This is a genomic window from Pedobacter sp. R-06 (genome assembly GCF_049913135.1).
GTDB lineage: Bacteria > Bacteroidota > Bacteroidia > Sphingobacteriales > Sphingobacteriaceae > Pedobacter.
This window is the reverse complement of sequence record NZ_CP183977.1, coordinates 1,730,139-1,845,481: the sequence shown is the minus strand read 5'-3', so window position 1 is coordinate 1,845,481 and position 115,343 is coordinate 1,730,139. Positions and strand designations below refer to the sequence as shown.

67 protein-coding genes (2 of these 67 cut by a window edge) are annotated in these 115,343 nt (G+C 39.3%); 21 read left to right on the top strand and 46 right to left on the bottom strand.

What is annotated here, in order from left to right:
- Positions 1 to 24,725: the 5' portion of a Calx-beta domain-containing protein gene (locus ACN9MR_RS07450; RefSeq protein ID WP_426328982.1), read on the bottom strand. It extends 877 nt beyond the left edge of the window; only the first 24,725 of its 25,602 coding nucleotides appear in the window; it begins with the start codon at positions 24,723 to 24,725; its stop codon lies off the left edge, out of view.
- A gap of 509 nt (positions 24,726 to 25,234) precedes the next feature.
- Between ACN9MR_RS07450 and ACN9MR_RS07445 the strand changes: the two genes are divergently transcribed.
- Positions 25,235 to 25,429, top strand: coding sequence for a hypothetical protein (locus ACN9MR_RS07445; RefSeq protein WP_426328981.1), 195 nt, complete (start codon positions 25,235 to 25,237; stop codon positions 25,427 to 25,429).
- 19 nt (positions 25,430 to 25,448) lie between these two features.
- On the opposite strand, the gene ACN9MR_RS07440 is transcribed toward ACN9MR_RS07445, so the two are convergent.
- From ACN9MR_RS07440 to proS, 7 genes are all read right to left on the bottom strand, one after another.
- Positions 25,449 to 26,096, bottom strand: a complete 648-nt coding sequence (locus ACN9MR_RS07440; RefSeq protein WP_057934807.1) for a response regulator — start codon at positions 26,094 to 26,096, stop codon at positions 25,449 to 25,451.
- Between the two features lie 111 nt (positions 26,097 to 26,207).
- A complete protein-coding gene (locus tag ACN9MR_RS07435; protein ID WP_426328980.1) occupies positions 26,208 to 27,179 on the bottom strand; it encodes a PorP/SprF family type IX secretion system membrane protein in 972 nt (323 codons plus the stop codon).
- Positions 27,180 to 27,193: 14 nt separating this feature from the next.
- Positions 27,194 to 42,952: a DUF7507 domain-containing protein gene (locus ACN9MR_RS07430; RefSeq protein ID WP_426328979.1), complete on the bottom strand. Its 15,759-nt coding sequence runs from the start codon at positions 42,950 to 42,952 to the stop codon at positions 27,194 to 27,196.
- A 523-nt stretch (positions 42,953 to 43,475) separates the two neighbouring features.
- Positions 43,476 to 44,090, bottom strand: coding sequence for a Crp/Fnr family transcriptional regulator (locus ACN9MR_RS07425; protein WP_057935324.1), 615 nt, complete (start codon positions 44,088 to 44,090; stop codon positions 43,476 to 43,478).
- A gap of 116 nt (positions 44,091 to 44,206) precedes the next feature.
- A complete protein-coding gene (locus ACN9MR_RS07420) occupies positions 44,207 to 45,058 on the bottom strand; it encodes a TIGR02757 family protein (protein WP_426328978.1) in 852 nt (283 codons plus the stop codon).
- 200 nt (positions 45,059 to 45,258) lie between these two features.
- Positions 45,259 to 46,398, bottom strand: coding sequence for a cystathionine gamma-synthase (locus tag ACN9MR_RS07415; RefSeq protein WP_426328977.1), 1,140 nt, complete (start codon positions 46,396 to 46,398; stop codon positions 45,259 to 45,261).
- A 104-nt stretch (positions 46,399 to 46,502) separates the two neighbouring features.
- Positions 46,503 to 47,975 carry a proline--tRNA ligase gene (gene proS, locus ACN9MR_RS07410; RefSeq protein ID WP_426328976.1) on the bottom strand — a complete coding sequence of 491 codons (1,473 nt, stop codon included), beginning with the start codon at positions 47,973 to 47,975 and terminating at the stop codon, positions 46,503 to 46,505.
- Between the two features lie 198 nt (positions 47,976 to 48,173).
- On the opposite strand from proS, the gene ACN9MR_RS07405 reads away from it, so the two are divergent.
- Both ACN9MR_RS07405 and ACN9MR_RS07400 read left to right on the top strand, forming a co-directional pair.
- Positions 48,174 to 49,184, top strand: a complete 1,011-nt coding sequence (locus ACN9MR_RS07405; RefSeq protein ID WP_426328975.1) for a hypothetical protein — start codon at positions 48,174 to 48,176, stop codon at positions 49,182 to 49,184.
- Between the two features lie 20 nt (positions 49,185 to 49,204).
- Positions 49,205 to 50,734, top strand: a complete 1,530-nt coding sequence (locus ACN9MR_RS07400; protein WP_426328974.1) for an OmpP1/FadL family transporter — start codon at positions 49,205 to 49,207, stop codon at positions 50,732 to 50,734.
- Between the two features lie 120 nt (positions 50,735 to 50,854).
- Here the strand turns inward: ACN9MR_RS07400 and ACN9MR_RS07395 are convergent, their stop codons facing one another.
- The 4 genes from ACN9MR_RS07395 to ACN9MR_RS07380 form a co-directional block, all read right to left on the bottom strand.
- On the bottom strand, positions 50,855 to 52,252 hold the full coding sequence (locus tag ACN9MR_RS07395; RefSeq protein WP_426328973.1) for a SusD/RagB family nutrient-binding outer membrane lipoprotein: 1,398 nt from the start codon (positions 52,250 to 52,252) through the stop codon (positions 50,855 to 50,857).
- Between the two features lie 25 nt (positions 52,253 to 52,277).
- Positions 52,278 to 55,286, bottom strand: a complete 3,009-nt coding sequence (locus ACN9MR_RS07390) for a SusC/RagA family TonB-linked outer membrane protein (protein ID WP_426328972.1) — start codon at positions 55,284 to 55,286, stop codon at positions 52,278 to 52,280.
- A 374-nt stretch (positions 55,287 to 55,660) separates the two neighbouring features.
- Positions 55,661 to 57,499, bottom strand: coding sequence for a UbiD family decarboxylase (locus ACN9MR_RS07385; RefSeq protein WP_426328971.1), 1,839 nt, complete (start codon positions 57,497 to 57,499; stop codon positions 55,661 to 55,663).
- A 105-nt stretch (positions 57,500 to 57,604) separates the two neighbouring features.
- On the bottom strand, positions 57,605 to 58,084 hold the full coding sequence (locus ACN9MR_RS07380; RefSeq protein WP_057934298.1) for a Dps family protein: 480 nt from the start codon (positions 58,082 to 58,084) through the stop codon (positions 57,605 to 57,607).
- A gap of 283 nt (positions 58,085 to 58,367) precedes the next feature.
- Between ACN9MR_RS07380 and ACN9MR_RS07375 the strand changes: the two genes are divergently transcribed.
- Together ACN9MR_RS07375 and ACN9MR_RS07370 are read left to right on the top strand one after the other, a co-directional pair.
- On the top strand, positions 58,368 to 59,903 hold the full coding sequence (locus tag ACN9MR_RS07375; RefSeq protein ID WP_426328970.1) for a LysM peptidoglycan-binding domain-containing protein: 1,536 nt from the start codon (positions 58,368 to 58,370) through the stop codon (positions 59,901 to 59,903).
- A 2-nt stretch (positions 59,904 to 59,905) separates the two neighbouring features.
- Positions 59,906 to 60,550, top strand: a complete 645-nt coding sequence (locus tag ACN9MR_RS07370; protein WP_426330218.1) for a uridine kinase family protein — start codon at positions 59,906 to 59,908, stop codon at positions 60,548 to 60,550.
- 121 nt (positions 60,551 to 60,671) lie between these two features.
- Here ACN9MR_RS07370 and ACN9MR_RS07365 read toward each other — a convergent pair whose 3' ends face one another.
- The 6 genes from ACN9MR_RS07365 to ACN9MR_RS07340 form a co-directional block, all read right to left on the bottom strand.
- Positions 60,672 to 61,334: a CoA transferase subunit B gene (locus ACN9MR_RS07365; protein ID WP_426328969.1), complete on the bottom strand. Its 663-nt coding sequence runs from the start codon at positions 61,332 to 61,334 to the stop codon at positions 60,672 to 60,674.
- On the bottom strand, positions 61,335 to 61,691 hold the full coding sequence (locus ACN9MR_RS07360; protein ID WP_426328968.1) for a DUF4260 domain-containing protein: 357 nt from the start codon (positions 61,689 to 61,691) through the stop codon (positions 61,335 to 61,337).
- The gene (locus ACN9MR_RS07355; RefSeq protein ID WP_426328966.1) at positions 61,691 to 62,392 is read right to left on the bottom strand and encodes a CoA transferase subunit A; all 702 of its coding nucleotides are present in this window, start codon (positions 62,390 to 62,392) and stop codon (positions 61,691 to 61,693) included. Before ACN9MR_RS07355 ends, ACN9MR_RS07360 begins: the two co-directional genes overlap by 1 nt.
- A 297-nt stretch (positions 62,393 to 62,689) precedes the next feature.
- The gene (locus tag ACN9MR_RS07350; RefSeq protein WP_426328965.1) at positions 62,690 to 63,778 is read right to left on the bottom strand and encodes a PQQ-dependent sugar dehydrogenase; all 1,089 of its coding nucleotides are present in this window, start codon (positions 63,776 to 63,778) and stop codon (positions 62,690 to 62,692) included.
- Between the two features lie 356 nt (positions 63,779 to 64,134).
- Complete coding sequence (locus ACN9MR_RS07345) at positions 64,135 to 66,513, bottom strand: endonuclease MutS2 (RefSeq protein WP_426328964.1); 2,379 nt, start codon at positions 66,511 to 66,513, stop codon at positions 64,135 to 64,137.
- Position 66,514: 1 nt separating this feature from the next.
- A complete protein-coding gene (locus ACN9MR_RS07340) occupies positions 66,515 to 67,072 on the bottom strand; it encodes a DUF4296 domain-containing protein (protein WP_426328963.1) in 558 nt (185 codons plus the stop codon).
- Positions 67,073 to 67,141: 69 nt separating this feature from the next.
- Between ACN9MR_RS07340 and ACN9MR_RS07335 the strand changes: the two genes are divergently transcribed.
- The 4 genes from ACN9MR_RS07335 (at position 67,142) to ACN9MR_RS07320 (ending at position 70,914) form a co-directional block, all read left to right on the top strand.
- On the top strand, positions 67,142 to 67,843 hold the full coding sequence (locus tag ACN9MR_RS07335; protein WP_426328962.1) for a YggS family pyridoxal phosphate-dependent enzyme: 702 nt from the start codon (positions 67,142 to 67,144) through the stop codon (positions 67,841 to 67,843).
- Between the two features lies 1 nt (position 67,844).
- Positions 67,845 to 68,312 (top strand): GNAT family N-acetyltransferase, encoded by a 468-nt coding sequence (locus ACN9MR_RS07330; RefSeq protein ID WP_426328961.1) that lies wholly within the window; start codon positions 67,845 to 67,847, stop codon positions 68,310 to 68,312.
- 1 nt (position 68,313) lies between these two features.
- A complete protein-coding gene (locus tag ACN9MR_RS07325) occupies positions 68,314 to 69,579 on the top strand; it encodes an aspartate kinase (RefSeq protein ID WP_426328960.1) in 1,266 nt (421 codons plus the stop codon).
- A gap of 147 nt (positions 69,580 to 69,726) precedes the next feature.
- A complete protein-coding gene (locus ACN9MR_RS07320; protein ID WP_426328959.1) occupies positions 69,727 to 70,914 on the top strand; it encodes a class I SAM-dependent methyltransferase in 1,188 nt (395 codons plus the stop codon).
- A 280-nt stretch (positions 70,915 to 71,194) separates the two neighbouring features.
- Here ACN9MR_RS07320 and ACN9MR_RS07315 read toward each other — a convergent pair whose 3' ends face one another.
- The 4 genes from ACN9MR_RS07315 to ACN9MR_RS07300 form a co-directional block, all read right to left on the bottom strand.
- The gene (locus tag ACN9MR_RS07315) at positions 71,195 to 71,392 is read right to left on the bottom strand and encodes a cold-shock protein (RefSeq protein WP_029276380.1); all 198 of its coding nucleotides are present in this window, start codon (positions 71,390 to 71,392) and stop codon (positions 71,195 to 71,197) included.
- A gap of 208 nt (positions 71,393 to 71,600) precedes the next feature.
- Positions 71,601 to 72,236 (bottom strand): peroxiredoxin, encoded by a 636-nt coding sequence (locus tag ACN9MR_RS07310; protein WP_426328957.1) that lies wholly within the window; start codon positions 72,234 to 72,236, stop codon positions 71,601 to 71,603.
- Positions 72,237 to 72,400: 164 nt separating this feature from the next.
- Complete coding sequence (locus ACN9MR_RS07305) at positions 72,401 to 73,498, bottom strand: trypsin-like peptidase domain-containing protein (protein ID WP_426328956.1); 1,098 nt, start codon at positions 73,496 to 73,498, stop codon at positions 72,401 to 72,403.
- 6 nt (positions 73,499 to 73,504) lie between these two features.
- The gene (locus ACN9MR_RS07300) at positions 73,505 to 74,071 is read right to left on the bottom strand and encodes an RNA polymerase sigma factor (RefSeq protein WP_426328955.1); all 567 of its coding nucleotides are present in this window, start codon (positions 74,069 to 74,071) and stop codon (positions 73,505 to 73,507) included.
- A gap of 202 nt (positions 74,072 to 74,273) precedes the next feature.
- Between ACN9MR_RS07300 and ACN9MR_RS07295 the strand changes: the two genes are divergently transcribed.
- From ACN9MR_RS07295 to ACN9MR_RS07270, 6 genes are all read left to right on the top strand, one after another.
- Positions 74,274 to 74,492 carry a hypothetical protein gene (locus ACN9MR_RS07295; RefSeq protein ID WP_057934272.1) on the top strand — a complete coding sequence of 73 codons (219 nt, stop codon included), beginning with the start codon at positions 74,274 to 74,276 and terminating at the stop codon, positions 74,490 to 74,492.
- Positions 74,493 to 74,628: 136 nt separating this feature from the next.
- Positions 74,629 to 74,847, top strand: a complete 219-nt coding sequence (locus tag ACN9MR_RS07290; RefSeq protein ID WP_116251789.1) for a hypothetical protein — start codon at positions 74,629 to 74,631, stop codon at positions 74,845 to 74,847.
- A gap of 131 nt (positions 74,848 to 74,978) precedes the next feature.
- The gene (locus ACN9MR_RS07285) at positions 74,979 to 75,200 is read left to right on the top strand and encodes a hypothetical protein (RefSeq protein ID WP_426328954.1); all 222 of its coding nucleotides are present in this window, start codon (positions 74,979 to 74,981) and stop codon (positions 75,198 to 75,200) included.
- Positions 75,201 to 75,348: 148 nt separating this feature from the next.
- Positions 75,349 to 75,546 carry a hypothetical protein gene (locus tag ACN9MR_RS07280; RefSeq protein ID WP_116251791.1) on the top strand — a complete coding sequence of 66 codons (198 nt, stop codon included), beginning with the start codon at positions 75,349 to 75,351 and terminating at the stop codon, positions 75,544 to 75,546.
- A gap of 128 nt (positions 75,547 to 75,674) precedes the next feature.
- Complete coding sequence (purB, locus tag ACN9MR_RS07275) at positions 75,675 to 77,021, top strand: adenylosuccinate lyase (protein ID WP_426328953.1); 1,347 nt, start codon at positions 75,675 to 75,677, stop codon at positions 77,019 to 77,021.
- Between the two features lie 87 nt (positions 77,022 to 77,108).
- Positions 77,109 to 77,660: a NifU family protein gene (locus tag ACN9MR_RS07270; protein ID WP_426328952.1), complete on the top strand. Its 552-nt coding sequence runs from the start codon at positions 77,109 to 77,111 to the stop codon at positions 77,658 to 77,660.
- 260 nt (positions 77,661 to 77,920) lie between these two features.
- Here ACN9MR_RS07270 and ACN9MR_RS07265 read toward each other — a convergent pair whose 3' ends face one another.
- From ACN9MR_RS07265 to ACN9MR_RS07245, 5 genes are all read right to left on the bottom strand, one after another.
- A complete protein-coding gene (locus ACN9MR_RS07265) occupies positions 77,921 to 78,709 on the bottom strand; it encodes an inositol monophosphatase family protein (RefSeq protein WP_426328951.1) in 789 nt (262 codons plus the stop codon).
- Between the two features lie 55 nt (positions 78,710 to 78,764).
- Positions 78,765 to 79,913 carry a prolipoprotein diacylglyceryl transferase gene (locus tag ACN9MR_RS07260; protein ID WP_426328950.1) on the bottom strand — a complete coding sequence of 383 codons (1,149 nt, stop codon included), beginning with the start codon at positions 79,911 to 79,913 and terminating at the stop codon, positions 78,765 to 78,767.
- 398 nt (positions 79,914 to 80,311) lie between these two features.
- A complete protein-coding gene (gene mtaB, locus ACN9MR_RS07255) occupies positions 80,312 to 81,634 on the bottom strand; it encodes a tRNA (N(6)-L-threonylcarbamoyladenosine(37)-C(2))-methylthiotransferase MtaB (protein ID WP_426328949.1) in 1,323 nt (440 codons plus the stop codon).
- A gap of 227 nt (positions 81,635 to 81,861) precedes the next feature.
- On the bottom strand, positions 81,862 to 82,407 hold the full coding sequence (locus tag ACN9MR_RS07250; protein ID WP_426328947.1) for a hypothetical protein: 546 nt from the start codon (positions 82,405 to 82,407) through the stop codon (positions 81,862 to 81,864).
- A 50-nt stretch (positions 82,408 to 82,457) separates the two neighbouring features.
- A complete protein-coding gene (locus tag ACN9MR_RS07245) occupies positions 82,458 to 83,027 on the bottom strand; it encodes a UbiX family flavin prenyltransferase (RefSeq protein ID WP_426328946.1) in 570 nt (189 codons plus the stop codon).
- A 682-nt stretch (positions 83,028 to 83,709) separates the two neighbouring features.
- On the opposite strand from ACN9MR_RS07245, the gene ACN9MR_RS07240 reads away from it, so the two are divergent.
- A complete protein-coding gene (locus ACN9MR_RS07240) occupies positions 83,710 to 85,572 on the top strand; it encodes an ATP-binding protein (protein WP_426328945.1) in 1,863 nt (620 codons plus the stop codon).
- Between the two features lie 25 nt (positions 85,573 to 85,597).
- Here ACN9MR_RS07240 and ACN9MR_RS07235 read toward each other — a convergent pair whose 3' ends face one another.
- A complete protein-coding gene (locus tag ACN9MR_RS07235) occupies positions 85,598 to 85,846 on the bottom strand; it encodes a hypothetical protein (protein ID WP_426328944.1) in 249 nt (82 codons plus the stop codon).
- A gap of 260 nt (positions 85,847 to 86,106) precedes the next feature.
- On the opposite strand from ACN9MR_RS07235, the gene ACN9MR_RS07230 reads away from it, so the two are divergent.
- The gene (locus tag ACN9MR_RS07230) at positions 86,107 to 86,307 is read left to right on the top strand and encodes a DUF3606 domain-containing protein (protein WP_426328943.1); all 201 of its coding nucleotides are present in this window, start codon (positions 86,107 to 86,109) and stop codon (positions 86,305 to 86,307) included.
- Positions 86,308 to 86,692: 385 nt separating this feature from the next.
- Here the strand turns inward: ACN9MR_RS07230 and ACN9MR_RS07225 are convergent, their stop codons facing one another.
- From ACN9MR_RS07225 to ACN9MR_RS07195, 7 genes are all read right to left on the bottom strand, one after another.
- Positions 86,693 to 87,013, bottom strand: a complete 321-nt coding sequence (locus ACN9MR_RS07225; RefSeq protein WP_426328942.1) for a hypothetical protein — start codon at positions 87,011 to 87,013, stop codon at positions 86,693 to 86,695.
- A complete protein-coding gene (locus ACN9MR_RS07220; protein WP_262711735.1) occupies positions 87,003 to 87,134 on the bottom strand; it encodes a hypothetical protein in 132 nt (43 codons plus the stop codon). Before ACN9MR_RS07220 ends, ACN9MR_RS07225 begins: the two co-directional genes overlap by 11 nt.
- Before the next feature lie 221 nt (positions 87,135 to 87,355).
- Positions 87,356 to 87,937: an HPP family protein gene (locus tag ACN9MR_RS07215; RefSeq protein ID WP_426328941.1), complete on the bottom strand. Its 582-nt coding sequence runs from the start codon at positions 87,935 to 87,937 to the stop codon at positions 87,356 to 87,358.
- Positions 87,938 to 88,056: 119 nt separating this feature from the next.
- Positions 88,057 to 88,920, bottom strand: a complete 864-nt coding sequence (locus ACN9MR_RS07210) for an OmpA family protein (protein ID WP_426328940.1) — start codon at positions 88,918 to 88,920, stop codon at positions 88,057 to 88,059.
- Between the two features lie 74 nt (positions 88,921 to 88,994).
- Positions 88,995 to 91,505: a beta-L-arabinofuranosidase domain-containing protein gene (locus tag ACN9MR_RS07205; protein WP_426328939.1), complete on the bottom strand. Its 2,511-nt coding sequence runs from the start codon at positions 91,503 to 91,505 to the stop codon at positions 88,995 to 88,997.
- Between the two features lie 361 nt (positions 91,506 to 91,866).
- A complete protein-coding gene (locus ACN9MR_RS07200; RefSeq protein WP_426328938.1) occupies positions 91,867 to 92,259 on the bottom strand; it encodes a nuclear transport factor 2 family protein in 393 nt (130 codons plus the stop codon).
- A 112-nt stretch (positions 92,260 to 92,371) separates the two neighbouring features.
- Entirely contained in the window at positions 92,372 to 94,357 is a 1,986-nt protein-coding gene (locus tag ACN9MR_RS07195; protein WP_426328937.1) for a sialate O-acetylesterase, read from the bottom strand.
- Positions 94,358 to 94,576: 219 nt separating this feature from the next.
- On the opposite strand from ACN9MR_RS07195, the gene ACN9MR_RS07190 reads away from it, so the two are divergent.
- Both ACN9MR_RS07190 and ACN9MR_RS07185 read left to right on the top strand, forming a co-directional pair.
- Entirely contained in the window at positions 94,577 to 94,891 is a 315-nt protein-coding gene (locus ACN9MR_RS07190) for an RNA recognition motif domain-containing protein (protein ID WP_426328936.1), read from the top strand.
- Between the two features lie 289 nt (positions 94,892 to 95,180).
- Complete coding sequence (locus ACN9MR_RS07185; RefSeq protein ID WP_426328935.1) at positions 95,181 to 96,464, top strand: Na+/H+ antiporter; 1,284 nt, start codon at positions 95,181 to 95,183, stop codon at positions 96,462 to 96,464.
- A 230-nt stretch (positions 96,465 to 96,694) separates the two neighbouring features.
- On the opposite strand, the gene ACN9MR_RS07180 is transcribed toward ACN9MR_RS07185, so the two are convergent.
- Genes ACN9MR_RS07180 through ACN9MR_RS07170 form a run of 3 tightly spaced genes read right to left on the bottom strand, consistent with a single transcriptional unit; the run spans position 96,695 to position 100,635 of the window.
- On the bottom strand, positions 96,695 to 98,371 hold the full coding sequence (locus ACN9MR_RS07180) for a sodium/sugar symporter (RefSeq protein WP_426328934.1): 1,677 nt from the start codon (positions 98,369 to 98,371) through the stop codon (positions 96,695 to 96,697).
- Positions 98,372 to 98,410: 39 nt separating this feature from the next.
- Entirely contained in the window at positions 98,411 to 99,562 is a 1,152-nt protein-coding gene (locus tag ACN9MR_RS07175; protein WP_426328933.1) for a galactokinase, read from the bottom strand.
- A gap of 11 nt (positions 99,563 to 99,573) precedes the next feature.
- The gene (locus tag ACN9MR_RS07170) at positions 99,574 to 100,635 is read right to left on the bottom strand and encodes a UDP-glucose--hexose-1-phosphate uridylyltransferase (protein ID WP_426328932.1); all 1,062 of its coding nucleotides are present in this window, start codon (positions 100,633 to 100,635) and stop codon (positions 99,574 to 99,576) included.
- Between the two features lie 160 nt (positions 100,636 to 100,795).
- Here ACN9MR_RS07170 and ACN9MR_RS07165 point away from each other — a divergent pair, with 160 nt between their 5' ends.
- A complete protein-coding gene (locus ACN9MR_RS07165; RefSeq protein ID WP_108196800.1) occupies positions 100,796 to 101,494 on the top strand; it encodes an NUDIX hydrolase in 699 nt (232 codons plus the stop codon).
- A 23-nt stretch (positions 101,495 to 101,517) separates the two neighbouring features.
- Here ACN9MR_RS07165 and ACN9MR_RS07160 read toward each other — a convergent pair whose 3' ends face one another.
- Entirely contained in the window at positions 101,518 to 102,288 is a 771-nt protein-coding gene (locus ACN9MR_RS07160) for an SDR family NAD(P)-dependent oxidoreductase (RefSeq protein WP_426328930.1), read from the bottom strand.
- Positions 102,289 to 102,468: 180 nt separating this feature from the next.
- Between ACN9MR_RS07160 and ACN9MR_RS07155 the strand changes: the two genes are divergently transcribed.
- Positions 102,469 to 102,999 carry an OmpA family protein gene (locus ACN9MR_RS07155; RefSeq protein ID WP_426328929.1) on the top strand — a complete coding sequence of 177 codons (531 nt, stop codon included), beginning with the start codon at positions 102,469 to 102,471 and terminating at the stop codon, positions 102,997 to 102,999.
- A 158-nt stretch (positions 103,000 to 103,157) separates the two neighbouring features.
- On the opposite strand, the gene ACN9MR_RS07150 is transcribed toward ACN9MR_RS07155, so the two are convergent.
- The 7 genes from ACN9MR_RS07150 to ACN9MR_RS07120 form a co-directional block, all read right to left on the bottom strand.
- Complete coding sequence (locus tag ACN9MR_RS07150) at positions 103,158 to 104,015, bottom strand: glycoside hydrolase family 16 protein (protein ID WP_426328928.1); 858 nt, start codon at positions 104,013 to 104,015, stop codon at positions 103,158 to 103,160.
- A 124-nt stretch (positions 104,016 to 104,139) separates the two neighbouring features.
- Positions 104,140 to 105,372: a DUF4998 domain-containing protein gene (locus ACN9MR_RS07145; RefSeq protein ID WP_426328927.1), complete on the bottom strand. Its 1,233-nt coding sequence runs from the start codon at positions 105,370 to 105,372 to the stop codon at positions 104,140 to 104,142.
- 25 nt (positions 105,373 to 105,397) lie between these two features.
- A complete protein-coding gene (locus ACN9MR_RS07140; protein WP_426328926.1) occupies positions 105,398 to 106,585 on the bottom strand; it encodes a DUF5000 domain-containing lipoprotein in 1,188 nt (395 codons plus the stop codon).
- Between the two features lie 36 nt (positions 106,586 to 106,621).
- Positions 106,622 to 108,586 carry a RagB/SusD family nutrient uptake outer membrane protein gene (locus tag ACN9MR_RS07135; RefSeq protein ID WP_426328925.1) on the bottom strand — a complete coding sequence of 655 codons (1,965 nt, stop codon included), beginning with the start codon at positions 108,584 to 108,586 and terminating at the stop codon, positions 106,622 to 106,624.
- Between the two features lie 31 nt (positions 108,587 to 108,617).
- Entirely contained in the window at positions 108,618 to 111,872 is a 3,255-nt protein-coding gene (locus tag ACN9MR_RS07130; RefSeq protein WP_426328924.1) for a SusC/RagA family TonB-linked outer membrane protein, read from the bottom strand.
- A 921-nt stretch (positions 111,873 to 112,793) separates the two neighbouring features.
- Positions 112,794 to 114,419 carry a RagB/SusD family nutrient uptake outer membrane protein gene (locus ACN9MR_RS07125; protein WP_426328923.1) on the bottom strand — a complete coding sequence of 542 codons (1,626 nt, stop codon included), beginning with the start codon at positions 114,417 to 114,419 and terminating at the stop codon, positions 112,794 to 112,796.
- Between the two features lie 11 nt (positions 114,420 to 114,430).
- Positions 114,431 to 115,343, bottom strand: partial view of a SusC/RagA family TonB-linked outer membrane protein gene (locus ACN9MR_RS07120; protein ID WP_426328922.1) — the end only. It continues 2,084 nt past the right edge of the window; only the last 913 of its 2,997 coding nucleotides appear in the window; its start codon lies off the right edge, out of view; the stop codon is at positions 114,431 to 114,433.

Genomic DNA, 115,343 nt, shown 5'->3' with positions numbered 1-115,343 from the left:
TTAATCAAAGTTATAGCGCCCATAACCGGAATCTGTGTTACGGTTGGCGTATTATTGTTTTCGGCTGTACCAGAGATATCGCTAACGGAAACATTTGCCGGTGTTTGACCCGTAATAGTTGCACTATTGGTTACGCTTGCGGCATCTTTATCGGCTTGTGTTAACTGGTAAACATAGCTGTCGGTTACGGTAGCACCCGGGGCAAGTATACCAGGAATTACCCTGTTCAATCCAAGTTTAGCATCCACCAATGTAATGATGTGCAAGGTTACATTTCCAGTATTTTTAATACTAAAATTATACGTAATGCTATTTCCGTCAGCACTTAGCGTACCTGTTTTAACCAGGGTAATGGTAGAAGCCGGAGCAATTACTGTTACCGTTGCATCACCAACAGCAGGCGTATTCGGATCATCGGATTGCTTACTTATGGCACCACCGTTTGGTGTTTGCGCCGTTGCAGTTGCCTGGTTGGTAAACGAACCATTATTTACTTCTGTTAAGGTAATGGTGTGTTTAGCAGTCACGGTTACACTTATACCTGGTAATAAACTTGCAATGCTAACCGGAATGATCGATCCTGCATCGGCACCAACATCGGTTACGGCAACATTTGTTAGGGTTACGTTGCCCGTATTGGTTACCACAATGTTGTAATTAATTACATCGCCAACTTTGCTCACCGTATTGGTGGCTACTTTGGTTAAACTCATCGCTGGTGCTGCCACCAAGGTTACCGTTACCGGAACAGTTACGGTAGTAGTACCACCTTTGCCATCACTTATGGTTACGGTAAAAGCATCGTTACCTACATAACCCGAAGTTGGTGTATAAGTATAAGTACCATCCGTATTTACCACTACTGTACCATGTGCCGGAGGCGTGCTAACCGTAAAGGTAAGTGCATCGCCATCTACATCACTTGCGGTTATTGTTCCGTTGGTTGCTGTATTTTGAGGTATAGTAATGACTGGTGCAGTTGCAACAGGTGCATCATTAACCGGGTTTACGGTTACAGACACCGTTACTGTAGTAGTACCACCTTTGCCATCGCTAACGGTTACGGTGTAAGTATCAGTACCGTTATAGTTTGCTGCAGGCGTATAAGTGTAAGTACCATCAGCATTTACAACTACTGTTCCATGTGCAGGAGGCGTGCTTACCGTAAAGGTAAGTGGATCACCATCTGCATCGGTAGCGGTAATCGTTCCGTTAACCGAGGAATCTTCAGGAGTCGTGATGACTGGTGCAGTAACAACCGGTGCAACATTAGTTGGGTTAACCGTTACGTTGATCGTTACCGTGGTTGTTCCACCTTTACCATCGCTTATCGTTACGGCAAATACATCGGTACCACTGTAATTATTGGCCGGTGTATAAGTATACGTTCCATCTGGATTTACCACGACAGTACCGTGTGCAGGTAGCGTAGTGACCGTGAAGGTTAACAGATCGCCATCTACATCACTTGCTGTAATGCTTCCGTTAACCGGGATGTTCTTATTGGTAATGATGGCCGGCGCAGTTGCAACAGGTGCATCATTAACCGGACTTACGGTTACAGAAACCGTTACTGTAGTGGTACCACCTTTGCCATCGCTAACGGTTACGGTGAAAGTATCAGGACCGTTATAGTTTGCTGCAGGCGTATAAGTGTAAGTACCATCAGCATTTAACACTACCATTCCGTGTGTTGGTGGAGTACTTACCGTAAAGGTAAGCGGATCACCATCTGCATCGGTTGCCGTAATGTTTCCATTCACCGCATTATCCTCATTTGTGGTAATCGCAGCTGCAGTAACAACCGGTGCAACATTAGTTGGGTTAACCGTTACGTTGATCGTTACCGTGGTTGTTCCACCTTTACCATCGCTTATCGTTACGGTAAATACATCGGTACCACTGTAATTATTGGCCGGTGTATAAGTATACGTTCCATCTGGATTTACCACGACAGTACCGTGTGCAGGTAGCGTAGTGACCGTGAAGGTTAACAGATCTCCATCTACATCACTTGCTGTAATGCTTCCGTTAACCGGGATGTTCTTATTGGTAATGATGGCCGGCGCAGTTGCAACAGGTGCATCATTAACCGGACTTACGGTTACCGATACCGTTACTGTAGTAGTACCACCTTTGCCATCGCTAACGGTTACGGTGAAAGTATCAGTACCATTATAGTTTGTTGCAGGCGTATAAGTGTATGTACCATCAGCATTTACAACTACTGTTCCATGTGCAGGAGGCGTGCTTACCGTGAAAGTAAGCGGATCACCATCTGCATCGGTAGCGGTAATCGTTCCGTTAACCGAGGAATCTTCGTTGGTGATAACCGCTGGTGCAGTTGCAACTGGTGCAACATTAGTTGGGTTAATGGTGACGTTGATCGTTACCGTGGTTGTTCCACCTTTGCCATCGCTTATCGTTACGGTAAATACATCGGTACCACTGTAATTATTGGCCGGTGTATAAGTATATGTTCCATCTGGATTTACCACGACAGTACCGTGTGCAGGTAGCATAGTGACCGTGAAGGTTAATGGATCACCATCTACATCACTAACCGTAATGGTACCGTTAAATGGAGTATTTTTATTGGTGATGATGGCAGGTGCAGTTGCAACAGGTGCATCATTAACTGGGTTTACGGTTACAGACACCGTTACTGTAGTAGTACCACCTTTGCCATCGCTAACGGTTACGGTGAAAGTATCAGGACCATTATAGTTTGCTGCAGGCGTATAAGTGTAAGTACCATCAGCATTTACAACTACTGTTCCATGTGCCGGAGGCGTGCTTACCGTGAAAGTAAGTGGATCACCATCTGCATCTGTAGCGGTAATCGTTCCGTTAACCGAGGAATCTTCAGGAGTCGTGATGACTGGTGCGGTTGCAACAGGTGCACGGTTATCTCTAATGTTAACAGTAGCAGGTATGGTACTTGCAGTGATTAATGCATTATTGGTTATTGCATTCATCGTTAAGATGACCGTTTCGTTTCCTTCGTTAAGATTATCATCAAGAACCGGAACAGCAACTGTTACTGTTTTTTGTCCGGCAGGTATAGTTACTGTTGTACCAATTGAAGTATAATCTGCACCACTTGTTGCTGTACCTGCCACGGTATAAGTAATCTGGGTATCGGTTGTTGATGCATTACTTAAAGTAAAGATAAACTGACCAGGTGTTGAAGGTTCTGCACCATCGGCTGTCGCGCTTACTGTAACTGTTGTATTTGATCCATCGAGAATATTAATTGTTGCAGGAACATTGTTTACCTTTACCGCCGGATTACCTGAAACGGTTAGGGTAGCGATTACGATTTCTGTTCCTTCTACAACCGCATCACCTAATACCGGAATGGTAATGGTTGCAGTCGTTTGACCAGCAGGAATCGTAACTGTTTTAGTTACAACCGGACTGTAGTCACTACCTTCTGTTGCTGTACCACCTAATGTATAAGTAAGCTGTGTATCCGTAGCAGATGCTTTGCTTAGCGTTATGGTAAAGGTTCCGTTTACAGGGCCAGTTTCGTTACCGTTTATTCCGGCCGTAATTGTCGCGACAGAAGCATCATTATCAATAATGGTTGTGCTTGCCGTATTTGTCGAAATAGTTACCAATCCACCAGTTATATTACTAATGCTTGCGCTAAATGTTTCGTTCGTTTCAACAATATCATCATCGTTAACCGAAACAGTAAACGTTAAGGTAGTACCCGCCGCAGCACCTGCAGGGAAGGTTAATGTTCCAGTAGCGGTGGTGTAGTCTAATCCAGCTATTGCCGTTCCGTTGCTTGTTGCATAATCAACTGTAAATGCATTTTGAACAGCTGCATTTAAGGTTACGGTAAAGGTAGCTGTACCTGCTGCTTCGTTAACTGTCGGGCTTGTAGAAATACTTAGCGTTGCATTATTGTTATCTGCAATGTTAATGGTTGCCGCAACGTTGCTAACGGTTACCTGTGGGTTTCCTGAAGCCGTTAAAGTAGCGATAACGTTTTCAGTACCTTCTACAACTGCATCGGTTAATACCGGAATACTAATGGTTCCGGTGGTTTGACCAGCTGGAATGATAATCGTCCTGGTAATCGCAGTATAATCACTACCCTCGGTTGCTGTACCACCTAAAGTGTAAGTAAGCTGAGTATCGGTAGCCGATGGTTTGCTCAAGGTTACCATGAACGTTCCATTTGCAGGGCCGTTTTCGTTACCGTCAATACCTGCCGTAATGGTAGCCACTGCGGTATCGTTATCGATAATGGTAGCCGTTGCTGTACCTGTACCAATGGTTACCAATCCACCTGATACATTATCAATTGTACCACTAAACGTTTCATTCAGTTCAACAATATTGTCGTCGTTAACTGGAACGGTAAATGTCAGGCTTGTACCTGCCGCTGCGCCTGCAGGGAAAGTTAACGTTCCGCTGGTCGTCGTATAATCAAATCCTGCAGTTGCATTTCCATCACTTGTGGTGTAACCTACAGTAAACGTATTTTGAACAGCAGCATTTAGTGTTACTATAAATGTGGCTGTACCTGCTGATTCATTGATGGATGGATCAGTTGAGATACTCACTGTTGCAGTATTGTTATCGATAATATTAACACTTGCAGGAACATTACTAATGGTAATTAAAGTATTGCTAGAAGTTATTAACGTAGCAATAACGTTTTCAGCACCTTCTGCAAATGCATCGCTTAATACCGGAATGGTAATCGTTCCGCTAGTTTGACCTGCAGGAATGGTAATGGTTTTGGTTACAATTGCAGCATAATCACTGCCTTCGGTAGCCGTTCCTGTTAAGGCATAGGTAATTTGGCTATCGGTAGCTGAAGGATTATTCAAGGTAACCGTAAATGTTCCATTGACCGGGCCGTTTTCGTTACCATTTGTACCAGCTGTTATCGAAGCAATTGAAGAACCACTATCGGTAATATTCACAGTTGCAGGTGTTGTACTTGCAATGATCGAACTGTTATTGGTGGCGGCATTCATGGTTAATACAACCGTTTCGGTTCCTTCAACGATATTATCATTTAATACTGGCACAGATACCGTTGCTGTCGTTTGTCCTGCAGGAATGGTTACCGTATTACCAATAGTTGTATAATCGGTTCCGCTGATTGCTGTTCCACTTAGTGCATAGGTAATTTTTGTATCCGTTGCCGATATACGGTTTAACGTAAAGGTAAACTGACCTGGGATAGCCGGCTCAGCACCATCTGCTGTTGCAGAAACGGTTACTATAGCATCTGTATTATCTAAGATGTTAATCGTTGCTGGTGTGCTGCTTACGGTTACCAATGGATTTCCAGAGGTTGTTAGTGTTGCTATAACCGTTTCAGTTCCTTCAACAATTGCATCGGCCGATACCGGAATGATAATCGTTCCAGTAGTTTGACCAGAAGGAATGGTGATGGTTTTGGTTACCGTAGCGTAATCACTTCCTTCTGTTGCCGTTCCACTTAAAGTATAGGTAATCTGCGTATCAGTAGATGCCGGTTTACTTAAGGTAACCGTAAATGTTCCGTTTAGTGGTCCGTTCTCATCTCCTGCAGTACCTGGCGTAATGCTTGCTACTGACGAATCATTATCGGTAATGGTTACTGTAGCCGAACCGTCTGCAATAGTAACCAATCCGCCCGTTACGTTACTGATTATTCCATTGAAAGTTTCACTTGGTTCTACCAGATTATCGTCAATAACCGGTACGGTAAAGGTTAAGCTCGAACCTGCCGCCGAACCTGCAGGGAACGTTAATGTTCCGCTACTTGCTACATAATCTAAACCAGCGATTGCCGTTCCGTTTGAAGTATTATAATCAACACTAAATGCATTCTGTACTGCCCCGCTTAAGGTTACCGTAAAGGTTGCAGTGCCCGAAGCTTCATCTACATTACTTTGGAACAGCGATATACTGGCCGCTACCGAATTGTTATCCAGAACATTAATGGTTGCAGGCGTATTGCTTACGCTTACCAAAGGATTATTGGTACTTGTTAAGGTAATGACCACGGTTTCATTTCCTTCTACAACTAAATCAGTTACCACAGGAACCGTTATTGTTCCTACAGTTTGACCTGCAGGTATGGTAATGGTTCTCGTAATCGCAGTATAATCGTTGCCTTCTGTAGCGGTTCCGCCAACAGTGAAAGTAATCTGGGTATCGGTAGATGATGGATTACTTAAGGTTACGGTATATGATCCGTTTACAGGTCCGTTTTCGTTTCCGTTTGTACCTGCACTGATGCTTGCGACTGACCTATCATTATCCGTAATGGTTACAGTTGCAGATGATGTACCAAGGGTAACTACGCCGCCTGTAACATTGCTTAGTGTGGCACTTAAGTTTTCTGATGGTTCAACCAGATTATCATCATTAACCGGAACCGTAAAGGTTAAGGTTGCACCCGCTAGTGAGTTTGCAGGGAAAGTTAAAGTTCCGCTGGTAGACGTATAATCGGCACCTGATATTGCTGTACCATTGGCTGTAGCATAATTTACGCTGAAGCTATTCTGCACGGCAGTGCTTAAAGTTACGGTAAAGATTGCCGTACCTGCATTTTCGTTAATTACTGGTGTAGCAGATATGCTTACTTTGGCTACATCTTCATCAATGATATTTATTGTTGCAGGCGTGTTATTCACCGTAATTACCGGATTGCTCGAAGCTGTTAAAGTCGCAATTACGGTTTCAGTACCTTCAGCCAATACATCTTTCATCACCGGAATAGAGATGCTTCCGGTGGTTTCACCCGCAGGGATGATAATTGTTTTGGTAATGGCTCCATAATCGGCGCTTTCTGTTGCTGATCCGGTTAAAGCGAAAGTTAAGGTTGTTGGTGTAGCTGACGGATTGCTTAGCGTAACGTTAAACAGCCCGTTTACCAAACCATTTTCATTGGCATTGGTACCAGCAGTGATGGTAGCTACAGCACTATCATTATCAGCAATATTTACTGTCGCCGGACTTGCGCCGATGGCAACGTCTGCGCCTACCACATTGCTTAATCCAACAGTAAACGCTTCTGAGTTTTCGATCAGGTGATCATCAATTATCGGAATAACGACATCGAATACTGTACCTGCCGGCGAATTTGGCGGGAAGGTTATGGTTCCACTGGTTGCAGTATAATCTAATCCCGATAAGGCTGTGCCATTCGCCGTTTTATAATCAACAGTAAAACTATTTTGAACCGCAATATTTAAGGTAACCGATAAAGTTACCGTACCAACTGCTTCGCCAATGCTGGCCGCGTTGATCGAGATACTTACATTGGCTGTATTGGCATCGAGAATATTGATACTCGAAGGCACAGTATTTACCGAAATGGCAGGGTTATTCGATGTACCCAAAGTCGCAATAACCGTTTCGGTGCTTTCTGCCACGGCATCAACAATTACAGGAATACTGATTGTTCCGGTAGTTTGACCAGCGGGGATCGTAATCGTTTTGGTCACTATGGTCGTGTAATCGATGCCCTCTGTTGCAGATCCGCCCAAAGTATAGGTAATCTGTGTATCGGTAGCCGATGGATTACTTAAGGTTACGACAAATGTTCCGCTAACCGGACCAGTTTCACTTCCGTTAGTACCTGGAGCAATGCTGGCCACAGCGGTATCGTTATCGGTAATGTTAACCGATGCTGTTGATGTTCCGATGGTTACCAATCCACCTTGAATATTGCTTAGTACAGCGCTCAAAGTTTCTGATGGCTCAACCAGATTATCATCATTAACCGGAACGGTGAACGTTAATGTTGCACCTGCCGGCGAATTTGCAGGGAACATCAATGTACCTGTTGTTGCGGTATAATCTAAACCAGCTGTAGCAGTTCCATCTACCGTTTTATAATCAACACTGAATGAGTTTTGTACTGCTGTACTTAAAGTAACCGTAAAGGTAGCCGTTCCAGCTGCTTCATTTATTATTGGTGTGGCAGAAATGCTTACAGTAGCCGTATTGTTATCCAGAACATTAATAGTGGCAGGGTTATTATTTACACTAACCAATGGGTTGTTTGAAGTACCCAAAGTTACAACAACCGTTTCTGCACCTTCTACTATCGCATCTGTCAATACCGGAATAGTAATGGTTCCTGTAGTTTGACCAGCAGAAATGGTGATGGTTTTCACAATTGGGGTATAATCACCACCTTCTGTTGCGGTTCCTCCTACGGTATAGCTAAGCTGTGTATCAGTTGCCGATGGATGACTTAAGGTTACCGTAAATGTTCCGCTTACCGGGCCGCTCTCGTTACCATTTGTTCCTGCGGTAATGGTGGCAATTGCGGTATCGTTATCTGTAATGTTAACCGTTGCTGGTGTGGTACTTGCTGTAATAGCACTATTACTCGTCGTAGCAGACATGGTTAATAGCACAGTTTCGGTTCCTTCTACCAGGTCGTCGTTCAATACCGGTACACTCACCATAGCAATGGTTTGTCCGGCCGGAATAGTTACCGTTGTTCCGATAGCAGTATAATCGCTTCCACTTGTAGCGGTTCCACCTACCGAATAGGTAATCTGCGTATCCGTTGTAGAAATATTGCTTAAATTAAAAGTAAACTGACCTGCAGTAGCTGGCTCTGCCCCATTTGCAGTAGCGGTTACTGTTACGGTAGCGGTAGTTTGATCAGCAATATTGATGCTAGCAGGTGTATTGCTTACCGTCACCAATGGATTATCCGAATTGGTTAAGGTAACCACCACGGTTTCTGTTCCTTCTACAATATTATCGCTTAATACCGGAATGGTAATGGCACCAGTAGTTTGTCCGGCAGGAATGGTGATGGTCTGTGTTACAATCGGACTGTAATCGCTACCCTCTGTTGCTGTTCCTCCAATGGTATAGGTAATGGTAGTCGGCTGCGATGAAGGATTGCTTAAGGTAACTACAAATGTTCCATTTACAGGCCCATTTTCAGCACCATCTGCTCCTGCAGCAATGCTGGCTACAGCCGTATCATTATCCGTAATATTAACAGTAGCCGGTGTTGTACTTGCTGTAACCGAAGCATTATTGGTTGCAGCGATCATGGTTAAAATAACGGTTTCTGTACCCTCTGCAATATTATCATCCAATACCGGTACGCTTACCGTTGCAGTGGTTTGTCCGGCAGGGATGGTTACCGTTGTTCCGATAGCGGTATAATCGCCAGCGCTTGTAGCTGTTCCGGTTACTGTATAGCTAATCTGTGTATCAGTGGTGGCTACATTGCTTAGGGTAAAGGTAAACAAACCTGGTGTTGCAGGTTCTGCCCCATTCGTTGTCGCAGCTACGGTTACGGTAGCTGTGGTATTATCGGTAATGTTAATGGTTGCAGGCGTATTGCCTATGGTTACCAGCGGATTGCCCGAGTTGGTTAAAGTTGCCGTTACGGTTTCTGTATCCTCGACAATATTATCGCTTAATACCGGAATGGTAATGGTACCTGTAGTTTGTCCGGCCGGAATGGTAATGGTTTTCGTTACAACGGTACTGTAATCGCTGCCTTCAGTAGCTGTTCCACCTAAAGTGTAAGTTAAAGTAGTTGGCTGAGCAGATGGATTACTTAGTGTAACCGTAAATGTACCATTTGAAGTTCCATTTTCATTACCTGGTGTACCTGCAGTAATGGTGGCTACTGAAGTATCGTTATCCGTAATATTAACTGTTGCAGGAGCCGTGCTGGCCGTAACTGAAGCGTTGCTGGTGGCAGGTACCATGGTCAAAATAACGGTTTCCGTACCTTCTGCAATGTTATCGTTCAATACCGGTACATTTACCGTTGCCGTTGTTTGTCCGGCAGGGATAGTGACTGTAGATCCTATTGCGGTATAATCTACTCCGTTTATTGCGCTTCCACCCACACTATAGGTAATCTGTGTATCTGTTGTTGATACATTACTTAAGGTAAATGTAAATAAACCTGGTGTAGTTGGCTCTGCCCCATCATTGGTTGCCGATACCGTTACTGTGGCTGTAGTGTTGTCAGCTATATTTATAGTTGCAGGGCTATTGTTTATCGTTACCAATGGATTTCCAGAGGTCGTTAACGTAGCTGTTACAGTTTCTGTTCCTTCTACTATGGCATCGTTTAATGCCGGAATAGTAATGGTTCCTGTGGTTTCTCCCGCCGGGATAAAAATGGTTTTGCTTATTGTAGTGTAATCGCTTCCTTCAGTTGCAGTTCCAGCCAAAGTATAGGTAAGCTGTGTATCTGCCGATGATGGATTGCTTAAGGTTACCGTAAAGGTTCCGTTAACAGGTCCATTCTCATCGCCTGGTATTCCCGCAGTAATCGTTGCTTCTGAAACATCATTATCAACAATAGTTGCTGTTGCTGTGGCATTGCTGATTAACACCACACCACCTGTAATATTGCTTAATGTTGCACTAAAGATTTCCGCTGACTCGGCAATATTATCATTATTGATCGGAACGGTAAAAGTTAACTTATCTCCAGCCGCAGCATTTGCCGGGAAGCTTAAAGTTCCGGTCTGAGTGGTATAATCTGCCCCTGCAATTGCAGTCCCGTCAGCTGTTGTATAATCTACAGTAAATGCATTTTGAACCGCATTGTTTAAGGTCACGGTAAAGGTTACTGTCCCATCGGCTTCATTAACCGTAGGCATAGTTGAAATACTTACACTTGCGGTATTGGCATCGAGGATATTGATTGATGCAGCTGTTGCACTGATACTTACAGATGGATTGCCAGAGCTGAACAAAGTTGCAATAACCGTTTCAATGTTTTCGCTAACAGCATCCACTAGTACCGGAATGGTAATGGTTCCCGAAATCTGACCTGCAGGAATAGTAATGGTTTTGGTTACAATAGTCGTGTAATCACTTCCTTCGGTTGCTGTTCCACCTAAATTATAGGTAAGCTGTGTATCAGTTGAAGATGGATTACTTAAGGTTACGATGAATGTTCCGTTTACCGGACCGGTTTCATCGCCGTTTAAACCTGCGGTAATGGTCGCTATCGAAGTATCATTATCGGTAATGGTTACCGCAGTGGTACTGGTTGCAATGGTTACCAAACCACCTGTTACATTACTTATTGTCGCGTTGAACGTTTCATTTGATTCAAGAAGGTTATCGTTATTAATCGGAACGCTAAAGGTTAAAGTTGCCCCCGCAGGAGATCCGGCAAGGAAAGTTAATGTTCCGCTTGTGGTAGTATAATCTAAGCCTACTCCGGCTATTGCAGTGCCATTGGTGGTTGCATAATCAACTGTAAATGCGTTCTGAACAGCCGCACTTAAAGTGACCGTGAATGTTGCTGTTCCATCGGCTTCGCTTATACTGCCTGGTGTGGCAGAAATACTTACTGTAGCGGCATTATTGTCGTTAATATTAATGCTTGCAGCTGTATTATTTACGGTTACCAACAGATTTCCTGATGTAGCTAATGTCGCAATCACGGTTTCTGTTCCTTCCACTATCACATCGCTTAACACCGGAATGGTAATCGTTCCGGTAGTTGAACCCGCAGGGATGGTAATGGTTTTGGTTACGATTGCAGTATAATCACTGCCTTCGGTTGCTGTTCCGTTTAAAGTATAGGTTAGCTGTGTATCGGTTGAAGATGGATTGCTTAAGGTTACCGTAAAGGTACCGTTCACTGGTCCGTTTTCATTTCCTGCGATGCCTGCTGTAATGGTTGCAACTGAACTATCATTATCGCTAATGTTTACAGTTGCAGGTGTTGTACTTGCTGTAATAGCAGCATTACTTGTGGCAGCCGCCATGGTTAAGATTACCGTTTCGCTACCTTCTGCAATATTATCATCCAATACCAGAACCGATACGGTTGCCGTGGTTTGTCCGGCCGGAATGGTTACCATAGTACCAATCGAAGTATAATCGGCCCCGCTACCAGTTGTTCCACTCACCGAATAGGTAATCTGCGTATCGGTTGCAGATACATTACTCAAGGTAAAGGTGAACTGACCAGGTGTGCCTGGCTCGGCACCATCAGCACTCGCCGCAACGGTTACTGTAGCCGTTGTGTTATCGGCAATATTAATACTTGCGGGGATATTGCTTACTGTAACAGCGGTATTATTACTTGCAGTTAATGTAGCCACAACGGTTTCAGTACCTTCTACCAGTGCATCGGTTAATACCGGAATAGTGATGGTTCCAGTGGTTTGACCTGCTGGGATAGTGATTGTTTTGTTTACAATGTTTGAATAATCACTTCCTTCGGTTGCTGTTCCACTTAAAGTATAGGTAAACTGTGTATCGGTTGCCGATGGACTACTTAAGGTTACGGTATAGGTTCCGTTTACTGGTCCGTTTTCGTTTCCTGATGTTCCTGCTGTAATGGTGGCTATCGACGTATCGTTATCGGTAATGGTAACTGTAGCTGTACTGTTGGCAATGGTTACCAAACCACCTGTTACATTACTGATAGTGGCGTTAATGATTTCGTTTGGTTCAACAATATTATCGTTCGTAATCGGAATGGTAAAGGTTAAAGTTGCACCTGCCAACGATCCCGCAGGGAAGTTTAATGTTCCGGTTGCAGCGGTATAATCGCTACCCGAAATAGCCGTACCGTTCGAGGTGGCATAATCGACGCTAAAACCTGACTGAACTGCATTGCTTAAGGTTAAGGTATAGGTTGCTGTTCCTGCTGCTTCATCGATACTGGTTGGCGTAGCAGAGATACTCACTGTAGCCACATCATTATCATTAATGGTTCCAATTCCTTCGGCCTGCGTAATGCTAAACGGAGCAGTAGCACCACTTAAGGTTACTTTGAAGGTTTCGGTACTTTCAGTGATGTTATCGTTTGTTACCGGAATAAGAATTGTTTGGGTTGCACCTGAAACAGAACCCGCAGGGAAAGTAACTACACCTGTTTGAGCGGTATAATCAGACCCTGCAATTGCTGAATTGTCAGCAGTTGTATAATTAACTGAAAGCGCATCCTGTATATTTCCGGTCAATGTTACCGTGAAGGCCATGTTGCCAACGTTTTCTAAAGCAGAAACACTGTTAATGGCTACACTTGCTGCATCATCGTCAGTAATACTGGCTGTTCCTGTTGCTCCTGCCCCAGGAATCGTTACTGTCGATCCGGCACTGATGCTGTTTAAGGTTACCGTAAAGCTTTCAGCAATTTCGGTAATGGCATCATTAATCACCGGAATATTGAAAGTTTGCGTAGCTCCATTAACAGAACCCGCAGGAAAAGTTACACTACCTGTTGTTGCCGTATAATCGGAACCAGCAACTGCCGTTCCGTTGGCAGTTGAATAATTTACGGTAAATGCATCCTGAACGTTACCAGTTAAGGTTACCGTAAATGAGGCATTACCTGCATTTTCCACTAACGATATGTTATTGATTGCTACCGTTGCCTGATCATTATCCGCAATATTTACAGTTGCAGGAATGGTACTTGTTGTAATGGCCGGATTGCTTGTTGCGGCCGTCATGGTTAAAATAACAGTTTCTGTTGGCTCCACAAAAGTATCATCCTGCACCAATACCTGTACGGTTTTACTGGTTTGTCCAGCCGGGATTGTTACCGTTGTACCAAGCGAAGTATAATCTGTTCCGCTGCCTGCTGTTCCACTTACCGTAAAAGTAACCTGTGTATTGGTTGTGGCAGCATTACTTAGGGTGAAGGTAAATAAACCTGGCGTACCTGGTTCTGCACCATCATTGGTTGCGGCTACGGTTATTATTGCGGTTGTATTATTGGTAATATTAATCGTTGCCGTTTTATCAGCAGGAATTGATGAAACGTTTACCAATGCACTGGTTGTAGACACCAGGGTTGCCACAACTGTTTCTGTTCCTTCAACCAATAAATCGGTTTGAACAGGAATTGTGATCGTTCCGGTAGTTTGCCCTGCCGGGATAATAATGGTTTTGGCTATTGTTGAGTAATCAGTTCCCTCTGTTGCAGTACCACCTAAAGTATAGGTAATTTCTGTATCTGTTGAAGATGGGTTACTTAAGCTTACCGTAAAGGTTCCGTTGACAGGTCCGTTTTCGTTTCCTGATGTTCCTGCAGTGATGGATACCGTTGCCGCATCGTTATCTACAATGGTTGCTGTAGCAGTGGCATTACTGATAATAACTCCCCCCCCTGTAATTCCACTTAAGGTAGCAGTAAAGGTTTCGGATGCTTCAGCAATAACATCGTTGTTTATCGGAACGGTAAAAGTTAATGTACTTCCTGCAGCAGCATTTGCCGGGAAGGTTAAGGTTCCGGTAGTGGTGGTATAATCTAAACCTGCTAATGCAGTACCATCAGCTGTGCTGTAATTTACACTAAACGGGTTTTGAACTGCATTGTTCAGGGTAACTGTAAAAGTTGCCGTTCCCGCAGTTTCATTGATGGTAGGTGTAGTAGAAATACTGATACTCGCCGTATTGGCATCAATAATATTGATATTTGCCGGCGTCGTATTTACAGTTACCGCATTGTTCGAGGTGGCTAAAGTGGCCGTTATCGTTTCTGTACTTTCAGTAACAGCATCAGGCTGAACATCGAGGGTAATGGTTCCTGTAGTTTGACCAGCAGGAATGGTAATGGTTTTGGTGACCACCGTTGAGTAGTCGCTTCCTTCGGTTGCTGTTCCACCTAAAGTATAGGTTAATTGTGTATCGGTTGATGCCGGATTGCTTAAAGTTACCACAAAGGTTCCTTTTATTGGTCCGGTTTCGTTACCGTTTACACCTGCTGCAATAGTCGCAATGGAAGTATCGTTATCCGTAATGGTTACCGGAGCAATTGCAGTGCCGATGGTTACCAGTCCACCAGTTACACCTGTTAAGGTTCCATTGAAGGTTTCGCTTGGTTCAACCAGATTATCGTTATTTATTGGAACGGTAAATGTTAAGGTAGCGCCCGCAGCAGAATTTGCCGGGAAGTTTAAAGTTCCGCTGGTGGCGGTATAATCAAGTCCGGCAACTGCTGTTCCATTTGTAGTGGCATAGGTGACATCAAATGCACCCTGAACAGCACTGTTAAGCGTTACCGTAAATGTGGCCATTCCGGCAGCCTCATCTATACTGGTTGGGCTGGTCGAAATGTTAACCGCAGCCGTGTTGTTATCCAGAATATTAATGCTTGCCGTTTTATTAGCTGGCGCTGTGGTAATGCTTACTAAGGCACTGTTTGAAGCCAGAAGATTGGCAATAACTGTTTCTGTTCCTTCTGCTGCCAAATCTGTTTTAACAGGTATGGTAATCGTTCCGCTGGTCTGGCCTGCAGGAATAATAATTTTTTTGGTTACAATGTTATCATAATCAGCACCTTCTGTTGCTGTTCCACCCAAAGTATAGGTAATCTCCGTATCTGTAGAGGATGGATTACTTAAGGTTACCGTAAAGGTTCCGTTTACCGGGCCATTTTCATTCCCAGTAGTTCCGGCAGCAATGCTTGCAACCGAACTATCATTATCAGTAATGGTTGCATTAGCTGTTCCGGTAGCAATAGTGACCAAACCGCCTGTTACATTGCTTAATGTTACAGCGAAAGTTTCACTTAGCTCGACCAGATTATCGTTCGTAATGGCAACAGTAAAGGTTTGAGTTGCGCCTGCAGCTGATCCGGCTGCAAAAGTAATGGTTCCGTTTTTAGCCGTATAATCTGTCTCTGCAGTGGCTGTACCATCTACAGTAGCATAATCGACCGTAAATGCATTTTGAATGCCATTGTTTAGGGTTACCGTAAATGTAGCTGTTCCGGCACCTTCGTCATAACTAGCTGGTGTTGCCGAAATACTTACCGTAGCGGCATCGTTATCTGTAATGGTAACTGTTCCGGTTGCGGTAGTAATAGTAGCCGGCCCGGTTATTCCAGAAAGTGTAGCTGTAAAGGCTTCACTGGTTTCGGTAATATTATCGTTGATTACCGGAACGGTAAAAGTTTGCGTAGCGCCATTTACCGACCCCGCCGGGAAGGTAACGGTTCCGGTAGTTGCGGTATAATCGCCCGGTTGAACGGCGGTACCATCGGCAGTAGAAAAATTAACGGTGAAACTGTTTTGTACGGCTCCTGTTAAGGTTACCGTGAAGGTAGCTAAACCACCCGCTATATCTTCTGCAACAGAAATATTGTTTATGGCTACAGAAGCATTATCGTTATCCACAATTGAGGTGCTTACACTAGCATTGCCTAAAGATGCCGGACCAGTAAGCGATCCGATAGAAACGCTGTAATCTTCTGTATTTTCCAGTATATTATCATCAATTATCGTAACAGGGAAAGTGATGGTACCACTTGCTGTGCCAACAACCGATCCCGCAGGGAAAGTAATGGTCGAACTGCTAAAGTTATAATCAGCAGCATTTGTGGTATTCGGCGTGATTCCGGTTTGCACCGTTACCGGCGATGCAAGGATTGTTCCTGCTGTTCCGGTTAGGGTAACGGTATAATTAACAGCACCAGCATTTTCGTTAACTGATACAGGTCCTGATAATACAACAGTTGGATAGATGCTCACATTCACCGTAACCGGATCGCTCACTACTCCATCGGCTGTTGTTAGGGTATAAGTATAACTATCTGTTCCGGTGTAACCTGCATTTGGTGTATAAGTAATTTTTCCGGTTGCATCTACAGTTGTTGTACCATGCACACCATTCCCTGCTGATACAGTTGTATTGTTAGCTGTTGCACCGTCATTGGCTTTAACATCAGTAGTAACCGGTATGTTTATCTGAGTATTTGCATTATCGGTTAGCCCTACAGGTTTAATCGAAATGATAAAAGTTTGTGCTGCACTTTGGTCTACACCACCATTTGCAGTGCCTCCATTATCATTTAACACCACAGTTACAGTAACCTTGCCCGCAAAGTTCCCTGAAGGTGTGTAAGTTAAGTTTCCTGAAGCATCTATAGCAGGTTGTACCGTAAACGAAGTGTTGCTGTTATTGCTGACTACAAAGTTTACCGTTTGGCTTGCAACCTCATCGGCCGGACCAGCCACAACAGCTGTAGCCCAATTGTTTACCGTTTGTGCACCTGCATTCGCATTGATCAGCTGATCTGCACCTTTAGTAAATGAAGGCGCATCGTTTATTGGATTTATGGTTATGTTAACATTTTTAGCTACATCGGCATAAGCTGTTCCATCAGATCCGTTCCAGCTAAAGCTTGTTAAGCCATTAAAATTGGCATTAGGTACGAACGTTATTTTATCTAAGTCAACATTATTAATTTCCTGCCTTGCAGTAATATTTACGCCATTTAATTTAAGTGCACCATTGGCTGGAAGACTTACAATCTGAATTTTGCTTAAAGCACTATTCTCCACATCGGTAAAACGGGTGGTAAAATCGGTTATTGCAAAAGGAATAATGGTATCCTCATCTCCTGATTTACCAAAATCATCAACAACCGGTGCATCATTTACTGGTGTAACCAATATATTAACTGTAGCAATTGCGGAGTATGATGTGCCATCGTTTCCGGCCCAGTTAAAGCTAATATTTCCATTAAAGTTTAAACCTGGAACAAACACTAAATTTGGAATTTCAGAAGCCAGTATCTCCTGGCCTGCCGATACTGCCGAGCCATTGAGCAATATGGCACCTTGTGCAATTGGAGGAAGGTTTGACAACTGAATTTTTGATAAGGCATCACCTTCTACATCATTAAAATTGCTGGTAAAATTCCCCAAGGTAAATGGCAGGTTAACATCTTCTGCGGTAGTTAAGTTAATATTGCCTATGGTTGGCAAATCGTTAACTGGTGCAATGATAATGTTTACGTCATTTTGTACAGTTGCATATGCTGTGCCATCGCTACCGTTCCATTTAAAGGTAACTGCTCCATTAAAGTTTGGCGCAGGAACAAATGTTATGTTGGCCAAATCTGTCGCCGCTATTTCTTGTCCGGCAACAATATTAGTTCCGTTCAGTTTTAATACCCCCTGGCTGGCTGGAGGTAAGGTTACCACCTGAATTTTATTTAGCGCATCTCCATCTGCATCAGTGAAGTTGCCTGTAAAATCGCTTGCTGTAAAGTTTAGTGTTACATCTTCCGCACCTGCTTTGGATACAGCAGCGATTACCGGATTATCATTAACCGCAGCAATAGTAATATTCACATTTGCCGGCGCATTTGCATAAGCAAGTCCATCGCTACCATTATAACTGAACGATACATTACCATTAAAGTTAGGTGCAGGCACGAAAACAAGATTAGCTAAATTTGCTGTTGTAATTTCTTGTCCGATTGTTACATCAACACCATTTAATTTAAGGATTCCCTGTGCTGCTGGAGGTAAACTCAATACCTGTATTTTAGCCAATGTACCATCTACATCGGTAAACTGATTAGTAAAATCAGCACCAGTAAAAACCACATTGGTATCTTCTGTTCCATTTTTAGCCACATTGGCTACTGAAGGAATATCGTTAACCGGCTGAATACTTAATGTTACCGTTTTGGTATCGGTTAAAGCCGGCCCTCCTGTATTGCCCTGATCGTTAATATTTACAGTTAGGATAACATTGCCATTTGCGTTTGCTGAAGGTGCATAGGTTACTTTATTGGCTGCAATAAAAGTATTGATAGCGCCGATGCTTCCTGTAATCGTGATTGCATTAGTGCCTGTTCCGGCAATGGCTATACCCGCCTCGCTGGTTGCGCTTATCGTACCTTGGCCAGATGGAACGCTTAATGTAACGACAACGTTCAGGTTGCCTGCATCGGCATCTGCAAAGCTGATTCCGCTTAATGCATTTGGTGTATCCTCAACAACCGAAATTGAAGTTGGAACTGTTGCAATTGGCGCAATATTATAATCTTCTCTCCAATCCCGTTCGGCAGTTGCCGGTGTATCTAAATTAGGGAATGAATTAGGGTTCTGGCCATTTGTTGGATTATAGGCAGCATCATTATTATCAAAAGCATCATCCAGGCCATCTTTATCTGCATCAGTACCCAATGCCACTACATTAGCAATACCATTATTATCGGTATCATATGCTTCAATGGTATCGCTATCTCCATCATTATCCGAATCTAAGTCGAGGTAATCTGCCTGATCTGCACCATCTGTATTTACGGGTACAATACCCGCTCCATAAGCATCATCTAAGCCATCATTATTAGCATCAACACCAGAAGGCGGAAGATAACCAGCAGTACTTTGTGCTTCGATATTATCCGGAATACCGTCTCCATCAGAATCAAGGTCTAAGAAATTCGGAATGCCATCGCCATCCGTATCGGTTACGCCTTCTACCGAATCTTTAATACCATCACCATCCGAGTCAAGATCGAGGTAATTTGGAATACCGTCTCCATCATTATCTTTAACTGTTACTGGAGTACCTGAAGGATCGCCAGTTAAAGTACCCGTAATGTTATTGTAGTCATCTGCAATATCAACAATTCCATCATTATCAAAATCGTTGGTTAAACCTGTACCCACTTTTCCATCGCCATCTACATCTGGTCCGCCATTTTCTATTACATCGTTAATACCGTCATTGTCCGAATCAAGATCAAGGAAATTAGGCACACCATCACCATCTTTATCTGGCGGCGTATAACCTCCGTTAGCGGCTAATGGAACACCATTGGCATCTACATTAGCAGGGCCGATTAAACCGATTCCTGGTAAACCATTGTTATCAGGATCAGAACCACCCGCTTCTATTACATCCGGCACACCGTCACCATCAGAATCCAGGTCATGGTAATTTGGTAAACCATCCCTTCCTCCAGTGTCTGTCATGCCATCTACCGTATCTAAAATACCATCATTATCGTCATCCAGATCAATTCCATCCGGCACGCCATCTTTATCATAATCTGATGAGCTTCTCCAATCTCTTTCTCCTCCGGGCACCTGAACATCTGGCATTGAAAGCGGCGTTTGCCCTCCGTTGGTTGCATAGCCTATCGGACTGGTATTGCCATTATCGTTATCATAAATGTCAGCTAATCCATCACCATCAGCATCAGGCAGCAAATCCATAATTCCATCCGGAGTGGATGCGCCTGTCTGATTATTTTTAACGTCGACTTCTAATGGACTGGTTACTGCATTTTCAAGCCAGTCTCTAAATCCATCGTTTTCAGCATCCGTATCTACATAATCCGGCGCACTACCCCCATCGGCATTAGAATAACCAGAAATAGCTCCGCCATTATTTACATCATAGGCATCATCTATTCCATCGCCATCCGTATCCAGACCTTTAGGGGCTACATATAAAGTGGTTGGTAAACCTTCAACAATATCAATAATGCCATCATTGTCGGCATCGATATCCAGGTAATTCGAAAGGCCATCAAAATCCCTGTCCTGGTTAAACAATGTACTAATCGTTACAAAATCCGGGTCGTTCAAATCTGAAAGACCATCTTTATCGGCATCAACGATTGGTCCCGTGCCAATAATACCATCGTTTTCGCTATCTATAATATAAAAAGCCGCTTCATAAGTATCTGGTATTCCATCCCCGTCGGAATCGAGATCCAGGTAGTTTGGCTTGCCATCTTTGTCTTTATCCTGAATAACCAAAGGTGTTCCCCCGTTATTGGGATCAACGGCATTGGCTAATCCATCACCATCCGTATCCACGAAAGCACCAATACCAAAGCGTCCATCATTATCCGGATCATTATTTGGATTTCCGTTCGATTCAATTGCATCTACAATACCATCGTTATCCGAATCTACATCCAGGTAATTAGGAATTCCATCGTTATCAAAATCGCTGATTCCCTCAACAGTATCCGGAATGCCATCATTATCATCATCCTGATCAATGCTATCCGGTACACCATCGCGATCTGAATCTATTGTAAGATTAACTACGTTAGAAATGACACTCGCACAAGCATTATCAGTTTGCGTAACCAGCACCCGGTATTTGTAACCTTCCATGGTACTGTTAACCCCGGTAATGGTGAGGGTATTGGTGGTTGCTCCACTGTATAGACCACCATTGCTAATATTGGTAAAACTAGTTCCATTGTTGGTACTAAGCTGCCATTGATATTGGCTGGTACCACTGCCACCAGTTGTGGCTACATTTAAAGTAACATTAGATAAAGCCCTAACATTTTGGTTAACTGGCTGTGTGGTAATTGTACTTGCCGTACCTACGGTAATTACAACCGGACTTGTGGTTGCCGATTGGCATACCGTTCCGTTTAGGGTAGATACTGTTATTCTCCGGTATTGGGTAGTTTGGGTTAAAGCTCCCGGCGCATACGTAGCCGATGTTGCGCCTGCAATTACATTCCAGGTAGTGCCATTGGTAGAATTTTCCCAGGTGTAAGTTATGGTGCCTGCTCCTGTACCGTTAGCTGTAGAGCTGATGGGTACTGGTGTGGTATTGGCACATATGGTTTGGTTCGCGGCAATAGTGCCAGGCGTAACCGCACTCTGTACAGTAACATCAAATGTAAAAGTGTTGCCGCTGCAGTTGTCTAAAACCGGAGTTACCGTATATCTTACAGTTGCACTGGCAGCTGAGTTATTAACCAAAGTTTGGCTAATTGGCGCGCTAACAGCTGTAGTCACATTGCTAAATCCGGTAACGTTGCTACCGCTGATTAAACTGGCTGTCCAGGTATATTTTACATTTACGTTGCTTGATGTTGGACTAACAGAGAATGTTCCGTTGCTACAAAGCGTTGCCGGGTTACCAGCTGATGCTGAAATATTCGGTCCAATTACTGTGGTAATGGTAAATGTACTACCACTACAACCCGCATTAGTTGGTGTAACCGTATAAACAACGTTAGCTGTGGTTGTGCCGGTATTGGTTAAGGTTTGTGCAACCGAGGAAGCATTTGTTCCGGTAGTTGCACCTGTTACCGTGCCACCGCTAATAACAGGAGCAGACCAGGTATAAGTTGTACCTGCTGGTGCTTCAACTGGTGCAAAATTGAAAGAACCCGATACACACAGGTTATAATTTTGATTTGAAATGCTGGGCCTTGTGGTTACACTTATGGTTACTGGTGTTGACGGTGCATTAGTACAACCTCCTCCACTTACTATGGCCCTAAAAGATGTGGTTACATTAAGGTTGGTATAGTTTAAAGTTGTAGAAGTTGTATTAGGCAGATAAGTACTCCAGGTGGTACCATTATCAGTAGAAAACTCCCATCTAACCGGTGTAGCAGTTGTATTAGCCAAGGTTAAAGTGCCGTTGCTGCCACTACAAACGGGCGATGCACCCGTGATTGTTCCTGTAGAGGTAACGGTAATGGTATGGGTAGCCGTTTTAGGTGTACACCCTGCTGCCGAAGCGGTAACAATTGCAGTTCCATTAAATAGCGGTGAAAAAGTAACCTCGCCGGTAGTAGCATTAATAACAGCCTCTGAACCGGTAGTGTTGATGCTGTAGGTTATTCCGGTGGTGTTCGCAGCCGTGGCCGTATAGGTTTGCGTACCCGCTCCCTGGCACCTGGTAGATGTGCTTCCGGCAGCAAATACCGGAGTACCCACTATACCATTTACCTGTATAGTTCCCGAAGCCGATACATTCGGGCTTCCTCCCGTTGTGGTTACCGTATAACTTTGAGGCCCGCTTGTGGCCGTAGTTGGTGTGCCGGATATGGTCAGTATTTTTGTAGCCGGATTATAATTCTGATTAATACCCGCTGGCAAACCTGTAACATTGGCTCCCGTTGCTGTCCCCCCTATTGAATAGGTAATATTAGTAATAGCGGTACCAATACATACTGTTTGCGCATCTGATGGAGGCGATGATGGTGAAGTTAATGATATTGCCGTAATGGGTGTCGTACTTATCGTAACTGCATCATTGGCTGTATTTGGGTCTGATTGAGTACCTGTAATGGTTGCCGAGTTGCTATAATCGCCAGAAGCATTTACTTTGGCTGTAATAACCAGCGTAGCCGATGCATTTGGCCCCAGCGAACCGATGTTCCAAACACCTGTAGTATTTACATAGGATGTTCCGGTAGATGCCGTATGGCTTACGTAGGTATAACCAGATTTTAAGAGATCGGTAACCGAAACACCCAAAGCAGTACCTACACCAATATTACTTGCTGTTAATGTGAATTTTACGGATCCATTTACAGCAGGGGTAGCATTATCTACCGTTTTGGTAATCGACCGGTCTACATTACATAAGGCTACAGTAATAGGTAATGATTGCGCACTGATACCACAATCTAATTTAGAAGTAATGGTATAAGTTCCGGATTCAGTTGGCGCATAGGTCATACCAGTTGCTCCTGGTATAGCCACACCATTAAAATACCATTGAAAAGGGGCAACGCCAGTTGGATCTGCACTTAAGGTAGCACTGCTGCAGGCGGTTTGCGACAATATAGGTTTTAAGGCCTGTTCCGGTAATGGCGTAATAAAATTAGACATGGAATAACCACCACCATTTTGTACCATCGCAATATTCATCCGCGTGCCGCTGGTAAAGGTTAATGTAGCGGGCGAACTAATATTTACATTCGTAAAATCGATAATATAGTTTCCTGTACTTCCCAATTGCCTTCTTACGCCCACCCCCGCAATAGATTCCAAATCGATAGCAGTATAATTGTTAGTACTGCTTCCGGTAGTAGTTAAAAAGATTTTATCAGTAGCACTTTTAGTGGTGATATAACTAAAATAAGGTAAATCAGTATTGTTACTTCGCCTAAATTTATAGGTTTTGGCAATTAAACTGCCTCCGCAGGTAGCTACTGGTGCCAGTGTTAGCATATCTACCTCACAGCCATCTGCTGTACCTGAATAGGCTACAACATTTTTTGTCGATAATACCCTTGATGAGCTATATTGACTGCTCCCTACACCATTTGGTATGGTTACAAAACTACCTGCAGCTACTAAAGTGTAAGAATTGGTTGAAGCCAGTGAACCATTGGCATTGTAATTGGTGACCGTAAGTGTTGTATTAGCTTGTGTAGCCACAATGGTGGTTTGTTCCGCAGTGGAATTACCAGCACTTCTGACAATGAGATATTCGCTGCCTAGAGAAGTAACAGGAGGAACAGGATTAAACACCCCATCGCCACAACCTGCAGGAGAATCTAAATTAGAACCCGAATTCATTACTACTGGTGCCGAACTTTCGACCAAACCGCCAATTGCGGTTTGAAAAATGTAACTTTGTCCCGTATTTAAAGTCGTTATGGCCGTTCCATTTAACTTAATGGTCGTATTATTTTCGAGCGCCATTACACTATATACTACATTGCTCAACCCAGTTCTATAATAACCGACCCTAAAAGAAGTTCCTATTGCAGCATCGCCAAAACTGAATAATGCAGAATTTCCTTTAATATTAGCATCTGTATAAGCATCAGAAGCTATATTCCGGATGTTAACTGTAATTGGATTATTGCCCTCTACAATAATTCCACGATCGTTAAGTATCGTATTTATCACATTGGCGGCAACAGTATTCGGATCACCCACAAAACGATAAACTGCTGGTGCTGCTGGTGTTGGTGTAAGCGTGGTAACCAATGTTCCATCACTTTTTTTTACGTTAACCGTAGTTCCAGCTGTATTGGTGGTAACAACTAACTCGTTTGCCTGGCTCCAATATTGCCAGGGCGCTGGTGCAATGTAATGGGTTTTATAAGTCTGCCCAAATGCCGTCCCGAAATTGAAAACAATAATAGCGAATACAAAAAACACCCAGCGGCTAAAGCAGCTAAATTGTTTTGTTAAATTAATTTCCTTACCAAAAAATATATGCGAATAACTGGATAGAGAGTGTAAATTTTTATTCATACGCTGGGATGATATGTACTTGTATCATTAGAAATGATACCGTTTCTATAAAGCTGTTTTTATTTCAAGAAGTATATATACGTAGTCTTAAAACTTGCGGTTTTAAAGATTGAAAAATTTATAATCAATTAATTAAACAGCTCATTCTGTTCATTGATGTATACAAAGATATATTATTAAGTAGTAGTATTTTTACAAAAAACACAAAATACGTACAATTAATTATACACACAAATATCAATTAGATATTTGTTTTAAAAAAGAGCTGCTTAAAGTATAAATTTGCATGTTTTACAAACATCTATCAGCACAGATATATTGATCCAGATCAACTAAATAAACACAACTTTTAGCTATATCAACTTAATACTGTTACCAGAGTAACTCTCGCATTAGTTATTCATTTTCAAAATCCAAATCATTTTAACACAGAATTTCAGCGCTAGCAAAAGAATTAAATAAAACTTTGCCTGTTTTAAAATGTTGAAATAGTAAACAACATTTATCTTATGAAAACTAAAGACAATAAAAACACAACCGAAAAAGGGAATAAAAGTAAAGGAAGCTCAAAGGGAAAGGCCTCCTTCGATCAAAACGGAAAGGGTTCTTCAGATAAATTCGGTCAGGCTGGCTCCACACCTAACGAGTCAGGAGCGAGTGGGCTTGGTACTGTAGATAAACAAAAAGACTTAGAAAAAAGATAAAAAGAGTAAAATACTCTTTTTATCTTTCATAGATACTCATCTTTTCAGCGAGTTCTATAATGCTTTTTATTTTCAGCTTTTGAAAAAGTCTCAACTTATAAGTACTTACTGTACCCATTTGAAGATTTAGCTGATTAGAAATCTCTAATACCCCAATCCCCTTTGTTAGTAATTCTGCAACTTCTAATTCTCTACCAGAAAGTTTGGTAAAAGGATTATCGGCATCATTACCTAATATACTGTTGAACATGTTTTCCTTAACATTTCTGCTCGAATAGCGACTGCCTGCTAAAATCGTAGTAATTGCGGTTACAATTTCTGATTCTTCGGCATTTTTGGTTAAGTAACCTGATGCACCCGATTTTAAATATGGAACAGCATAGATATTCTCATTCAAAGATGAAAATACCAAGATTTTTGCATTAGGCTGAACCAATTTAATCTGATCGATTACCTTAAGGTTATTACCTCCTGGCAAGTTCACATCAATAATGATTAAACTTGGCGATTTTTCTGTTTCAACAAGCGCCTGCTCCAGGGTAGATGCATGAATGATTTCAACACCAGGCCAAAAGTCTGATATTAAACCTTTTAATCCACGGCGGATGATCTCATGATCATCAGCGATGAGCACAGTAAAAGTACTTACGGCATTTTTTGTTTTCATTATTTTAAGAATATTGTGCAAGTTAATAAAAAGTTATTTTTTTGTACGCAATTGTAGTTAATTTTTCGTTTAAATGTGTAAATATTATAATACACATGTTTACAGTTTTGTTTAAAACACCCTTGGGGTTGCTAATCTGATGTTTGGTTTAATGAACGAATAGGACAAGGAAATCTCATGTGTACCGCCGCTATAACCCTGTAGCGGACCGATTGAAAAATCGTAACCATAGCCGATCCTGAGTTTCTCGGATGGAAAAATCTGTATCGCTGCTACGGCAGAGTTCCTGGGGGTAAGATCACGCTGCAAATAGCTTTTATCATACAGCTTTACACCTGTACGGTACGAACCGCCAACCCAGATAAAATCTTTGATCATCAAAAACGCATTCAAATCCAAACTCGTGGGACCTCCACGGTCGTCTTTTAAAAGAAAAGAAGGTTTAACCTGAAAATCTTCTGAAAGCGGAAACAAGGCACCAGCGGTAAGATAGTAATGCGGTTTGGGCTGTGGGATAAAGGCATAACGGTCGATATCGATGTAAGTGGCAATCAGGTTATCGGCCGAGAAACCTGCATAAAACTTATCGTTGGAAAAATAAACCCCTGCCCTTGCATCGGGCACAATGGTACTCTGCATACCAACTGGCTGGTTAGGCTCAGGGTTGTTCGGGTTGAGCAGCGAACCATCTATACCCAACTGCACCATTCCAAGGCCAAGGCCAAGTGCCAATCTCGAACTGCCATCATCGTTCATCCTGATGCGGTAAGCATAGTTACCGTAAATACTCAGGTTGGTCTGTGCACCAAGTTTATCGCTCGCCACCTGAAGGGCCAAACCTACGTTGCCGCTGTTTGCAATGGCATCTACCGCCAGCGACATGCTTCTTGGTGCCCCGGTAATACCCGTCCACTGGCTCCGGTAAAAGCTATGTACATTCAGTACCTCTTTATAGCCGGCGTAAGCGGGATTGATGTAGATTCCGTTGAACATGTACTGGCTATACTGGGCATCCTGCTGTGCAGACACCTGCTGCGAAAGCAACAAAAACGAACCTGCAATTAATATTATTAGTTTCTTCATTACCTTCCTCCCTATTAGTTTTTAAATGCCCTAATCAGGGTGATATAACCTTTAAATACTTTCCATTCATTATTTCCACCTTTTCTGGCGCGTAGCAGATAGTAATAAGTTCCCTCATTCAAACCTTCTCCCGTCCAGTTATTCTGGTAGCCTTTAGCTCGGAATACCTCATTGCCCCAACGGTTAACAATGGTGATTTCATTTTCTGCAAATTCGGCCAGGCCATTAATTTCAAACGTATCATTTATACCATCGCCATTAGGTGTAAATAGGTTCGGAATCAATAAATCATCACCTGTTATAATTGCGGCATCTGCCATTACCATGTTATTATTTAATATTGGATCTGGCTGATCTGCTTTTACCATAGCTGAATTATTTAATACACCTGCCGCTAAGGTTCTTGTTTTAAAGGTTAATGTTGCGCTCTGGTTTAAATCTAAACTTCCAACCAACCACACTAAATCTCTGCTGATGGTAGTATAAGTTGTTGTACCAATCGTAACCGTTATTTCTTTAGGCGCATCGATAATGGTCGAAAGCTTATCCGTAACGGTAACGCCAGTTGCCCTGTTCGATCCTTTATTGGTTACTGTAATTTTATAGGTAACATCAGAACCGGTTTTGATATCGCCTTTGGTTAGCAATTCTTTTGTCACCATTAAATCAGCTGATTTATCTACAGCCATAAGCGCTTCTGGCTTAATACTTGTTCCTGTTGGACTCGTCATTACGACCACATTTTTGATCGTATTGTAACTATTTACATCTGGCGCAACTTTCGCATCAAAAGTTAATACCGTGCTCGAATTGGCCTGCATATTAATCGTCCATTTCAAGGTATTACCCATAACGGTACCATATCCAGAAACAGAATTCGGAACATAGGTTAATCCAGCAGGAAGTTCATCGGTTATCGTTACTCCATTTAGTGCAGAGCCCCCTGTATTTTTAACCTGAAGCGAATAAGTCAAAATCTCGTTAGCCTGTGCTTTGCCATCTTTATTACCCTTGTTATCGGCGACCGATTTGCTGCCTTCCAACATCCCCTCAGTTGGAATTGCCACTGCTGGGCTCAATGGCGTTAAGGTATTGCCAGGATCAGTCACCGTAGCAGTGTTATTCACACTTAATACTCCCGAAGGAATAACCGCGTTAACAGTTACTTTAAAGCTCACCTGTACCTGCCCGTTAGCAGGAATGGTTAAATTGTTCCAGTTTAATACGTTACCGATTAGCGATCCGCCATTATCCGCGCTAGCACTTAGGTAAGTAGTATTAGCTGGAATTGCATCTGCAATCTTCACACCTGTTCTGGCCGTATTTCCATTATTTTTAACAATAATATTATAGGTTAAAACCTCATTTGCTTCGGCCTTTCCATTGTTGTTGGCATCGGCAACAGTTTTTGAACTCACAATTTTTGTCAATTCTAAAATAGTTGGGTAATCATTGTCTTCCTCAGTTCCCGAAACATCAGAAACTGGAGTTCCAGCTGGCGTGGTGGCCGTAAGTGTAGCCGTATTTCTTACCGAACTTGCATTTTTCTCTGCCTGTGTAATGGCATAAACTGCCGTGGCCACTGCCGTTTGATCGGGCGCAATACTTGCAGGTGTAAAAGTAATTGTTGATGAAATTTTTGGATCAAGCAAACTAAAATTGCTTAAAGTAACATTCCCGGTATTTTTTGCAGTAAAAGTATAAGTAACCGAATTTCCATCGGCACTTAAAACGCCTGTTTTAACCAAAGTAAGGCCCGGTGTTTCTTTAATTGGGAATACCGTAGGATCATCAGGCGCCAAAGTTCTTGGATCGTCTGACAGCTTACTCAATTTATTTGCACCCGAATATTTGGCAACCAAACCAGCCTGGTTCACAAATTTGCCGTTATCAATTTCTGGTTGCGTTAAGGTATGTCTGGCTAAAATCAAAGCGGTTTCGGCAGGTTCTAATTTACTGATCGTGGCGGGTGTAATGCTACCCGGATCTGCTCCCTCATCGGTTACCACAATATCGGTAAGCGTAACATTACCCGTATTGGTAACCTGAATGCTGTACTCAATTACTTTAACCACACCTGCGCTATTAGCAAATACCTTGGTAAACCTAAGCGATGGATTGGCCACAATTGGGCTAAAAGTTGCATCATCTACTGCAGGGGTTGATGGATCGTCAGATACTTTCGTGATCGTATTTCCTTTTGGATCCTTTACATTTGCACTTACCTGATTACTGAAACCACCAGCATTTACATCACTTTGTTTTACCGTATGCTTAGCGGTAATGTTCACAGTAGCACCTGGCAATACCGAAGTTATATTCGATGGCGTTAAACTACCGGCATCTGCATTTGCATCAACTAATGCAATATCACTTAAGGTTACATTCCCAGTATTTTTGAATATAATGCTGTAATTGATCACATCGCCAGCCTTAGTTGCACTATTTGTAACAGACTTGGTTATGGTGAAACCTGGTGATGGTGTTAATTTGGTTACCGTAGCATCATTAGGCGTTGGTGTAGCCGGATCATCAGACAATTGATTAATTACATTGCCTTTATTATCAGTTAATTTTATCGATGCCTGGTTGGTAAACGATCCCAGGTTGATATCGTTTTGCGTTAAAGTGTGTTTTGCCGTAACATTAACACTTGCACCCGGTGCCAAAGTTGAAATACTTGCCGGTTTGATCGAGCCAGCATCAACCGCGGCATCACTCACTATCAAATTACTTAACGTAACACTTCCTGTATTGGTAATGGTGAAGGTATAATCTATCGATTCGCCAATTTTCGTCCCTATAGCACTGGCAACTTTTGTAAAAGTAAGTGAAGAAGTATTTAGAATCGGGGTTTCTGTAGGATTATCATTTCCACTTCCTGTTCCTGAAATATCACTAACGGTATTTCCGGCAGGTGTTTTGGCAATTACTGAAGCGGTATTACTTACTGATCCGGCATCTTTATCACCTTGTGAAAGTGTATAAACCTGATCGAAGGTAAAGCTTGCTCCTACTGCCAATGCTGTAGAGAATGTTTTATTCATGGCCAATTTCTGATCAATCAGCACTACATTATTTAAGGCTACATCGCCAATATTGGTAATATTAAAAGTGTAAGTAATGCTATTGCGATCGGGACTTAAAGCACCTGTCTTAACCAATGCTATTTTACCTTTCAATATTTTTGTGGTAACCGTTGATTGGTTGTTGGTACTCTCAGGATCTGTTGATTTAGCGGTTGGAGTTAATGATACACTATTTACTAAATTTACTCCCGCAAACGCTGCTGCAACATGGCCATTAACTGTTAAACTTACCTGTTGACCAATCAATAAATCAGTTGTAAGGGTAAAGGTTTTTCCTGTTGAGCTATAGTTTCCACCAATTGCATTATAGCTTATATTTTCCAATCCTGCCGGAAGATTTTCTATCAGTCCGATGGATTCGCCGCTTAATACCGTAGCAGGTCCGTTGTTTTTAATGGTGATGGTATAGCTGATATCACCGCTTGTTTCAACGCCAGTTACATTGGCTGTTTTGCTTATCTGAAGATCGGTTATCCAGTTCGGGATACTTACCGTTACTACCGCTGTTGAAGTTTTTGCCGCATCCAATTTATCGGTAATCTGATAAGTCAACGTATAAACTCCTGGAAGCGTTTCTGCCGCAACATTTACCTTTCCAGTTGCTGCATCGATGTTAATTTTTGGATTTGAAGTCGAAATCTGATTGATTGCAACGGTAGTTATCGTCGCAGGTGAAATATCATTATACTTATCGTTAATCAGGATATTTTCAACAGCTATGCCACCTGTAAAACCATTTACTGTTCCAGAATCGTCTTTGGCCAAAATTGTACTTGTACCAACTGCAATAGTTACCGTAGCTGTTTTTGTCTGACCTGGGTTCAGTTTATCTTCGATCTGGTAAACCAAGGTATAGGTTCCTGACGGGGTGTTCGGTGCAACATTAACTTTCCCAGTCGTTACATCTAAGGTAACATTTGGATTGCTGGTTGAAACCTGGCTTAATTTTACGTCATTTAATGTTGCCGGACTACCGTTGTAGGCATCGTTAGCCAGTACATTTTCAACTGCTGTTCCGCCTGTATGACCGTTTGCATTTCCTGAATCGTTTGTGGCAGCCAATGCAGGCGCACCAACCATAATGGTTACTGTAGCCGTTTTCGTCTGACCTGGGTTCAGCTTATCCTCGATCTGGTAAACCAAGGTATAGGTTCCTGCAGAAGTATTCGGTGCAACGTTAACTTTTCCGGTCGTTACATCCAAGGTAACATTTGGATTACTGGTTGAAACCTGGCTTAGTTTTACGTCATTTAATGTTGCCGGATTACCGTTGTAGGTATCGTTAGCCAGTACATTTTCAACTGCTGTTCCGCCTGTATGACCGTTTGTATTTCCTGAATCGTTTGTGGCAGCCAATGCAGGCGCACCAACCATAATGGTTACTGTAGCCGTTTTCGTCTGACCTGGGTTCAGCTTATCCTCGATCTGGTAAACCAAGGTATAGGTTCCTGCAGGAGTGTTCGGTGCAACGTTAACTTTTCCGGTCGTTACATCTAAGGTAACATTTGGATTACTGGTTGAAACCTGGCTTAATTTTACGTCATTTAATGTTGCCGGACTGCCGTTGTAGGTATCGTTAGCCAGTACATTTTCAACTGCTGTTCCGCCTGTATGACCGTTTGCATTTCCTGAATCGTTTGTGGCAGCCAATGCAGGCGCACCAACCATAATGGTTACTGTAGCCGTTTTCGTCTGACCTGGGTTCAGCTTATCCTCGATCTGGTAAACCAAGGTATAGGTTCCTGCAGAAGTATTCGGTGCAACGTTAACTTTTCCGGTCGTTACATCCAAGGTAACATTTGGATTACTGGTTGAAACCTGGCTTAATTTTACGTCATTTAATGTTGCCGGACTGCCGTTGTAGGTATCGTTAGCCAGTACATTTTCAACTGCTGTTCCGCCTGTATGACCGTTTGCATTTCCTGAATCGTTTGTGGCAGCCAATGCTGGCGCAGCAACCGTAATGGTTACCGTAGCCTGTTTGATTTGATTTGCATCTAATTTATCTACAATTTCATAAACTAAAGTGTAAACGCCTGCTGGTGTATTTGGTTTTACATCTACCTGTCCGGTTGCAACGTTAAGCGTTACATTAGGATTTGTTGTCGAAATTTGTGATAGGCTTACATCACTTAACGTAGGAGCTGTTGAAGTTCCATTGTAACCATCATTAGAAAGGACGTTATTTACAGCTAGCCCACCTACTAAACCATTTGCACTTCCCGCATCATCTTTAGCCAATAAAGAGCCGGAAGAAACCGTAACCTTAACTGTAGCGGTCGAAGTTTTTGAAGCATCCAGTTTATCAGTGATCGTATAAGTTAAAGTGTAAACGCCAGCAGGGGTATTCGCTGCAACACTTACTGCTCCCGTTGCTGGATCAAGTATTACCTTGCCATTGCTGTCGTTCGTACCATTAGTGATGGTCACATCAGCCAAAGTTGGAGCTGTTGTCGTGCCATTGTAAGCATCGTTCGAAAGTACGTTTGCTACCGCAGTTCCGCCTGTTACCGCGTTAGCTGTTCCCGCATCATCCTTAGCCAATAAAGCTCCGGAAGCTACAGTTACTTTTACTGTCGCAGTAGAAGTTTTCGAAACATCCAGTTTATCAGTAATCGTATAAGTTAAACTGTAAACGCCAGCTGGTGTATTCGCTGCAACAATTACTGCTCCCGTTGCTGGATCAAGTATTACCTTGCCATTGCTGTCGTTCGTACCGTTCGTAATGGTTACATCATTTAAAGTCGGTGCTGTTGTTGTTCCGTTGTAAGTATCGTTCGAAAGTACGTTTGCTACCGCAGTTCCACCTGTTACCGAGTTTGAGGTACCTGCATCATCTTTAGCCAATAAAGCACCAGAAGAAACTGTAACCTTAACTGTAGCGGTCGATGTTTTAGAAGCATCCAGTTTATCAGTGATGGTATAAGTTAAAGTGTAAACGCCAGCAGGGGTATTCGCTGCAACACTTACTGCTCCCGTTGAAGGATCAAGTGTTATCTTACCATTGCTATCATTTGTACCGTTGGTAATCGTTACATCGTTTAATGTTGGAGCTACTGTTGTTCCGTTGTGGGCATCATTTGCCAAAACATTCGCAACTGCTGTTCCGCCTGTTACCGAGTTTGAAGTACCCGCATCATCCTTAGCCAATAAAGCTCCGGAAGCTACAGTTACTTTTACCGTTGCAGTAGAAGTTTTCGAAGCATCAAGTTTATCAGTGATCGTATAAGTTAAAGTATAAATACCAGCAGGTGTGTTGGCTGCAACACTTACTGCTCCCGTTGCTGGATCAAGCGTTACCTTGCCATTGCTGTCGTTTATACCATTAGTGATGGTCACATCAGCCAAAGTTGGAGCAGCTGTTGTTCCATTGTAAGTATCATTTTCCAATACATTCGCAACCGCTGTTCCGCCTATTACCGAGTTAGCTGTTCCTGCATCATCTTTAGCCAATAAAGCTCCAGAAGAAACCGTAACCTTAACTGTAGCGGTCGATGTTTTTGAGGCATCCAGTTTATCAGTGATGGTATAAGTTAAAGTGTAAATGCCAGCAGGTGTGTTAGCTGCAACACTTACAGCTCCCGTTGTTGGATCAAGCGTTACCTTACCATTGCTATCATTTGTACCGTTGGTGATTATGACATCGTTTAATGTCGGAGCAGCACTAGTTCCGTTATAAGTATCATTTTCCAATACATTCGCAACCGCTGTTCCGCCTATTACCGAGTTAGCTGTTCCTGCATCATCTTTAGCCAATAAAGCTCCAGAAGAAACCGTAACCTTAACTGTAGCGGTTGAAGTTTTCGAAACATCCAGTTTATCAGTAATCGTATAAGTTAAACTGTAAACGCCAGCTGGTGTATTCGCTGCAACAATTACTGCTCCCGTTGCTGGATCAAGTATTACCTTGCCATTGCTGTCGTTCGTACCGTTCGTAATGGTTACATCATTTAAAGTCGGTGCTGTTGTTGTTCCGTTGTAAGTATCGTTCGAAAGTACGTTTGCTACCGCAGTTCCACCTGTTACCGAGTTTGAGGTACCTGCATCATCTTTAGCCAATAAAGCACCAGAAGAAACCGTAACCTTAACTGTAGCGGTCGATGTTTTAGAAGCATCCAGTTTATCAGTGATGGTATAAGTTAAAGTGTAAACGCCAGCAGGGGTATTCGCTGCAACACTTACTACTCCCGTTGAAGGATCAAGTGTTATCTTACCATTGCTATCATTTGTACCGTTGGTAATCGTTACATCGTTTAATGTCGGAGCAGCTGTTGTTCCATTGTAAGTATCATTTTCCAATACATTCGCAACCGCTGTTCCGCCTATTACCGAGTTTGAAGTACCCGCATCATCCTTAGCCAATAAAGCTCCGGAAGCTACAGTTACTTTTACCGTTGCAGTAGAAGTTTTCGGAGCATCCAGTTTATCAGTGATGGTATAAGTTAAAGTGTAAATGCCAGCAGGTGTGTTAGCTGCAACACTTACAGCTCCCGTTGTTGGATCAAGCGTTACCTTACCATTGCTATCATTTGTACCGTTGGTGATTATGACATCGTTTAATGTCGGAGCAGCACTAGTTCCGTTATAAGTATCATTTTCCAATACATTCGCAACCGCTGTTCCGCCTATTACCGAGTTAGCTGTTCCTGCATCATCTTTAGCCAATAAAGCACCAGAAGAAACTGTAACCTTAACTGTAGCGGTCGATGTTTTAGAAGCATCCAGTTTATCAGTGATGGTATAAGTTAAAGTGTAAACGCCAGCAGGGGTATTCGCTGCAACACTTACTGCTCCCGTTGAAGGATCAAGTGTTATCTTACCATTGCTATCATTTGTACCGTTGGTAATCGTTACATCGTTTAATGTTGGAGCTACTGTTGTTCCGTTGTGGGCATCATTTGCCAAAACATTCGCAACTGCTGTTCCGCCTGTTACCGAGTTTGAAGTACCCGCATCATCCTTAGCCAATAAAGCTCCGGAAGCTACAGTTACTTTTACCGTTGCAGTAGAAGTTTTCGAAGCATCAAGTTTATCAGTGATCGTATAAGTTAAAGTATAAATACCAGCAGGTGTGTTGGCTGCAACACTTACTGCTCCCGTTGCTGGATCAAGCGTTACCTTGCCATTGCTGTCGTTTGTACCATTAGTGATGGTCACATCAGCCAAAGTTGGAGCAGTTGTTGTTCCATTGTAAGTATTATTTTCCAATACATTCGCAACCGCTGTTCCGCCTGTTACCGAGTTAGCTGTTCCTGCATCATCTTTAGCCAATAAAGCACCGGAAGAAACCGTAACCTTAACTGTAGCAGTCGATGTTTTTGAGGCATCAAGTTTGTCGGTGATCGTATAGGTTAAAGTGTAAACGCCGGCAGGTGTGTTAGCTGCAACACTTACTGCTCCCGTTGTTGGGTCAAGTGTTACCTTGCCATTGCTATCATTTATACCGTTCGTGATGGTCACATCAGCCAAAGTTGGAGCGGTTGAAGTACCATTGTAAGTATCGTTTGATAAAACATTAGCCAATGCCGTTCCACCTGTTACCGAGTTAGCTGTTCCTGCATCATCTTTTGCCAGTAATGCACCTGATGCTACCGTAACCTTAACTGTAGCGGTCGATGTTTTTGAGGCATCCAGTTTGTCAGTGATCGTATAGGTTAAAGTGTAAATGCCAGCAGGTGTGTTGACTGCAACACTTACAGCTCCCGTCGTTGGGTCAAGTGTTACCTTGCCATTGCTATCATTCGTACCATTCGTGATGGTTACATCATTTAAAGTCGGTGCTGTTGTTGTTCCGTTGTAAGTATCATTCGAAAGTACGTTTGCTATCGCAGTTCCACCTGTTACCGAGTTTGAGGTACCTGCATCATCTTTAGCCAATAAAGCACCGGAAGCTACAGTTACTTTTACAGTCGCAGTAGAAGTTTTCGAAGCATCCAGTTTATCAGTGATGGTATAAGTTAAAGTGTAAATACCTGCTGGGGTATTTGCTGCAACATTCACTGCACCCGTTGCTGGATCAAGTGTTATCTTGCCATTGCTATCATTTGTACCATTAGTGATGGTCACATCAGCCAAAGTTGGAGCTGTTGTCGTGCCATTATAAGCATCGTTCGAAAGTACGTTTGCTACCGCAGTTCCGCCTGTTACCGCGTTAGCTGTTCCCGCATCATCCTTAGCCAATAAAGCTCCGGAAGCTACAGTTACTTTTACCGTTGCTGTAGAGGTTTTAGAAACATCCAGTTTATCAGTGATGGTATAAGTTAAAGTGTAAACACCAGCAGGGGTATTTGCTGCAACAATCACCGCTCCCGTTATTGGATCAAGTGTTACTTTGCCATTGCTGTCGTTTGTTCCATTAGTAATGGTAACATTAGATAAGTTTGCTTGTGCACCACCATTGTAGGTATCGTTGCCCAGAACATCCGCAACTGCCGTTCCACCTGTTACCGAGTTTGAGGCACCTGCATCGTCCTTAGCCAATAAAGCACCAGAAGAAACTGTAACCTTAACTGTAGCGGTCGATGTTTTTGAGGCATCCAGTTTATCAGTGATGGTATAAGTTAAAGTGTAAATACCTGCTGGGGTATTTGCTGCAACACTTACTGCTCCCGTTGTTGGGTCAAGCGTTACCTTGCCATTGCTGTCGTTCGTACCGTTCGTAATGGTGACATCGGCCAAGGTTGGAGCTGTTGTCGTGCCATTGTAAGTATCGTTTGAAAGTACGTTTGCTACTGCAGTTCCACCTGTTACCGAGTTGGCAGTTCCTGCATCGTCTTTAGCCAATAAAGAGTCGGAAGAAACCGTAACCTTAACTGTAGCGGTCGAAGTTTTTGAAGCATCCAGTTTATCAGTGATCGTATAAGTTAAAGTATAAATACCAGCAGGTGTGTTGGCTGCAACACTTACTGCTCCCGTTGCTGGATCGAGCGTTACCTTACCATTGCTGTCGTTTGTACCATTAGTGATGGTCACATCAGCCAAAGTTGGAGCAGCTGTTGTTCCATTGTAAATATCATTTGCCAATACATTCACAACTGCAGTTCCACCTGTTACCGAGTTTGAGGTACCTGCATCGTCTTTAGCCAATAAAGAGTCGGAAGAAACCGTAACCTTAACTGTAGCGGTCGAAGTTTTCAAAGCATCCAGTTTATCAGTGATCGTATAAGTTAAAGTATAAATACCAGCAGGTGTGTTGGCTGCAACACTTACTGCTCCCGTTGCTGGATCGAGCGTTACCTTACCATTGCTGTCGTTTGTACCGTTGGTGATGGTCACATCAGCCAAAGTTGGAGCAGCTGTTGTTCCATTGTAAATATCATTTGCCAATACATTCACAACTGCAGTTCCACCTGTTACCGAGTTTGAGGTACCTGCATCATCTTTCGCTATTAATGCACCTGAAGCTATTGTTACTTTTACCGTTGCTGTAGAGGTTTTAGAAACATCCAGTTTATCAGTGATGGTATAAGTTAAAGTGTAAACACCAGCAGGGGTATTTGCTGCAACAATCACCGCTCCCGTTATTGGATCAAGTGTTACTTTGCCATTGCTGTCGTTTGTTCCATTAGTAATGGTAACATTAGATAAGTTTGCTTGTGCACCACCATTGTAGGTATCGTTGCCCAGAACATCCGCAACTGCCGTTCCACCTGTTACCGAGTTTGAAGTACCCGCATCATCCTTAGCCAATAAAGCTCCGGAAGCCACCGTTACTTTTACCGTTGCAGTAGAAGTTTTCGAAACATCCAGTTTATCAGTGATCGTATAGGTTAAAGTGTAAATACCCGCAGGTGTATTTGCTGCAACATTTACTGATCCCATTGTTGGATCAAGTGTTACCTTGCCATTGCTATCGTTTGTACCGTTGGCAATAATCACATCAGCCAAAGTTGGAGCAGCTGTTGTTCCATTGTAAATATCATTTGCCAATACATTCACAACTGCAGTCCCACCTGTTACCGAGTTGGCAGTACCTGCATCATCTTTCGCTAATAATGCACCAGAAGAAACCGTAACCTTAACTGTAGCGGTCGATGTTTTTGAGGCATCCAGTTTATCAGTGATGGTATAAGTTAAAGTGTAAATACCTGCTGGGGTATTTGCTGCAACATTCACTGCACCCGTTGCTGGATCAAGCGTTACCTTGCCATTGCTGTCGTTTGCACCATTCGTAATGGTTACATCATTTAAAGTCGGTGCTGTTGTTGTTCCGTTGTAAGTATCGTTCGAAAGTACGTTTGTTACTGCTGTTCCACCTGTTACCGAGTTTGAAGTACCCGCATCATCCTTAGCCAATAAAGAGCCGGATGAAACCGTAACCTTAACTGTAGCGGTCGAAGTTTTCAAAGCATCCAGTTTATCAGTGATCGTATAAGTTAAAGTATAAATACCAGCAGGTGTGTTGGCTGCAACACTTACTACTCCCGTTGCTGGATCAAGCGTTACCTTGCCATTGCTATCGTTCGAGCCATTGGTGATCGCTACATCGTTTAATGTTGGAGCTACTGTTGTTCCATTGTAAGTATCATTTGCCAATACATTCACAACTGCAGTTCCACCTGTTACCGAGTTTGAAGTACCCGCATCATCCTTAGCCAATAAAGCTCCGGAAGCTACAGTTACTTTTACAGTCGCAGTAGAAGTTTTCGAAGCATCAAGTTTATCAGTGATCGTATAGGTTAAAGTGTAAATACCCGCAGGTGTATTTGCTGCAACATTTACTGATCCCATTGTTGGATCAAGTGTTATCTTACCATTGCTATCATTTGTTCCATTAGTAATGGCGACATTAGATAAGTTTGCTTGTGCACCACCATTGTAGGTATCGTTGACCAGAACATTCGTTACTGCCATTCCGCCAGTAACACTATTCGCACTTCCATTATCATCAACAGCTAAGATCACTCCTGTAGCCAAATGGATCGTAACAGTCGCTTCTTTTATATTTCCAGGATTTGCTTTATCTTCAATCTGATAAACCAATGTATAAGTTCCAACAGGCGTACCCGGAAGAACATTCACTTTTCCCGTAGCAGGATCAATAGATATGTTAGGATTTGAACTCGAAATCTGACTGATGGTTACATTAGCTAAAGTAGCCTGGTTACCATTCACCTTGTCGTTAATCAAAACATTGTTTACTGCAATACCACCTGTTACGGCATTTACAGTTCCTTCATCATCAACAGCATAAACCCCAGTATTGGTTACCGTTGGCGTATCGTTATTCTCAGTCGTTCCCGAAATATCAGAAACATTGCCATTTAACGGATCTTTACCATTAACTGTAGCCGTATTGCTAACTGACCCACTAACCTTCTCCGCAGCAGAAATTGTATATGAAGCTGTAGCAGTTGTACTTGCGCCTGGTGTCAATGTACTAGTCGCTAATGTAATTGGCCCTATAACTTTACTATCGGTTACAACTAAATTATTCAAAGTAACGTTACCGGTGTTTTTAACAGTAAATAAGTAACTGATCGAGTTACCATTAATGTTTAATATTCCTGTTTTCACCAAATTAACCGCCGGACTTAAAGCAATATTAACATCAGCTTTTGCTGTCTTTGCTGTCGGCAGTTCGGTAGTATTAACACTCGCCGTATTGGTAATCTTTCCAGCGTTATTGATTGGATTACCATTATTATTTAAATCTGATTGAAGTACAGTATAAGATCCATTGTAAGTCCAGGTTTCGCCTTTTTCTAGAATATTATCTGTATTTCCAGTTTTCGTAGGATTGCTTAGATTACCACCAAGCAAGGGATCGCTAACAATTACGTTATTTTGATTTGCATTCCCAGTATTGGATACAGTAATGGTGTAATTGATAATATTTCCAGCTTTATTAGTTGACAAAACATCTGCCAACTTTGTAATCGATATTGATGAGCATACGGGAACAGAAACCGTTACCGTAAATGTATTGCCAACACAACCACCTGTTACAGTCGCTTTTGGTGTTACGGTATACACAATTGTTTGGATACTGTTACTCGTATTGGTTAAAGTTTGAGTGATTGTATTACCCGATCCATTCGCCGCACCTATTATATTAGCATTTGAATTTACTGTCCAAGTGAATGACGCAGGAACCGAATTTCCTCCATTAACCGTATTATTGATGTTTGATGTTTGAATATTATAACTAAAGCTTCCTGCACAGTCTAGAGTTTTAGCATCATTAAATCCTTTTGGTGTTGGGTAAATCGTTACTGTGATCGAAGTACGGGTTGCACTCTCGCAGTTATTTAAAGTCTGACTCGCATAATAAGTTCCGTTGGTTAAAGCAGCAGTCGGAGCCAAAGCGGTTCCACCGGTTGCCTGGGTATACCATTTAACAGAAGTTCCCGTTGCTGCTAAATTGGCAACAGTAGCATTTGAGATTTCGCAGAAAGTCTGGTTGCTCGCAGTTGGCGCTGGTGTTGCGGTAATCGTAACAGTACCACTTAATGAAGCAGCTATACATGGAGTTACTTGCCCTACTGTACTTACGCTAAATGTGCCACTAGAAGTTGGCGTTCCACTAATTGTGAGCGTTTTACCTGCTTTTGAAGTTATCAATCCTGTAGGCAGGTTGTCCACTGCCACATCTGTAGCAGAACCAGACCAAGTATAAATTATCGGAGTAATCGCACTACCGGTACAAACAGCTTGACTGCTAGCCCCTCCACCTGCTGTTAAACCAGCAGAAGGATTAACCGTTATAGTACTTGTAGCGGTGATGGCTACACATGGACTGAGCTGACCAATAGTGCTTACAGAATATGTACCTCCTGAAGTAGGTACTCCGCTTATGGTTAAAACTTTTGTAGTCGAGTTTTTGCTGGCGATTAATCCTGCCGGCAAAGCAGTATAACTTACATCCGTGGCAGCACCACCCCAGCTAAATGTAATCGGCGTAATTGCACCACCGGTACAGGTAGCCTGATCAATACTGCCACCCACAGCTAACGTTGCAATTGGGTTGATGCTAATTGTTCCTGAAACGCTGGCAGCGCCACAAGGAGAAGATTGTCCAGTGGTGGTAACGGTATAAGATCCCCCAGCAGTTGGTGTTCCACTTATGGTTAAAATTTTTCCACTTTTAGAGGTAGATAATCCGGCCGGAAGATTAGTAACAGTTACATCTGTAGCACTCCCCCCCCACGTAAAAGTGGTTGATGCGATTGGCGATCCGGCACAAACAGTTTGCGTGGCATTGCCGCCTGCAACTAAGGTTGGGGCTTGATTTACGGTAATATTATAGGGAGTTGATTTTGGCCCATTTGAACCGTAAGCTATTGCCGTTATAGTTGCGGCACCATAATAATCAGCTGCCCACGTAACTGTTGCTGTTGCCGTACCAACATTGGCATTGTTTGCCATTGCAGAAGTAGATACCGTACCTGCATTATTAGGACTGATGGCAAAAGCCATGGAAGTTGCAAAAGCAGAACTCGCAGTATAAGTTGTATTTCCTGTACCCTGACACCTCAGATTCACTCCTGAACTAAATACAGGCTCAACAACATTAGGAGAAATATTGATGGTAACAATAGCATCATCACAAGTAATTGTTCCGTTTATATTAGTACAAATAGTGTAAGTAAAAGAGTCTTGCCCGTAGTAACCTGCATTTGGCGTATAGGTTATCGTTCCATTCGCCTGTTTAACTATTGTCCCATGTGCCGAAGCGGTTGGTACCGTATAAGAAGAAAGGGCGGCCTGATTGTTTGGCTGATCATTAGCCAGTATACTGAAATTGATCGGCGTATTCAATGTAGTACCCGCTTGGTCATCATTTGCCGTTACCAAGCTAATAAACTTGGTATTAAAGGCAATAAAAGCCGGATCACTACTACCACCCAGTTTATATCTTAAAACAAGCGGTTGCAAGTAATTACCTGAATTTATCCCGAAAGCACTGGCATCAGCAGCCCAAATTCGAATTGGCCTTTCTGTTTTTATAAAACCAGGTTGAATTATCCCTGTATTAGGATCATAAAAATCTGGCAACCATGTACCGATTGATTGAATTGCAGATTGGTCTATGCTAATTTTATTACCGACTAAATTTCCATTTCCATCTTCAAAATATACCTGATCCAATGCCCCAGTTGCTTGTGCAACCTGCGTAATTAAAATATCCGGTACCCCATCTCCAATTTGAGAATCATCAGTAATTGCGCCAAAATTAAAACTCAAAGGAGCAGCCGTAGCCGGAATATTAGTAATACAAGATCCCATATCCAATCCCCTTATACCTCTTGTAAGAATCTGAGCTACTGTTACCGGTACCGAATATGGATAAACTCCTCCATTATCCACCCCATCTTCCAACTGTCCAAGACCTATAAAATTTGAAGCAGTACCAGGGAGAGGAATATTCTTAACTGGGAAGGCCTGATAAGACCCTGGTGTAAATGTTACAAGTTTCGAGGTAAGTAATGCATCATTTACACCTGTTGAATAATTTATGTTGTTAAAAGTGAAACCCAGCAAATTATTTTTATTGTCTGGCCAAATTGGATTTATTGAACCTTGTTTTGATGACCAATAACCTTTGTAATCAGTAAATAGACCAGTAACATTAAATTGAGCTGAAACACGACTAATTCCTAATACAAGAAGGAATAAAGCAAGAAAAAACATCTTAATAACAGACGTGTTTTTAAAGAGAAAGCGTTTTATAATTTTATTCATTTTCCATTTGAAAATAATAGGGTAATCACTGCATATAAAGAGCCTCATCCGATGAGCACAAAATCTTCCTAAAAGGTTATTTTTCAATAAAAAACTCTCTTTATGGAATGCAGCAAAAACAGCGGTTATACGCTGATTATAAAACACTTTTGAAGAGGTAGAGACTATTTTAAAATGCCTTTTTTAAGGGCCGCAAAAGTATGTTATTTTTCACACTACTGCAAACACCAAAAAACCACAATATTGCCAATTATTTTTTCACTTAATAAGCTAAAAACTGTATTATCAATACTACAAAGCACACAAAAAAGGAAATTAACTTTTACTATGCCGGCATACAACAACCGATCAACGAAATGTTTTTTTGATATTAATCAACAACAATATTATAACATGCAGTATTTATACTACAGATTAAAACAAAAAATGTTGTTTTTAAAGGTAAACAAAAACGGGTTTAAGACCTGTTAAATCCTAAACCCGTTACCTTAAAAAAACAAGAAAATAAATCGAATTAAAAGAATTAAATTTTAGCCCTGATCCTACTCAATGTTTCGAGCCTGATGGCTAAAAAAGAAGCAATGTGTTTTAAAGAAACCCGGTTAATCAAATCAGGAAATGAAAGCAAAAACCGTTTGTATCTTTTTTCGGCTGACGAAATCCGGCACAGGTAAGCACGTTCCTCTGCCGAACGGTAATATAACTCCATCATCTTTCTGCCTACTATATTCGCTTCAGGAAAATTTTCGTAAAGGTATTCCGATAACACATGTGGGATAGCAACTAAGTCTACATCTTCTAATGCCTGTAAATACTCATCCGAATCGCCATCTATCCACAAATTACGTATGGTACCTACAACTTCATTCTCTTTGGCAATCCATGTGGTAATCTCGTTATCCCCATCCTTAATAAAACCCCTAACTACACCTTTAACAATTAAAAAAAGGAACTTGTTACGGTCTACAGGTGAAACAAGGTATTTATTTTTTTTGTAGCTGATCGGAAAGGTATGCTGGTTAATCCGCTTTTCTATTTCATCATTAAGCGGGTGGAATTTCTTAAAAATTGAGACTAGAGGAGAAAAATTATTATATTTTTTCCACCTATCTTCATCAGATAAATTAACTGCAATCATAGCGAAACATTGGATAGACACAATCCTGCTAAAACCGAAGCAGGATCACTACGTAAGTATAGGAAGATTGAATTGAAAAAAGAACTTTTTTTTGATTTTTCTCAATTTCTCAAACTTTAAAGCAGTTTTTCTACCCCTAATCCAAATAATGCAAAATCATACTTCACCGGATCTGAGGGATCGAACTGCTTCAGATTGTCGGTTAATTCAATTGCAGTTAACCAATCAGTCTGCTTTCTATTAATCAGCCCAAGCAACCGTCCTACCCGATCAACATGTACATCGCAAGGACAGATTAGATCTTTTGGCTGAAGGGTATTCCAGACGCCAAAATCAACACCTTTTTGATCTACCCTAACCATCCACCGCAAAAACATATTTAAACGTTTACAGGTAGATTTTTGCTTTGGCGAGGAGATATGTTTCTTCGTGCGGTGGGGAAAATCTTCTAAGGAGAAAAAATACCGCCTGAAATGATTCAATGCCTGCTCTATCGAGAAGTTAAGCCCAGCAGCATAACACACTTCCGAGGCATATGTTATCTCCGGTTTTACAGCTGAAACTTCTAAATAATCAGCCCGAAAAACATCTTGCCTTGGCACAAATGCCTGCTCTAAACTATCAAATTTTTGATAATGCTGCTTAAAAAACGAAATAAAATAAAGTAAGTCAGTATCGTTAAATGTTCGGTGTTTAAAGTTCAGCAAGCGTTTTAAGTCGTTTTCGTTATGATTAACAACAAAATCATAAGGCGCATTATCCATACGCCCCAACAGTTCCTTACATTTATTAATAATTGTTTTCCGCTGGCCCCAGGCTAAAACCGCTGCAAAAAAGCCGGCAATTTCTATATCCTGTTTTTTTTTGAAAAGATGCGGAATACAAACTGGGTCGTTTGCTATAAAATTTGGCTGATTGTATTGTTCAACCTTACTGTCCAGAAAATTCTTTAACTCAAGAAATTGCATCGTTAGCTTTTTTTAGACGTAAATAGCAGCACAATCGTTGCCATTTAAACCGGATTGAAACGGCATCCTTTTTTGTTTGTACTAATTTAATGAAGCAGATAACTAAAAAAGATTTAGTGTAAAGCCGGACTACCATTAATTTTAGAATAGGACTTGCTTTACAAAAAAACGGGCAAAATATTATCTGCCCGCTCGAAATATTATGCTAATGCACTTGCTAAATCCTCTAAAAGATCGTCGATATCCTCTACCCCAACGCTTAAACGGAGCAAGTTATCGGTAACACCTACTTTCTCTCTTTCTTCTTTCGGAATAGAACCATGCGTCATCGTTGCCGGATGGTTAATTAATGATTCTACCCCGCCTAATGATTCAGCTAATGTGAATACTTTAAAATTAGAAGAGATTCTAAAAGTTTCTTCCAGATCAGCACCTTTTAAGGTAATCGAAATCATGCCGCCAAATCCACGCATCTGTTTTTTAGCAACATCATGATTAGGGTGATCTTCAAAACCCGGCCAATAAATTTTATCAACTTTTGGATGTGTTTTTAAATAATGTGCAATACGTGCTCCATTTTCGCAATGTGCTTTCATCCGAAGGTGGAGCGTTTTTATACCCCTCAACACTAAAAAAGCATCTTGCGGACCAGGTGTTGCGCCACAGGCATTGTAAATAAACCAAAGGTCTTTATACAATTGCTCATCATTTGTTACCAAAGCTCCCATTACCACATCAGAGTGGCCACCAATGTATTTGGTTACCGAGTGCATCACAATATCAGCCCCCAGATCGATCGGGTTTTGTAAGTAAGGAGATGCAAATGTATTATCAACCGTAAGGATTAATTTTTTCTCCTTCGTAATTTTTGCTACACCTTCAATATCGATAATCTGCATGGTAGGATTAGTAGGTGTTTCTATCCAAACCAATTTGGTTTTATCATTGATGTAAGGCAATATATTCTCTGGCTTAGAAAGATCCAGAAAATGAAACTTGATTCCGTATTTAGTGAATATTTTGGTAAAGATCCGGTATGAACCGCCATACAGGTCATTTCCGGTAATCACTTCATCGCCAGGCTGCAATAATTTCAATACGGCATCTGTTGCCCCCATTCCGCTCGAAAAAGCCAGGCCATATTTGGCATTTTCTAAAGCAGCTAAACAATCTTCCAAAGCTTTACGCGTTGGGTTTGTCCCCCTCGAATACTCGTAGCCTTTATTGTCTCCAGGAGATTTCTGCCAATAGGTAGAGGTTTGATATATCGGTGTCATTACAGCACCGGTTGTTGGATCAGGCTCTTGACCTGCATGTATAGCTTTAGTTGCGAATTTCATTTTTTTTTAGTTTTGAGATACTAGACATGAGATTTGAGACACTAGATTTGAGATTTGCATTTCCGCTCAGATCTCATGTCTCAAATCTTATATCTCACATCTAATTAATACGCTCTTGCAAACAGTACCCTTTGGATAGATGGTTTTCCTGAATAAATACAAAGGCCATCTTCTAATTTATTATCTAAAGGAATACAACGAATGGTTGCTTTTGTTTCTTCTTTTATCTTTTGCTCTGTTTCTGGTGTTCCATCCCAATGTGCCGAAATAAAACCAGCTTTGGTATCTAACAATTCCTTAAACTCTTCGTAACTATTGGCTTCTGTAATATGCTCATCGCGATAAGCCAAAGCTTTGTTGAACATGCTTTGCTGAATATCATCCAATAATTTGATGATGTAAATATCCAATCCTTCCTGAGGTACAGTTTGTTTCACCTTGGTATCTCTGCGGGCAATTTCTACTGTTTTATTTTCTAAATCGCGACCACCGATAGCAATACGGATCGGCACACCTTTCAACTCATAATCAGCGAACTTAAATCCTGGGCGCTGTGTATCCCGGTCATCATATTTCACCGAAACGCCTAAACCTTTTAAACGCATGGTTAATTCATTAACATATGAAGAAATTCTCGCCAGATCCTCATCACCTTTATAAATCGGAACAATAACTACTTGTATTGGTGCTAATTTCGGTGGAATAATCAATCCGGAATCATCACTGTGCGCCATAATCAAAGCACCCATTAAACGTGTAGAAACTCCCCACGAAGTAGCCCATACATGGTCCAATTTTCCATCTTTACCGGTAAACTTAACATCAAAAGCTTTAGCAAAATTCTGACCTAAAAAGTGAGATGTACCTGCTTGTAAAGCTTTACCATCCTGCATTAATGCCTCAATACAATAAGTATCTAAAGCCCCCGCAAAGCGCTCATTTGGCGATTTACGGCCTCTGATTACCGGAACAGCTAACCAATTTTCGGCAAAATCGGCGTATATATGCAACATACGTTCTGTTTCCTCAATTGCCTCTTCTGCTGTGGCATGTGCGGTATGGCCCTCTTGCCACAAAAATTCGGCTGTACGCAGAAACAACCTGGTACGCATTTCCCATCTTACCACATTCGCCCACTGATTGATCAATATTGGTAAATCACGGTACGATTGGATCCATCCTTTGTAGGTATTCCAAATAATGGTTTCGGATGTAGGGCGAACAATTAATTCTTCCTCTAATTTGGCTGTTTCATCTACTACAATATTTCCGTTACCGTCATTTTTTAACCTGTAATGTGTTACTACTGCACATTCTGTCGCAAAACCCTCAACATGAGAAGCTTCCTTAGAGAAAAATGACTTTGGGATGAATAATGGAAAATAGGCATTTTGATGGCCTGTATCCTTAAACATTTTGTCTAAAACAGCCTGCATTTTTTCCCATATAGCATAGCCATTTGGCTTTATAACCATACAACCACGCACCGCAGAGTGCTCTGCTAAATCTGCTTTTAACACAATATCATTATACCACTGGGAATAATCTGCTTCTCTACTTGTAATTTCTTTGCTCATCTTATGTATTTGGAACGTAATTTGTATGTTAAAAAGTGTAAAATCCGACGGCAAATTTATAAATTTATGCCTACAAACGATCAACAATTAATATCAATTGTGATTTAACATTTTTAGACTAAGTAAATAGTTAGGAATTAACTACTTTTGAAACCTGTTTATTACATTCGTGAACACACACAACTAAATATAAACACAATGAAACCAATTAAATTTTTACCCATTGTTATGATTGCCGCTGCAGGGTTGGTGGCATCATGCTCTACATCAAAACTGGCTCAAACTAAGCCAGCTGATGATGTTTATAATTCGGTGGCGAAAGCCAGGGAGGTTGAAATGGCACCTCAGCCTCAGAACCGACAAGGCCAGCAATATCAGGCTCAAGGACAGGAAGAATATGATGAATATTACGGAACCAGTAATCCTTATTACGATATGGATTACTCATCTAGAATAAACCGTTTTTACAATGGTTACAGTTTTCAAGGCTACTACGATCCTTATTTTGATAATTATTACTACGGAAGCAGTTATGGCCCTTCAAACTATTTGGGATATGGCCTGGGTTGGAACAGCGGATACGGCTTAGGTGGCTGGGGTGGTAGCTTTGGTTATGGCAGCATCTGGAGCAACCCCTTCTATTACGGTAATTTCGGCTACGGATGGAACAATCCTTGGGGCTGGAACTCATGGGGACCTAATTCTTACTACGATCGTTTCGGTTGGGGCGGCGGATATTACGGCGGAGGCTGGGGTATCGGTGGCGGATACTATGGTGGCGGTGTGTATACCAATAGAGGTTACAGCAGACCAAGACCTGGAAGTGATGATAGAGGCACTCCAAGATATGGAAACGGCAATGCCGGAAATGCGGGCAGACCGAGCAGATCTGGTGTCACAAATCCAAATGGTGTAGGTTATGCTCCAAATATTAATGCTGGAAGACCAAGCAGAAACCAAGGTAATGGCAGCTATACACAGCCTCAGGGCTCACAAGCTGGCAGACCTACCAGGAATGACAATTATAGTCCTCAAGGTACTCAAAGTAGCAGACCTACCAGAAACGAAAGCTATTCTCCACCTACTAGAACTGAGAGCAGACCTAGTTATTCACCTCCGCCATCAAATGGCGGCGGAAATAGTGGCGGTGGCTCAACCGGCGGCGGTGGTGGCGGCGGTTCAAGACCATCAAGAGCAGGAAGAGGTTAATTTAAATTTAAACACACAACATGAAAAAATATATTTTAGCTTCATTAGTAGCTACAGTAGCTGCTATGGGAACAACGTACGCCCAAAGTTACGCGCCTGATGCATTCCGCTTTTCTCAAACCAATTATGGTAGTTCTGCCCGATTTAAAGGAATGGGCGGTGCGCAGATTGGTGTTGGGGGTGATATCGGCTCAATTAATGCGAACCCTGCCGGATTAGGCCTGTTCACTAAATCAGAATTTAGTCTAACACCAGAATTTAATTCTGTATCAAACAATAGCTCATTCTTAGGCAACAATACCAAAGTTGATAAAAACCAGATTAACCTGAACAATATTGGTGTCGTGTTTTACAGCCCAACTGCTAAAATGAAAGGCTCAGCTGTAGATAAAGGATTAGTTAGTACGGTATTCGGCTTAAGTTATACCAGAAACAACGATTTCTTAAATAACATCAACTATGGCGGAACTAATACAAACAGTTCGATTAGAGATTCTTACGTGGACCAGGCGAACAATTATGGTATTGATAATAGTATTGCTGGAGATGCTTATAAGAGTTTTCTGATTAATAAAAATACACCTACTTTTCCGAATCAATTTTCTGCAGAACCTTACAACAATGCTAATTTTAAACAAAATTGGGATGAGGCACGTTTAGGTTCGACTTCTGAATTTAACGTAGCAGGCGCCCTTAATTTTGGCAATAAGGTATATATTGGTGCAACAGCCAGTTTTGTTAATGTAAAATACACCAGCGATGCTACTTTTACAGAATCAGGTATTGTTAACTCATATAATGATGGTGACGCTGTACCAACATATAACGGAAACGAAAATTACAACCTTACCCACTTTAGAAACCAGGAAACTAAGGGTGGTGGTTTTAATTTAAAATTGGGTGCTATTTTCAGACCGGTTAGTGAGTTAAGGATCGGTTTGAATTTCCAGACCCCAACCTGGATGAACATTGAAGACAATACCAGTGAGACTTTGCAGGCTACTACTGCTGGAAATGCTAATACTGGACCAACTAAGTCAAATAACCCAACCCAATATTACACTTTCAGTTATAACCTACGTACACCGTTAAAGGCATCTGCAGGTATCAGTTATGTAATTGCTGGTACAGCATTAATCTCAGCCGATGTTGATTATGTAGATTATGCCTCAATGCGTTTTTCTGATTCTAATGGCTCTGATCTTTCAACAATCAATAGCAATAATGCTTTCATTAAAGAATCTTATAAAGAAGCGGTTAACTATAGAGTTGGTGCGGAGGTAAAAGTGACTAACGAAATTAGTTTACGTGGTGGTTACGGCGTAAACGGAAATGGTGTTAAAGGCGGCGACAATAAATTTTATCAAGGTCAATATTATACTGGTGGAATTGGATACCGCGTAGATAACTATTATTTCGATGTAGCGTATCAGAACTACAAAACAAACTTTAGCTCTAGCCCCTATCTGTTAGATGATTATACTGAACCTGTTGCAGATGTTAAAAGCAATAGAAACAATGTATTCTTAACTTTTGGTGTAAGATTCTAAGAATTAATGTCTTACATAATTAAGAAGCGTCAGTTTTCAACTAGAGAACTGGCGCTTTTTTACAACAAAAAAGGATACCCGGTTGGGTATCCTCAATATTATCAATTAACTAGTACCTGTTTAATTAACATCCCACCATAACCTATCGGTAATTTTAGCCTTTTGCTGCGGTTGTGGGTTTGCTGTAATTTCAGTATTCGGGTAAAGTACCCTTCTCGGAATTTCAGAGAGTGCATTTTTAACTTTGGTTAAAGCCGGGAATCCGGTACGGCGCCAATCTGTATAATTTTCAGCATTAAGGAAATTTGCAACCGACTTTTCTTCCATAATTAAACGGAGCGCATTTGTACTGCTGAGTGTACCCCGCAAAGCAATGTAGGCATCCATATCAGCTGTGCTCACCCCTACCTTAATCATGTGCTGCTTGATACCATCCTGATAAACAGGTTGTGCAGCTGCAAAACCCGATACCACCAGCGTGGCTTCGGCTTTTATAAATAATGCCTCGGTGTAATTTACCAGGTAATTATTGGCATTGGCAGCTGCGTAAAAATCGGCAGGGATTGAGTAAGATTCCAGACTTCCAATTTCGTCTAAACCAATCTGCCGGCCCGTATATAAGCCAGTTTGTTTGGCGGGTTTAACCATTTTGCTTAATCTTGGATCGTTTCTGGTAGTAAAAGCATCAACAAAGGTATTAGCAAGCACAAATGTAGTGCCTGGCAGAAAATTCTGCTGCCATGGATTTTCTGCACCTGCTGCACCACTAAAGGCAATTTTAGCATCATCATCATTGCTTTGCATACCATTAGTTAGTGCAGTCAAGGCCAGCTGTGCCTGCACGGAAGCTGTATTTCCAGGTGCTTTACTCAGGTGCATATAATAACGTGCTTTTAAAGTATAAGCCAATTTTCTCCATTTTGCCATATCGCCTGCATAAATGTAATCGTCGCTTCCAGGTTTAAGGCCAGCATTTTTTGCAATATCGGCTATTCCATCATCAAGTAAAGCCTGAATCTGAACATAAATCTGCTGCTGACTATCATATGCAGGGGTTGGCTGTGTTACCCCTAAAAAAGCCTGACTGTAAGGAAGATCACCCCAGGCATCTGTTGCATAGCCCAAAGTATAAGCTGTAAGAACTTTAGCAATGGCACTGTAATTAAAATTGCCGTTGGCAACAGCTTTAACCTTTAATAAATTGAGGTTGTTTAATGTTCTTACGTATACATTATTCCAGTCGCCATCCATATCGATATTGTACATCTGATAAGTACCGAAATTTGGTGCCACCTGGTTGAGTGCCATTACCTGCAAATATTGTTGCAACACCACACTTAAATTCCCGTCACCTGATGCATTGATATTTTGCGAAATCAGCATTTGTATAGGTGGTAACATAAGCGATTCTTTAACATCTATCGGTCTGTTTGGATCTTCATTTACATCCAGGTATTTTTTGCATCCGGCTAATGCCACCATAAGGGCAAAACCTAAAATAAAATATATCTTTTTCATGTTATTTCTTTCTAATTGTTAAGGGTTATAAGGTAAGTTTCAAACTAAAATCAACAGATCTTGATGTTGGCGTTGAGAACGAATAAATCCCTTGCGAACCATTTGATGAGCCAAATGAGCTTACTTCCGGATCTCCCCCGGTAAAGTGTGGTGCGTAAATCCAAAGGTTTCGTCCGGTTACCTGAAATCCGATGGTCTTGAAAGGTGTTTTTTGTAACCAGGCCGGTTTAACATTATAACCCAGACTTACATTCCGCAACTTAACATAGGTTCCATCCTGAATTACTGATTCTAGAACACCATTAGCACGTTGATAATAAGCTTGTCCTGTAACTGAAACCGTATTTGGCAAGCCCGTAGTGGCATTTATACCTTCAACTATACGCGGTCCACGATCTTCGGTAACTTTTGGAGTACCATAGAAATAGCCGTAACCATCTACGTTATTCTGAATATCGCCACCCTTTTTCATATCAAAAGAGAAACTAAGCGTAAACTGTTTATACTTGAAATTATTAACAATACCGCCCATCCAATCCGGATTAATATCTCCAATTATACCTTGCTCATCGGCTGCAAAAGGAAGGCCTCCATTATCAGTAAGTAATTGGCCAGCCGCATTTCTGGCATATCGGGTACCATAAATTACACCGTAAGGCTGGTTAACAAAAATGAAAGTGAAACCATTGCCAACCTGTTTCAGGTCTTTGTAAATAGAAAGCACTTTGTTTCTGATTCTGCTGTAGTTTATCGTTAAATCCCAGCTAAAATCCGGGGTCGAAATTGGTTTCGCATTTAACAAAACCTCTATACCGCGGTTGCGCATAGCTGCAGAATTTACACTTGTGGCGTTAAAACCTGTAGATGGCGCTAAAGCTACTGACGGAATGATACCATTTTTAGTTCGCTTATCGAAATAGGTAAGCTCAAGGCCTAAACGACTTTTAAAGAAACCTGTTTCTAACCCAACTTCAAACTCGTTAATACGTTCATTTTTCAGGTTCGGATCGCTGAGTACCTGGCTGATTAAGAAACCCGATTGTCCCTGATAAGGAAAGGTAGTATTTCTAACTGTTTGCGATTCGTAGGGAGTAAGTAAACTATATGGACCTATACTTGCATTACCTACCGTACTGTAAGAAAGCCTTAACTTACCAAAGTTCATCACTTCAGAAAGGCGATTAGAAAAGAAATTAGAGAAAATAAAACTTGTTGCAGCCGAGCCGTATGGATAAAATCTGTTGTCTTTAGCCAAAACCGAAGTACCATCGTATCTACCAGTTAAAGACAAGATAATGAACTTTTTATAATCGATATTAGATTGCAGATAAAAGCCTATTTTCCGTGTAAGGTAACTGGTTTCTGTAAACTTAACAGTCGAGGCAGAACCAATATTATTAAAACCTGGAATTGTGATCCCTAAGCCATTGGCGTAACCATTTTGCGAATAAGTTGAAATGAGGTTATTACCCAACAAGGCTTCGACATTAAAATCACCAAAACTTTTATTAGCATTCAGGATCAAGTCATTATTATACTGTCTGAAATTGGTATTGTTATTTACAATTCTTCCATTAGGATTAGAGACCGACAGTAAAGACTCTGTGTATTTACCTTGCTCAACATAAACATCGGCACCAAAACGTTCAGTAATGGTTAGCCAGTTTAAGGGTTTATAATCGGCTGTAAATGTCGGCAGAAAGCGGTTAACAACTGATGTATTACTGATATTATCTAACACCCAATAAGGATTATTGCGCGAGAAACGGTATAAACGCTGACTTCCATCAGGGTTTACCGAAGGTTGCAGATCGTAAGAAACCGGGGCAGAAAAAATAGTCCACACCGGACTTTCCAAGGCATAACCTTCAGGTAGCCGGCGGTTTTTGGTATTAGCATAATTTAAAGAGAAAGTAACATTTAGATCTTTAATAATTTGCGTGGTAAACTTCCCAAAAACGGTATTCCGGTCGAAAGAAGTGGTAGGTACCGTTCCATCCTGTGCAAAATTAGTATATGATAGAAAATAAGAATTGTAAGCCCCGCCTCCATTTATGGCTACTGTGTTGGTGTATGTTTTTCCGGTTTTAAAGAATAAATCAGACTGATCATATACCTGTGCAGGCTGGCCGTTAATTTTTAAGGTATCCATCCTTGCCCCCCACGAAGTACTTGTTTTCTGGTTCACACCATCAAAGTATACGCCATTTGAGCCAAGAGAATATTTATTCTGAATTTCTGGTAACAGCGGTTTCTCCATTGAAAAAGATGAAGAAAAGCTAATACCAGGCTTTTTATTCAGGCTACCTGCTTTTGTAGTGATGATAATTACTCCTTTTGCACCATCAGATCCATATAGCGCTGTTGCAGCACCACCTTTTAGCACATTAATGCTTTCAATAATATTAGGATCAAGATCGGCAATTCGGTTGGTGCCAGGACCGGAGTTGAGGTTACCGGTTTCATCATTGTTAACCGGAATACCATCAATTACCATCAAAGCTTCATTGTTGCCATAAAGGGAGTTTGCACCCCTGATTACAATACGCGATGAGCTACCCGGTGTACCCGACGAACTTGTAATTTGTACACCAGAAACTTTACCTGCCAATGCATTTACCAGGTTAGGCTCTTTCGACTGGGTAATCTGATCGCCCTTTACCTCCTGCGAGCTGTAGGTTAAATTTCGCTTATCACGTTTCACCCCTAAGGCAGTCACTACAATCTCATTCAGGCTTTGCTGGTCTTCACTTAATGTTATGATTATGTTGCTTTGCCCGCTATAAGCAAATTCTTTGGCTGTATAACCAATTCCACTAAAAACCAGCGTAGCCGGATTCGCACTTTTAATTGAAAAAACCCCTTTCGCATCGGAAGAAGTGCCAATAGCGGTTCCTTTAACTCTTACCGATATGCCTGGAATTGGTAGCCCCGATGCATCGGTAATTTTGCCGCTAATAAGCGACGTTTGACCATAAATCTGCATGCAACAGAGCATAGTCAAAATGAACAAGGTAATCTTTAATCTGGTCATTGTATTCAGTTTAGTTAGTAGTATGACCAAAATTAGGCTTATAAAAAGCCAGATAGAACGATGATTTTAACACGTATTAACCAGAAATTAACGCAAATGTTACAATCGTTATAAATACGTTAATAATCTGTGATTTGCTTAACCGATCAGGCAAAATTTTGAACCACGAAGCCGATGTTGAAGTAATTTGTTGATGTTTAGACTTTCTACTCTGCAAATTGTTGTTCGCAGTAATCAGATTTTAGCGCCGGTTTAGGTTGGTTAAGCTAAACTATTTGCAGGTACGCAAAGTAGCACCCATAAAAAAGTAATTAACCGGGATGTTGAAAGCATAGCATATGTATGCTTAAAAATCAGTTTTTTATTTTATTTATTCAACTAACTATGCCGTGTAGGCTTCCTCCCTTTTGAGCCAAAACATCAAGCTTTTTTTCTACAGCCTCATCTTTGATCAATTCAGGTGCGTGGTGGGGCTTTTTCCTTGCATCAATAATTAAAGGACCTTTACAGCCCCAGTGTTTATTTATGGTAAAATCATTGATACCATATATATCAGCTGCCGGGTTGCTTCTAGTAAAGGCCACCCAAACCAGATTATCAATATTGGCAGCCGTAAATTCTGCATCATCAGCCAATATAATTAAAGGTAAGCCCGACAAATCCTGATCCATCAAAGCCATATTCAACAAAGCAATTTCTGCGGCCGTTTTCTCCGGGTTTAAGTATTTGTTGCTTTCTAAAACCAAAACACCTGGAATGGCTATTTTGGGTTGGTAAAACCCATCGCTCAATTTCAGTGCTTCAGGAATCCTATCCCAAAGTTCGCGTTGCTTATCCCCTGCTGCTGCAATAACAACCTTCGATCCGCTGTTTAATCCATCACCACTATAATCAAGCGTATCAATCGTAGTATTGGTATAAAAATGAACATCTCTTGTTAAATCGATCCGTTCTAAAATATGGGTTAGAAATGCTTCAATATGGTGTGTGCTTAAATGCTGGTCATCCTCTTTAGCCGCGATAAACAGATATTTAGCCAAACTCAATTGGTTTTTCCCTAAGATGTGATTGGCTATGGTTAATATTTCCTGAGGTCTGCGCGCTTTTAAATAAGGCGTATAACGCTCACTACCGATAGCAAAGAGCAAAGGGTGAACACCAGCTGCATCAACCGCATGAACTTCTTTTAAACCATGTATTTCCTGTGGTATTGCCGAGCCTGTAATCTCATGGATCAAAGCCCCAAAACTGGTATCCTCCTGTGGCGGACGGCCAACAACCGTAAACGACCAAATGGCATCCTTTTTATGATATACATTGTGCACCTTCATCAGAGGAAAAGGATGCGTTAAACTGTAATAACCCAGGTGATCACCAAAAGGCCCTTCTGGTTTATTTTCATTTGGGTAAACCGTTCCGGTAATAATAAAATCTGCATCTGCAGAGATGCAGAAACCTTCATCATCATAAAAATAACGGAAACGCCTATCGCCCAATGCGCCAGCAAAAGTCATTTCCGATAATCCTTCTGGTAAAGGCATCACTGCTGCTAAAGGATGTGACGGAGGTCCGCCGACAAAAACACTCACTTTTAGGGGTTGGCCTAATGCATTGGCTTTAGATTGGTGTACGCCTATCCCTCTATGGATCTGATAGTGCAAGCCGATCTCCTGATCCTGAATATAATCGTTTCCACCCAATTGGATGCGATACATGCCCAGATTTGCATTTAAAACACCTGGTTTATCTATATCTTCAGTATAAACCTGTGGCATGGTAACAAAAGGACCGCCATCCATAGGCCAGTTTACAATTTGTGGTAACTGACTGATACTTGTTTTTAAAAATTTGCTTTTTGCAAAAGGTGTTTTAAGCGGTAAGGCCGATAAAGCCGACATTGCAGAACCTGCATATTTAAACGGATTTTTTAATGCTTTTATCGGATCATTCCTTAACGATACCAGTTGTTGTACCTTTGGCAAGGTATCTCTAAAAATAAACTTCGATCGTTCTAAAGTTCCAAACAAGTTTGAAACGGCAGGGAAAGGACTTCCTTTAACTTTTTCGAATAGGATTGCTGGCCCTTTATTTTCGTAAACCCTTAAATGGATGGCTGCCATTTCTAAATAGGGATCTACTTCTTCTTTTATCCTGACTAAATGACCGTGCTTTTCGAGATCGGATACACATTCTGCTAAATTTTTGTATGCCATGCCCAAAGATAAATAATTAGATTTTCTCCGAAACAAAAAAGCCTCATATAAGCAGATTTTACAATAAAGCTACTTATATGAGGCTTTTAACCTAAAGTTTTGACGTTACTTCTTTCCTGCGAAAGAACGTAACATCCAGGTATTTTTCTCTTTAAACTGCATAAAACGGTTAACCATGTCGTTAGAACCATCGTCTCCAGCCGCATCTGTCGCTTCTAAAAGTTCTCTTTCCAATTCGATCAATGCAGCCATATCATCTAAAATGGCATCAACCATATCAAGGTCTTTTAAACCAATAGTATCAATCTCTTTAATTTTAGATTCTTTAATGTAATCGGCAAAACGGCTATGCGGCGCTTTACCCAGGGTTAATACACGCTCTGCTATCTCATCAATGGTTAACTGTGCATTAGTATATAATTCTTCAAACTTAACATGTAAAGTAAAAAAGTTCTGTCCTTTAATATTCCAGTGGCAGCCCCTTAATTTTTGATAATGTATATGATAATTAGCCAAATAATCATTCAAAAGATCTACAACCGGTTTAACTTCTTTTTCGTTTAAGCTTATTTCTTTAGCGTCCATTTTTTTATTATTTATGATATTTTTGATGTCTACGTAACAACCCAAATTTATAAAAGTTTTGCTCATTTTTGTCTTTTGAACAATACGTTATTTATTAGATCGTTTAATATTCAATATTACAGGGAACAACAATTTTATAAACATTTGTTAATGAATAGCATATCGATATTAAGATATTAAAGTCATCTTATTTTTACTTAAAAACGAATAGCTGAACATAGATTGATTAACAATATTATTCGTATAATTGCTCCCTTTGACTTAAAAATTTACATAAAAATAAATGCATAAAATATATTTATCTGCTGTAGTGTTATTTGCCTTAAACATCGCAAATGCCAAAGCCAACACAGCGAGAGACTCTATCGGTGTAGAAAATAATAAAGGCAAAAAACTCATCGTTCACCAAACTGTAGCAAAAGACACTTATTATTCAATAGGAAGAAGGTATAATGTTTCCCCTAAAGAGATTATGACCTTTAACGACAATAAATACCTTCAGGTTGGAGTAATTGTTAAAGTACCTACAAATATCCCTTTTACCACAACAGGATCAGCTAACAGCACGCAAAATCAAAGCGCTTCTACTGGCAATAAAATAGAGCATACCATCAAGCCAAAAGAAAACTTAAACATGCTCGCCGAAAAATACGGCACAACCATTAATGAAATTAAAGCTTTAAACAACCTTAGCAGCAGTAATTTAAGCATCGGTCAGGTTTTAAAAATCCCTGCTAAAAATACTGAGCAAACCAGTGCAACAGCACCGGTAACAGCGCCAGCAAAAAACAATAACGAAACAGCGACAGCGAACACCCAATCGGCAGATCAGACCATAATCGAACATACGGTGCAGCCTAAAGAGTTTTTAGGAAAAATTGCAGAGAAGTACGGCACTACTGTTGAAGAAGTAAAAAAAGCCAACAACCTTTCAGGGAATAACTTGCGTATCGGTCAGAAGCTTAAAATTCCGGCAACTAAAAACATCGATGAAAATAAGGTAGTTGCTGCTGAAGAAAAACCTGTACAGGAGAACAAATCTACAGATGCAGCCGGCACACACACTGTTTTAAGGAACGAAACTATTTTCACCATCGCTAAACAATACGGCATTACCGCTTACCAGATTAGAAAACTGAACGATTTGCCTGATAACGCCATTACCATTGGCCAGGTTTTAAAAGTACCAGGAGGGATTATTACAGATGTTCAGGTTCCGAAAGAAAAACAAGCTGAAGCAAAAGTTAAAGAGGTAGAAGCTAAAGAAGCACCAGCAACAAAAGAAGAAAGTTTTATCCATACGGTAACTACCGGAGAAAATATTTTTACCATTGCTAAAAAATACAATTTAACCGCTTATCAGATCAGAACAGCAAATAAATTGGAGGATAACGCGATTAAAGTTGATCAGAAGCTGATTATTCCGAAACCACCACAGCCTAGATCGGTAAATGACTTGTCGAAAGAAGAGCAGGAAAATGAACCAGATAGTACCATGGTTAAAGACCCTAAACTTCGCCGCGATCCCAGTGTATATGGTTTAAGTCAGATCGAAGAAAAAGGAACCGCAGTTTGGATTGCAGACCAGGATCTGGACGGAACAAAAATGTTGGTTTTACACCGTACTGCACCTGTGGGCAGGGTAATTAAGATTACCAACCCAATGACCAACCGCACTACCTTTGCCAAAGTTGTTGGTAAATTTACAGAGAACGAATCCACAAAAGATGTTATCATTGTAATGACTAAAGCTGTAGCCGATTCATTGGGTGCTTTAGACAAACGTTTTTTCTGCAATTTAACATATAGTGCTCAATGAGTTTGAACAAAAAGCCATTTATAATTGGTATTGCCGGTGGTAGCGGATCGGGTAAAACATTTTTCTTAAACTGCTTTCTTCATCATTTTAAACAGGATGAAGTAACACTTGTATCGCAAGATGATTATTATATCCCTGCGGGAGAAATGACACAGGAAGAAAATAAGCTATACAATTTCGACCTTCCTTCTACCATTGATAGCGAGCAGTTTTTAAGGGATATTAAGCAGTTAATGAGTGGCGAAGTTGTTTATAAAAAAGAATATAATTTCAATAATCCATTAGCCGTTGTTAAAATTCTGGAGATTAAATCGGCACCTATTATTATTGTTGAGGGACTTTTTATCCTTCATTTTAAAGAAATCGCCAAACTGTTGGATCATACCATTTTTGTTGATGCAGATGAACAGGTTGCTTTAGACCGCCGTATTAAACGCGATGGCTTGGAACGTGGTTACCCTGAAGATGATGTATTGTACAAATGGCACAACCATGTAGTACCAGCCTATAAAGAATATTTATTGCCGTATCGCGAACAATGTAATAAGGTTATAATGAATAACACCAACGAACCTGAAGAAATTATCGGCATCACAGAAGATATCTCCAACGATTTAAGAAACAGCATTTTAGTAGATATACAGTAAACTTCAAAGAAGTCAAGTTTTAAAAAAAGCTTGACTTCTTTTTTTGATCATACGTTTGTCAGGCTAAGCGGAGTCGAAGCCTTGCTTATCAAAACTTAGGCTACACAAACCACACTTCACATTAATCCAGTCTCATCTCTTGAATCTCCCCCTCCACTACCAATCTCCCCGCTGTAGATTGTTGTATAAATTCGATACTTACACCTGGTGCACGCTCCAAAAGTTTAAAACCACCTTCAGGCAGAATATCTAAAACCGCCAATTCAGTTACAATTTTTTTGATGCATTTTACACCGGTTAAAGGCAGAGTACATTTTGGCAATAATTTACTTTCTCCCGCTTTATTGATGTGTTGCATCGCCACAATAATATTTTTGGCTGATGCTACTAAGTCCATAGCCCCTCCCATTCCCTTTACCATTTTACCTGGGATTTTCCAATTGGCAATATCACCGTTTTCTGATACCTCCATGGCTCCCAGAATAGTCAGATCTACCTTTTGTGCACGGATCATTCCAAAACTCATGGCCGAATCAAAAATAGACGATCCTGGCAAAGTGGTGATGGTTTGTTTCCCTGCGTTAATTAAATCGGCATCTTCCTCTCCTTCGAAAGGAAATGGCCCCATACCCAATAAACCGTTTTCAGACTGTAACACTACATTAATTCCCTTTGGAATATAATTGGCGACCAAAGTAGGTATGCCAATACCCAGGTTAACATAGTATCCGTCTTTTATTTCTTTAGCAATACGCTGTGCGATTTCTTCTTTTGAAAATGCCATTTATTTATTTTTTCCTATTAAGCCTAAATGTGTGTGATTAAATGCATCGCTATATTTCAACCCATAACCTAGCGCCCTATCCATACAAGAATGAGCAAACAAGATGATGCCAGCTAACTGCAATACGGGTAACTGACAGTAAAATCCGATCAAGAAAATTAATATTGCTATCGCTTTATGGTGAACTATGTTATAAAACCATGCACCGACCTTTGGGCCTGCCAGATAGCCTAACATACTTAAGTCTGGTACAAGCAGCAGTACCGGAAATACCCACCAATGAAATGACAATTTAGAAAAGGCAAATATTGCCAATAGAAACATGGCCATTTCTTCAATTGCAATTATTTTCTTCATTACGATTTTGTTCTTACAGTCCGTTGTTCAATTCTTTTCTCGTAATCTTTACCCTGAAAAATCCGATGAACATAAATGCCAGGTGTATGGATATAATCGGGGTCCAGTTCGCCGGCCTCTACCAGTTCCTCTACCTCGGCAATGGTTATTTTACCTGCCATGGCCATAACCGGATTAAAATTCCGGCTGGTAGACCTGAAGATCAAATTTCCAGCGGTATCTCCTTTCCAGGCTTTAACAATAGCGAAATCGGCATCAAAAGCATATTCCATTAAATAATCCTTGCCATCAAAATTGCGTACTTCTTTACCTTCTGCCACTTCAGTGCCCACACCTGCAGGCGTAAAAATTGCAGGCATACCGTATCCGGCAGCCAAACAACGCGTAGCTAAGGTACCTTGTGGAATAAGGTCTACCTCAAGTTCGCCACTCAGCAATTGTCTTTCAAATTCGGCATTTTCACCTACATACGAAGAAATCATTTTTTTAACCTGACGTTGTTTCAGCATTAAACCAATACCGAAATCATCAACACCAGCATTATTAGAGATACAGGTTAAATTTTTCAACTGTTTGTTTACCAAAGCATTAATGCAATTTTCTGGAATACCACAAAGCCCGAAACCACCAAGCATGAGGGTAGCACCATCTGATATATCCTTAATAGCCTCTTCAGCTCCAGATACCACTTTATTTATCATCTTATGAATTTTTTGGTTAGTTCGCTAAATTACAAATTGCCTTCAAAATTGTAGCATTTATAATTTTTAAATCTTCCAGGAATATTAATTAATTGGAATTAATCTAAATAACTGTTACCTTTGTGCTGCAATGATTTACGAGAGAGAAGAAAGTCTATTCATATTACCCACCGATCCTGAATTTCAAAAAGGCATGGGTTTTATTTTCAGCTGTACGGCTGAGCACAAAAAATGTTGTGAGAAATTTAAGAAAGGGAAACGCTGTAAAAAGTGCCCCGGACGGAAAAAATAATTAATCTACTTCGCAATTTCTACAATTTTATCATCGCTTCCATTACTGGTACAGATATAAATTTTCCCTTCCGGCGATTGGCAAACAGCCCTTATCCTACCATAAGTGTTTACATAAAAATCTTTCGTTCCAGTAATTTTTGTCTGAGCATCGTCTAACTTAAGCTGCATCAATTTAGTTCCTTTTAATACAGCCAGCAGCAACGAATTTTTAAATTGCGGAATATAATCTGAATTGTAATAAGCTAAACCACTAGGCGCAATAGTTGGCGTCCAATTGATTAATGGCTCTGCCACATTATTCGAACTGCAAAACGATTGCTCTCCACTTTCATTGCAAAAACCTTTAATATTTGGCCACCCGTAGTTTCTTCCCTTTTCAATAATATTAATTTCATCATCAGAATCCGGACCATGTTCTGATGAGAAAATCTTATTGCCCACCTGGGTCAATCCTTGTGCATTTCGATGCCCTAAAGACCAAACCGGGTTATTTGGATAAGGATTATCAGCAGGAATTGATCCATCTAAATTTATCCTTAAAATTTTACCCGCTAAAGAATTAACATTTTGAGGATTTCCTGTATCAGATGCATCACCAGTGCTGACAAAAAGTTTACCGCCACTGATCAGCAACCGTGAACCGTTATGGATTGAAGCAGCAGGAATCTGATCCAATAAAACCTGTGGGCTCGTTAAACTTCCTCCGCCGTAAGTATAACGTACAACTTTGGCTTTATAGGTACTACCATAGCCATAAACTACATAAACGTAAGGATTACTGTTAAAATCGGGATGTAGCGTCATTCCAAGCAAGCCACCCTCACCATTGGTACGCACTTCGGTTATGGTAAGTAAGGGCGTTACTTGTCCGTTGGTGGGATTTAAACGACTAATTTTACCTGCTTTTTCGGTAAACCAAATGAAATTATCAGGGCCATAAACCATTTCCCATGGGAGGCTCAATCCGGATACAACTACTTTTGATTTTAATTCTACATCAGGTAAGTTACCTAGATCGTCATTATCATCACCATTCTTTTTGCAATTTGTAACGAATAGCATTACAAATAAGCAGAGTAGTATTGTCCTCATAACCGTAACGTTTTATAAATAACACCGTTACGGTTATAAAAGTTTTATTGTTTTACTGGGCGGACGTCATTTCGAGCGAAGCGCAGCCGAGAAATCTTTATATAATTAGCTTTTAAAGTGCTGTCAGATGTTACCATCTGACAGATTTTCAAAAAATGATTTAGTGCCGGATGGTAACATCCTGCATCACAACTAATCAAGTTGGGAATGACGCCCACACGAGAATTTCAGATAGTAAACATCCAACACCACAGCTATACTTATGCCTGCGCTCGTTTTTAACTAATGCATAATTAGCCTTGCGATTTTATCAAAATATTATTTACAGTGTAAGATGGTAACGTCTGGCACCATGATTAATTCAAATACACATAGGTGATTCCATCCCCGCCTCTATCAGCATGTTCATCTTCCATCCTATTTACCTGACTATATTTACGCAGGTATTCTCTAATCATTTTACGCAAAATACCATCACCTTTACCGTGGATCAGTTTAATGGACGGAAAGCCGAGCATAATGGCCTTATCTAAATATTTCTCTACTTCGAACAAGGCATCTTCTGTTCGTTTTCCACGAAGATCAAGTTCGGCCCTAAAGCCCGATACGGCATCATTCATCCGCCCTGCAAAAGAATTTGCACTGCTTTGAATTACTTTTTTAGCTTCACGGTTACTCACCTTTTGAACGCGGTTCTTTTTAACAGTCGATCGTAAATCGCCAATAGCCAAAACCAGTTCATTGCGGTTAATTTCTAAAACCTGACCAATGGTTTCACTATCCGTAAATTTCACTAAATCACCAATTTCAATTTCACCGCCGACAACTACCTGTACTGGTTTAGGGCGCTCTTTAGGAACAGTATTTTTAACGAGCTCTTTTTGCAAATTCTGGCGGAGTTCTTTAGTTATTTCCTTATCAGCTTGCTTTTCCTTAATCTCGGCAATGGTGTTTTCAACCAGTTTATTGGCATTTTTAATAATATTCTGCGCCTCTTGTTTCGCCTCTTTAATCAGTACCTTTCTATTCTCCTCTAAAAAGCTTTTTAACTTCTCATTTTCGGCAACCAGGTTTTTAGCTTTATTCTGCTGATTGGCCAAACTTACTTTGGCATCATAAACATTTTTCTTTTCGCGCTCCAGATCAACAAGCATGGTGTCTACGCGGTTCTGGTTAGATCCTGTTTTTTCTTTAGCCAATTGGATTACCTCTTTTGGTAAACCAATATTCTGAGCAATTTCGAATGCATAAGAACTGCCGGGTTTACCCATTTCTAAAATGTAGAGCGGTTTCATTTTGGCATTATCAAAAAGCATTGATGCATTTTCTAAACCTGGTGTATTACCTGCAAAAAGCTTCAAATTAGAGTAGTGGGTCGTAATTACCCCCCTCACCTTTTTATTGTTCAATACTTCTAAAACAGCTTCAGCCATTGGTCCCCCAAACTGCGGGTCGGTACCAGTACCAAATTCATCAATCAGCACCATTGTTTTTGGCGAAGCGTGTTCTACAAAATAGCGCATCTTTTTCAGGTGTGCGCTATAGGTACTCAAATCACTTTCTATTGATTGATCATCGCCGATATCGGCAAAAATATTTTCAAAAATCCCCACTTCACTATTCGCATCAACCGGAATCAACAAACCTGTTTGCAACATAATCTGCAAAAGACCAACAGTTTTCATACAAACCGATTTACCGCCTGCATTTGGCCCTGATACCAATACCACTCGGGTTTCGGCATCTATATGGATATTTAAAGGCGTAACCGTTTTCTTTTCGGCGGCAAATGAGATCGATAACAAAGGGTGCCTTGCATTAATCAGTTTGGTTTTAGGCTCTTTTAACAAACCTGGCATTTCAGCTTCGATATCCATTGCAAATAAAGCCTTTGCACGAACAAAATCCAGTTTGGTAAGGAAACCATGGTAAGAAAGCAATAATGGTGAATATGGTCGCAGATCGTCCGTTAAGGCAATTAAAATCTTAATAATTTCACGGCGTTTGTCAAACTCTAAGTCGCGCAGCTTATTATTTAAGGTAAATACTTCTTCAGGTTCAATATAAACTGTCTGTCCTGTAGCCGATTCATCGTGTACGAAGCCTTTGAGTTTACGCTTGTTTTCAGCCAAAACCGGAATACACATTCTACCATCACGGATGGTTAAACTCCCATCAGCAACCCAATTATTGGCAATAGCCTGCTTGTAGATTGAATCCATGCGCTTACGCACATCTTGCTCCGCTTTCGAAATGGCAGAGGTAATTTCCTGCAATTCTTTTGATGCATTGGGTTTGATCTTTCCTTTGGCATCTATAACGGTTTCTATCTTACGAAGGATCGTTTTTTCGATCGGAAGATGCTCAAATAAAGCTTCTAGTGTAGGGTATACTTCTGCACGTTCTTCAAAAAAACGCAGTACCGAGAAAACAGTATGCAATGAAGTATATACCTGAAACCACTCATCTTCTAATAGATAAGTGCCTTCTACCCTGATTTTTTCAACCAGCGACTTAATGTCAAAAAAGGTATTAATCTGTAGTGGTTCCTGATTTTGCAGGATACTTTTAAACTCGTTTGTTTGACGTAAAAACTTATCAATCTGATCAAAACGGTTCATCACCTGCATCTTCTCTACCATTGTTTGCCCCATCGGACTTAAACAATGCTTGCTAATCAGTTGCCTGATCTCAACAAAACCTAAACGTTCTAAACAGTTTTCGGGATATAACATATTATTGTACTACAGCTGGACTCGGAACTACTTCCGATAGGCCAGCTTTTTTTATATTAATTAATGAATCGGCCTGTTTTTTTTTCTTTGCAATTTCAGCAACTGCTTTAACCTTCGATAAAGAATCTGGTTTCATTTTTTTTCTGATCGCAAGAGAATCGGCCTTAAATTTCTTTGCTATTACCAGCGAGTCGGCTTTAAACGCCTTTTTCTTGATCATCAAATCGGCTAACGCTGTTGCTTTTTTTTGTTTGGTTAAAGACTTTTGTATGTTTTTATACATCGCTTCTAACTCCTTGGGGTTGGTGTTATACCAAATTAAGCTCCTGTTATATTCGGCAGAATCTGTACCAAATTTTTTATAAATTCCTTTATAATAAGCTGCAGCCACCTTCTTTGCCGAATCTACTACATAAATGCTTGAAAGGTAACCATCAACAATGTGCATATCATATAAAATCTTTTCCATTTTATCAGGTTTAATAATGCCATCAGGAATGCCAGGTTTGCAACCAAACCATAATATAGCTGTCATTAAAACCCATATTAATCTCTTCATGCTTAATTTAAATATTATTTTTTGCCCAAATTGCGGCAAGGTTATTAATTTTACCAAAAATAGTTATAAATGAGCATAGCTGATAATCTTAAACAATATAAAAGCGAAGTTGAATCAGACGGGATTAAACTAATTGCAGTTTCAAAAACACAGCCAATAGAATCAATTTTAGAAGCATACAACGCCGGACAGCGCATTTTTGGAGAAAACCACGTACAGGAAATGGTAGACAAACAGGCGCAACTTCCAAATGATATAGAATGGCATCTTATTGGCCATTTACAAAGCAATAAAGTAAAATACATTGCCCCTTTTGTTAAACTTATACACGGGGTAGACAGTTTGAAACTGCTACAGGAAATAAATAAACAAGCGGCAAAAAACAAACGTGTAATTAATTGTTTATTACAGGTTTACATTGCTGATGAGGACACTAAATTCGGACTTGGTTTTGATGAAGTAATCGAATTATTGCGGGCTGAAGAGTTAGCCGAATTGAAAAATATCCGTATAGTAGGTTTAATGGGGATTGCCACAAATACCAAGAACGAAAAACAGATTGCGACCGAGTTTCACGAACTAAAAGTATTTTTTGATGGCATTAAAGTAAGCTTTTTCCGTAAAGATGATGCTTTTAAGGAAATATCGACCGGAATGAGCGCAGATTATAAAATTGCAATTGAAGAAGGAAGTACAATGGTACGCATTGGTAGCAGTATTTTCGGAAAAAGGGTGATCAAACATTTCAAAAACGATATTACGACCAACTAATATGGATTTTAACATCAGATTTGCAACTGCAGAAGACTGCCCAAGAATATTGGAATTAATTAATGAGCTGGCCATTTATGAACGTGCCCCTGAAGAAGTAACGGTTACTTTAGATCACTTTATCGATGCTGGTTTTGGCAAAAACCCGATATGGAAAGCTTACGTAGCCGAAGTAAATAACACAATAGTGGGCTTCGCATTATACTATACACGCTACTCTACATGGAAAGGATGCAGGTTATATCTTGAAGATTTTATCGTAACAGAAGAATTTAGAGGAAAAGGCCTGGGTAAAGTATTATTCGAAAAAGTGATAGAAGAAGCTAAAAATGGCAACTATAGCGGCATGGTTTGGCAAGTATTAGACTGGAACGAACCTGCAATAAACTTTTACAATAAATATAAAGCACATTTAGAAAGTGGCTGGTTAAACGCGGCTTTCTCTAAAGAACAAATCAAGGCATTTTAATATGGATATTTTTAAGTTTGGCGGTGCCTCGGTAAAAGATGCAGATGGAGTAAAAAATCTAGCCAATATTGTCCGCGATTACAAAAAAGGAAACTTGCTGATTGTAATTTCGGCGATGGGTAAGATTACTGATAAACTGGAAAAATTAACGCAGGCATTCTTATCACAAAGTGATGAAGCGCATGCAATTTTTGATGAGATTAAACATTTCCATTTCAGCATTATAGACGAGCTGTTTCAAGGCAAAGCCAATCCGGTTTATGATGATGTAGCCAACACATTTGTCGAAATTGACTGGCTGATTGAAGACGAACCAGATAACAACGCTGATTACATTTACGACCAGATTGTATCTATCGGCGAAGTGGTTTCAACAAAAATTGTGGCTGCCTGGTTAAATGAAACAGGTAATAAAGCCCTTTGGGTAGATGCACGGAATTATATCCAGACCGACAATACCTACCGTGAAGGAAAAGTAGATTGGGTAAAAACCAATCAGATTATACAAAAGGACTTATTACCACTCTTAACCGACAACATTATCGTAACACAGGGATTTATTGGCGGTACAAGCGAAAACTACACCACAACTTTAGGCCGGGAAGGTTCTGATTATTCGGCAGCCATATTTGCTTCCTGTTTAGATGCTGCTGCACTAACCATCTGGAAGGATGTTCCTGGGGTATTAAATGCAGATCCAAAATGGTTTGATGAAACAGAAAAAATTGCCCAGCTTTCTTATCACGATGCAATAGAGCTTACTTATTATGGTGCAACTGTAATACACCCAAAAACAATAAAACCACTTCAAAATAAAGGGATTCCGCTTTTTGTAAGATCATTTATCCAACCAGAAGGCTCAGGAACAGCAATTACCAAAGAAAATAATCCATTGCCTATCCCCTCTTTTATTTTTAAGGTAAACCAGGCCTTGATTTCTATTTTCCCAAAAGATTATTCTTTTATTATAGAAGAAAATCTGAGCAATATTTTTGAGCTTTTCCATACACACCGGATCAAAATCAATACGATGCTCAACTCTGCTATCAGCTTTTCGGTAAGCGTTGATGATCATCCTACTCAAATTGAAAAACTGATCAAAGACCTTTCTCAAGAATTTACAGTAAAATACAATAAAGGCCTGGAACTGGTAACCATCCGCTATTATAACCAACAAACTATTGATCGTGTAACGGTTGATAAAGATATTTTATTGGAAGTTAAGAGCCGTCATACCTGCCAGATGGTGATGAAGAATAGAGTTTAAACTCATAATATTATTAACTTAAAAAATATTGTCATCCTGAGCTTGTCGAAGGACAAGTATCTTATTTGTTTGAGATCATCAGCAGGTCTTCGACAGGCTCAGATTGACATTATCGCTTCCCCTCATAACAACGAGCTAAATTAAACAATGAACAATAAACTTTTAGCCAAAGCCGTACAGGATTACATCAACGCAAATTTAAATGCAGATGTAAATCAGATTGCTTTAGCAAAAAGTCCCTTCGAAGGTATTACAGCAGCCGAACTGGCCACACAAATTACCGCAAAAAAAAAGTCTGAAAAGAAATTACCAACCTGGTTTAATACCAGGGATATTTATTATCCCCCTGTATTATCCATCGAGCAAACTTCTTCTGAAATTACTGCGAAATACAAATCCAAACTAGCGAAAGGCAATACTTTAATTGATATTACCGGAGGTTTCGGGATTGACAGCTATTACTTTTCTAAAAATGTAAAAGCAGTTACACATTGCGAAATTAACCCTGAACTATCCGTTATAGCCCGACATAATACGCAGGCTTTACACGCGACAAATATCGAATTTAAAGCCGAAGATGGCATTACTTATGTCATGGCTAGCGATACATCATTTGATACCATTTATGTAGATCCAGCCCGACGAGCCGAAAAAGGCAAAGTCTTTATGCTAAAAGACTGTACACCCGACATAGCGAGCAACCTGGATGCTTTATTAGAAAAATCTTCAAGAATAATCATCAAGACTGCTCCTTTACTTGATATTTCAGCAGGATTATCAGAATTGAAACAGGTAAGCGAGATCCATATTGTGAGTGTAAAAAACGAATGCAAAGAGCTCTTATGGATCATTGATAAAGGTTACAATGGTGACACAAAAATTATAGCTGTAACCTTAAATAACGAGATTGAAAAAGATTTTTCCTTTTACAGATCATCTTCAAATGGTTCAATTCAGTTTATTGACAATTTAAACACTGGCGATTACTTGTACGAGCCAGATGCTGCTTTATTAAAATCAGGTGCTTTTAATTTAATTGGTACAACTTACAATCTTTTAAAACTACATCCTCAAACACAGCTGTTTAGCTCAGTAACTGTAAATAAAGATTTCCCAGGCAGAATTTTTAAAATTGAAGCCATACTCAGTACCGCAACACTTAAAAAACAAGGAAATTTAAAAGGAAATGTAATTGTTCGGAACTATCCGGCAAAGCCTGAAGATTTAGTCAAAAAATATAAAATCAAAGCAGATCAAAATCAGTTTTTAATTTTTACCAAGGTGGGCAACGGAGAAAACATCGTTATTAAAGCCTCAATTATTCAATACTATTAGATTGTCATTCTGAGCGTAGAGAAGAATTTGCGACCTATGAATTACTACTTTTCACTTACACGATATACACCTTATCGTGAGATCGTCATTTCGACCGCAGTGTTCTAAAGGAACTCCTTTGGAGGAGAAATCTATAATAGAGTAACTACTTTATAGATTTCTCCGTTCCGCTATGCTTCAGTCGAGATGACGATTTCGTCCAGACAAGACGTTTAATACAAAAAGCCTCTCAATCGAAAGGCTTTTTGTAGGGATGAAGAAATAATCGTTATATTATTGCTTAAACTTTCTTAACGTTTACTGCCTGTAAACCTTTTCTGCCTTCAGCTACTTCAAATTCTACTGTGTCGTTTTCTTTCAAGCTTTCGATTCCACCTAAAACATCTTTAAAATGTACAAATAAGTCTTTATTGTCTTCTTGCACAATAAATCCAAAGCCTTTTTGAGTGTTAAACCATTTAACTTTTCCGGTTGCCATAAAAAAAATAAAAAATTGTATAAAATAAATAAACTTTTACGCCTTGATCAGCATTTCATTTAACCAATTGAGTATTAATATGAATAAAACAACCAGTTTAAGCGCTAATATTGAAACAAAACTACCAAATATAATAATTTACCAATATAATGCAACCTATTTCTGTCCGTTCAACAAGAATGTTGCGTTATTAAATAAAATTTTCAAATTATTTATTTGGCTGTGGCGTAGTGCGTAAATATGGTTTAATTACTTTGTGTCCCTTAGGAAATTTAGCTGGAATGTCTTCCGTTTTAATGCTGTTTACCACAATTACATCTTCTCCATCTTTCCAATCGGCAGGTGTAGCCACGCTATAATTGGCCGTAAGCTGTAAAGAATCAATCACACGTAACACTTCATTAAAGTTTCTTCCTGTTGATGCTGGATAAGTAATGATTAATTTCACTTTCTTATCGGGACTGATTACGAACAATGATCGCACTGTTAAAGTTTCTGAAGCATTTGGGTGGATCATATCGTATAGGTTTGCTACAGTTTTATCAGGATCGGCAATAATCGGGAATTCAACCGAAGTATTTTGAGTTTCGTTAATATCATTAATCCATCCTTTATGCGATTCAGCAGAATCAACACTTAGGGCTAAAACTTTAACGTTTCTTTTTTCAAATTCACCTTTTAAAGCTGCAGTTCTACCTAGTTCTGTGGTACAAACAGGGGTATAATCGGCAGGATGAGAAAATAACACTCCCCAGCTATCGCCTAAATAATCGTAAAAATCTATTTCGCCAATGGATGTGTTGGCCTTGAAATTCGGTGCGGTATCGCCTAATCTTATACTCATGATATTATTAATTTAAATTTGACTAAAACAAATCTAAACAATAGTATAGTAAATACATAGATTTAATATTAATTTAAGACCTCCAAATTACAATTCCAATAAAAAAACCCTGAAGAACCAATCTTCAGGGTTTAAGAATATTAATTTGTTTGGGGTGTTGCGTTTTAATAAACTTTGATCATGAAAACATAATCTTCTAGTTTTTCAATCTGTTTGGTCCGTTTTAAACCGGCCAATAAACTTTTCTTATTTATACCTAATCTATTTACACCCAATGAATCTTGCGGAATCGCTCTCATGGCTTCTAAAATATATTTTGATTTAATGGCAAAAGCCGCACCCTCAGTCTGATCTTGTTTGCCACTAATAATACCAACCAAATTACCATTATTATCTAAAAGCGGCCCTCCACTATTTCCAGGGTTAACCAGAATCGAAACCTGATATTGGGTAGTATCACCAATAAATCCACTCCTTGAGCTTACAGAACCTTCTCCCAGCACAATGTCATCTTTAGGATAACCCAAGGTGTATACGTTTTCGCCAATGTTACTAATACTCTTTTTAATTGTATAAGGAATTGTAGATAAGCCATTAAAATGTTTATCACTTATTTTAAGAATTGCAATATCGTTTTGCGGATCAGTGTACACTGATTTTACTTTGAAAGATTCTCCTTTACTGTTTTGCACATAAAGGGAATCTGCACCGTTTACAACGTGAAGATTGGTTAATATATATCCATTTGTTGAAACAGCAAACCCAGTTCCGCCAAAATTACCAGGATTAGCCTTTTTAGGTGAATTATGTTGTGTATTAGCCTTAATATCAAGTACAAGATTATTCTGAGACTGTTTTACCCGCGATAACTCCCTACTCATTTTTTCGTAATTAGCTTCCTGCTTACTATTATGTTGAATAGAATAAATTGATACCAATGATAATACAATAAAAGAGGCAGCTACAGCAACAACTGATTTATTTTTTCTCCAAAGCTGGACAATTTTTGATGGATGAGGTCTAAGCGCATCAGCCAAACCCTCCACATCAATTTCTGAATGAATATGATTTAACTGTTCTTTTAAGCGCAACTGCTCAGCAAATGTTCCCATAGATTCTAAAAAGAACTTATGCGAAACTACTTTATGATCTACTGTGGCATCATTACGACGTAACTGTTCAAAAGCTTCAGTTTCCTGTGCATTAAGTTTACCTAAAAGGTAATCTTCAATAATTGCATCTAACTCCAAATCGTTTCTCATTTCAAATTATGGTTGAAAAAATATTTTCTTTAACCTTTGCAGGCATTTATATTTCTGCGTTTTTGCATTATCGGTATTGGTATAACCAAACTTTTCGCAAATATCCTGCATGGATAAATTGTGGATATAAAAATCCTGAATAATGGTTTTACAAGGTTCGCCCAGGTGATCAAGTGCCGATTGCATTTTTACAAAAGCAGCATCTTTCTCCTCGTGGTGTTCCACATCTTCTTCAACAGCAAATACATCTTCATAATCAGTAATATTACCAGCTTTTTTACTGTTTAGGTTAAGTTTCTTTAGCCAAATGCGCCGGCAAACCGAATAAATATAGGTCTTCAGTTTGCTGCTGAGCTCAAAATTACCCGCCTTAATTTTATTATACAAAATGATTATGCCTTCCTGATAAACATCTTTTGCATCATCTTCATCACCGTTATTATTCAGGATAAATTGCAAAACCATTGCATAATAAGCCTTGTATAACTTGTTAAGTGTATCTTCTGAGTTATTTAGGATACCTAAAATAACCTCTCTATCTGTTGGAACTGAACTCTTTAAACTGTTATTCACTAGTTAATACATTTTTCTATAAATAGTAACCCAATATTAGACAAAAAAATATTTATAGCTACTATAATTGCTTAATACAAACTTAAAGCCAACGGTAACCCAAACTCAGAAAAAAAATATTTTAACTTTTTTGTAAATTTTCGGGTTACCTTTTTACCTTTGCGGCATTAATAAGAAATTAATTACTTAAAAAAATTCAAAAATGAAAAATGCATTCAAATTAGGCTTTTTAGCTTTAGCTTTATCTTTATCAGTTGTTGCTTGTAACTCAGAGAAAAAAGCTGAAGGTGCTGATACAACTTTAACTGATTCTTCTACTATCGTTACTGATACTACTGCAAAAGATACTACAGTTAAAGATTCTACTGTAAAAGATACTACTGTAAAAACCACTACAACTACAGAAGAAGTTAAACACTAGTCTAACTTTACTCATAAAAAAAGGCTCCTGATTTAACATTAGGAGCCTTTTTTATTTTTTTTAATTTATTTGGGTTACCTTTTTTATTTACCGGTATTAAGGATAAATTAATTAATTACTTAAAAAATACTCAAAAATGAAAAATGCATTCAAATTAGGCTTTTTAGCTTTAGCTTTATCTTTATCAGTTGTTGCTTGTAACTCAGAAAAAAAAGCAGAAGGTGCTGATACTACAGCTACTGATTCTTCAACTGTAATTACTGACACTACTAAAAAAGATACTACAGTTAAAGATTCTACAGTAAAAGATACTACTGTAAAAACTACTACAGAAAAAACTGAAGTTAAACACTAGTCTAACTTACTTATAAAAAAAGCCTTTGAGAAATGAATTCTCAAAGGCTTTTTTATTTTATCAGAATAAACGGGTTACCTTTCAACATTTTAGGTATTAACAGTAGATTTAACCCTAAAACAAATATCAAAATGAAAAATGCATTCAAATTAGGCTTTTTAGCCCTAGCTCTATCGTTAACAGTTGCTGCTTGCGGCGAATCAGGTAAAAAAGCTGATGGTGCCGATACAACAGTTACAGATTCATCAACTATTATCACTGATACAACTGCTGTTGACACTACAGTTAAAGATTCTACTGTAAAAGACACCACAGTTAAAGCTACTACTACAAAAGAAGAAGTGAAACACTAGTTATTTTCACTAAATAACACAAAAAAGGTCGCGTTTTTACATCGCGACCTTTTTTATTTAAGAAAATAGGGTTACTTTTTTAGCTTTTTTGTATAAATTAGTAATTAATTAATTTTTAGAACCAAACAAATTTAAAAAAAAAAAAAAAATGAAAAATGCATTCAAAATGGGCTTTTTAGCTCTAGCTTTATCCCTATCCGTTGTTGCTTGTAAATCAGAAAAAAAAGATGGTGCAACTGATTCATCTAAAGTTGATTCTACAGTTGTAGATACTACTGTAAAAGATACTACAGTTAAAGATACAACCGTTAAAGACACTACAGTAAAAGACACAACTAAAAAATAGTTTTAGCTATTACTGCAAAAAGGCCTTGGAAATTCTAAGGCCTTTTTTATTTTGCATTAATTTATAGAGATCAAGACCTTAAAATCCATCAATTGTAGTAAATTTGCGGCAAAAATATAATCCGCATAATGAATTTAACATCACTACAAGCTATTTCACCAGTTGATGGCCGTTACAGAAAAACAACCGAAAGTTTAGCTGCTTACTTTTCTGAAGAAGCCTTAATCAAATACCGTGTTTTTGTAGAAATCGAATATTTTATCGCACTTTGCGAAATCAACTTGCCTGGCTTAGAAAATTTTGATAAAAATCTTTATGCTCAATTACGCAAAATCCACGAAAACTTCTCAGAAGTTGATGCCTTAGAAATTAAGGAAACCGAAAAAGTAACTAACCACGATGTTAAAGCTGTTGAATATTTTATTAAAAGTAAATTCGATGCGCTATCGCTTCAACACTATAAAGAGTTTATCCACTTCGGCTTAACCTCTCAGGACATTAATAATACTGCCATTCCTTATTCTATTAAATTAGCATTGAATGAAAGTTATTATCCTGCAATTAATGCGCTGATTGAAAAAATAAATGCTTTGGCTACAGAGTGGAAAGATATTCCGATGTTGGCACATACTCATGGCCAGCCAGCCTCTCCCACAAAATTAGGCAAAGAATTTTTGGTTTTTGCTGAGCGCCTGGCTATTCAGGTAGAAAATTTAAAAAATATCCCAAATAGCGCAAAATTTGGTGGCGCCACCGGAAACTTCAACGCACACCATATTGCTTACCCTGGAGTAAACTGGGTTAATTTTTCTAACCAGTTTGTTAACGAGACTTTGGGATTGACACGTGCACAACATACTACACAAATTGAACATTACGATCAATTTGCAGCCCAGTGTGATGCTTTAAAACGCATAAACAACATTATTATAGATTTGGACAGAGATATCTGGACATATATTTCTAAAAATTATTTTAAACAGAAAATCAAAGCCGGAGAGATTGGTTCGTCGGCTATGCCACATAAGGTTAACCCAATCGATTTCGAAAACGCTGAAGGAAATGCAGGGATTGCTAATGCTTTATTCGAGTTTTTCGCTGCTAAATTACCAATCTCACGCTTACAGAGAGACTTAACCGACTCTACTGTTCTAAGGAATGTAGGCGTTCCTTTTGGACACACCTTAATAGCTATAAATTCTACGCTACGCGGATTAAACAAGATTTTATTAAATGAAACTGCTTTACATGCCGATTTAGACGAAAACTGGGCAGTTGTTGCCGAGGCTATTCAAACAGTTTTAAGAAGAGAAAATTACCCTAACCCTTACGAAGCCTTAAAAGAATTAACCAGAACAAATTCAAAAATCAATGCAGCAAGTATTGCGGCGTTTATTGAAGGCTTAGCAGTTGCAGAAGCTGTTAAAGTGCAATTAAGAACGATTACACCTTTTAATTATACTGGCGTTTTCTAGTCAAATTAAATTGACGTTAAGCAGACAGCTAACAAAGGTTTTATTAGTGAGTAATTGTTAATTTTGTTTATTCAAATTGATTAAGACATGACGATTAACGTATATACAGAACAGACTCCAAATCCGGCAACCATGAAATTCATGGTAAACAAGCTGTTAATAAATGGCAGTGAGGATTTTGCAACTAAAGAGAGTGCAGAACATTCGCCTTTTGCTAAAGAGTTATTTAAGTTCAACTTTGTTTCTGGCGTTTTTTTCGCTAGCAATTTTGTTACCATTACCAAAACAGATGATGCTGAATGGACTGATATTGAAGCTATTTTAAAAGAATTTGTTAAGGGAGCTGTAGAATCTGAAATAAAAATTAAAGAAGCAACTACTGAAGAAGCCCCTGCTTTTGAGGGCACAGAAACTGAAATTAAAATTCAGCAGATTTTGCACGATTATGTACGCCCAGCTGTTGAACAGGATGGTGGTGCAATTACATACAAATCTTTCGATGAAGGTGTGGTTACGGTAGAATTACGTGGTTCTTGCAGCGGTTGCCCATCGTCTACCATTACGCTTAAATCTGGTATCCAAAACTTATTACAGAGAATGGTGCCGGAAGTTACAGAAGTAGTTTCTGAAGCGCTTTAAAATTGTGCATTTTTCATAGTATATATAGTGAAAAGGTCCCGATGAGAATCGGGACCTTTTTTTGTTGTGTCATGTAGCTGTATCTTAAATATAGATTTGTCATCCTGAGCTTCCCGAAGGACCTGCTTAAATACTTTTTACGGTGTTTCGACAAGCTCAACATGACATCACCTGAAGCGAAATCGCCTTTATGATACAACCTTATCTTCAATGAAAGACCCCTCATCCCTAAGCTTTGGGACAGGAAGACGACATTTCTATTAAAAATACTGCTTAATAGCAGTTAACATCTCAGCAGTAAGTTTGCCATTGGTAGCCAATATCTCTCTTTTCTCAAAGTAATCGCTACCCCCTGAGAAATCATAAACTTCTCCTCCCGCCTGCTGCACAATAAAGCATCCGGCTGCAAAATCCCATTGTTGCAGATTGTATTCAAAAAAAGCATCGAAACGCCCACAGGCTGTATATACCAGATCTATTGCTGCCGCACCAATTCTGCGCACACCGTGGCTTTTCTGCATCATTTCGGTTAATAATTTTAAGTACTGGGGCTGTTTATCAAATTCATAATAGGGAAAACCCGTTGCCAATAAACTCGATTTTAGATCAGGATTAATAGAAACTTTAATTTCTTTCTTATTCATAAGGGCAGGTCCGCCCTTATACGAATAAAACATCTCTCCCCTGTTTAATTCGTAAACTACGCCAATAACTGGTAATCCATCCTCATAAAGTGCTACGCTGATACCATAAGCTGGAATGCCATGGATAAAATTGGTTGTACCATCCAGGGGATCAATTATCCAGGTATAGGTTTTACCTGTACGGTTAATGGTTTTCTCTTCGGTTATGAAACCTGCATCAGGGATTAATTTTTCGAGATTTTGAACCAGTTTCTGCTCTGCTGTTTTATCAACATAAGAAACCATATCATTTAATCCTTTGTATTCTATTTTTTGAACATCGAACTGCATCGCTTCTTTACGGATAAAATTTCCCGTAAGCCTTACAATCGACATTACTTTTGTACACAATAATTCGTAATTCATAACTATTTAACAGTAAAACGAGGCGTCTATTCGATGATAAATGAACTTATAGAGCTTAAGCCAGTTGATTCCTGTTTCTTAAAGCATAAGCACTTAATACAATGCCACCAACAACAAGAAAGGTAGAAATCATTTCTGCCTGGGTAAAAGACAAACCAAAAACATGGTATTTTGAGTTTACACGGATTAATTCGATACAGAAACGCTCAATACCGTTCAAGATCATGTAAATACCAAACATTAAACCGGGCGCTTTTATTTTATCTCTAATCTTCCATAAGAAGGCAAAAAGGATCAAACATATAATTACTTCGTAAATTGGCGTTGGATACACCCCCTGTGCCAATTCGTTGCAAAACTTACCGGTACAACCAGGAATTGGAATTCCTTCTCCCACCACATTATTCGGATATTTGTAAGACCACAACCAATCTGGAAGCCAAGAGAATGGTTTTGGATTTGAATTTACAATCCCCCAGTCGCCATCGCCGGCTAAGTGACAACCAATACGACCTACAGCATAAGCCAGCATCATTCCCGGCCCGCCTACATCAAGCATATGGAGCGGTTTAATACCATTCCTTTTAGCAATTATCAATACCGCTGCACCACCACAAATTAAACCACCATAAAAAGTTAAACCACTAAACGATAATAACCGCTCGATAGGGTGTTGAACAAAATCATCCCAATACTCTAGGTTATCGAAGAATTTTGCCCCTAAAAAGCCCCAGATAGCCGCCCAAACAATCAGGTTACTCATGGTTTGGTATGGGTGGATGGTTACCTGTGTTTCTTTTGGCTTATCAAGTTTGTGCTTATTCTTTTCGGTATAATCCCAATAAGCAAACAGCCCTGCAAAAAATAACCCACCAATTATATTCCCTTTGGTCGACATTAAAATCGACTGTGCATCATTTACAAAAAGTTTGTAGTTTAACAACGCATAAACCAGCTTATAACCAATAATAAAGCCGAAAAGGCCATTCATGATCAGTTCTGATGTTGTAGCAGGTTTGCCAACTACAATTGTCTTTTTAATTGGGTGGAGTATGCCTAATGCTTCCTTACGCTTAAGCTCTTTGGTGAAAGCCCAGTATCCAGCAACAAACGCCAGTGCTACAAAAACACCGAAAGTATTAAATGGAAGCGGTAAATTAATGCCGAATAAGTATTCTAAAAAATGTGAAACGGTAGGAAACATACAAATAATTTGTTGCGAAGATAGGAAAGAAAGACCAAAGCTGAAAGATTAAAGGCCAAAGCTTAAAGACTAAAGTGGAAAGACTAAAGACCAGCGTTTATAGCTAGTAGAAACAGGTAAAAATCTATTTTTTTATTTTGAAAAATAAGGGTTCTGTATTTCATCGGTTAGTACAGCCCTGCTCTCCGCTTTACTTTGTGTTCGCTGCGATCCCTTAGGTTTAATTAACTGATTACAGAAGTTCTTAGGAAAAAAATTGATCAAGCGATGTCAATTCCATCATCCATCTTATATTTTCCATGTTTAGGGTCCTTCGACTACGCTCAGGATGACTAACCGGGAGGATGAGAAAATATCAATTTTGATTAGCGACTTCCTACCAATGACCCTAGACTAAACTAATGATGTGCGTGAATAGTTTCCAGTTCGGCCACTTCCACTTCACCATCGGCAGTAATTTCTAAAAGCTTAACCGCTTTCAATTCATTTACCATAACCGGATCGTATTTTGCACGTACTTTTACATAGTTTTTGGTAAAACCATGCATGTAACCCGATTTCTGATCTGCCTCGAATAGCACTTCAGCTTCGGCACCAATTTGAGATTCGTAGAAAGCCCTGCGTTTTTTATCAGATAAAATATGGAGCATTTTACTACGCTCGTTACGCTCGCTGCCCGCCACAACGCCCTTCATTTCGGCTGCAGCTGTTAATTCGCGTTCAGAATAAGTAAATACGTGTAAATAAGAAATATCAAGCTGGTTTAAAAACCGATAAGTATCCAAGAAATCTTCTTTCGTTTCGCCTGGGAAACCAACAATTACATCCACGCCAATACAACAGTGCGGCATTACCTCCTTAATTTTGGCAACACGCTCAACATACAAATCGCTACGGTAACGACGGCGCATTAAACCTAAAATTTTATCAGAACCTGATTGTAGTGGAATATGAAAATGCGGAACAAACCTTTTAGAAGTGGATACAAACTGAATGATCTCATTGCTCAAAAGATTCGGCTCAATAGATGAAATACGGATTCTTTCAATTCCTTCTACCTCATCCAAAGCTTTAACCAGGTCAAAAAATTTATCTTCGCGCTGGCCATTTCTGATTCCGAAATCGCCAAGATTTACACCCGTTAAAACAATTTCTTTAACACCGGTATCTGCAATCATTTTTGCACGGTTCACCACATTTTCAATGGTGTCACTACGGCTTGCACCACGTGCCAAAGGAATGGTACAGTATGTACAAGGATAATCGCAACCATCCTGTACTTTCAAAAAAGTACGTGTTCTATCGCCTATTGAATAAGAGGCAATAAAATTATGGTTTACTTTCTCTATATTTTGCTGATGAATAAGTGTTTTCGGTTGTTTGGTTAAATCAGTAATATATTCCACTATCCTGAATTTTTCTGCAGCACCCAAAACCATATCAACGCCTTCTATTTCGGCAATTTCCTGTGGTTTTAACTGCGCATAGCAACCCACAATAGTCACAAACGCATTAGGAGAATATTTTAAAGCTTCTTTAACAACTTTACGGCATTTTCTATCGGCATGCTCGGTAACGGAGCAGGTATTGATCACATAAACATCGGCCTGATCCTGAAATTCTACTACGGCATAACCTGCATCGGTAAATAAACGACCGATGGTTGATGTTTCGGAGAAATTGAGTTTACAACCTAATGTATAAAATGCGACCTTTTTCATTGAGGCTGCAAAGATAGGAAATTTGTTCGGAGTTGTTGGTTTTGAGTTTTGAGAACTGACAAATTACAGACTATAAATTGTTCGGAACGCATATAGTAGTACCATCCTTTAAACGCAACTCGTGCATTCCTTCAGGGCAGGCTCTTTTTTCACAGCCAGACAAACATATACCTGAAATGGACAAAGCGACAACAATAAAGCTTAATTTTAGCATGAGTATAGACTATTTAGTTTGAGTTATATAGTTTAATGCATTCTTTCACCGCTTCAAAGCTATAATTGTCATCCTTTTTAAATTTTTCCAGCAAGCCCGGATTATCAGCTATTAAATTATACATATTATCTTTCCGCTCCTTCCGCGAGCCAAAGATCTGGTTACTTTTCACTTCAAACAATTGTCCGTTTTGTTTGCTGGCATACCAGAACACTACGTATTGATTATTCCCGTTTTGTCTGTAATATTCGAACAAATCAATTTTGCCTTTAACCAATCTTTGTAAAAAGTCCGGAGTGCTCTTATCCGGACGTACTTTGACGAGATAATTTATCTCTTTTTCTACTTTATAAAATTCTTTGGTTTCGCGGATTGGAATTTTATTAAAACTGCTACCTCCCTCTGGCTTGAACCGATAAAAACCGATTAATTGTTTTTTTATTTCACCTTTTAAAGTGTCGTTTTTTGAATTAATTAGAAAATCCTGCTGAGCGTTAACCTGAGAAAAAAAAGCACATAAAGCTGCGCAGCATAAGATAGAGCGTAAATATAGTTTCATAATATTGGTTTAAAACGACCAAAAATATCTAAACTTTGGCAAAATAACAATTACTGCTCCTGCCAACGATAACTTTCCTGTTCGAAACCTGCAAGGTCTAACACCCGGCTAATTACCGTGCCGGCAACTTCTTCTATTGTTTGAGGCAAACTGTAAAAAGACGGATTAGCCGGACAGATGATTCCACCAGCTTCAGTTACAGTTTTCATATTATTGATATGGATTAAACTGAACGGGGTATCTCTTACTACGGCTATTAATTTCCTGCGTTCTTTTAACACAACATCTGCTGCCCTCGAAATCAAATCGTTCGATATTCCATGTGCTACCCTACCCAAAGTTCCCATAGAACAAGGAATGATAATCATGGTATCGTATTTTGCCGAGCCTGAGGCAAAAGGGGCATTAAAATCGTTTTTGTTATAAAAGGTAAAATCTTTAAAATGGTTATAATCCTGATTTCCAAGTTCGAATTGCCAAACCGCTTTTGCATTATCGCTCATTACTACACCAACAGCCTCAATCTGATCTTTTAATTTTAATAACCGGTCAAATAAAACCTTTGCATATATAGAACCGCTGGCACCTGTAACCGCAACAATCACTTTCTTTTTCATCATAACACAAAAATAGTTTTTCTAAATCCATTAAAACAAAAAAGGGCCAGAACATTGTTCTGACCCTACATCTACCTATGAAAAACATACCCTCGAAAGGGTAAGAACAAATATATATAAATTTTTAAAAAAATGTAAGTGAGAAGTGTTAAATCGCTTAAATCAAATATTTAATTTAAAAACAAAATACAACACACTGATTACCAAATAAATAATTTTTAAAAAAAACTCATAAAAACTTTTTTTCTGCTTAAAAAGACATCATTTTTTATAAAAAATCAACCAAAATTGTCTTACAAATAAGTCATAATCACCAAGTAAAGTCTTACTTTACATTTAAGCAACCGATTTTTACACTTTTGACTTTACAATTTTTTGATACTGATATAACATAAATAAATTCCATTGCATAAAATATTAATGCAATTTTTACTACTTGTAATCTTTTATGAGTGCCTTTTCCTAACTGAAGAAACGAAATATTATCTGCCATTTTTACAAGCAACAGATTCAGGGTATCAAATAAGATCATTATACACTAAGCTTTAATGATTTCCAAACAAACGGCAAAACAACACACTTACAATTTATACTATTCTGTATGATAAATATTATATCATCCTTACAAATCGGTTGGTGATTAACTGCTTAACGATTATATTTGGAAAAGTGTCAACTTAAATTTATGATAGATTTAGCCTCTCCATTCTTAAAAGCACTGTTAAAACACGCTAAGAGTCCTATAATCATTTTTAAAGTAAAACCGATATTGGTGGTGGTAGAACATAACGATGCTTACCAAGCTTTAATAGAGCGGGTTGGAGGAAAATTAAAATTCTATGATATTAACATCATCCCAAACCTCTTATCTGCTGCTGAAAAAGTGCTTCTGATTAAAACAGTTCAGAAAGTAGGCAGGCTTAAGGCAAAAAGTACCCTTGTTATTCATCCCATCTATTCCAACTCACCAAACGTAAAATGGGAATTGGAATTTTCGCCAGTATTACAAAACGATCGCCCGGTTGAATATATCATCTGTTCATTAAGGGAAATTCCACTAGATGAACATGACCTTGAGCATATTTTATTTGAACTTTCAGAAAGTGAAGCACGTTTTAGAGGATTTTTTGAGCAGGCCCCTCTCGGCATGTGCGTATTAAAAGGTCCAGAGCTTATTACAGAATATGCAAACGATAACATATTAAAACTTTGGGGCAAAACCAGGAAAGAAGTAATCGGGATTCCACAAGAAAAGGCACGACCAGATCTCGAAAAACAGCAAGCGCTTTTAGCACGTGTAAAAGATATTTTTAAAAATGGCCAACCTTTAATATTCAATGAATTAAAAATTTCAACACCAGTTTCAGACGGTTATTTTATAGCTTTTTATGAGCCGTTAAAAAATGATAAAAATGAAGTAACCAGGATTTTAGTGATTATTAAAGATATTACTGAACAGGTAAATTTTAAAAAAGAACTACTTAAAGCTAAAGACATTTTAAAAATAGCCATGGATGCATCAGAAATGGGTTCATGGAATATCGATCTGGAAAGCAAGCAGGTACTTTTATCAGAAAGGGCACAACAAATTTACGAACTGGAAAACAATAGGTTGGGTATAGAAGAAGCCAAATCATTGATATATACGGAAGACATCGGGCATCTTACTAGTGGCATAAGACGTGCATTACACCACCGAAATGCTTTTAACATCGAATACCAAATTAATTTAAGTGGCATAAGCGCTAAAAGCAAATGGTTAAGGACCGCAGGAAAAGCCTATTATAACGAACAAGGAAAAGCCGTTTATATTGCCGGAGCAGTTTTGGATATTACAGAACATAAACAGGATGAAATTAGAAAAAACGACTTCATCGGTATGGTAAGTCACGAGCTCAAAACTCCTTTAACATCGTTAAGTGCTTATGTACAACTTTTACAGCATAAATTTAAAGAAACCGATAACGACTTCACCATTCAGATACTTGATAAGGTAAATGTTCAGTTAAAAAAAATGTCGTTAATGATTGATGGTTTTTTAAATGTATCATTATTAGAAGCTGGCAAAATTTTATTGAACAAAACAAATTTTAGCCTTGTTGACTTGATTAAAACCATAGCCGAAGAAAATAGAATTGTTTTACCCAGCCATTTCATCCAGGTGATTGGTACAGAAGAAATAATTGTAAATGCCGATATGGAGAAAATCGGCAACGTAGTTACTAACCTGATTGGAAATGCAGCGAAATACTCAAAAAAAAACTCTTTAATTGCAATAAAGTGCGAAACACAAAAGGATTATGTAATTGTAAGTGTGGAAGATGAAGGCATAGGCATTCGGGAAAATGATATACCCAAACTTTTTGACCGCTTTTACCGCGTAGAGAGCCCTGACACTAAAACAATTGCAGGATTTGGGGTTGGCCTGTATATTTGTGCCGAAGTAATTGAAAGGCATCAGGGAAAAATTTGGGTAGAAAGCAAATTGGGTAAAGGTTCTACATTTTATTTCAGCTTACCACTGCAAATGACCAACAATAATATATAATATTAATTTGCTTGGCTATGTGAAACTAACCTCTTATTTCTTCCATTTCTAATTTAACGTTAACCGCTACCAAACCATGTTTATGTAACTCTATTTCAAAAATTATTTTTGAATTTATATCAATTTGATCAGATATATTATCTAATTGAAAGTGAATATCCTGGCCATTTTCGTCAATAATGATTCCGTGTCCATATTCAAAGTCAATCTGAGTAACGTTTCCCTTCCTCATATCACCCATTACAGAATATTTTTTTTTATAAATAATAGGCAATTATAGTCATTTTATGTATAATTAAAAATACATATAATCATTTTATTGCACAATTATTAATTATTGCATGTACCTTTTATTATAACTAAAATGAATTAATAGAAGAAAATGAACCATTTTCGGCTCTATTTAGTTATAATTAAAATGTTATTTTCTTTTAAACAGCTGTTTTACAAATTGTTATTATAAATAAAAAAATCTATTTTTATTGAACCAAATCGAGCTTGTGCGTGTTACTAACTGAATTAATCATCCCAATTATGAAAAATCTCATCCAAACCTCGAGCATTAAAGAAGAAATCATCTTATTATCTGAAGAAACAGATCGAAATTATTGGGCTAACCGTTTAGGCGTAAGTTCTGAAGTTTTGAAATCTGCAGTGAGGGCAACAAGAAGCATTATGTTAAACCAAGTCACAGCTTATTTAAACCAGCAAAAGGTAAAAATAAGTATTTCCTGATTTTTATATCAGTATGATTACAAATCTTTTTGCATTTAAATGGTTGGTTTAAACCCTTTTCATGAATGCAGTGATTTTTTATATACAATAATATAAAGAATTACAAAATGACAGCTGCAACAAAAATAGTAAGCGCTGCTAAAAGAGCTACATTTATCGTAGTCACAAAGTTTATTTCAGATTCGAATTTGTCACTTTCAGCTTGTTCAAACGCTTAAAAATACACTAAACCTTCCGACAGGCTATCAATGACAGATTCTAAATCGGCTTCATCTCGACCGGAGCAACGCGTAGTGGAGAGATCTGTGGACTATATTAAAAAGATCTCTCCGCTACGGTCGAGATAACGATTCACTGTAATGATACACCTTCTTCTATTTTACAATTAATACTTTAATCTTCCTGTACAATAAGCCAATAGATTAACAGATTCTTTTGAAATTTTCTTGGGGTTAAGTTCATCCTTAATGTTGGTAATTGCAGTTCCAAGCTTCTCTTGCAAAAGATCGAGCATACCCATTATATTTTCCGGTGCTATGGTTAAGGATAATAAGGGATAATATTTATTCTCCAGATCCTTTTTCTGATTATTGGTCGCCAAATTTAAAGTCCATTCTTCAGTTGCAGAAAAACCATATTCATGTCTTGTATTATTAAGTTCGTACAAAAAAACTTTTGCCTGAACTTTCGGATCGTTACTTGCCATTTTTACCTGGCTTTTTTGCAAATAAATCTGTCTCTACTTTTGCCGACTTACCTTTTCCTGATTGATAATCTGAGGGTGCCTTTTTGTTTACACTAGCCTCTTTCTTTTTGTCTCTACTCATTTTTTAAATGTTTACAGTTTGATAAGACCAATCATCATTGCATAAACAATTCGGTGATTGGAATAAAAAATACTCATCTAAAATTTAAGATTAGAGAATACAGCAATGGTACATCAGCGAGAGAAAAGTAATGTAATTAGATTATTTAATTACTGATATAATCAAATATACATTTATTAAATGGCTAAATGCGCCATAAGAATATAGTTATAGGTAATTGTTTACCTGCGGTATCTGTACCACACCCTATACCAATTTTTATTATTGGGATAACTACGGTGCGAGGTTCTGTTATTGACAATAATAGCCACAATTAACAGGATACAAGCACCTGATAATACTGGACTTAGCACGTATAAATAACCCAAGGACTGAATTTTAGCAGACCCGATATTGGCAATTAGTGCAGTTGCACCGCCGGGGGGATGAAGGGTCTTTGTGATCTGCATTAGTACGATCGATAATGAAACAGATAAGGCAGCAGCCAACCAAACTTCACCAGGAATAAGCTTATGAATGGTAACGCCTACTATGGCACACACCAGATGGCCGCCGATTAAATTTCTCGGTTGTGCAAGCGGACTATTGATAATACCATAAATGAGTACCGATGAAGCCCCAAAAGAACCGATTAGAAATAAATTATCATTTGCAGTAAAGTATTTCGAATTAAGTAACCCAATACTACCAACCCCTACAAAGGCACCTATAAATGTCCAGAAATGTTCTTTAAAATCGATTAAAGTTTCTTTGTAAACGATATATTTTGCTGTGCGAAGGTGCTTTCTTATTCGTGTTCTCATAACTTTTAAGGAGCGCGTGCAAAATTAGCAAAATATAAAAGGGAAAAGAGAAAGCTTTACAAATAAAAAAGGGTTGAAAAATTAATTTCAACCCTTTAAAATGATTATTATTTCTGATTTTATTTTTGAGACTGTTCAGGCGCTTTTCCGATCAGATCCATAAACTGATCTAACTTAGGTGTAATAATGATCTGTGTGCGCCTGTTTTTCGCTTTCCCTCCTGCTGTTGTATTATCAGCGATTGGATTAAATTCACCACGTCCGCCTGCGGTTAATCGCTTAGGATCGACAGCATATTTGGTTTGCAATACCTGAACCACCGACGAAGCACGCAAGGCACTTAAATCCCAGTTGTTTCGGATATTGGTTTGAGCGATAGGTACATTATCGGTATTACCTTCAATCAGCACATCATAAGTATCGTAATCTTTAATGATTTTGGCGATTTTACTTAATGTTTCTCCAGCTTTATCAGAAACCTCATAACTACCTGATTTGTATAACATATTATCAGCCAATGAGATATAAACAACACCTTTAAGTACCTGTACATCAACATCTCCAAGTTCTTCTCTGCTTAATGAACGGGTTAAATTATTGGTTAGCACCATATTAAGCGAATCGCTTTTGTTTTTGGCATTTACCAGTTGTTTGATGTATTTATTCGAACTGTTAATTTCATCAACCAGTTTCGAAATGTTAACATTGCCCTGGTTACTAGAATTTAAACATTTGTTCAAAGCATCCTGCAATGCAGTTACATTGGCTTTTTCTGAGGCAATCTGTTCTTCTAAACTTTTAACCCTGCTGGTACTGCCGCTAAGTTCGCGTTGGCTATCCTGGTATTTATTACTTAACTCCTGGTTCCTTTCTCTTAACTTGGAATAGGTATCCTGAAGTTCTGCATATTTCTTATTACTTACACAACCAGCTGCAAGCGCGAGGGTAAAGAGCATTATAGGAATTGATTTGTATAATTTCATAATCTTATTTTTATTTATTGATAATAGGTTAACAAATTCCTTGCCGTAAAGTTCAATACCAACCTGAACCGTTGTTAAAAAGCGTTAATCTTTACCGAATCGAAGCTAGCCAAAGCTTTATACGCTCTTAATCCTATACTACCGGATTGATATTGACTATCTGTTGCAGAAAGAATGGGTTTTGCCGATCCGTTTATAAAAATATCAAATTTATTTCCCTTCGCCACTATCATTAAAGTATACATTTTGTTCATCTCAACAGGATATTTTCCTGAGCTTATAACGGTCCATTTTTGCCCGTTAGCTTTTCCTAAAAGCACCGTTCCATTGGCTTGATCCAGCCCCACATAATACCCTCGGTAAGCATCGGGACCAATTGCCGGGTTAGAAACCCTGAACATTAAACCGGCATCGCCCGGGGTATTGATTTTAACATTTGCCTGATAAGTAAAATCTTTAAAATCGGTTCCATTAGCTACATATTTAGATCCATTTATGCCATAACCACCAGAACCTGAATTTGATGCCGAATTAACCTGTCCATCTTTCCAAAACCAGCCACCGCCATAAAAAACCCAATTACTGGCCATTCCCTGATCAAAATTTTCGACCAAAGATTTATTTATTTTTTTTGGCATACCGATTACAGGAAAACAGCTTAGGCGTATATTTTCAGATCCGTAAGGTACCAAGGTAACTTCTTCTTGTTTTTCGGTAGACGTAATTGGACTAAAGGGTACATCAAAAGCAGCAACTTTGTTATAGCTTAATCCCCATGATGGAATCTTTTTTGCCTGAACCTTTAATTTAATCGGTGTATTTATTGCAATAAATGGATTTTCGGGCATCGTAGCACTCACCACGCTAATGTTGCTTAAATTACCTTTATCTAATACTAAACCATAGTTCCACGCCGATTCCGGACGGATTTCGTAATCTGTAAAGCCAACAACCGGATGTGTTTTGGTTACCTTATTTGCTGGCTTAATTTCTAATGCATACACAATAGGCCCGCGTTCTACACTAACGGAATTGTTTACTTGGACCTGAGTAGTAATTTGCATCGGAAAATTCAATTCTAATTGATCCTGATCTTTCCATTCTCGGGATATGGCAAACATTTCGCCAGCTTTTATCCCTTTTAATGTAGTTCCATTTAATTTAATACTTGGTTTTACGCTCCAGGCTGGGATTCTTAAAATTAATGGAAAGGATACAGAAGCGGTAAGCCTCACTTTTAACCTGATCTGTTCTTCGAAGGGATAATTTGTTTCTTCAGTAATTTTTATTTTTTTGTTTTCGGCTACCACAGTTTCTATTTCCATTGGGCCGTAGGTAATTATTGCCAAGCCTTTCTCAGGGGTAGCCACTATACTATTTTTAACAAAATAAGGCCAGCCCATGTGCATGTTATAGCGACAGCAGCCAAAACCTGAATAGGGACTAGAAACAATACCTGAGCTATAATCTTGATTAAAGCCATTCTCACCATGAATGCTTTGAACCTGATTAGGTAATGTATAATATGAATGGTTCTTAAAATCGCGGCTAAACTGGGCCGGCAAAGCATTAAAAGCTACTTTTTCCAATTGATCGCCAATTCTTGCATCATGAATAACCTTGGCCGCAGTTTCCAAACTCTGCATCCATTCTACCACAGTACAGGTTTCTACGCCTTCTATGCTGCTTGTACCCGCCAGGAATTCAGTTCCTGAACCTAAACCTTCTGGCTGGCCGTGGTCGTGCATAATGTGCGCTATACCTTTAGAAAGTGCTTCAAGATTAGAAGGACGATCTTGAAGTTGTGCATAAAGCACTGGAAATTTTAAGGCTTGAGCTACATTAACCATATGTTTTGGCTGAAAATCATCACCAAAAAAGTAAAACCCGTTGTTGCTATAAATATCGATCCAAGGGTATGCCTGTTGTTTTAACTTTTCTACCAGTTTTAACAAATCCTGATCACCGGTTTTATTGTAAAGCCAAATGGCAATTTCCATATTATCGCCAGCTCTTGATTTACCCCATTCCTTTAAGGGATCGCTATCAAGATTGGCCAGTTCATATTTGAAGTATTTTGACAGAAAAGGAATTACCCTTTTATCATTTGTGGCCTCATAATAGCTTTGCAAAGCATACATCATTGGCATACGCGGCCACCAATCTTTCATTTTCGGCGGGCCGAATAATCCGTTGGTCTGCTGATTGTTTAAAGTCCAATCGATATACTTTTGTGCTTTCGTTTTTAACATAGGATCATCTAAGGTATAAGCCAATGCTACTAAACCTTTAACATAATATGGTACCCGCTCCCATCCATTTCCATCGCCTCCCAGCCAATCGGAGTTTTTGCCCAGATTATCTTTTTCAGGGTATAACTCTTCTGCCATTCCCGTTGCACCATCTCTTTGCTGTTCTAGTTGCTTTAACAACCATCCTTTGGCTTTAATACTCCCTATTGGCAATTGCACATAAACATGCTGTTTTAAAGGTGCTTTATTGAATTCAGTTAAATTCTGGGCATTCAAAGTATAAATAGAAAGACAGGAAACCAGAAAATAGATTGAGGTAAATATTCTTTTCATAAAAGGATTATTGGTTAGATAATATTTTATAAAACTAATAAATATGAGCGAATATTAAAACGATTTAGTAACCTTATATTCAAACAATTATAAAAAACGCCGTTAAGTTGGCTAAAGTAAGCCTAATCGCTAAGAATAATAAATTGAAAGATAAAAAATTATACAGTTTGCAAAGCCGGAGGTTTACACCAACATTGTGATATACACCTATTTTTAACTCGCCATGGTAAGCATTGGCCTTGTTCGCCCATCAGGTTTTGGTTGAAACTGAGATTAGTTCTATATTAGATCTAGAGAGCGTTAATTTAGAATCGGGGGATAGCCATTGGTTATTCCCCGTTCTTATTTTTAAGCAAATATTTTATACTGAAATGCTTGTACAACTGGCAGAAATTACTTTCCAATCCTCTTTCACTTTACCCCAAACCCTTAACCATTGATATTTGCCGTTAATTAAAATATTTGAATAACTTCCCTTAATAAAAAGACTTGCAGAAACAATAACGATGGATTCAAAAACACGTATTTCCCGTTTGGACACGTTGATTTTAGTGATTTTGATCATGCCACTCCGATACGCATCCAGATCCATCTCCTTATCCAACACATTCCCATACTGATCATGAAAAAGCATTCCATCGGCAAACAATAAATCGAGTGTGTTCAGGTCTGTCCTTTTAAACCCATCTAATAATTTTTCTTCTAGGTCGGCAATCAGGAGAATGGTTTCCTGGTCTGATAAAGTATTTGGCATAATTTCCGGTTAGGCAGTAAAAATATAAAGTAAGCCATAAAGAACAGCGTAACTTTAAATATTGCCTGCATTACACGGATTTAACCACACACATTGCACAAATTTTTATCAATTATTTCTTTGCAAAGGTAAGGCCTTGCCAGGTATCTGTTCTGAATGGTGATGCCGGCAAGCCATCCTTACTAACAAGGTTACACACAGGATTATTTCCCCATGCATAACGAACTGCAACAGGATTTGCTACCTGATCGCTACTTACTATAACCTGATTTCCCTGGATACTTGCTTTGGCCCAATAAAACTTCTTATCTGCTCCGGCGATGGCAAAACCGGTTAGTGTTGCGCCATCTGCGGCTTTTAATCCATTTTCTGTATTGCCAAAATTTAAACGGATCTGTTTTCCTTCTACTTTATTGGATTGATAAACGGGGCCAGAATAGTTTATTTTCTGACCATAGGTTTTAGCCAGGGCAATTAAGGCCAACCTTCTACCTACCTCTTGTTTGTTTTTAGGGTGAATATCTTTTGCATCACCGATATCAATAATGGTCGCCATACCTGTATTTGGCAGTACAAGTGTTTTTTGTTGGGCTTCTCTAAGCTCTGCCCAGGCAGATTCTACAGGCTCGTGATCAATCTGCATGAAATTGGCCAGTTGAACGAAATAGAATGGAAAATCTCCCTGCCCCCATTTCTGGCGCCAATCTTTAATCATCGTTGAAAATAATTCACGGTATTGGTAAGCCCTATCGGCATTACTCTCTCCCTGATACCAAATGGCACCTTTAATTGAAAATTGCAGGTAAGGATGAATCATCGCATTGTACAAAACGGTTGGTCTGTTAGGGCCATTTTCTTCGTAAGGTTTTGCTTCAACATTTTTAAAATCTACCCCCACTTTATATTTCCAGTCGCCAGCTAAAGAAATTTTCTCAGCCGTGTTGTTTGTGAAGCTCAAATCTTTGGCATCACCATATATACCACCGCCACCACCACTATCAAAAACCCTTACGGTTACGGTATTCTCACCTGTTTTAAGCAGGTTTGCAGGTATTGCGTATGTTCTACCAATATTATACCCTACCGTTTCACCTACTTTTACTCCGTTTACGAAGGTGATGTCATTATCATCAATTGTGCCTAGATTAAGCCTGGCTCCGTTTGTTTTCCAGTTTTCGGGGATGTTAACCTTTTTAGTAAACCATACTATACCATCAAAATTTTTAAGTGCTGCGTCCTCCCACAAGGTTGGCAAAGTCATGCTTTTCCAATTTGCAGTTTCCACCAAAGCCCATTTCGCTTCACCAGCCTGATATCCGGAATCTTTCTCACTTGTCATTTTAACCCAAGTCTGCAGTTTTTCTTCGTAAGAAACTGTTGAAGGATTTTTAGCTGATTTTTGGATCTTATCAACTGCAGCAGAAAAATCGGCCATTTTTTTAAGCGATTCGGCACTTGTCCAGGCTTCAGCAATTGTTCCTCCCCAAGAGGTATGGATCAGGCCAATAGGAATTTTAGTTTTTTCATACACTTCGCGGGCAAAGAAATAAGCAGTAGAAGAAAATTCTGCAACATATTTTGGACTACATTCCTGCCATCCGCCATTTGCTACTTTAGCATCGTTTATAGGAAAATTACTGGTAATGTGATCTGCCTGCAATAAACGGATATTTGGATATTTAGCTTCAGCAATTTCTTTTTCGCTATTAAGGATTTTCCCCCAGCCCGCTAAAGGCATTTCCATATTCGACTGGCCTGAGCAAATCCAAACATCACCTATTAATACATTGTTTAGCACCAACAATTCTCCATCAGAAATGGTGATGGAATATGGTCCGCCGTAACCTGGCGTTGCCACTTTAATTTTCCAATTGCCACTGGCATCGGCAATGGCTCCATAATTAATTTTATTCCACGAAACCGTTATCTTAACTGCTTTACCAGCTGTGGCTTTACCCCAAAGGGCAGCATTTGTTTTTTGTTGCAAAACCATATTATCGCTAAATACTGATGGCAATAAAATTTTTGATTGTACCAGTAGCGAACTGAAGAGGAATAATGCGATAATGAGTATAGATTTTAACTTAGAGATGCTCATATTTTAACCTATTTTTTGATGATTAGAAAGCGAATGTACATTTTCTGTCTGTCAACATCAATATATATGTCTGCTCTTCACAAATTTTTGATAAAAATGAAGCAAAATTCATTCAATTAGTTTGGGTAAGAATATCATTTTGCTTATTTTGCAGGTCTAAAAGAACAATTCTGGATTTATGTTTGATTTAACCGGATGTTCTCTCAAATTACTGAATTAATGGTTAAGATTTTTATAGGTGGCCTTCCTGACAATATCCAAGAGATGGATTTGGCAATATTGGTTAGCCTTCATGGTAGGGTAGAAACGATTAAAATTGTTCGCGATAGAGCTACCGGTAAGTGTAAGGGCTATGCTTTTTTAGAAATATACAGTTTACCGGATGCCAAGAATATTGTATCTACCTTAAATGGTGAAACTTTTAAAGGTAATGTAATTACAGTTAAAATATCGGAAGAGGAAAGTACTGCCAAAACAGCAAAACCACAAAACAACCAACCTTTTAAAAGCAAAAGGCCAAGGTTACAGCGTTAGTTTCTTATTAAAGCTTCCCTCGCTTGCGCTGCTATAATTTTCCAGTATCCTAAAAGGTAATGTCTTGTTTCAGCAATTAGTTAGCGTTTCCTTTTTGTTGACCATTAAGAATTGAAGGAAATTAAGGTTTTCTCCTTCAAATTTAAATGCATTTACCACAGTAGAATTCTAAACATCTCCATCGTTTCATTGATTAATTTATTTCGGTCAGAAACTTTTTAATTCAGTTCTAAACCTATATTTTGCAAGCAAGTGTTTCGATCTCTATTAAAAAACGTGTTTTGCAGATATGGAAAATTATGCCATTGTAATATTTATTTTAGCTGTGATGATTGGCCTTTCTGCCATTGCTGATCGAATTAAAATCCCCTATCCTATTTTATTGATTATAGCTGGAATAGCAGTGGGTTTTGTTCCATCTTTACCACCAATTGATATTAATCCTGAAATTATATTTCTGATATTCCTACCACCGTTGCTTTACGATGCTGCTTTTAATATCTCATTCAAGGAATTTAAAACCAATATCAACACCATATTTACATTGGCTATTACACTGGTTTTTATCACCGCTATTGGTATTGCTGTAGTTGCCCACTATATGATTCCTGGGATGAGCTGGCCGTTATCTTTTGTATTAGGTGCAATTCTTTCTGCTACTGATGCAGTTGCTGCCATGAGTATTACCAAAGGACTGGGTTTATCACACAAAACCAATACTATTTTGGAGGGTGAAAGTTTAGTTAACGATGCCTCAGCACTGGTAGCGTATCGTTTTGCAGTTGCCGCCGTAACAGGAACAGCCTTTGTATTTTGGAAAGCATCGCTTGAATTTGCTGTTTTAATGGCTGGCGGATTCTTAATCGGCATGGTGATGTCGAAAATTCTCGCTTTCATTATTAAAAGAATCCATAGTAACCGTTTAGCTACCATTAGTTTTATGTTATTGATGCCTTTTGTTACCTATTTAATTGCAGAACAAGTACATGTTTCTGGTGTTATTGCAGTTGTTATTTTAGGATTGGGTATTTCGAGGTTCAGCAACAAAGTATTTCCGGAGCAACTTAAAAACCAATCTAAAAACATTTGGGACATCATTATCTTTTTATTGAATGGGCTCATTTTCATTTTAATTGGGCTACAATTCCCTTATGTATACAAAAACATTAACAGTGCCGATATTTTACCTTACATAGGTTATTCACTGGTGATTACTATTGTTGCGCTGTTGTTAAGAATGGCCCGGGTTTTCCTACAAAAATTCAATCTTCAAAAAGCCTTTCAGAAAGGAAAACACCGCATTACAGAGGGGGCATTGCTCGATTTCAGGAACAGTTTGATTATCAGTTGGTCGGGCATGAGAGGTATTGTTTCATTGGCCATCGCAATTGGATTACCAGCTACTTTATCGGATGGAAGTGCATTTCCGCAGCGTAATGCTATTATATTTATATCTGTTGTAGTGGTATTGTTTACCTTAATCGGACAAGGACTTACCTTGCCGTGGCTGGTGAAGAAATTGGCTACTGAAGAGGATAAAGGGCAGACTCTAATCACTTCAGGTGACCATTAACATTAAGAAATGAAGGACATTAAGTTTTCTACCTTAAATCTAACACCAATGGTCATGGGCTTAAGAAAATTATTGTAGTGAAAACGAGCTTCTATGGGGTATCGTCGTCTCCGGAGTGGAGAAATCTCTTAACATGGTTCAAAGGTTCCTTTCCGACTTAATTTCGGCGTTATACAAAAAAGGGATAAAATCTAATGACTTTATCCCTTTCCTATTTTATACACTCTCGTTTACCAATATACACTGTAAAGTGCAACCAATAATCCGATAATGATTAAAGCTCCTACTGCAAAACTGGTAGAGGTTTTGAACATTTTAGCATCGATGGCTAATCCTTTAGCTTCTGCCTTAACTTTGTTGCTCGCTAAACTGATGATCACCATACCAAGGATACAGAATACAAATACAAAGCCCATACGATCGAGGAACGGAATTTCATAAACTCCAGCTGCATTTTTAACAGAGAACCCCATTCGTGATAACCATGAAAGGTCTGTAAGTTTAGGTAAGAATTTAAGCAAAATTGACAAACCGAAACCACCGATGGTAGCGAATAGTGCTGCACTTGAGGTTGTTCTTTTCCAAAAGAAACCTAAAATAAACATGGCAAAAATACCTGGGGAAACAAAACCTGTATACTCCTGGATATATTGGAAACCACCTTTTTTATCGATTCCTAAATGTGGTGCAATCAATACGCCAAGAATCATCGCTACAATAATCGAAATCTTACCTGTTGTTACTAAATTTTTCTCAGTAGCATCGGGCTTTAATACTTTCTTATAAATATCCAGCGTAAAAATAGTTGCAATACTATTTGCTTTACCAGCCAAAGAAGCCACCACTGCCGCGGTTAATGCTGCGAACGAAAGTCCTTTTAATCCAGCAGGTAGTAAATTCAGCAATACAGGGTATGCACGATCTGGGTTTACTGATCCATCCTGCAGCATTTCTGCCTGAAAGGCACCATCTTTATATAAAACATAAGCTGCAATACCTGGTAGCACAACAATAATTGGCATTAATAATTTTAAGAATGCAGCAAAAAGAATACCTCCACGGGCAGTCTCCAGGTTAGCACCCAAAGCACGTTGAGTAATGTATTGGTTACAGCCCCAATAATTTAAGTTCACAATCCACATACCACCTACAAGCACACTTAAACCAGGTAAATCGATATAATTTTCATTATCTGGCTTTAAAATCATGTGAAAATGTTCAGAAGCCTTTGAAGTCATTAAACTATAGCCTTCAAAAACACCTGTCGTTCCATAATGAGTAGAAACTAAGTTTAAAGCCAAGTAGGTAGTGGCCAAACCACCCAGAATTAAGAAAAACACCTGGATAACGTCGGTATATCCAATAACTTTCATTCCGCCAAGCGTAATAATAATGGCAAAACCTGCTATGGCGTACATACAGAAACTTAAATCGAAGCCAGAAATACTGCTTACCGCCAAAGCGCCTAAATAAAGGATTGAGGTTAGGTTAACTACAACATAAAGTAATAACCAGAAAACAGCCATAATCATGGCTACCGTTCCGTTATAACGCTGATGTAGGAATTGTGGCATTGTAGCAATTTTGTTTTTCAGGTAAACCGGAATGAAGAATACCGCAACAACCACTAAGGTTAAAGCGCCCATCCATTCGTAGGTTGCAATGGCCAATCCCATTTTAAAGCCTGAACCGCTCATCCCGATAAACTGCTCTGCAGAAATATTAGATGCAATTAATGATGCGCCGATTGCCCACCAGGTTAAAGAGCCTTCAGCAAGAAAATAATCTTTAGAGCCCGTAGATTCTGACTTTTTCTTGTTGTAAATGTAGAGCCCATAAGCGGCCACAATAACGAAGTAAATTGCAAATACAATGTAATCCTTCGTGTCTAATAAGTTATTTTTCATTGATTTATTTTGGTTAGTATACCTTGGGTTATTTAAATTTTAACTGTATAAGCTGGTTCCGTTATCAGTTTGAACGGTGTAGGAACCAAGCTTCAGTCCGAACTGCAATAAATATTCTGAAGATAACGCTTCAATTAAATCAGCAATTTTTTCTTCTTTAACAATATTGATGGTACAACCACCAAAACCACCACCCATCATCCTGGCACCTAACACATAATCAAGAGGTTTAACCGCATCAACCAGGAAATCTAATTCTTTACAGCTTACTTCGTAATCTTTGCTTAAGCCCTCATGGGTTTCGAACATCAGCTTACCCAAACCATGCAGATTACCATTTTCCAGTTGCTCTGCAGCGGTTAATAAACGACCGATTTCTTTCACTACAAAACTACATTTGGTATAAACATCCAGATCTTTTGGCTTAACATGGGTTTCTAACATGGTTAAATCTACATCACGAAGGGTGTTTACATTTGGATAATGCTCCTTTACCCAGGTAACACCTTGTTCACACTGTGACCTTCTTTTGTTGTAAGCAGAATCGGCAAGTGCATGTTTTACATTCGTATTTAAAAGCAAAAGTTTATAGCCATCTAATTTTAATGGGATGTAAATGTGTTTCATTGATCTGCAATCGAGCATAATGGCCTGATCTTTCTTACCAAATACAGAGGCAAACTGATCCATAATACCACAGTTAACGCCAGCAAAAGTCTGTTCTGCTTTTTGTGCAATCAATGCGATATCCATTTTCGGAACGGAAAGCGAAAAAAGTTGATCGAGCGCAAAGCCAGTAGCACATTCAACAGCCGCAGACGATGATAGACCAGCGCCCAAAGGCACATCTCCATCGATATAAAAATTAAAGCCACCCAACCGATGGCCTCTTTCTTTTAACTGATCGGCAACGCCTAAAATGTAATTGGCCCAACTGTTCTCTGATTTTTTCAGGGTTTTTATCGATGAAATATCAAATTGCTGATAACTCTCCGAAAATAAATGTATTTCATCATCTTCTCTTTTCGATATGGCTACATAAATGGCCTTATCAATAGCGGCAGGCATTACAAAGCCCCCATTGTAATCGGTATGTTCGCCAATAATATTTATTCTTCCTGGCGAACGCACTAAAATAGGCTCAGCGTTGAAAAGTTTTTTAAATGTATTTTTTAAATGTTGTGCATTCATTATTTAATATTTTAGCCTTCAGTTTTATTGATTTTATAGTGTGTTACAGACATTTCTTTTAAACGATTAGCGGCAAACTCTGGGGTAATATCGCGTTGAGGATTGGCCAACATTTCGTAACCTACCATAAATTTTTTAACTGATGCCGAGCGCAACAACGGTGGGTAAAAATGCATATGCCAGTGCCATTCAGGGCAATAGCCGTTGTTTACTGGTGCCTGATGCATACCGGCTGAATATGGAAAAGAGGTCTCGAACAGGTTATCATATTTGGTTGTTAGTACCTTAATGGCTTCAGCTAACGACTTCTTCTCAACCTCTGTAAACAATTTAATGCTATTTACATGGCGTTTACTGATAATCATGGTTTCGTAAGGCCAAACCGCCCAAAAAGGTACAAGTACCACAAAATGATCGTTTTCGAATACAATACGCTCTTTTTTCTTTTGCTCCAGTTTTAAGTAATCGCTAAGCAAACTTCTTCTGTGAATAGCATAGTATGTTTTCTGACGTTCGGTTTCTTTGGCAATTTCTAATGGAATGTCGCTCTGCGACCAGATCTGACCATGTGGGTGTGGATTACTACAGCCCATTATTTCGCCTTTATTTTCGAAAATCTGAATGTATTTGATCCAATCATTTGCGGCAAGACTATTAAATTCATTTTGCCAAACATTTACCACAGCAGTTATGGCTTCGACACTCATTTCGGGAAGTGTGAGGTTGTGTTTCGGACTAAAACTGATCACCCTGCAAAGTCCTCTCTGATTATTAGCTACCAACAAGTCATCTTCATTCATATCGCCAGCAGGTGTATCTTCAAGCAACGCAGCAAAATCATTGTTAAAAACAAAGCTTTCGGTATATTCTGGATTACTATCGCCATCTGCCCTGCCATTACCAGGACATAAATAACATTTAGGATCATATTCCGGGCGATTATCTGGCGTTATATCTTCAACCTTACCCTGCCAAGGCCTTTTAGTACGGTGCGGAGAAACTAAAACCCATTCGCCAGTTAATATATTTAACCTGGTGTGTGGATTACTATCGAGTTCGAATGTTTGGTTCATTTTTATTTTCAATTGGTTAGAGAAAAGAAAGCAATTAGCTCAATCTATCTAAGCCGCCAAATTATAAAATTATTATTAATTGTCAAAACGACAATTAATAATAATTTTTATTTTCGTGAAAATTTGAACATATTAAGCCCATTAAAATTTCGGATAAAAAATGATTGAATATTCTAGGCAGCCACATTATCTTGTTGCTGTTGACTGCATCGTATTTGGATTTGATGGCGAACACCTTAAAATTCTGTTGGTTAAGCGGGGTTTGGAACCCGAAATAAACAAATGGAGTTTAATGGGGGGCTTTGTGGGTGCTGATGAAAGTCCGGACGATGCAGCGAACAGGGTACTCAAAAAAATGACGGGTTTGGAAGGTGTTTACCTGGAGCAGATGCAGATTTATGGAGAACCTGGCCGCGACCCAATTGAAAGAACACTTTCTGTTGGATATTTTGCCCTCATTGATATCCACAAATATGAGGCACAGTTAAATGATGATTACGAAGCTGAATGGTTTTTGATCAACGATCGGCCAAAACTTATTTTTGATCATAACCAAATGGTTGCCGATGCCCGAAAAAAATTAAGGTACAAGGCTGCCCTCCATCCTATTTTATTTGAAATGCTCCCTAAAAAATTCACTATCCCACAATTGCATATTCTTTTTGAGGAAGTAAACGATACTAAAATCGATACCAGAAATTTCAGCCGTAAAATTACGTCGACTGGACTATTGATCAAGCTGGCCGAAAAAGATAGAACAGGTTCTAAAAAAGGGGCATTTTATTTTAAACTAGATAAGAAGAAATACAGTGCTAATTCGCAGGCATTCTTAAACTTAATGCCAAATTTAAAGGTTTAAAATAAATTCATCACAAGATTAGCCTATTGTTCTTCATAATGATAGGTTAATCCTCCATCTACAAAATAAGTTGATCCTGTTACATAAGCGGCATCATCAGAAGCAAGGAAAGCTACTATTGCTGCAACATCTTCTACCTTACCCATTCGTTTTAAGGGAATATTTTGAAGTACTTTTTCCAGCTGTTGTTTATTATTCAATAAATCCTGATTAATCGGCGTTGAAACAGCTCCTGGTGCTACGTTGTTAATCCTGATATTAAACTGGGCTAATTCTGAAGCAAGGTTTCTGGTTAACATCTTTAAGCCTCCTTTACTTGCACAGTAAGCGGCAAAATGTGGAAATGCGATTTCTTCGTGTACAGAACTCATATTGATTACTGTTCCAGCTACCTTACTTTTTCTACAGTAATTTACAAACGATTGGATGCTAAAAAAAACACCTTTTAAATTTGTATTCATGATCAGGTCGTAATCTTCTTCTGTAACTTCCCAAAAGCTGGCTTTTTTTTCTACGCCTGCATTATTTACCAAAATATCTAAATGGCCGAATACTGCTACGGCATCGGTTACCAATTTAGAGGCTTCTTTGGCTTTACTTAAATCGGCTTTCAAAAAAGCTGCTTTTCTACCCATATTTTGTATTTCTGTAATAAGTTTTTCGCCCCTTTCATCAAACTTATGGCCATTTAAAATAATATCACAGCCATCTTTGGCCAATCTTAAGGCACATGCAGCACCAATTCCCTGACTGCTTCCGGTAATTAAAGCAATTTTGTTTTCAAAACGATCCATATTAAAATGTTATAATACATTAAAGGAAATTGATATGAATATGTTTGAGTAAAACTGAAGTTAAATTAGACGGATTAACCTATTAAATATAACTTCTTCAAAAAAACACCGTTATAGCTGTAATCATTTATTAGTATGTTTGGACAACAAACACACAATAAACTTAAATTAATATTAAACATGAACATTACCAAAAACCTTTTATTTACTACGCTCCTAGCTTTATTTACCCTTACAATGTACTCTTGTAAAACAAAAAAACTGGTGGCAAAACCTGCTCCCGCACCTGTTGAAAAGCCAGCACCACCAGTAGAGGAGAAAAAACCTGCGCCTGCCCCAGAGAAAGAAGAAGCTCCGGCACCCGCTGAAAAACCCAACTTCAACTTAGACAATATCCAGTTTGAGTTTAATTCGTTTGTACTTAAAACATCATCATTCTCTATCTTGGATAAAGCAGTGGCGGAAATGAAAAAATCGCCAAGTACAAAATTTATTCTTAACGGCCATTCATCTGCCGAAGGTACACCAGACCACAATATGCAACTTTCTATTGACCGCGCAAATGCCGTAAAATCGTACTTTATAAACGCAGGTTTAAACGGAAATAATTTCACTGTTGTTGGTCATGGAGAGAAAGAGCCCATTAGCAGCAATACGAGCGAAGAAGGTAGAATACTGAACAGAAGAACTGAAATAAAAGTTCAGAACTAATGCTTAAAAACATAATAGAAAGAGCCATGATTTAATTTCCATGGCTCTTTTTCTATTTAGACCCAGCAAGTTTTTACAATCTGTGAGGTTTATCATTTTGCCCCTCGACAGGTAGGTCTGCATTACGATTCCCAGTCAAGCTGAGAATGACGAACCACTTATTTCTGATATACCCTAACGTAATCGATTTCCATCCTATTGGGGAATTTAGTATTGTTTAACGAACCACCGTTCATACCACCCATTGCCAGATCGAACAAAATGTAATGTTGCTGTTTAAAAGGATGAAAATCTGAACCGTCATCATTTTTAAGGTCGCTCAAATTGGTTTTATTCAGAAGCATTCCATCTACAGATAAACTAATGGCCTCGCTATCCCAGTCCATGCGCCATGTATGAAATTCGGCTGCCCATTTTTTTCTACCCAATTCGGTTACGGATTTTGTATTACTAAACCATTTCGCCTTTTTATCGGGTCCTAAACTTGCGATATTGGCCAATAATTTTCCCCGGTAATACTCCATAATATCGATTTCACCGTTTGCAGGCCAGCGGCCTTTTAAGCCCAGTGTCCAAAATGCCGGCCAAAGTCCATCTGAAATATCGATCTTTCCTCTCATTTCGAATCGACCATACTGCCAGCTTTGTAAACCTTTAGTAATGATACAGGCAGAAGTATATTCAATATTTTTTGGTTTTTTACGCCATTCGTTGCTGCCTTCTACATATAGCGGATTAGGTTTTACTTCTTTCCGTGCTTCGATAATCAACTTACCACCTTTGCAGAAAGCATTTTCGGGCTGATACCATTGTAGCTCTTCGTTACGGACGAAACCTTTCTCATAATCCCAATTGACTGGATCGGGAGCACCATTTTTGTTAAATTCATCACTCCAAACAAGTTTATAGCCTTCCTTAACATAAGCATTTGAAAAATTCTGATGCTTGTTTATAGCACAGGATTGGATGAAAATGGCTAGAAATAAAACAAAACTAATCTGAATTCTATTTTGCATAGATGATTTCTTTGATCGACTAATTTAATGATAACAGTAAAAAAAATGACTATGCTTTGTAGAAATCAGCATTAGCAATCTTTAAATTTTACTTCTTCCGATTGCTAATGCGCTATAATACTTACTATAAATAATTGATTTTATAGAGTTTAACTGATGCTATCTTTGCATATTGCCCGGTACTGCCTGTACCCGTTAACGATGCAGCAAAACCTAAAGAAACCTGTTTTGACTGAAGCAGTTCAAAATTAAGTGTCTTACTTTCCAGATTAGAAAAGGCAATACTTGAACTTGTGATATTTGCTACATTCGGTATAGTAGTTCCTTCTGCAACGGTAAGGTACCTAGATCCGCCTGCGTTAAAATCAGTCATTACGATTTCAAAACGATAATTACCAGCTGGAAGATTAACTGTTTGATATATTTTACCATCAGTAACATTAGGCAATCCCCAACCTGCTTCGAGTGATATGTAACCGACGTTACTTTTCTTCTCATACCCACCGAAACCACTTGCATTTTTTACAGATGCACTTGTAATCCAATCGCTTAAAATACCCCATCTGTTGGCACTGTTAATGGATGAAAAGCTTACGTTAGGACCAACATTTTTTAAATATGTTGAGGTTACATCTACTTTAATAAACTTTGGAATATATAAACTTGTATAATCGGTATAAAATGTATCAACACTTAAAGTGTCGGGCAAGAATAGCGTGCGATATTTAATCGTCCCTTTTTCTTTAAAATTTGTCAAGGTAAAGTTGTTTGTGTTAATCGGTATCCTTACCGTTTTGTCGACATTAGCATTATCAGTATAAATCACCTCTGTAGCGAACACTCCACTTACCCTGTCCATTCCACCCAACTCCAGTGCTGTTACCCCATTTTCATTTGTAAATGCCGAATTTATTGCTCTATTCGATAGAGTACCCTGATATCGATCTCCATATACCCTACCCGTTTTATATACCGGAATAGATTTATTACCCGCACCGTCGTAAGTGTAAATGATGAAATTTTGCACCCCTTCTTTCATGTTGTTAACGAAGAATTTAAGGGTATCAACATTTGGTGTTCGAGTGACCGGAATAATTACCGAATCGGCCTTGTTGTTCCAATACACTACACATTTTTTTACTTTCGGATCTGCAATAAACAGACCGTTTATTAATACACGATACTTACCAGAATTGATTTTGACAGAATCTAACTTACCTGTGTATGAGATCTCTCCACCTTCAATAAACTTTTTGTAATCGTCTTTTTTAGTACAAGCAGCTATTGCCGTAATTATTAAAAGAGCTACTCCTAATAGACATAGCCGTATGTTAATTTTTTTAGAAATTCTTTTCATCTTAATTTTATTTAGCGTTATCATATTACCTAGGATCACCATAAAGCTGAATTTCTCCAATAGCCATAAATGTTGTTCCTTGCCAGTTTTTTAAACTTTTAATACGGATGTATCGTACTTTAGGGATACCGGCATCGAAAGTATAGTTTAAGCCTGCGGCACCGGTGGTATTATCTTCTGCGGTATTAACGCCATAGGCACTACCTGATGGTTTTATAGATTTAAATGTGCCTAACTTGGTCCAGTTTGTAAAACTACCATCTGACGGTGGATTATCTGTTCCCCATACCTCAAAGTCTAACAAGTTACCGCCATAATAATAGGTACGGCCATTTAGATACTCAGGATAATCCCATATTACGATGCGGCTTAATGAAGATAGTTTACCAATATCAAAGGAAACCCATTGAGGAGTTAAAACTCCGGAGCTCGTCATTAATACCCTTGGCCAGCCATTTGTATCTCCATCCCACATACCAGCAATTGAAGTTGAGGTATTCAAGGCCACATCGCTTGGCAATGTAACGGCCTTATAACCCGATTTTGGAATAACTGCTTCATAAAGCGGTGTTAATGTAGTGTATAAGGTATCGCTATAGTTTAACCACCTATCTCTAATGGTAATGGCAAACTTGCGTTCAATAGGATCATATCCTCTTATCGCCTGGTCTATATCTACAATTGAGGTGTAAATATTTTTAGAAGTGGGTACAAGTTTACCTTTACTATCTTCTGTTAAGATCTCTATCGCCAAATCTGCTTTAGCAATGTTTTTTGCTGTAAATCTTAATCCTCCAAAATCGGCCTGCGCTTTAATACTTCTAAACACTCCCCAAATCGGATTTTCGAGGGGTTTTACCTTTACACTTACCGGAGCAGACTCTATTTCGCTTCTTGTAACTGCATAAAGTTTTACTTCATGTTCTTCTGTATCTCCAAAACCTTCCACCTTTAAAGTATTTCCGTAATAAGAAGCTTTTACTTCCATTACGCGCCCTGAGGCCAGGGTATAAACAGCTTTTACATAAAGCAGATTATTATTGTTGGGCACTGCATAAGTTAAAGTTGCATTACCTGGCCCAGCAACCCATTTCACATTAGAAACGGCACCTGGTACATCTGTATTTTTTTCGAGGGGTTCAAGTTCATCAACCTTACAACCTGCAACTAAAATTATCAGAGTTGATAATAATAGTGCAAAATTTAATTTCATTGTGTTCATATTTGAAAATGTTATTTGGTTTACAAATTACCAACCTGGATTTTGAACCAGTTTGGGATTTACAGTGATATCATAATTTCTAATTGGCGCCAAATAATCGCGTGGAGCAACAAAATTTTGTGTATAAATCGTTCTTACTCTATAATAATCTAAGGTATTGGCCTGAAAAACACTCCAACCTGTTATAGCCTGATTGAATACTTCGCCTGCTTTCTTCCACCTTTTCATATCCCAATAGCGACTGCCTTCGAAAGCGAGCTCAATTCCTCTTTCCTGGTGGATAATTTCTCTCAAACCGTCTTTGGTTGTTGGTTTATTAGGATTATTGGAAAAACTATTCCACGATTCTACCACACCTGCCAAACCTGCCCGTTTTCGAATTCGATCTACATATTCGAAAACATCATTTACGGGCCCTTGACTCTCGTTTAAGGCTTCTGCATACATGAGATATAAATCTGCCAGTCGTATTTGTGGCCAAGGATAATCGCGATAGGAAACACCATTGGTGCTGTTCGTCATGTTCCAGTCTACCAATTTTTTAATATAGTAACCCGTTTCATTGTAAAAGCCAACGTGTGTAGCTCCTGCTAACTGGGTGTATTTCCCTTCAACAACCCATGTATTCTCATCAGAGTTAGAAGGGCTATCATATTTGTACCAAACGCCACCATCAAAACCAAGAGCAGCATAAAAGCGTGGTTCGCGATCAAAGTTTACGCGGGCAGTTTCATAACCAACTTTTACATAAAAGCGTTCTTTATCTACAGCAGTTCTTAAACTGTATCTATTCGAAAAGTTTAATACCTTGTCTTCATTAATAGGCACTCCATTGCTTGAATAAAACATTTCGGCAATTTTAAGCGGAGCGGCCAACTGCATTCTTGCATCACCGCTTGCCCCACCCGAAGCAAGTTTAGGCATAGCTACCCGTTGTAGCATATCTGCCCTAGTGTTTGGGTTTGCCCAAACATGTTCGACATTCCATCGTTCGGTAATCGAACTCCTTAATGTTAATTGCAAGTTCGTGGTATCGGAAAGTTTAAAGGTGGATCCTGGAAACTTGTATAATGCAGCACCTGCTTGTTCCGCAGCATCAATGGCTACCTTAGCAGCATCAGCAGCACTTTTCCATTTAGCAGCACTATAAGCCGCTGGAATTAGATTTACACCATCGTGGTCTTTGAAACTGGCATAATCCTGATTACCGTTAAATAACGGACTAGCTGCAAGTAATAATAGTTTGGCCTTTACTGCCAAGGCTATGGGTCTGGTTATTCTTCCCAACTCTGTAGTCCTGTCTGTAATAATCGGTGGCAGATTCGTTGTAGATTCATCTATCAATCCAGAAATATAAGCCACACATTCATCAAATGGTTTACGTTTAATCCGTACATCATCTTCTGGAGCACTGATATCTATATTCTGATCTACTAACGGAATCGGCCCATACATCCGTAACAGGTAATAATGGTAATACGCTTTTAAGAAAGTAACCTCGGCTATCCAACGGGCACGCTCGTCGGGTCTTAAGTCTCTCACTTTACTTTCATCTTTTACATTTTCTAAAAAGATATTACAATTTCTTATCCCTTTCCATAAACCATAATTATCGCCTGGTCCTCCGCCTTGATAATTACCATTCCATGCATTCATATAGGGATTGGCAGCATTTTGTCCGCCCCTTGCACCGCGCCAAGCATAAGATACAAAATCCCATTCCTGAGTTGGAACCCAAAGTTCATCGCCAGAAAGTAAACCTACGTTATATAAGGGATCGCCGTCTTTCGGCAAAAAGGAATAGCAGGTAAACAGGTACTTTTCTGCTTCCGTTCTCATGGTGAAAGCATTATCTATGGTAGCAACGTTATCGGGTACTATATCTAAGTATTTTTTACATGCTGACATGGTACATATAGCACTTGCAAAACACAATGTGATAAGTATGTCCCTAACGCTATCTTTTATTTTATTTATCGTTATATTTTTCATTTTATTATCGTTTAAAACCATGTGTTTCTAATTAAAATGAGGCTCTGACACCTAAATTATACGTACCTTGAATTGGATATCCTAAACCCTTCCCCCCCATTTCAGGATCCCAGGTTTTAAAGCTGCTGATATAACCTAAATTGGTTGCACTTACATATAAACGGAGTGCTGTTAAACCAATCCTTTGCGTTAACCTTTTATTGGCATTGTAAGCGAATTCAACACTTCTTAGCCTTAAAAAATTTCCGCTTCTCATCCACCAGGTTGAGGTTTGATTAAGGTTGTTGCCTTCGCGGCTGTTATTTCTCACGAAATTGGGGCTCAACCTTGGCCACATGGCATAAATATTTCTGTTTTCTTCAGACCAATAGCTATCAGAAATAGCAGATAATAATCCATTCTGACTACCTCCGTTTAATACAAATGGGGCAATATTTTCTGAATTGATAAAAAATGAAGAGCGGGCAGAACCTTGAAAGAAGAAACTAAAATCGAAGCTTTTATAGCCTATTGTACCACCAAAACCGTAAATAATTTCGGGTGAGGTTGGAAGACCAATTGGCACCTGGTCTTGATCATTAATCAATCCGTCGCCATTTACATCCCGGTATTTGATATCACCACCTCCGTAGTTTAAGCCAGGAGTTCCATCAAATTGCAAAGGAGAGTTTTTGGCCTCATTATCATCAATAAACAAGCGTTCTGCAATATATCCAAATCTTTGAGTGGTAGGGAGGCCTACGCTTGTTCTGTAATATTCGTTAGCTGGGTACGTTGGCTCATCGTTAATCAGGATTTTACTTTTTGCATATGTAAAATTACCTCTCATTTGAACTGACCATCCGTTACCAAAAGATTTATTGAAGGCTGCTGCAAAATCTACCCCTTCATTCTGGGCTTTATTGGTATTGGCTCTAACAGCAGCCTGTAAACCCATTGTGGTAGGAATATAAGTACGTGCAGTTAAAATATTGGAGCGCGTATTTCGGTATACATCAATATTGATATCCAGCGCATTAAAAAACCTAAAGTCTACGCCGAGATTAAGTTGTTCTGATCTCTCCCAGGTAATTAATGGATTAGCGTATCTGCTCACTAATATCCCGCTTTTAGAATAGCCATATTGCTCGCCAAAAGTTGCACCGTAATCAAAGTTGTTCATGTTGACTTCCGACATATAAAAGAAACGATCATCGTCATTTCCAATCTGATCGTTTCCAACAAAACCATAAGTAGCCCTTAACTTCATGCTGTTGATTACTTTTGTTAATGGCTTGAAAAACTCTTCATTAGACAATACATAACCTAAGCCAAATGATGGAAAAAAACCAAAACGGTTATTATCTGCAAAACGCTCTGATCCATTGTAACCAAAGTTGAATTCGGCTAAATATTTATCATCGTAACCGTATGTTGCTCTACCAGATAAGCCTTGGTTACGGGCAGGAAGCGATAACTGCAAACTTCCGGCATTGCCCGACAGGTAGTTCCTCATGGTTGTGATGAGCATGCCACTTACCGCATGTTTGCCACCAAATGTTCTCGCATAATTCAAGGCCAATTCTGCATAAAAAGTCGAGTTTAATACCTTTCTTCCTTCTGAATAACCCAAATATTCAGTGCCTGTTGCACCTATAGAACCTTGTCCGCCTGGATTTAAAACCTGTAAACCAACACCTCCATTTGGCTGTTCGCTGGCTACGTAATAAAAGGGATTGTAGCTTCTGGATACATCGAAATAAGAATATCTCCTGGCATAGGTCATTAAGCGTGCATTTAAACCTTGCGTAAACACCTTTAAATCTTGCTTCAATTCAATTTGCGTTTGTAGGGTTGATGCATTGTACTCAGAATATCCCTTTACCATTTCTGCGTAAGGATTTACATATAATCCATTATTTGGAGTAATCGCATTACCGAATAAGGCATGTGTAGCAAAAGGAGATAATTCTGATGGGTAAACTGCCGGAAATAAAACCGGGTTAGACCAAATGGTTTGGTTAAAAATCCGCTCGCCTCCATTTTGTCCATTGGGTCCTAGTAAAGGACCTGAATAATCATCAAATTGCCCATAAACCCGAATTGCGGCTTTGGTTGTTTTGGTCAGATCAAGATCTACATTAGAACGAACAGAATAGTTTTTCAACTTTACGTTATTATTGAAATTGTTCAGTCCTTCAACTTTTAGCACCCCATTATCAATATTGTATGTTCCAGCAACATAAAACCGGGCTTTCTCGCCACCGCCCTGTAAACTAATATTGTTGCGGGTATTGATCGTGTAGTCTTTAATTAATTGATCGATCCAGTTGTTGCTTGGATATAATAAGGGATTATCTCCCCTGGCTGTACCATCAATTTTGGTTTGGAGATAAGGTAAAGCGGCCTGAGGGTTTCGCGTTAGTGCGGCCTCATTTGCCATTTTCATATAAGTAATATTATCTGCAAATTGAAAGTTCTTTGTATTTGATGAAACAGCCGTTTCTGATCTGACCGTAAAATTTGTATTACCAGCTTCTCCAGATTTTGTGGTAATTAATACTACGCCATTAGCACCACGGGCACCATAAACTGCCGATGCAGTGGCATCTTTTAAAACACTGAATGAGGCAATATCATCTGCCTGCAAGCGGGCCATATCATTCTGCGTAGATTCTATACCGTCAATTAAGATCAATGGATCTTGCTTTCCTGTACCGAAAGTACCTAAGCCACGAATAAAAAACTGTGCATTATCTGCTCCAGGCTCTCCGCTACGCTGATAGGCGATCATACCTGCCACACGGCCTTGCATCATTGTGGTTAGGTTACTTGTTGGGCCTTTAAGTTCTTTTGGATTAATGGTTGTAATTGAGCTAACCATACTTGCCTTTTTCTGAGTACCAAAACCCACTACAGCTACTTCATCTAAAGCGCCTACATCACTCACTAGCGTTACGTTAATAATATAAACGCCATCTTTATTTGGTAAATAATCGGCTACTATAACCGTTTTAGGTTTGTAACTAATTCCTGTGAACAGCAATTTGCCCGACCTGGCCATTTTAATACTATATTTTCCGTCAGAGTCTGTAGAGATTCCTTTTAGTGTACCAGACACTTTAACGTTTACTCCTGGGATCCCCCCAGATTCGTCTTTAACTATACCGGTTACGGTTACCTCGGTTTGTGCTGCTGCCGTTAAGGAAGAAGTTATAATTACAAAACAAAATAAAAATTTTAAAATTGACCTAAAGGCAATACTGTGTGGATGGAGCAGTATTTTATTTGGTAGTTTTTTCTTCATAAAAGTGGTTAAAATTGGTTAGGTACATCAATAAGTGAGATCGTAGCTTGCCCCTGCCCAAGACTTGTTGAGCCATCAGAAGTTCGTTCGATCGAAAATGTTTCGTCGGTAATGTGTATGAAACGGCACATGAGGCGCATTATCCTTACACATTTTTGATTGTTCTGCCCTTACCAGCAGTAAGGACTTCCCATTTTTGTTTAGGATTTTAAAAGAGTGGAGTAGATTTATCTTTCTTCATAATTTTGGTTTAAGGATGAATAATTTGTTAAGGGTAATACTGATTTCGGGCAAACCATCAATCAGCATTTAGTTCGACAGTAATGGGGGTATTTTGTTGTTTGTTTTAATCTTTTCATGATCGGTTAAAGGTTTAGGTTTTGCTTCAAAAAAACTAGATACAACATTTTCTTTACGCTGCTGTACCATCAATTATTCTAGGTAGTTAATCTCGAATAATCCGGATCGATCTTATATTCTTATACTTGGCTGAAGCAAATTAACTATAAAAAGTGCGCTTGTAGTGAGGGGTAATACAGTAATAAGTAGGGGTTAAATTGTTATTTTTAGACCATTTACAGTGATTTTAATACTTTCAATAAAAAATTAAACGTTTAATTGACGTTTAAGTTAAATCACATATTCAAATCACTTTCCCTTGTTGTTAAGTTAAAATTGGCTTATACGATCTGCTTTAGATCCGTCTTTTGAAGTGCTTAATCCTATTTTTTGATTAAGGTGCGATAATAAACGTTCTGCTATCGAAGTTTATCGCCTAATTAGCCATTAAAGCTGCATTGCTTTTAAGCTAGGTTCCTGTTAGATGTGCATACAGATATGCATATAAACAAAAAACTCTCCGAACCTTTTCTTTGCAGAAAGATCCGAAGAGCGCAAATTAATCATACTAACCGAAATATGTTAATAGCCTGGGTTTTGTGTTAACACCGCATCTTTGTTTAGCTGTATTTCGGTTAATGGGATAGGTAATAATAAGTTTTTTGTCGTTAAACCTGTGATCGGCTTTACAGCATCATTCGCATTTAACCGAAGGGCACGTTCTACTAAGGTTCCTGTACGCATTAAGGTCATCCTACGGTTTTCTTCGCCAATAAGCTCTCTAACCCTTTCGTCAAGAATAAAATCTTTCGTCATTTGAGCAGCTGTAACCTGATCAGCACCAGCCCTGGTTCTTAACACATTAATGGTTGTAGCGGCATCCCCTGTCTTGCCTTGAGCAACTTGAGCTTCGGCCAATAACAAATAAGTTTCTCCTAATCGCATCAAAATAAAATCTTTGATCATGGCATAACCAAAACTATCATTTGGATCAAAAGCACCCCATTTGGTTGTACTTGGACAAATATTAATCAATGTATCTGGACCAGTAAAAGGAACCTGTTTGCCATAAATGCTTGCATATTGAGCAGCGGGATTATTATAATAATATCTTCTGCGAATATTGTATTTTGAATTCCGAATGTCGTTTCCTTTATAAAGACCATACAACACCCAATTGCTCAAACGCAATCTACCAATAGATCGGCCACCCAATGAATCGGCGATAGACATCCCAGCAATATTGTAATAAGCTGCTCCCCAAACCCTGCGTTGTTGTGGGTTATCGGTTATACCGCCTACCACACTTGTCGGATTCTCCTGCTCCAACACCCAAATAGCTTCGGTATTTCCTTGCGATCTTCTTTGATTACCGTACTGAAACATATCTGAATAGTAATCGCCAGCTTGACCAGTTTTAACACCATAACGCGCCTTGATTAAGCTAAACTTTCCGCTAGAAATAATAGCCTGTGCCTGTTGTTCTGCCAAATCAGGTTTACCCATCCTTAAATAAACTTCGGCCAATAATTGCATAGCCATAAATTTATTTGCGCGACCATACATTTTACCTTTAGCATTGGTTTTTACGGATTCAATATCAGGCAAATTGGTTGATGCATAAATCAGATCATTCACAATCTGGTTGTTTACATCAGCCAGCGGAGCGCGTACAAAATCGGTTTTTGGACCGCTCAATGCACGTAAAATTAAAGGAACACCTCCATAACAGGTTGCCAGGTTATTGTAGGCATAAGCCCTGAAAAATTTTGCTTCGGCGTTAACTAAACTCTTTCCTTTAGCACTGATACTGGTAACACTTGGATTTTCGATACCATCGATTATAATATTGGTTAAGTTAACCATAATGTAATTTCTGTTCCAGGTGCGTGCCGATCCACCATCAGTTGGTGTTAGTGTGGCATAATTATAATAAGGGATTTCTACCCCTTGCTGATTGTTAGTTGCATTGGCTACGTCGGTACCCACCTGCCAAACACTTGGCCAACCTTGCTGATCGGACCACGAAAATATGGTGCTGGTATGGTTGTACAACCCAATTAATGAAGCCTCAAAGCCTAACGAATCGGTAAGGGTTAATGGGGTGTACGAAGAAAATGGTTTCTCATCCAGAAATGCTTTTTTACATGATGAAAGCGTAAAAAACAATAATATTAATGATGCTATGATAATGCTGTATTTTTTCATAATAATTAAGATTAACGTAATGAAACATTTAAACCCAATACGAACGTTTTAGTTAAAGGGTAGTTGTTTGTCCAATCGCCAGAACCTCTGGTTGAATAGTTGTTCTCTGGATCCCAGCCCACCCAATTGGTAAACGTATGCAGATTTCGGCCGCTTGCATAAACGGTCAAACCACCCAAATGAAGTTTATCCAACAGATTTTGTGCAAAAACATAACTCAACGTAACATCCTTAATCCGAGTATAACTGGCATCCGATGCATACCCATAGCCTAAAGTATTATTATAAGATAGTGCAGGTCTGGTTTGGCTTTGGTTTTCTGGAGTCCAGTAACCAATTTCTGCCGGCGTGTTCCTTCTACCTGTTTCATCTCCATAAGTTAAATCAGGGTTGTTTTTCGTCATGCCTTGAGCTGTTTGAACGAAAACACTCAGGTTAAAGTTTTTATAATGGAAAGTGTTGGTTAAACCACCTGTCCACTTTGGCGCTGTCTGTCCAAGAATGGTTCTATCATCTGCTGTAATTTTACCATCACCGTTTAGATCGGCAAATTTTAAACTACCTGGTTTAGCTGTTGGATCTTGTTTGGACACATCTTCACCTGTTTGCCAAACGCCCGTCATTTGGTAGTCGTAAACCACACCAATCGGGCTACCAATGAACCACCTGTTTCCAAGATCTGATTTACCATCGCCATACAAATCAACAATTTTATTTTTGTTAGCGGCAAAAACTACGCTAGTTTCCCAACGGAAGCCCTCACCTTTAAAATTTTGAGTATTTAATGTCAGCTCCAAACCTTTGTTTGATGTTTTACCTATGTTCTCAAGTACATTTACATAACCTGTTATAATAGGTAAACTCCTGTTTAACAATAAACCACTAGTTTTATTTTGGTAAGCTTCTATGCTACCAGAAATCCGG

What these genes read in the sequence shown, in the direction of transcription:
- ACN9MR_RS07290 (WP_116251789.1), top strand. Translation starts at nt 74,629, where the DNA reads ATGAAAAATGCATTCAAATTAGGCTTTTTAGCTTTAGCTTTATCTTTA.
- ACN9MR_RS07355 (WP_426328966.1), bottom strand. Translation starts at nt 62,392, where the DNA reads ATGATAAATAAAGTGGTATCTGGAGCTGAAGAGGCTATTAAGGATATA.
- ACN9MR_RS07425 (WP_057935324.1), bottom strand. Translation starts at nt 44,090, where the DNA reads ATGATTGCAGTTAATTTATCTGATGAAGATAGGTGGAAAAAATATAAT.
- ACN9MR_RS07365 (WP_426328969.1), bottom strand. Translation starts at nt 61,334, where the DNA reads ATGGCATTTTCAAAAGAAGAAATCGCACAGCGTATTGCTAAAGAAATA.
- ACN9MR_RS07125 (WP_426328923.1), bottom strand. Translation starts at nt 114,419, where the DNA reads ATGAAAAAATACAGCATTATCATAGCATCATTAATATTATTGTTTTTT.
- ACN9MR_RS07215 (WP_426328941.1), bottom strand. Translation starts at nt 87,937, where the DNA reads ATGAGAACACGAATAAGAAAGCACCTTCGCACAGCAAAATATATCGTT.
- ACN9MR_RS07270 (WP_426328952.1), top strand. Translation starts at nt 77,109, where the DNA reads ATGACGATTAACGTATATACAGAACAGACTCCAAATCCGGCAACCATG.
- ACN9MR_RS07135 (WP_426328925.1), bottom strand. Translation starts at nt 108,586, where the DNA reads ATGAAAAATATAACGATAAATAAAATAAAAGATAGCGTTAGGGACATA.
- ACN9MR_RS07435 (WP_426328980.1), bottom strand. Translation starts at nt 27,179, where the DNA reads ATGAAGAAACTAATAATATTAATTGCAGGTTCGTTTTTGTTGCTTTCG.
- ACN9MR_RS07190 (WP_426328936.1), top strand. Translation starts at nt 94,577, where the DNA reads ATGGTTAAGATTTTTATAGGTGGCCTTCCTGACAATATCCAAGAGATG.
- ACN9MR_RS07335 (WP_426328962.1), top strand. Translation starts at nt 67,142, where the DNA reads ATGAGCATAGCTGATAATCTTAAACAATATAAAAGCGAAGTTGAATCA.
- mtaB (WP_426328949.1), bottom strand. Translation starts at nt 81,634, where the DNA reads ATGAAAAAGGTCGCATTTTATACATTAGGTTGTAAACTCAATTTCTCC.
- ACN9MR_RS07405 (WP_426328975.1), top strand. Translation starts at nt 48,174, where the DNA reads ATGAAACCAATTAAATTTTTACCCATTGTTATGATTGCCGCTGCAGGG.
- ACN9MR_RS07375 (WP_426328970.1), top strand. Translation starts at nt 58,368, where the DNA reads ATGCATAAAATATATTTATCTGCTGTAGTGTTATTTGCCTTAAACATC.
- ACN9MR_RS07245 (WP_426328946.1), bottom strand. Translation starts at nt 83,027, where the DNA reads ATGATGAAAAAGAAAGTGATTGTTGCGGTTACAGGTGCCAGCGGTTCT.
- ACN9MR_RS07130 (WP_426328924.1), bottom strand. Translation starts at nt 111,872, where the DNA reads ATGAAGAAAAAACTACCAAATAAAATACTGCTCCATCCACACAGTATT.
- ACN9MR_RS07360 (WP_426328968.1), bottom strand. Translation starts at nt 61,691, where the DNA reads ATGAAGAAAATAATTGCAATTGAAGAAATGGCCATGTTTCTATTGGCA.
- ACN9MR_RS07345 (WP_426328964.1), bottom strand. Translation starts at nt 66,513, where the DNA reads ATGTTATATCCCGAAAACTGTTTAGAACGTTTAGGTTTTGTTGAGATC.
- ACN9MR_RS07305 (WP_426328956.1), bottom strand. Translation starts at nt 73,498, where the DNA reads ATGAGAAACGATTTGGAGTTAGATGCAATTATTGAAGATTACCTTTTA.
- ACN9MR_RS07195 (WP_426328937.1), bottom strand. Translation starts at nt 94,357, where the DNA reads ATGAGCATCTCTAAGTTAAAATCTATACTCATTATCGCATTATTCCTC.
- ACN9MR_RS07310 (WP_426328957.1), bottom strand. Translation starts at nt 72,236, where the DNA reads ATGAGTATAAGATTAGGCGATACCGCACCGAATTTCAAGGCCAACACA.
- ACN9MR_RS07445 (WP_426328981.1), top strand. Translation starts at nt 25,235, where the DNA reads ATGAAAACTAAAGACAATAAAAACACAACCGAAAAAGGGAATAAAAGT.
- ACN9MR_RS07160 (WP_426328930.1), bottom strand. Translation starts at nt 102,288, where the DNA reads ATGGATCGTTTTGAAAACAAAATTGCTTTAATTACCGGAAGCAGTCAG.
- ACN9MR_RS07320 (WP_426328959.1), top strand. Translation starts at nt 69,727, where the DNA reads ATGAACAATAAACTTTTAGCCAAAGCCGTACAGGATTACATCAACGCA.
- ACN9MR_RS07330 (WP_426328961.1), top strand. Translation starts at nt 67,845, where the DNA reads ATGGATTTTAACATCAGATTTGCAACTGCAGAAGACTGCCCAAGAATA.
- ACN9MR_RS07145 (WP_426328927.1), bottom strand. Translation starts at nt 105,372, where the DNA reads ATGAAAAGAATTTCTAAAAAAATTAACATACGGCTATGTCTATTAGGA.
- ACN9MR_RS07155 (WP_426328929.1), top strand. Translation starts at nt 102,469, where the DNA reads ATGAACATTACCAAAAACCTTTTATTTACTACGCTCCTAGCTTTATTT.
- ACN9MR_RS07220 (WP_262711735.1), bottom strand. Translation starts at nt 87,134, where the DNA reads ATGAGTAGAGACAAAAAGAAAGAGGCTAGTGTAAACAAAAAGGCACCC.
- ACN9MR_RS07400 (WP_426328974.1), top strand. Translation starts at nt 49,205, where the DNA reads ATGAAAAAATATATTTTAGCTTCATTAGTAGCTACAGTAGCTGCTATG.
- ACN9MR_RS07240 (WP_426328945.1), top strand. Translation starts at nt 83,710, where the DNA reads ATGATAGATTTAGCCTCTCCATTCTTAAAAGCACTGTTAAAACACGCT.
- ACN9MR_RS07200 (WP_426328938.1), bottom strand. Translation starts at nt 92,259, where the DNA reads ATGCCAAATACTTTATCAGACCAGGAAACCATTCTCCTGATTGCCGAC.
- ACN9MR_RS07225 (WP_426328942.1), bottom strand. Translation starts at nt 87,013, where the DNA reads ATGGCAAGTAACGATCCGAAAGTTCAGGCAAAAGTTTTTTTGTACGAA.
- proS (WP_426328976.1), bottom strand. Translation starts at nt 47,975, where the DNA reads ATGAGCAAAGAAATTACAAGTAGAGAAGCAGATTATTCCCAGTGGTAT.
- ACN9MR_RS07420 (WP_426328978.1), bottom strand. Translation starts at nt 45,058, where the DNA reads ATGCAATTTCTTGAGTTAAAGAATTTTCTGGACAGTAAGGTTGAACAA.
- ACN9MR_RS07415 (WP_426328977.1), bottom strand. Translation starts at nt 46,398, where the DNA reads ATGAAATTCGCAACTAAAGCTATACATGCAGGTCAAGAGCCTGATCCA.
- ACN9MR_RS07395 (WP_426328973.1), bottom strand. Translation starts at nt 52,252, where the DNA reads ATGAAAAAGATATATTTTATTTTAGGTTTTGCCCTTATGGTGGCATTA.
- ACN9MR_RS07315 (WP_029276380.1), bottom strand. Translation starts at nt 71,392, where the DNA reads ATGGCAACCGGAAAAGTTAAATGGTTTAACACTCAAAAAGGCTTTGGA.
- ACN9MR_RS07205 (WP_426328939.1), bottom strand. Translation starts at nt 91,505, where the DNA reads ATGAAAAGAATATTTACCTCAATCTATTTTCTGGTTTCCTGTCTTTCT.
- ACN9MR_RS07440 (WP_057934807.1), bottom strand. Translation starts at nt 26,096, where the DNA reads ATGAAAACAAAAAATGCCGTAAGTACTTTTACTGTGCTCATCGCTGAT.
- ACN9MR_RS07350 (WP_426328965.1), bottom strand. Translation starts at nt 63,778, where the DNA reads ATGAGGACAATACTACTCTGCTTATTTGTAATGCTATTCGTTACAAAT.
- ACN9MR_RS07380 (WP_057934298.1), bottom strand. Translation starts at nt 58,084, where the DNA reads ATGGACGCTAAAGAAATAAGCTTAAACGAAAAAGAAGTTAAACCGGTT.
- ACN9MR_RS07390 (WP_426328972.1), bottom strand. Translation starts at nt 55,286, where the DNA reads ATGACCAGATTAAAGATTACCTTGTTCATTTTGACTATGCTCTGTTGC.
- ACN9MR_RS07385 (WP_426328971.1), bottom strand. Translation starts at nt 57,499, where the DNA reads ATGGCATACAAAAATTTAGCAGAATGTGTATCCGATCTCGAAAAGCAC.
- ACN9MR_RS07185 (WP_426328935.1), top strand. Translation starts at nt 95,181, where the DNA reads ATGGAAAATTATGCCATTGTAATATTTATTTTAGCTGTGATGATTGGC.
- ACN9MR_RS07180 (WP_426328934.1), bottom strand. Translation starts at nt 98,371, where the DNA reads ATGAAAAATAACTTATTAGACACGAAGGATTACATTGTATTTGCAATT.
- ACN9MR_RS07150 (WP_426328928.1), bottom strand. Translation starts at nt 104,015, where the DNA reads ATGCAAAATAGAATTCAGATTAGTTTTGTTTTATTTCTAGCCATTTTC.
- ACN9MR_RS07265 (WP_426328951.1), bottom strand. Translation starts at nt 78,709, where the DNA reads ATGAATTACGAATTATTGTGTACAAAAGTAATGTCGATTGTAAGGCTT.
- ACN9MR_RS07140 (WP_426328926.1), bottom strand. Translation starts at nt 106,585, where the DNA reads ATGAAATTAAATTTTGCACTATTATTATCAACTCTGATAATTTTAGTT.
- ACN9MR_RS07230 (WP_426328943.1), top strand. Translation starts at nt 86,107, where the DNA reads ATGAAAAATCTCATCCAAACCTCGAGCATTAAAGAAGAAATCATCTTA.
- ACN9MR_RS07250 (WP_426328947.1), bottom strand. Translation starts at nt 82,407, where the DNA reads ATGAAACTATATTTACGCTCTATCTTATGCTGCGCAGCTTTATGTGCT.
- ACN9MR_RS07175 (WP_426328933.1), bottom strand. Translation starts at nt 99,562, where the DNA reads ATGAATGCACAACATTTAAAAAATACATTTAAAAAACTTTTCAACGCT.
- ACN9MR_RS07295 (WP_057934272.1), top strand. Translation starts at nt 74,274, where the DNA reads ATGAAAAATGCATTCAAATTAGGCTTTTTAGCTTTAGCTTTATCTTTA.
- ACN9MR_RS07165 (WP_108196800.1), top strand. Translation starts at nt 100,796, where the DNA reads ATGATTGAATATTCTAGGCAGCCACATTATCTTGTTGCTGTTGACTGC.
- ACN9MR_RS07285 (WP_426328954.1), top strand. Translation starts at nt 74,979, where the DNA reads ATGAAAAATGCATTCAAATTAGGCTTTTTAGCCCTAGCTCTATCGTTA.
- ACN9MR_RS07260 (WP_426328950.1), bottom strand. Translation starts at nt 79,913, where the DNA reads ATGTTTCCTACCGTTTCACATTTTTTAGAATACTTATTCGGCATTAAT.
- ACN9MR_RS07280 (WP_116251791.1), top strand. Translation starts at nt 75,349, where the DNA reads ATGAAAAATGCATTCAAAATGGGCTTTTTAGCTCTAGCTTTATCCCTA.
- purB (WP_426328953.1), top strand. Translation starts at nt 75,675, where the DNA reads ATGAATTTAACATCACTACAAGCTATTTCACCAGTTGATGGCCGTTAC.
- ACN9MR_RS07170 (WP_426328932.1), bottom strand. Translation starts at nt 100,635, where the DNA reads ATGAACCAAACATTCGAACTCGATAGTAATCCACACACCAGGTTAAAT.
- ACN9MR_RS07325 (WP_426328960.1), top strand. Translation starts at nt 68,314, where the DNA reads ATGGATATTTTTAAGTTTGGCGGTGCCTCGGTAAAAGATGCAGATGGA.
- ACN9MR_RS07340 (WP_426328963.1), bottom strand. Translation starts at nt 67,072, where the DNA reads ATGAAGAGATTAATATGGGTTTTAATGACAGCTATATTATGGTTTGGT.
- ACN9MR_RS07430 (WP_426328979.1), bottom strand. Translation starts at nt 42,952, where the DNA reads ATGAATAAAATTATAAAACGCTTTCTCTTTAAAAACACGTCTGTTATT.
- ACN9MR_RS07210 (WP_426328940.1), bottom strand. Translation starts at nt 88,920, where the DNA reads ATGAAATTATACAAATCAATTCCTATAATGCTCTTTACCCTCGCGCTT.